General features: G+C 41.6%; 121 protein-coding genes, 5 tRNA genes, 1 other RNA gene and 1 riboswitch (1 of these 128 running past the window's edge). Of the genes, 24 read left to right on the forward strand and 103 right to left on the reverse strand.

Going from position 1 to position 115,343, the window contains the following annotated elements:
- Nucleotides 1-147: 147 nt before the first annotated feature.
- The 25 genes from ftsZ to BMZ78_RS05785 all read right to left on the reverse strand — a co-directional run bounded on the left by ftsZ (nt 148) and on the right by BMZ78_RS05785 (nt 30,704).
- Entirely contained in the window at nt 148-1,305 is a 1,158-nt protein-coding gene (ftsZ, locus tag BMZ78_RS05665; protein WP_093228717.1) for a cell division protein FtsZ, read from the reverse strand.
- Between the two features lie 101 nt (nt 1,306-1,406).
- A complete protein-coding gene (ftsA, locus tag BMZ78_RS05670) occupies nt 1,407-2,645 on the reverse strand; it encodes a cell division protein FtsA (RefSeq protein WP_093228718.1) in 1,239 nt (412 codons plus the stop codon).
- Nucleotides 2,646-2,998: 353 nt separating this feature from the next.
- The gene (locus tag BMZ78_RS05675) at nt 2,999-3,715 is read right to left on the reverse strand and encodes a cell division protein FtsQ/DivIB (RefSeq protein WP_093228720.1); all 717 of its coding nucleotides are present in this window, start codon (nt 3,713-3,715) and stop codon (nt 2,999-3,001) included.
- A gap of 527 nt (nt 3,716-4,242) precedes the next feature.
- Nucleotides 4,243-5,157, reverse strand: a complete 915-nt coding sequence (gene murB, locus BMZ78_RS05680) for a UDP-N-acetylmuramate dehydrogenase (RefSeq protein WP_245739748.1) — start codon at nt 5,155-5,157, stop codon at nt 4,243-4,245.
- Between the two features lie 92 nt (nt 5,158-5,249).
- Nucleotides 5,250-6,356: an undecaprenyldiphospho-muramoylpentapeptide beta-N-acetylglucosaminyltransferase gene (murG, locus tag BMZ78_RS05685; RefSeq protein WP_093228721.1), complete on the reverse strand. Its 1,107-nt coding sequence runs from the start codon at nt 6,354-6,356 to the stop codon at nt 5,250-5,252.
- A 25-nt stretch (nt 6,357-6,381) separates the two neighbouring features.
- Nucleotides 6,382-7,482: a stage V sporulation protein E gene (spoVE, locus tag BMZ78_RS05690; protein WP_093228723.1), complete on the reverse strand. Its 1,101-nt coding sequence runs from the start codon at nt 7,480-7,482 to the stop codon at nt 6,382-6,384.
- A 17-nt stretch (nt 7,483-7,499) separates the two neighbouring features.
- Entirely contained in the window at nt 7,500-8,888 is a 1,389-nt protein-coding gene (gene murD / locus BMZ78_RS05695; RefSeq protein WP_093228725.1) for a UDP-N-acetylmuramoyl-L-alanine--D-glutamate ligase, read from the reverse strand.
- Nucleotides 8,885-9,907: a phospho-N-acetylmuramoyl-pentapeptide-transferase gene (gene mraY / locus BMZ78_RS05700; protein ID WP_093228727.1), complete on the reverse strand. Its 1,023-nt coding sequence runs from the start codon at nt 9,905-9,907 to the stop codon at nt 8,885-8,887. The genes murD and mraY overlap by 4 nt, the downstream gene beginning before the upstream one ends.
- Before the next feature lie 10 nt (nt 9,908-9,917).
- Nucleotides 9,918-11,303 carry a UDP-N-acetylmuramoyl-tripeptide--D-alanyl-D-alanine ligase gene (locus BMZ78_RS05705; protein ID WP_093228728.1) on the reverse strand — a complete coding sequence of 462 codons (1,386 nt, stop codon included), beginning with the start codon at nt 11,301-11,303 and terminating at the stop codon, nt 9,918-9,920.
- A 2-nt stretch (nt 11,304-11,305) separates the two neighbouring features.
- Complete coding sequence (locus BMZ78_RS05710; RefSeq protein WP_093228730.1) at nt 11,306-12,793, reverse strand: UDP-N-acetylmuramoyl-L-alanyl-D-glutamate--2,6-diaminopimelate ligase; 1,488 nt, start codon at nt 12,791-12,793, stop codon at nt 11,306-11,308.
- Between the two features lie 416 nt (nt 12,794-13,209).
- Nucleotides 13,210-15,123: a stage V sporulation protein D gene (locus tag BMZ78_RS05715; RefSeq protein WP_093228731.1), complete on the reverse strand. Its 1,914-nt coding sequence runs from the start codon at nt 15,121-15,123 to the stop codon at nt 13,210-13,212.
- A gap of 157 nt (nt 15,124-15,280) precedes the next feature.
- Nucleotides 15,281-15,892 carry a DUF4352 domain-containing protein gene (locus BMZ78_RS05720; protein ID WP_175482317.1) on the reverse strand — a complete coding sequence of 204 codons (612 nt, stop codon included), beginning with the start codon at nt 15,890-15,892 and terminating at the stop codon, nt 15,281-15,283.
- Between the two features lie 252 nt (nt 15,893-16,144).
- Nucleotides 16,145-17,917 (reverse strand): peptidoglycan D,D-transpeptidase FtsI family protein, encoded by a 1,773-nt coding sequence (locus BMZ78_RS05725; protein WP_093228735.1) that lies wholly within the window; start codon nt 17,915-17,917, stop codon nt 16,145-16,147.
- A gap of 62 nt (nt 17,918-17,979) precedes the next feature.
- Nucleotides 17,980-18,354: a cell division protein FtsL gene (ftsL, locus tag BMZ78_RS05730; protein WP_093228736.1), complete on the reverse strand. Its 375-nt coding sequence runs from the start codon at nt 18,352-18,354 to the stop codon at nt 17,980-17,982.
- 40 nt (nt 18,355-18,394) lie between these two features.
- Entirely contained in the window at nt 18,395-19,327 is a 933-nt protein-coding gene (gene rsmH / locus BMZ78_RS05735) for a 16S rRNA (cytosine(1402)-N(4))-methyltransferase RsmH (protein WP_093228738.1), read from the reverse strand.
- 19 nt (nt 19,328-19,346) lie between these two features.
- Nucleotides 19,347-19,778 carry a division/cell wall cluster transcriptional repressor MraZ gene (gene mraZ / locus BMZ78_RS05740; RefSeq protein ID WP_093228739.1) on the reverse strand — a complete coding sequence of 144 codons (432 nt, stop codon included), beginning with the start codon at nt 19,776-19,778 and terminating at the stop codon, nt 19,347-19,349.
- A gap of 139 nt (nt 19,779-19,917) precedes the next feature.
- Nucleotides 19,918-21,177 (reverse strand): adenosylhomocysteinase, encoded by a 1,260-nt coding sequence (locus tag BMZ78_RS05745; RefSeq protein WP_093228741.1) that lies wholly within the window; start codon nt 21,175-21,177, stop codon nt 19,918-19,920.
- Between the two features lie 197 nt (nt 21,178-21,374).
- Nucleotides 21,375-23,033, reverse strand: coding sequence for a bacillithiol biosynthesis cysteine-adding enzyme BshC (gene bshC, locus BMZ78_RS05750; RefSeq protein ID WP_175482318.1), 1,659 nt, complete (start codon nt 23,031-23,033; stop codon nt 21,375-21,377).
- Nucleotides 23,034-23,268: 235 nt separating this feature from the next.
- Nucleotides 23,269-24,663 carry an MFS transporter gene (locus BMZ78_RS05755; RefSeq protein WP_093228745.1) on the reverse strand — a complete coding sequence of 465 codons (1,395 nt, stop codon included), beginning with the start codon at nt 24,661-24,663 and terminating at the stop codon, nt 23,269-23,271.
- A 46-nt stretch (nt 24,664-24,709) separates the two neighbouring features.
- Nucleotides 24,710-25,657 (reverse strand): ketopantoate reductase family protein, encoded by a 948-nt coding sequence (locus BMZ78_RS05760; protein WP_175482319.1) that lies wholly within the window; start codon nt 25,655-25,657, stop codon nt 24,710-24,712.
- Between the two features lie 114 nt (nt 25,658-25,771).
- On the reverse strand, nt 25,772-27,307 hold the full coding sequence (locus tag BMZ78_RS05765) for an acyl-CoA carboxylase subunit beta (RefSeq protein WP_093228749.1): 1,536 nt from the start codon (nt 27,305-27,307) through the stop codon (nt 25,772-25,774).
- Between the two features lie 133 nt (nt 27,308-27,440).
- Nucleotides 27,441-28,220, reverse strand: coding sequence for an enoyl-CoA hydratase-related protein (locus BMZ78_RS05770; RefSeq protein WP_217644995.1), 780 nt, complete (start codon nt 28,218-28,220; stop codon nt 27,441-27,443).
- 8 nt (nt 28,221-28,228) lie between these two features.
- Complete coding sequence (locus BMZ78_RS05775) at nt 28,229-29,110, reverse strand: hydroxymethylglutaryl-CoA lyase (RefSeq protein ID WP_093228753.1); 882 nt, start codon at nt 29,108-29,110, stop codon at nt 28,229-28,231.
- A gap of 12 nt (nt 29,111-29,122) precedes the next feature.
- Nucleotides 29,123-29,341, reverse strand: coding sequence for an acetyl-CoA carboxylase biotin carboxyl carrier protein subunit (locus tag BMZ78_RS05780; RefSeq protein WP_175482320.1), 219 nt, complete (start codon nt 29,339-29,341; stop codon nt 29,123-29,125).
- Between the two features lie 22 nt (nt 29,342-29,363).
- Complete coding sequence (locus tag BMZ78_RS05785; RefSeq protein ID WP_341849623.1) at nt 29,364-30,704, reverse strand: acetyl-CoA carboxylase biotin carboxylase subunit; 1,341 nt, start codon at nt 30,702-30,704, stop codon at nt 29,364-29,366.
- Between the two features lie 178 nt (nt 30,705-30,882).
- Between BMZ78_RS05785 and BMZ78_RS05790 the strand changes: the two genes are divergently transcribed.
- Entirely contained in the window at nt 30,883-31,356 is a 474-nt protein-coding gene (locus tag BMZ78_RS05790) for an N-acetyltransferase (RefSeq protein ID WP_093228756.1), read from the forward strand.
- Between the two features lie 33 nt (nt 31,357-31,389).
- Here BMZ78_RS05790 and BMZ78_RS05795 read toward each other — a convergent pair whose 3' ends face one another.
- Together BMZ78_RS05795 and BMZ78_RS05800 are read right to left on the reverse strand one after the other, a co-directional pair.
- A complete protein-coding gene (locus BMZ78_RS05795) occupies nt 31,390-31,998 on the reverse strand; it encodes an RsfA family transcriptional regulator (protein WP_093228757.1) in 609 nt (202 codons plus the stop codon).
- Between the two features lie 367 nt (nt 31,999-32,365).
- Nucleotides 32,366-33,127 carry an enoyl-CoA hydratase/isomerase family protein gene (locus BMZ78_RS05800; protein WP_175482321.1) on the reverse strand — a complete coding sequence of 254 codons (762 nt, stop codon included), beginning with the start codon at nt 33,125-33,127 and terminating at the stop codon, nt 32,366-32,368.
- Between the two features lie 133 nt (nt 33,128-33,260).
- Here BMZ78_RS05800 and BMZ78_RS05805 point away from each other — a divergent pair, with 133 nt between their 5' ends.
- A complete protein-coding gene (locus tag BMZ78_RS05805; RefSeq protein WP_093228761.1) occupies nt 33,261-33,515 on the forward strand; it encodes a DUF2626 family protein in 255 nt (84 codons plus the stop codon).
- A 62-nt stretch (nt 33,516-33,577) separates the two neighbouring features.
- Here BMZ78_RS05805 and BMZ78_RS05810 read toward each other — a convergent pair whose 3' ends face one another.
- The 7 genes from BMZ78_RS05810 to BMZ78_RS05840 all read right to left on the reverse strand — a co-directional run bounded on the left by BMZ78_RS05810 (nt 33,578) and on the right by BMZ78_RS05840 (nt 39,176).
- Nucleotides 33,578-34,693, reverse strand: a complete 1,116-nt coding sequence (locus BMZ78_RS05810) for a class I SAM-dependent methyltransferase (protein WP_093228763.1) — start codon at nt 34,691-34,693, stop codon at nt 33,578-33,580.
- 26 nt (nt 34,694-34,719) lie between these two features.
- On the reverse strand, nt 34,720-35,688 hold the full coding sequence (gene cysK, locus BMZ78_RS05815; protein ID WP_093228764.1) for a cysteine synthase A: 969 nt from the start codon (nt 35,686-35,688) through the stop codon (nt 34,720-34,722).
- Nucleotides 35,667-35,984, reverse strand: a complete 318-nt coding sequence (locus tag BMZ78_RS05820) for a rhodanese-like domain-containing protein (protein ID WP_093228766.1) — start codon at nt 35,982-35,984, stop codon at nt 35,667-35,669. The genes cysK and BMZ78_RS05820 overlap by 22 nt, the downstream gene beginning before the upstream one ends.
- 13 nt (nt 35,985-35,997) lie before the next feature.
- Entirely contained in the window at nt 35,998-36,528 is a 531-nt protein-coding gene (gene resA, locus BMZ78_RS05825; RefSeq protein ID WP_093228769.1) for a thiol-disulfide oxidoreductase ResA, read from the reverse strand.
- An 82-nt stretch (nt 36,529-36,610) separates the two neighbouring features.
- Nucleotides 36,611-37,324: a cytochrome c biogenesis CcdA family protein gene (locus BMZ78_RS05830; RefSeq protein ID WP_093228770.1), complete on the reverse strand. Its 714-nt coding sequence runs from the start codon at nt 37,322-37,324 to the stop codon at nt 36,611-36,613.
- 1 nt (nt 37,325) lies between these two features.
- On the reverse strand, nt 37,326-37,943 hold the full coding sequence (locus BMZ78_RS05835; protein WP_139203272.1) for a TlpA family protein disulfide reductase: 618 nt from the start codon (nt 37,941-37,943) through the stop codon (nt 37,326-37,328).
- Between the two features lie 600 nt (nt 37,944-38,543).
- The gene (locus tag BMZ78_RS05840; protein ID WP_093228773.1) at nt 38,544-39,176 is read right to left on the reverse strand and encodes an MBL fold metallo-hydrolase; all 633 of its coding nucleotides are present in this window, start codon (nt 39,174-39,176) and stop codon (nt 38,544-38,546) included.
- A gap of 257 nt (nt 39,177-39,433) precedes the next feature.
- Between BMZ78_RS05840 and BMZ78_RS05845 the strand changes: the two genes are divergently transcribed.
- Nucleotides 39,434-40,003, forward strand: a complete 570-nt coding sequence (locus tag BMZ78_RS05845) for a YhcN/YlaJ family sporulation lipoprotein (protein ID WP_093228775.1) — start codon at nt 39,434-39,436, stop codon at nt 40,001-40,003.
- A gap of 207 nt (nt 40,004-40,210) precedes the next feature.
- The gene (locus BMZ78_RS05850; protein WP_175482322.1) at nt 40,211-40,426 is read left to right on the forward strand and encodes a DUF2197 domain-containing protein; all 216 of its coding nucleotides are present in this window, start codon (nt 40,211-40,213) and stop codon (nt 40,424-40,426) included.
- A 140-nt stretch (nt 40,427-40,566) separates the two neighbouring features.
- On the opposite strand, the gene BMZ78_RS19340 is transcribed toward BMZ78_RS05850, so the two are convergent.
- The 6 genes from BMZ78_RS19340 to BMZ78_RS05880 all read right to left on the reverse strand — a co-directional run bounded on the left by BMZ78_RS19340 (nt 40,567) and on the right by BMZ78_RS05880 (nt 44,673).
- Complete coding sequence (locus BMZ78_RS19340) at nt 40,567-40,692, reverse strand: hypothetical protein (protein ID WP_281244540.1); 126 nt, start codon at nt 40,690-40,692, stop codon at nt 40,567-40,569.
- A 138-nt stretch (nt 40,693-40,830) separates the two neighbouring features.
- Complete coding sequence (locus tag BMZ78_RS05860; RefSeq protein ID WP_093228777.1) at nt 40,831-41,106, reverse strand: YlaH-like family protein; 276 nt, start codon at nt 41,104-41,106, stop codon at nt 40,831-40,833.
- 17 nt (nt 41,107-41,123) lie between these two features.
- Nucleotides 41,124-41,960, reverse strand: a complete 837-nt coding sequence (locus BMZ78_RS05865) for a deoxyribonuclease IV (RefSeq protein WP_093228779.1) — start codon at nt 41,958-41,960, stop codon at nt 41,124-41,126.
- Nucleotides 41,961-42,044: 84 nt separating this feature from the next.
- Nucleotides 42,045-42,791 carry a glycerophosphodiester phosphodiesterase gene (locus tag BMZ78_RS05870; RefSeq protein WP_093228780.1) on the reverse strand — a complete coding sequence of 249 codons (747 nt, stop codon included), beginning with the start codon at nt 42,789-42,791 and terminating at the stop codon, nt 42,045-42,047.
- A 24-nt stretch (nt 42,792-42,815) separates the two neighbouring features.
- The gene (locus BMZ78_RS05875) at nt 42,816-44,312 is read right to left on the reverse strand and encodes a leucyl aminopeptidase family protein (RefSeq protein ID WP_093228782.1); all 1,497 of its coding nucleotides are present in this window, start codon (nt 44,310-44,312) and stop codon (nt 42,816-42,818) included.
- A 139-nt stretch (nt 44,313-44,451) separates the two neighbouring features.
- The gene (locus BMZ78_RS05880; RefSeq protein WP_245739749.1) at nt 44,452-44,673 is read right to left on the reverse strand and encodes a hypothetical protein; all 222 of its coding nucleotides are present in this window, start codon (nt 44,671-44,673) and stop codon (nt 44,452-44,454) included.
- 214 nt (nt 44,674-44,887) lie between these two features.
- On the opposite strand from BMZ78_RS05880, the gene BMZ78_RS05885 reads away from it, so the two are divergent.
- Nucleotides 44,888-45,514 carry a YktB family protein gene (locus tag BMZ78_RS05885; RefSeq protein WP_093228783.1) on the forward strand — a complete coding sequence of 209 codons (627 nt, stop codon included), beginning with the start codon at nt 44,888-44,890 and terminating at the stop codon, nt 45,512-45,514.
- 193 nt (nt 45,515-45,707) lie between these two features.
- Nucleotides 45,708-47,165 (forward strand): aminotransferase class I/II-fold pyridoxal phosphate-dependent enzyme, encoded by a 1,458-nt coding sequence (locus BMZ78_RS05890; RefSeq protein ID WP_093228785.1) that lies wholly within the window; start codon nt 45,708-45,710, stop codon nt 47,163-47,165.
- A 180-nt stretch (nt 47,166-47,345) separates the two neighbouring features.
- Here BMZ78_RS05890 and BMZ78_RS05895 read toward each other — a convergent pair whose 3' ends face one another.
- From BMZ78_RS05895 to BMZ78_RS05905, 3 genes are all read right to left on the reverse strand, one after another.
- A complete protein-coding gene (locus tag BMZ78_RS05895; RefSeq protein ID WP_341849624.1) occupies nt 47,346-47,462 on the reverse strand; it encodes a GapA-binding peptide SR1P in 117 nt (38 codons plus the stop codon).
- A 161-nt stretch (nt 47,463-47,623) separates the two neighbouring features.
- Nucleotides 47,624-47,923, reverse strand: a complete 300-nt coding sequence (locus BMZ78_RS05900) for a DUF3055 domain-containing protein (RefSeq protein WP_093228788.1) — start codon at nt 47,921-47,923, stop codon at nt 47,624-47,626.
- Nucleotides 47,924-48,062: 139 nt separating this feature from the next.
- Nucleotides 48,063-48,503 (reverse strand): hypothetical protein, encoded by a 441-nt coding sequence (locus tag BMZ78_RS05905; protein WP_093228789.1) that lies wholly within the window; start codon nt 48,501-48,503, stop codon nt 48,063-48,065.
- 141 nt (nt 48,504-48,644) lie between these two features.
- Between BMZ78_RS05905 and BMZ78_RS05910 the strand changes: the two genes are divergently transcribed.
- Entirely contained in the window at nt 48,645-49,061 is a 417-nt protein-coding gene (locus tag BMZ78_RS05910) for a DUF1885 family protein (RefSeq protein ID WP_245739750.1), read from the forward strand.
- A gap of 326 nt (nt 49,062-49,387) precedes the next feature.
- Here BMZ78_RS05910 and BMZ78_RS05915 read toward each other — a convergent pair whose 3' ends face one another.
- From BMZ78_RS05915 to BMZ78_RS05930, 4 genes are all read right to left on the reverse strand, one after another.
- A complete protein-coding gene (locus tag BMZ78_RS05915) occupies nt 49,388-50,056 on the reverse strand; it encodes a hypothetical protein (RefSeq protein ID WP_139203273.1) in 669 nt (222 codons plus the stop codon).
- A 137-nt stretch (nt 50,057-50,193) separates the two neighbouring features.
- On the reverse strand, nt 50,194-50,730 hold the full coding sequence (locus BMZ78_RS05920; RefSeq protein WP_175482323.1) for a phosphatase PAP2 family protein: 537 nt from the start codon (nt 50,728-50,730) through the stop codon (nt 50,194-50,196).
- Between the two features lie 230 nt (nt 50,731-50,960).
- Entirely contained in the window at nt 50,961-52,001 is a 1,041-nt protein-coding gene (locus tag BMZ78_RS19345; RefSeq protein WP_093228796.1) for a M23 family metallopeptidase, read from the reverse strand.
- A 198-nt stretch (nt 52,002-52,199) separates the two neighbouring features.
- Nucleotides 52,200-52,406, reverse strand: a complete 207-nt coding sequence (locus tag BMZ78_RS05930; protein WP_139203274.1) for a hypothetical protein — start codon at nt 52,404-52,406, stop codon at nt 52,200-52,202.
- A 289-nt stretch (nt 52,407-52,695) separates the two neighbouring features.
- Here BMZ78_RS05930 and BMZ78_RS05935 point away from each other — a divergent pair, with 289 nt between their 5' ends.
- The gene (locus BMZ78_RS05935) at nt 52,696-53,406 is read left to right on the forward strand and encodes a GntR family transcriptional regulator (protein ID WP_093228799.1); all 711 of its coding nucleotides are present in this window, start codon (nt 52,696-52,698) and stop codon (nt 53,404-53,406) included.
- 160 nt (nt 53,407-53,566) lie between these two features.
- Here BMZ78_RS05935 and BMZ78_RS05940 read toward each other — a convergent pair whose 3' ends face one another.
- From BMZ78_RS05940 to BMZ78_RS05950, 3 genes are read right to left on the reverse strand one after another with little or no spacing between them, the layout of a single operon-like run.
- Nucleotides 53,567-53,806: a hypothetical protein gene (locus BMZ78_RS05940; RefSeq protein WP_093228800.1), complete on the reverse strand. Its 240-nt coding sequence runs from the start codon at nt 53,804-53,806 to the stop codon at nt 53,567-53,569.
- A gap of 18 nt (nt 53,807-53,824) precedes the next feature.
- A complete protein-coding gene (locus BMZ78_RS05945) occupies nt 53,825-54,076 on the reverse strand; it encodes a hypothetical protein (protein ID WP_093228802.1) in 252 nt (83 codons plus the stop codon).
- A gap of 17 nt (nt 54,077-54,093) precedes the next feature.
- Nucleotides 54,094-58,686, reverse strand: coding sequence for an HAD-IC family P-type ATPase (locus BMZ78_RS05950; protein WP_245739751.1), 4,593 nt, complete (start codon nt 58,684-58,686; stop codon nt 54,094-54,096).
- A gap of 158 nt (nt 58,687-58,844) precedes the next feature.
- Here BMZ78_RS05950 and BMZ78_RS05955 point away from each other — a divergent pair, with 158 nt between their 5' ends.
- Together BMZ78_RS05955 and BMZ78_RS05960 are read left to right on the forward strand one after the other, a co-directional pair.
- Nucleotides 58,845-59,234 (forward strand): hypothetical protein, encoded by a 390-nt coding sequence (locus BMZ78_RS05955; RefSeq protein WP_093228803.1) that lies wholly within the window; start codon nt 58,845-58,847, stop codon nt 59,232-59,234.
- Nucleotides 59,231-59,632 carry a hypothetical protein gene (locus BMZ78_RS05960; protein ID WP_093228805.1) on the forward strand — a complete coding sequence of 134 codons (402 nt, stop codon included), beginning with the start codon at nt 59,231-59,233 and terminating at the stop codon, nt 59,630-59,632. The genes BMZ78_RS05955 and BMZ78_RS05960 overlap by 4 nt, the downstream gene beginning before the upstream one ends.
- Nucleotides 59,633-59,756: 124 nt before the next feature.
- On the opposite strand, the gene BMZ78_RS05965 is transcribed toward BMZ78_RS05960, so the two are convergent.
- The 4 genes from BMZ78_RS05965 to BMZ78_RS05980 form a co-directional block, all read right to left on the reverse strand.
- The gene (locus BMZ78_RS05965) at nt 59,757-60,926 is read right to left on the reverse strand and encodes a S1C family serine protease (protein WP_245739752.1); all 1,170 of its coding nucleotides are present in this window, start codon (nt 60,924-60,926) and stop codon (nt 59,757-59,759) included.
- Between the two features lie 214 nt (nt 60,927-61,140).
- Nucleotides 61,141-62,589, reverse strand: a complete 1,449-nt coding sequence (locus BMZ78_RS05970) for a sensor histidine kinase (protein WP_093228806.1) — start codon at nt 62,587-62,589, stop codon at nt 61,141-61,143.
- Complete coding sequence (locus BMZ78_RS05975; RefSeq protein ID WP_093228808.1) at nt 62,582-63,244, reverse strand: response regulator transcription factor; 663 nt, start codon at nt 63,242-63,244, stop codon at nt 62,582-62,584. Before BMZ78_RS05975 ends, BMZ78_RS05970 begins: the two co-directional genes overlap by 8 nt.
- A gap of 567 nt (nt 63,245-63,811) precedes the next feature.
- The gene (locus BMZ78_RS05980) at nt 63,812-64,555 is read right to left on the reverse strand and encodes a thermonuclease family protein (RefSeq protein ID WP_245739753.1); all 744 of its coding nucleotides are present in this window, start codon (nt 64,553-64,555) and stop codon (nt 63,812-63,814) included.
- 313 nt (nt 64,556-64,868) lie between these two features.
- Here BMZ78_RS05980 and BMZ78_RS05985 point away from each other — a divergent pair, with 313 nt between their 5' ends.
- From BMZ78_RS05985 to BMZ78_RS05995, 3 genes are all read left to right on the forward strand, one after another.
- Nucleotides 64,869-65,555 carry a sugar transferase gene (locus tag BMZ78_RS05985; protein WP_245739754.1) on the forward strand — a complete coding sequence of 229 codons (687 nt, stop codon included), beginning with the start codon at nt 64,869-64,871 and terminating at the stop codon, nt 65,553-65,555.
- A 157-nt stretch (nt 65,556-65,712) separates the two neighbouring features.
- A complete protein-coding gene (locus BMZ78_RS05990; protein WP_175482324.1) occupies nt 65,713-66,345 on the forward strand; it encodes a YveK family protein in 633 nt (210 codons plus the stop codon).
- A 27-nt stretch (nt 66,346-66,372) separates the two neighbouring features.
- Nucleotides 66,373-67,533 (forward strand): O-antigen ligase family protein, encoded by a 1,161-nt coding sequence (locus BMZ78_RS05995; protein ID WP_139203275.1) that lies wholly within the window; start codon nt 66,373-66,375, stop codon nt 67,531-67,533.
- A 33-nt stretch (nt 67,534-67,566) separates the two neighbouring features.
- On the opposite strand, the gene BMZ78_RS06000 is transcribed toward BMZ78_RS05995, so the two are convergent.
- A complete protein-coding gene (locus BMZ78_RS06000; protein ID WP_175482325.1) occupies nt 67,567-69,033 on the reverse strand; it encodes an oligosaccharide flippase family protein in 1,467 nt (488 codons plus the stop codon).
- A gap of 195 nt (nt 69,034-69,228) precedes the next feature.
- Here BMZ78_RS06000 and BMZ78_RS06005 point away from each other — a divergent pair, with 195 nt between their 5' ends.
- From BMZ78_RS06005 to BMZ78_RS06015, 3 genes are read left to right on the forward strand one after another with little or no spacing between them, the layout of a single operon-like run.
- Entirely contained in the window at nt 69,229-70,251 is a 1,023-nt protein-coding gene (locus BMZ78_RS06005; protein WP_245739755.1) for a polysaccharide deacetylase family protein, read from the forward strand.
- Nucleotides 70,252-70,255: 4 nt separating this feature from the next.
- Entirely contained in the window at nt 70,256-71,053 is a 798-nt protein-coding gene (locus tag BMZ78_RS06010) for a hypothetical protein (protein WP_093228815.1), read from the forward strand.
- A complete protein-coding gene (locus BMZ78_RS06015; protein ID WP_093228817.1) occupies nt 70,957-72,231 on the forward strand; it encodes a glycosyltransferase family 4 protein in 1,275 nt (424 codons plus the stop codon). The genes BMZ78_RS06010 and BMZ78_RS06015 overlap by 97 nt, the downstream gene beginning before the upstream one ends.
- A gap of 350 nt (nt 72,232-72,581) precedes the next feature.
- On the opposite strand, the gene BMZ78_RS06020 is transcribed toward BMZ78_RS06015, so the two are convergent.
- From BMZ78_RS06020 to BMZ78_RS06045, 6 genes are all read right to left on the reverse strand, one after another.
- A tRNA-Val gene (locus tag BMZ78_RS06020) sits at nt 72,582-72,656 on the reverse strand.
- Nucleotides 72,657-72,663: 7 nt separating this feature from the next.
- Nucleotides 72,664-72,739 (reverse strand) — tRNA-Ile (locus BMZ78_RS06025).
- Nucleotides 72,740-72,744: 5 nt separating this feature from the next.
- Nucleotides 72,745-72,821 (reverse strand) — tRNA-Asp (locus tag BMZ78_RS06030).
- A 5-nt stretch (nt 72,822-72,826) separates the two neighbouring features.
- Nucleotides 72,827-72,902, reverse strand: a tRNA-Met gene (locus BMZ78_RS06035).
- A 76-nt stretch (nt 72,903-72,978) separates the two neighbouring features.
- Nucleotides 72,979-73,158: a hypothetical protein gene (locus tag BMZ78_RS06040; protein WP_093228818.1), complete on the reverse strand. Its 180-nt coding sequence runs from the start codon at nt 73,156-73,158 to the stop codon at nt 72,979-72,981.
- A 117-nt stretch (nt 73,159-73,275) separates the two neighbouring features.
- Nucleotides 73,276-73,821: a phosphatidylglycerophosphatase A family protein gene (locus BMZ78_RS06045; protein ID WP_093228820.1), complete on the reverse strand. Its 546-nt coding sequence runs from the start codon at nt 73,819-73,821 to the stop codon at nt 73,276-73,278.
- Between the two features lie 178 nt (nt 73,822-73,999).
- Between BMZ78_RS06045 and BMZ78_RS06050 the strand changes: the two genes are divergently transcribed.
- Together BMZ78_RS06050 and BMZ78_RS06055 are read left to right on the forward strand one after the other, a co-directional pair.
- Nucleotides 74,000-74,509 carry a 2'-5' RNA ligase family protein gene (locus BMZ78_RS06050; protein WP_093228821.1) on the forward strand — a complete coding sequence of 170 codons (510 nt, stop codon included), beginning with the start codon at nt 74,000-74,002 and terminating at the stop codon, nt 74,507-74,509.
- A 19-nt stretch (nt 74,510-74,528) separates the two neighbouring features.
- Nucleotides 74,529-74,963 (forward strand): GNAT family N-acetyltransferase, encoded by a 435-nt coding sequence (locus tag BMZ78_RS06055; protein WP_093228823.1) that lies wholly within the window; start codon nt 74,529-74,531, stop codon nt 74,961-74,963.
- Here the strand turns inward: BMZ78_RS06055 and BMZ78_RS06060 are convergent.
- From BMZ78_RS06060 to BMZ78_RS06080, 5 genes are all read right to left on the reverse strand, one after another.
- On the reverse strand, nt 74,955-75,794 hold the full coding sequence (locus BMZ78_RS06060; protein WP_341849625.1) for a PHP domain-containing protein: 840 nt from the start codon (nt 75,792-75,794) through the stop codon (nt 74,955-74,957). The two genes, BMZ78_RS06055 and BMZ78_RS06060, sit on opposite strands and share 9 nt — an antisense overlap.
- Nucleotides 75,795-76,491: 697 nt before the next feature.
- The gene (locus tag BMZ78_RS06065) at nt 76,492-77,952 is read right to left on the reverse strand and encodes an SEC-C domain-containing protein (protein WP_093228824.1); all 1,461 of its coding nucleotides are present in this window, start codon (nt 77,950-77,952) and stop codon (nt 76,492-76,494) included.
- A gap of 156 nt (nt 77,953-78,108) precedes the next feature.
- Entirely contained in the window at nt 78,109-79,125 is a 1,017-nt protein-coding gene (locus BMZ78_RS19350) for a 3D domain-containing protein (RefSeq protein WP_093228826.1), read from the reverse strand.
- A 367-nt stretch (nt 79,126-79,492) separates the two neighbouring features.
- The gene (locus BMZ78_RS19355; protein ID WP_175482326.1) at nt 79,493-80,497 is read right to left on the reverse strand and encodes a 3D domain-containing protein; all 1,005 of its coding nucleotides are present in this window, start codon (nt 80,495-80,497) and stop codon (nt 79,493-79,495) included.
- A gap of 97 nt (nt 80,498-80,594) precedes the next feature.
- Nucleotides 80,595-81,533, reverse strand: coding sequence for a VanW family protein (locus tag BMZ78_RS06080; RefSeq protein WP_093228829.1), 939 nt, complete (start codon nt 81,531-81,533; stop codon nt 80,595-80,597).
- A gap of 354 nt (nt 81,534-81,887) precedes the next feature.
- On the opposite strand from BMZ78_RS06080, the gene BMZ78_RS06085 reads away from it, so the two are divergent.
- Together BMZ78_RS06085 and BMZ78_RS06090 are read left to right on the forward strand one after the other, a co-directional pair.
- The gene (locus BMZ78_RS06085) at nt 81,888-83,231 is read left to right on the forward strand and encodes a cytochrome ubiquinol oxidase subunit I (RefSeq protein WP_093228830.1); all 1,344 of its coding nucleotides are present in this window, start codon (nt 81,888-81,890) and stop codon (nt 83,229-83,231) included.
- A gap of 3 nt (nt 83,232-83,234) precedes the next feature.
- Nucleotides 83,235-84,251: a cytochrome d ubiquinol oxidase subunit II gene (locus tag BMZ78_RS06090; protein WP_093228832.1), complete on the forward strand. Its 1,017-nt coding sequence runs from the start codon at nt 83,235-83,237 to the stop codon at nt 84,249-84,251.
- A 336-nt stretch (nt 84,252-84,587) separates the two neighbouring features.
- Here BMZ78_RS06090 and BMZ78_RS06100 read toward each other — a convergent pair whose 3' ends face one another.
- The 12 genes from BMZ78_RS06100 to BMZ78_RS06150 form a co-directional block, all read right to left on the reverse strand.
- Nucleotides 84,588-85,301: a gamma-glutamyl-gamma-aminobutyrate hydrolase family protein gene (locus BMZ78_RS06100; protein WP_093228834.1), complete on the reverse strand. Its 714-nt coding sequence runs from the start codon at nt 85,299-85,301 to the stop codon at nt 84,588-84,590.
- A gap of 97 nt (nt 85,302-85,398) precedes the next feature.
- Entirely contained in the window at nt 85,399-85,623 is a 225-nt protein-coding gene (locus BMZ78_RS06105; RefSeq protein ID WP_093228836.1) for a DUF378 domain-containing protein, read from the reverse strand.
- A 134-nt stretch (nt 85,624-85,757) separates the two neighbouring features.
- Nucleotides 85,758-86,864, reverse strand: a complete 1,107-nt coding sequence (gene ispG / locus BMZ78_RS06110; RefSeq protein WP_093228837.1) for a flavodoxin-dependent (E)-4-hydroxy-3-methylbut-2-enyl-diphosphate synthase — start codon at nt 86,862-86,864, stop codon at nt 85,758-85,760.
- A 127-nt stretch (nt 86,865-86,991) separates the two neighbouring features.
- Entirely contained in the window at nt 86,992-87,153 is a 162-nt protein-coding gene (locus tag BMZ78_RS18715) for a rhodanese-like domain-containing protein (protein WP_175482327.1), read from the reverse strand.
- Nucleotides 87,154-87,155: 2 nt separating this feature from the next.
- A complete protein-coding gene (locus tag BMZ78_RS06115; protein WP_093228839.1) occupies nt 87,156-87,344 on the reverse strand; it encodes a YqzE family protein in 189 nt (62 codons plus the stop codon).
- A gap of 80 nt (nt 87,345-87,424) precedes the next feature.
- Nucleotides 87,425-87,805 carry a hypothetical protein gene (locus BMZ78_RS06120; protein ID WP_093228840.1) on the reverse strand — a complete coding sequence of 127 codons (381 nt, stop codon included), beginning with the start codon at nt 87,803-87,805 and terminating at the stop codon, nt 87,425-87,427.
- A complete protein-coding gene (locus tag BMZ78_RS06125; protein ID WP_175482328.1) occupies nt 87,792-88,325 on the reverse strand; it encodes a ComGF family competence protein in 534 nt (177 codons plus the stop codon). Before BMZ78_RS06125 ends, BMZ78_RS06120 begins: the two co-directional genes overlap by 14 nt.
- Entirely contained in the window at nt 88,229-88,636 is a 408-nt protein-coding gene (locus BMZ78_RS06130) for a type II secretion system protein (protein ID WP_093228843.1), read from the reverse strand. The genes BMZ78_RS06125 and BMZ78_RS06130 overlap by 97 nt, the downstream gene beginning before the upstream one ends.
- On the reverse strand, nt 88,627-89,073 hold the full coding sequence (locus BMZ78_RS06135) for a GspH/FimT family pseudopilin (protein ID WP_093228845.1): 447 nt from the start codon (nt 89,071-89,073) through the stop codon (nt 88,627-88,629). Before BMZ78_RS06135 ends, BMZ78_RS06130 begins: the two co-directional genes overlap by 10 nt.
- Nucleotides 89,063-89,425 (reverse strand): competence type IV pilus major pilin ComGC, encoded by a 363-nt coding sequence (locus BMZ78_RS06140; protein ID WP_093228846.1) that lies wholly within the window; start codon nt 89,423-89,425, stop codon nt 89,063-89,065. The genes BMZ78_RS06135 and BMZ78_RS06140 overlap by 11 nt, the downstream gene beginning before the upstream one ends.
- 16 nt (nt 89,426-89,441) lie before the next feature.
- Complete coding sequence (locus tag BMZ78_RS06145; protein WP_093228848.1) at nt 89,442-90,473, reverse strand: type II secretion system F family protein; 1,032 nt, start codon at nt 90,471-90,473, stop codon at nt 89,442-89,444.
- The gene (locus BMZ78_RS06150) at nt 90,454-91,554 is read right to left on the reverse strand and encodes a GspE/PulE family protein (protein WP_175482329.1); all 1,101 of its coding nucleotides are present in this window, start codon (nt 91,552-91,554) and stop codon (nt 90,454-90,456) included. Before BMZ78_RS06150 ends, BMZ78_RS06145 begins: the two co-directional genes overlap by 20 nt.
- A 149-nt stretch (nt 91,555-91,703) precedes the next feature.
- Between BMZ78_RS06150 and BMZ78_RS06155 the strand changes: the two genes are divergently transcribed.
- Nucleotides 91,704-91,778 (forward strand) — tRNA-Gln (locus BMZ78_RS06155).
- Nucleotides 91,779-91,948: 170 nt separating this feature from the next.
- On the opposite strand, the gene BMZ78_RS06160 is transcribed toward BMZ78_RS06155, so the two are convergent.
- From BMZ78_RS06160 to BMZ78_RS06190, 7 genes are all read right to left on the reverse strand, one after another.
- Nucleotides 91,949-92,620 (reverse strand): TerC family protein, encoded by a 672-nt coding sequence (locus BMZ78_RS06160; RefSeq protein WP_093228851.1) that lies wholly within the window; start codon nt 92,618-92,620, stop codon nt 91,949-91,951.
- A gap of 220 nt (nt 92,621-92,840) precedes the next feature.
- Nucleotides 92,841-94,490: a M20/M25/M40 family metallo-hydrolase gene (locus BMZ78_RS06165; protein ID WP_093228852.1), complete on the reverse strand. Its 1,650-nt coding sequence runs from the start codon at nt 94,488-94,490 to the stop codon at nt 92,841-92,843.
- 20 nt (nt 94,491-94,510) lie between these two features.
- Nucleotides 94,511-95,704, reverse strand: a complete 1,194-nt coding sequence (thiI, locus tag BMZ78_RS06170; RefSeq protein WP_093228854.1) for a tRNA uracil 4-sulfurtransferase ThiI — start codon at nt 95,702-95,704, stop codon at nt 94,511-94,513.
- 2 nt (nt 95,705-95,706) lie between these two features.
- Entirely contained in the window at nt 95,707-96,861 is a 1,155-nt protein-coding gene (locus BMZ78_RS06175) for a cysteine desulfurase family protein (protein WP_093228855.1), read from the reverse strand.
- Nucleotides 96,862-97,229: 368 nt separating this feature from the next.
- Complete coding sequence (gene msrA, locus BMZ78_RS06180) at nt 97,230-97,700, reverse strand: peptide-methionine (S)-S-oxide reductase MsrA (protein WP_093228857.1); 471 nt, start codon at nt 97,698-97,700, stop codon at nt 97,230-97,232.
- A 21-nt stretch (nt 97,701-97,721) separates the two neighbouring features.
- On the reverse strand, nt 97,722-98,291 hold the full coding sequence (locus BMZ78_RS06185; protein ID WP_093228859.1) for a beta-class carbonic anhydrase: 570 nt from the start codon (nt 98,289-98,291) through the stop codon (nt 97,722-97,724).
- Between the two features lie 45 nt (nt 98,292-98,336).
- Nucleotides 98,337-98,852: a DUF6042 family protein gene (locus tag BMZ78_RS06190; protein ID WP_139203277.1), complete on the reverse strand. Its 516-nt coding sequence runs from the start codon at nt 98,850-98,852 to the stop codon at nt 98,337-98,339.
- 259 nt (nt 98,853-99,111) lie between these two features.
- On the opposite strand from BMZ78_RS06190, the gene BMZ78_RS06195 reads away from it, so the two are divergent.
- Nucleotides 99,112-99,366, forward strand: coding sequence for a PGPGW domain-containing protein (locus tag BMZ78_RS06195; protein ID WP_093228861.1), 255 nt, complete (start codon nt 99,112-99,114; stop codon nt 99,364-99,366).
- Between the two features lie 97 nt (nt 99,367-99,463).
- On the opposite strand, the gene BMZ78_RS06200 is transcribed toward BMZ78_RS06195, so the two are convergent.
- The 6 genes from BMZ78_RS06200 to BMZ78_RS06225 form a co-directional block, all read right to left on the reverse strand.
- Nucleotides 99,464-100,093 carry an O-methyltransferase gene (locus tag BMZ78_RS06200; protein WP_093228863.1) on the reverse strand — a complete coding sequence of 210 codons (630 nt, stop codon included), beginning with the start codon at nt 100,091-100,093 and terminating at the stop codon, nt 99,464-99,466.
- 33 nt (nt 100,094-100,126) lie between these two features.
- Nucleotides 100,127-100,636: a GNAT family N-acetyltransferase gene (locus BMZ78_RS06205; protein ID WP_093228864.1), complete on the reverse strand. Its 510-nt coding sequence runs from the start codon at nt 100,634-100,636 to the stop codon at nt 100,127-100,129.
- A gap of 64 nt (nt 100,637-100,700) precedes the next feature.
- Complete coding sequence (locus BMZ78_RS06210) at nt 100,701-101,078, reverse strand: hypothetical protein (RefSeq protein ID WP_093228866.1); 378 nt, start codon at nt 101,076-101,078, stop codon at nt 100,701-100,703.
- Nucleotides 101,079-101,162: 84 nt separating this feature from the next.
- Nucleotides 101,163-101,474, reverse strand: a complete 312-nt coding sequence (locus tag BMZ78_RS06215) for a DivIVA domain-containing protein (protein ID WP_093228867.1) — start codon at nt 101,472-101,474, stop codon at nt 101,163-101,165.
- Between the two features lie 416 nt (nt 101,475-101,890).
- Complete coding sequence (locus tag BMZ78_RS06220) at nt 101,891-102,424, reverse strand: YhcN/YlaJ family sporulation lipoprotein (protein ID WP_093228869.1); 534 nt, start codon at nt 102,422-102,424, stop codon at nt 101,891-101,893.
- 167 nt (nt 102,425-102,591) lie between these two features.
- Nucleotides 102,592-103,269: a zinc metallopeptidase gene (locus tag BMZ78_RS06225; protein ID WP_093228870.1), complete on the reverse strand. Its 678-nt coding sequence runs from the start codon at nt 103,267-103,269 to the stop codon at nt 102,592-102,594.
- Nucleotides 103,270-103,403: 134 nt separating this feature from the next.
- Here BMZ78_RS06225 and BMZ78_RS06230 point away from each other — a divergent pair, with 134 nt between their 5' ends.
- Nucleotides 103,404-104,651 (forward strand): cation:proton antiporter, encoded by a 1,248-nt coding sequence (locus BMZ78_RS06230; RefSeq protein ID WP_245739756.1) that lies wholly within the window; start codon nt 103,404-103,406, stop codon nt 104,649-104,651.
- 362 nt (nt 104,652-105,013) lie between these two features.
- The gene (gene ftsW / locus BMZ78_RS06235; RefSeq protein ID WP_093228872.1) at nt 105,014-106,156 is read left to right on the forward strand and encodes a putative lipid II flippase FtsW; all 1,143 of its coding nucleotides are present in this window, start codon (nt 105,014-105,016) and stop codon (nt 106,154-106,156) included.
- A gap of 82 nt (nt 106,157-106,238) precedes the next feature.
- On the opposite strand, the gene BMZ78_RS06240 is transcribed toward ftsW, so the two are convergent.
- From BMZ78_RS06240 to BMZ78_RS06295, 12 genes are all read right to left on the reverse strand, one after another.
- The gene (locus BMZ78_RS06240) at nt 106,239-107,003 is read right to left on the reverse strand and encodes a thiazole synthase (protein ID WP_093228873.1); all 765 of its coding nucleotides are present in this window, start codon (nt 107,001-107,003) and stop codon (nt 106,239-106,241) included.
- Nucleotides 107,004-107,007: 4 nt separating this feature from the next.
- On the reverse strand, nt 107,008-107,211 hold the full coding sequence (gene thiS, locus BMZ78_RS06245; protein ID WP_139203278.1) for a sulfur carrier protein ThiS: 204 nt from the start codon (nt 107,209-107,211) through the stop codon (nt 107,008-107,010).
- Complete coding sequence (gene thiO, locus BMZ78_RS06250; protein ID WP_093228875.1) at nt 107,208-108,332, reverse strand: glycine oxidase ThiO; 1,125 nt, start codon at nt 108,330-108,332, stop codon at nt 107,208-107,210. The genes thiS and thiO overlap by 4 nt, the downstream gene beginning before the upstream one ends.
- A complete protein-coding gene (locus BMZ78_RS06255) occupies nt 108,329-108,916 on the reverse strand; it encodes a thiamine phosphate synthase (protein WP_175482330.1) in 588 nt (195 codons plus the stop codon). The genes thiO and BMZ78_RS06255 overlap by 4 nt, the downstream gene beginning before the upstream one ends.
- 70 nt (nt 108,917-108,986) lie before the next feature.
- A riboswitch (TPP riboswitch) is annotated at nt 108,987-109,096 on the reverse strand.
- A gap of 162 nt (nt 109,097-109,258) precedes the next feature.
- Nucleotides 109,259-109,552, reverse strand: a complete 294-nt coding sequence (locus BMZ78_RS06260; RefSeq protein WP_175482331.1) for a 2Fe-2S iron-sulfur cluster-binding protein — start codon at nt 109,550-109,552, stop codon at nt 109,259-109,261.
- Between the two features lie 23 nt (nt 109,553-109,575).
- On the reverse strand, nt 109,576-110,184 hold the full coding sequence (locus BMZ78_RS06265; protein WP_093228878.1) for a DedA family protein: 609 nt from the start codon (nt 110,182-110,184) through the stop codon (nt 109,576-109,578).
- Between the two features lie 126 nt (nt 110,185-110,310).
- The gene (locus tag BMZ78_RS06270) at nt 110,311-111,036 is read right to left on the reverse strand and encodes an isochorismatase family protein (protein WP_245739762.1); all 726 of its coding nucleotides are present in this window, start codon (nt 111,034-111,036) and stop codon (nt 110,311-110,313) included.
- A gap of 115 nt (nt 111,037-111,151) precedes the next feature.
- A complete protein-coding gene (locus BMZ78_RS06275) occupies nt 111,152-111,424 on the reverse strand; it encodes a hypothetical protein (RefSeq protein WP_093228881.1) in 273 nt (90 codons plus the stop codon).
- 157 nt (nt 111,425-111,581) lie between these two features.
- Nucleotides 111,582-112,002: RNase P RNA component class A (gene rnpB, locus BMZ78_RS06280), an RNA gene on the reverse strand.
- A 62-nt stretch (nt 112,003-112,064) separates the two neighbouring features.
- On the reverse strand, nt 112,065-113,171 hold the full coding sequence (locus BMZ78_RS06285) for a Nif3-like dinuclear metal center hexameric protein (protein WP_093228882.1): 1,107 nt from the start codon (nt 113,169-113,171) through the stop codon (nt 112,065-112,067).
- A complete protein-coding gene (locus BMZ78_RS06290) occupies nt 113,144-113,878 on the reverse strand; it encodes a tRNA (adenine(22)-N(1))-methyltransferase (RefSeq protein WP_093228884.1) in 735 nt (244 codons plus the stop codon). The genes BMZ78_RS06285 and BMZ78_RS06290 overlap by 28 nt, the downstream gene beginning before the upstream one ends.
- Nucleotides 113,879-114,086: 208 nt before the next feature.
- On the reverse strand, nt 114,087-115,343 hold the 3' portion of the coding sequence (locus tag BMZ78_RS06295) for a M1 family metallopeptidase (RefSeq protein ID WP_093228885.1). The gene runs 171 nt beyond the window's last position; the window shows 1,257 of its 1,428 coding nt (coding positions 172-1,428); the start codon falls outside the window, past its right edge — the gene reads right to left on this strand; the stop codon is at nt 114,087-114,089.

The following is a 115,343-nucleotide window of genomic DNA, read 5'->3' on the forward strand; positions in this document are numbered from 1 at the left end:
TTCTCCACCAGTTGTCTATCAGCTACGAGGCGACTTGGCTCTTACCTCGGTTGGACTTTCACCAACTAGCAATTAACGGCTTGCTGGGCACACAGACATGAAAAAACCTCTGGTTCCCTTTAAAACCAGAGGTTTTTCTAGAACTGATTACTTTTTATTTGTTTTGTTGATACGCAGAAATGTAGGAATGTCAATGATTTCCTGTTTGTAAACTTGCTCTGTATAGCTTATGCGATCATTGACCGAAGAAATATTGGTTGGCTTTTTGCTCGCCGATGCATTATTTGTTAAATCTACGCTGAAATTTGGCTTTTTATGCGATGTTGCTACAGACTTCTCCTGCTGTTTCTCATCAAAACCGGTTGCGATCACTGTTACATAAATTTCATCTTTTAAATCTTCATTAATCACAGCACCAAAGATCATATTCACTTCAGGATGTGATGCCTGCATAACAATATCAGCTGCTTCGTTTACTTCGAACAAGCTCAGATTGACACCGCCAGTAATATTCATTAAAACACCACGTGCACCATTGATGGATGTTTCCAGAAGCGGACTCATGATCGCTTTTTTTGCCGCTTCAGTTGCCCGATTTTCTCCTGTGGCTTGTCCGATTCCCATCAAAGCCGAGCCTCTTTCGGTCATGATGGTTTTCACATCAGCAAAATCAAGATTGATTAATCCTGGAACAGCAATTAGATCAGAAATACCTTGCACACCTTGTCGTAGCACGTTATCAGCTTCACGAAAAGCTTCAATCATCGGTGTATTTTTATCCACAATTTCCAGCAAGCGGTCATTTGGAATCACGATCAGGGTATCTACATTTTCCTTGAGTGCCTGTACACCTTGATCTGCTTGAAGAGCACGTTTTCTGCCTTCAAAGGAAAAAGGTTTCGTTACGACCCCTACGGTTAAGGAGCCTAATTCCCTGGCAATGGCAGCAATCTCAGGGGCAGCACCCGTCCCGGTACCACCGCCCATTCCAGCGGTAACAAAGACCATATCTGCTCCTCGGAGTACATTTTCAATCTGCTCTCTGCTTTCTTCGGCCGCTTTTTTACCGATTTCCGGTTTGGCTCCTGCACCTAATCCCCGTGTCAATTTTTCTCCAATTTGCAGCTTGACTGGTGCTTTCGATCGATTGAGTGCCTGGGCATCCGTATTGACAGCGATAAACTCCACTCCCTGGACCCCAGCCTCAATCATTCGATTCACCGCATTGCTGCCTCCTCCTCCTACGCCGATCACTTTAATCTGAGCAATTTGTTCAACATCCATGTCAATGTCAAAACCCAACATACTCTTTATCCCCCCATTATTCATGAAACTTAACATCAACACTTAAAAAACGGCTGTTAAGCAAGACCACAAAATTTTGATCTATACGGGTGTGCAATTGTTCAAATAAACTCACTCAACCATGTTTTTACACGCTTTAGAGGTGAAAAATTCCGCGCTTTTTTTGCACGAGCCTCTTCTTCCATTTTGGAATCAGGGACTTGTATCCGTCCCATCTTCTGAAGGTAATGGATCATACTGATGCCGCCCATATAGGCCGGATCCTTGATCCCGATATTTTCAGGAGTCGCAATGCGTACAGCAGACCCTAACTGCTTTTGAGCCACTTGAATAATATGCGATGTAGACATAACGCCTCCTGTTAACACATATCCCCCCGGAGGCTCCTCTAAAAACCCCATTGTTTTCACTTGTTCCTTGATCAACTGAAACATTTCTGTAACTCTTGGCTCGATGATCTGTGCCAGTTCCAGTTGCGTTACAGTCATTTCTTTGCTATTTCCAATCATCCGCACCGTAAAGGTTTCATTTTTTGTTGCATGCTCTCTGCTGGCACAACCATACTTAACCTTGATTTGCTCAGCAACGTCTGATTGCGTTCGCAGGCCAAAGGCGATATCATTCGTAATGTATTCTCCACCGATCGGAATCATTGCTGCTCCAGCAAGATGACCTTGTTGATAGATGGTTAATGAAGTGGTTCCACCTCCCATATCCACCAGGACACAGCCGAGGTTTTTCTCATCATCTGACAAGCATAGTTCACTTATTGCCAAAGGGAGAAAAACAATTCCGGCAACTTGTAAGGAAGCTTTTTCTACACATCGGATCAAATTTTGTACCATGGTTTTCGCACCAGTGATGATAGTTGCATCCACTTCCAGACGAACACCAATCATTCCCTTGGGATCTCGAATATCCTTAAGACCGTCAACAATAAACTGTTTTGGAATCACCTCAATAATCATCCGTTCAGGAGGAAGGGCAATCACCTTTGCAGCTTGCATGACACGTTCAATATCCTGTAAACCAATCTCTCTATCCTCACTCGAAACAGCAACCACACCATGACTTTGCTGTAAAGATACATGATTTCCGGAAATACCTACATAAACCTCAGAAATCTCTATCCCAACCATTCGCTCTGCATGCTCTACTGCTTTACGAATGGACTGAACAGCATGGTCAATATTTACGATGGACCCCTTTTTCATTCCCTGCGAAGCCGCAGTTCCAATGCCAATAATTTGTGTGGTACCATCCGAATTGATTTCCGCTACAATGACCCGGATTTGCGATGTTCCCACATCGATTGTTACAATATAGTCTTCACTGCTCAATCTTGGGCACCTCCTCGCCCCAGAATTGATTTGATACAAAGCACTTGAATAACAGTCTCTAGGGAATGGGAGGAAAACAATTACAACTCACTAATTCAACAATGACAAAGTTATCCCCTTTTAAATTCCCAATTTTTATAGTTATGAAGATGAGTTGTTATGACATGATTAGGAAAATTCAACATCGATGCCAGAAATAATTGGTAGCATCAAGATCTCTTTTCTATCTCACTGTTTCCGACTTTTTGAGAGAATCCAGCGATCCATGCTCTCATCACAAACAAATCAAAGATGTTTTAAATTCCCAAATTTCGGCTATACAAGTTTTAACCAAGCATGTTTGATTCAGCTTGTCACATCTTTTCTGGTGCAAACCAAATGCTCTCCAGTAAATAAATTTTACCGCTGGGATGGTTTTTAAAAGAAGAGTAAAGTTTTACTTTCTTTAACAGTTCATGAGCGCGTACAAAAATGTAATGGCGTTTTTTGCTGATCAATAATACTTGATCCGATGCATAAGGAGCAGGCTGAATACTTGTAATCTCCTCTTGCAACTCCTTTGGAAGAAGAGCAAACTGCTTAAGGGCAAGCACAGCTACCGGATTCAATGAATCCCACCCTTGGACAATCGGCTTTGCACCAATGTTTGTCACAGAAACCTTTTTAAGTGCAAAACCATTAGCCAAAAGAGGAATCAACTTTTGCTCACGGGTTAACCATAAAGCAATAATCGGATGCTCCTGCACTTGTATGTATACCTGGTTTGGAAAAGATTTTTTAATCTCTACTTCCTTTAGCTCAGGCAATGTTTCCAGGGCTCGCCTTGCCTCACTGGGACTGAAATGAAAATAAGAGATACCCTTGACAAAACGAATCCTTTTTAAAATTTCCTGATCAGAGATGAGTTTATTGCCACCGATCTCAATCTTTTCCAGTTTACTTAATGGGGAGCGCAGAAATAAAATAGTAATCAAGGTTAATAGAAACAAGGACATCAATAGATAAAACCAGGGAGAAGTGGAGGAGTGATTATTCAACCTTAAGCGTAGCGGGGGAACTCTCCCATCCACATGGACTGCTCCTTTCTTCCAATCGATCTGCGAGTTTCCGTCGTCTTAATAAGGAATCTTCCCTATATATTACCATAAATGAAAGAGAAAATTGATGACTTCCTATAAAAAAGAGGTGCACCTTAAAATATCAGAATATTATAATAAGAATCCACCCAAATTCCCGTTAAAAAAACGAACTTACCAATACGGAAATGGACTGCGGACGTTAACGCCCCAAGAATCCTATGGCTTCAGTTGTGTGGTGTGTCAAAAAAAAAACTCCACCTTTCATGACATAAAGGTAGAAATCAACTTATTGACAAAATTTCCGTTATATGCCGGGTTTGTCAACAGACCCTCATGTTGCCGGGCAACACCATCAAAGGGGTGAAAAAGATGTTCTGTTTTCTATAAAGCGGAGGGATGGGTTCCTTACGGAGTGGCTGTGATGGTACAGAAGTCATCTCAGAGGAAGGAACCCATCCCGAAGCGAGGGAGTAACATATCCATATTTTCAAGATATCCTTGAAGTTTTCTTCAATCTTCTATTCTTCTCCAATCACCTGTACTTCTGGTTCTAATGTTACATGGAATTTTTCTTTTACTGTTTTAATAATGTGTTGAATGAGAGAAAGAACATCCTGGGCCTTCGCTTGCCCACGATTGATAATAAAGTTTGCATGTAAAGTGGAAACCTCAGCATCTCCAATCCGATAACCTTTTAAGCCCGCTTTTTCAATCAAACGGCCTGCATAGTCACCCGGCGGATTGCGAAACACACTTCCTGCGCATGGGAATTGCAAAGGCTGTGTTTGTCTGCGCCGATCCTTGAATCGGGAGAGCGCAGCAACAATTTCCTGTTCATCTCCCTTTTCTAATTGAAAGGTGGCCTCCGTCACAATACCACGTAGTTCATTTTGTAAAATCGAAGTACGATATCTAAATTTTAATTCCTCATTAGAAAGAGTTACCCATTCTCCTGTTTCAAGCAACACTTCAGCCGAAACCAAAACCCGAGAAATCTCCGAACCGTGTGCGCCTGCATTCATATAAACCGCGCCGCCTACGTTTCCTGGAATCCCTCCGGCAAACTCCAGGCCACTCAGTCCTTGTTTGGCTGTTTTGGTAGCGAGTAAAATGGTGGAGTATCCGCCTCCAGCGACGACACGTGTTCCTTCAATGTGGAGATAATCAAATCCTTCATCCAACTTGATCACGGCCCCACGAATTCCACCATCACGTACCAACAGGTTGGAGCCACGTCCAATCGCTCGCCAAGGGATTTTATGTTTATACACAATTATCATTGTTTGTTCCAATTCTTTTCTATTCCGAGGACAAATAAACAAATCTGCAGGTCCGCCCACCTTCCATGTGGTATGGCGGGACAATGGTTCATTTATTCGCAAGTCTCCTATTCCACATTGAGTCAATTCATCTACAATTGATTGCGTGATCAATGTTGTCCCTCCTCACTCGGCTGGATGCAGAAAAAGGCTTGACATATTGTATGCTTTTCGAACCAAATCGTGAAAAATAACGACATAAATCCTTATGCTTTTCGCGCAATTCTTTCCAATTCATCCACCAGCACCTCTGCCGCTTCAGGTCTTCCCAATCTTCGGGCTGCTTCACTCATCTTTTCATGTTCATCCGAACGCTGAAGCAAGTAATAAATCCAATCCCATAAATATTTACCAGACAGTTCGCTTTCTCGAATCATTTTAGCCGCACCTTGTTCCTCCATCCACCGTGCATTCGCTTCCTGATGGTTATTGGTCACATATGGAGAAGGAATGAGAATGGATGGCAAGCCCAGGGCCGTAATCTCTGCAAGTGTAGATGCTCCAGCACGGCTTACAACCAAATAAGTGGAAGCAAGAACATCAGGCATGTTATAAATAAATGGACGTACATCCAAATTAGGTACTTCATGCAAAGGAATTTGCGAACGGATCTGCTCATAATGAATTTCACCCGTCACATATACAAATTGCACTTGCGGTGTTTGTTTCATATATGGCACCATTTGCAGAACCGCTTCGTTAATGGCTTTCGCTCCTCTGCTTCCACCGACAAACAACACAATGGGCCGTGGATCATAAATCCCCAGCGAGCGGCGGCCAAGTTCAGGATTTGCTTCAATGACTTCTGTGGCTCTCGGATTTCCAGTGTAAACCGCTCGTTTCGCATTCTGCAAATATTTTCCTGATTCTTCGAGACTATAAGCAACTACATCTGCATAACGGGATAAAAATTTAATCGTTAATCCGATCACAACATTTTGCTCGTGAATCAGTGTCGGAATACCTAATTGATGAGCTGCATATACGGCCGGTCCACAAACGTACCCGCCGGTTCCGACTACGACATCCGGCTGAAATTCTTTTATGTACTGCTTTGATTTCTTTACAGCAGAAAGGAATTTACGGATTGTATTGAGATTTTCCAAAGATAAGCTTCTTTTAAACCCTTGAATTTCCACCGTATAAAAACGAATATCTCCCTGCTTGGGGACAATTTTGGACTCCAATCCATTCTCTGTTCCAATATAAGCGATTTCTACATCAGGATACCTTTTCTTTACAGCTCTCGCAATAGATAATGCTGGATAAATATGACCACCTGTTCCTCCACCAGACACTAAAATCCGTCTCATACATTTCACCTCTCTTTACGCCCCATTATTGTCGGATAAAACGGGATAGGTTCAGAAGTATTCCTACCGCAACCAATGTTAATGTGAGAGACGATCCACCATAGCTTAAAAACGGAAGGGTAATCCCTGTAACAGGGAATGCACCTGAGACCACACCGATATTAATGACAGCTTGAATCATGATCATTCCTGTAATCCCTGTTGCTACCAAGCTCATAAATAAATTGGGGACAAGAATGGCTGTTCTTAACCCTCTCCATACCAAAACAGCAAATAAGATCAGGACGGTTCCTGCTCCCAGGAAACCTAGCTCTTCGGCTAAGATGGAGAAGATAAAATCCGTATGAGGCTCAGGTAAATACAAATGTTTTTGCCGGCTCATGCCTAAACCTAAACCTAAAAGTCCACCTGGCCCGATGGCATAAAGAGATTGGATCAAATGATAGCCTGCTCCAAGCGGGTCTTGCCAAGGGTTTAGAAATGCAATAATACGTTGAATACGATAAGGTGCCGCCAATACCAAACCAACAAAACCGGCAACTCCCAATGCCGCAAACCCCATCAGATGTTTCATGCTTGCTCCTGCTGCATAAATCAAAGCAACACCTGTTCCGACCAATACGGTACCCGTTCCCAAATCTGGTTGTAACATAATCAACCCAAAAGCAATTCCAAGAATGAGCAAGCCTGGTAATAAACCTCTCATCAATTTGGTAATATCATATCCTGGTTTTGAGAACAAACGAGCCAGGAAAACAATCATGGCCAACTTCATAAATTCGGATGGCTGAATACTAAACGCGCCAATTCCCAACCAGCTACGTGCTCCATTTCTTAAAATGCCAATTCCAGGAATTAATACAATCAGCAAGAGAACAAAGCAAACAATGAGACCAGGCTTAGCCCATTCGTAAAATTTTTGGGGATCGATATTTGCAACAACAAACATCAAAAAAACGCCCAGTGCAGCGAACAGAAATTGCCGTTTCGCAAAATAAAAACTGTCTCCATATTTATGGTAAGCAAAAGCAGCACTCGCGCTATAAACCATCACGACACCAATCGTAAGTAATAACAAAATGGCAGCCACGATCCAATAATCTGGCGTTGTTCGCGTTTTTAGCATGGGCGTTTGTCACCTCTTTAAACAAGCTTCTTATTATTAAGACTATGCACCGCTTGTTTAAAAATGCTTCCACGTTCTTCAAAAGAGGTGTACATATCCCAACTTGCACAAGCAGGTGAAAGGAGAACGACATCACCACTTTGCGCAAGCTCACTTGCTTTTATGACTGCTTCTTTGACATCTGCTACTTTGTATCGATCTGTAATTCCCGCATCTTTCGCCCGTTCGATAAAGATCGGTGCTGTTTGCCCATAAGTAATGATTGCTTTTACCTTCTCCTTGAAAATGGGAACCAGTTCCTTGAAATCGACACCGCGATCCAAACCACCAGCAATTAACACAACCGGTTCAGTAAAGGCTTCCAGTGACTTTTCTGCGGCTTGGGCATTTGTAGCCTTGGAATTATTATAGTATTTCACTCCATCAATTGTCTCTACATATTCAAGCCGATGTTCAACGCCTGCAAACGAACGCAACGTTTCCTGAATAGCACCAATCGGGCAGGCACATGCTAAAGCAATCGCTGTAGCCGCCAAAGCATTTTCCAAATTAAATGATCCACGTAGAGCAACTTCTGAAACAGACAGAATTTTCCGGCACTCTTCGCCACTTTTCTTAGCTACAATCCAGCCGTCTTTTACATAAACGCCTTGTTCCACTTCTTGATGACGGCTAAACCACCAAATCGTGGAAGAAATCGACTGGCTGATTTCTACACAAACTTGCGAATCACGATTGAGTACAGCCAGATCAGTAGAAGACTGATTTTGAAATAATCGTTGCTTGGAAGCAATATAATCCTCCATCGTTTGATGATAGTCCAAGTGTGCTGAAACCAAATTGAGTAGCGCTCCAATTCTTGGGCGGAATGTTTGTACCCCTTTTAACTGGAAACTACTTAATTCCGCTACTAGCCATTCATCTGCCGATAAATCCTGCACCACTTCCGTTAGTGCCTGGCCAATATTTCCAGCAACTTTGGCTTTAAATCCCCCTGCTGTCAACATCTTTCCAACGAGGGTTGTCGTTGTCGTTTTGCCATTTGAACCCGTAATACCAATGATCGGCGCTTTAGATAAGCGACCGGCAATCTCTACTTCCGTTACTACTGGAATATTCCGTTTCAACGCTTCTTGTACCGGATGCACATGATATGGAATACCAGGGTTTTTCACAATCAAATCGATGCCATCATGAATGAGATCTTCAGGATGCATCCCCAAGATCACAGGAATTCCCAAACGCTCCAATTCTTCTGCTTCAGGACACTTTTCACGTGGTTTCACATCGTTCGCTATGACTTTTGCACCAAGCTGGTGGAGTAGCTTGGCAACAGCTACTCCACTTCTGGCTAATCCCAATACAACGATGGAATAATTGGACCAATCTTCTTGTTGTCTGTTCATTTCAAAAACACCTCAATACCTACGCCAATAATAGCCAAGATTAAACCAACAAACCAGAATGTAACAACCACGCGCCACTCTGACCAACCTTTTAATTCGTAGTGGTGGTGTAAAGGTGTCATTCGGAATACCCGTTTTCCACGTAATTTAAACGAAGTAACCTGAATCATGACGGACAGCGTTTCTGCTACAAACACACCACCAATAATCGGGAGAAGCAGTTCTGTTTGTGTAATAACGGAAAGAGCGGCCAAACCTCCTCCCAAAGCAAGTGATCCTGTATCTCCCATAAATACTTTGGCTGGGTGAGCATTAAATACGAGGAAACCAAGTAACGCTCCTACCATCGCAATGGAAAAGATCGCAACCGTATAGTTGTTTTGGACCATCCCAATGACCGCATAAGCACCATAAGCGATTGCGGCTGTCCCACCTAACAAGCCATCTAATCCATCTGTCAAGTTTACTGCATTGGAAGTCCCAATCAAGATAAAAAGCAGGAGCGGCAGATATAACCAGTTCATTTCCAATACATAATCGGTTCCTGGTATGTGAATGGTATAAATAAAGTTTTCTGCAGAAATGGCACGCACTTCAAGCAATACCCAGAATAAAACCAAGCCGATAAATAACTGTCCAAGCAGCTTCTGGTTTGCAGTCAATCCCAAACTTCGTTTCATCACGACTTTAATATAATCATCGAGAAAGCCGATAATTCCATAACCTAATGTAGCAAAGATCAAAAAGAACAGGTCTGCGTTAATCACGGAATCTGACTTATTCAAAAGGAAGTAACTGCTAAATGGCACCGCAGTTAAAACCATTGCTGTCAGAATGATGATTCCACCCATCGTAGGAGTACCTGCTTTTTTCAAGTGAGCTTGTGGTCCTTCTTTACGGATACTTTGTCCAAATTTTAATCGCCTGAGCATCGGAATCAAAAATGGACCGAGAAACACTCCTAGGCCAAATGCTACCGTAAGGGGAATAAGAACAATCCGAATATCTAGATTTCCCATTTTTCTTACTCTACTCTCCTTCTGTTAGATGATGGACAACTCGATCAAGTTGCGCTGCACGTGAAGCTTTCACGAGTAAAATGACCCCTGGATTACCGTTTTGAGCAAACCACTGGCTCGCTTCGTCCAAAGAAGCAAAATGCTGAATTACTCGATCCTTGTCACGATTGACATTCCTTGCTCCTTCTGCAATCCAGCGTCCACGGTTCCCTACTGTATATATACGAGAAACGCCTTGTTTTACCGCATATTCTCCAATTTCTCTATGGTAGATTTCTTCTTTTTCTCCAATTTCACGCATATCTCCAAGAAGCACCCACTTTTCCAAATGAGCGTCGATCTCGATTAACAGATCGATGGCTGCACGCATCGAAGTGGGGCTGGCATTATACGCATCATTAATGATCCGCATTCCATTTTGCGCTGTTTTCAGCTCCAGTCGCATTCCGGTCAGCTTTACCTCGGCCAGGCCTTGTGCAATTTGTTCATCACGGAGTCCAAAATGCCGTCCTACGTTGATTGCCAGCAATGCATTGATTACATTGTGCCGACCCAATAGTGGAAGGCGAAACGCATATCCTGTGCGAGAAGAAACAAAACGGAAGCCTTCAAAGCCGGCTGACTCCACTTCGACGGGAGTATCTACATTCTCCTGATTCCAGCCCACTGAAATCAATGGGCGTGTTTCTGATTTCAGCTCCATTTGCAGGAGAGGTTCATCCCCATCGAAAAAAATCGGACCATTTTTTTCCAATCCTTCTCTTATTTCCAATTTCGCCTGAGCAATTCCTTCTCGTGATCCTAAAAATTCTATGTGCGACTCACCGATATTCGTGATCACCGCAGCATTTGGCTCTGCAATACGAGAAAGAAGAGCGATTTCACCGCGATGATTCATCCCCATTTCTACGACAGCAATCTCCGCTTGCTCAGGAATAGACAGCAGAGTAAGTGGAACACCAATATGATTATTTAAGTTCCCTTTGGTTTTATGAACGTGATAACTGACAGATAAAACAGAAGCAATTAAATCTTTCGTTGTAGTTTTTCCATTGCTTCCTGTTACTGCTACAATCGGAATGCCCAATTCCTTCCGATAGGCATTGGCCATGGCTTGTAATGCCTTTAGGGTATCTGGTACCACAATGAGCGGAAGATCTATATCAGGTAGCGGATGATCTTCCTGCCACAAGGCAGCAGCAGCCCCTTTCTGTGCTGCTTGGTCAATAAACTGATGCCCATCAAATTTCTCTCCGATCAGCGGAACATAAAGCTGATGAGGAGCCAATTGACGAGTATCGGTCGAAACCCCTTGGATCACAATCAATGCATCTGTCGGAACTCCTACCAGTTTACCTCCTGTTACCTTTTCAATCCAATCACATCTTCTTTCCATGTTTACCCCTCACTTTGGCGAGCCTGAATCGCCTCTTTCGCAATGAGCCGATCATCAAAATCGTAACGTACTCCGTTAATTTCCTGATAGGTTTCATGACCCTTTCCAGCAATCAGTATCACATCGTTTTCTTCCGCCTGACGAATCGCATAATCAATTGCTTCTTTCCGATCTACAATCGTAACATAACGGCCAGGATCAACATGCTTAATCCCTTCCACCATCTCAGCAAGAATCGCTTCCGGTGGCTCTGTTCTTGGATTGTCGGAGGTAAGCACGGTCAGATCACTATACTTCTCCGCTATCTGAGCCATAATGGGGCGCTTTGTACGATCGCGATCTCCACCGCAGCCTACTACACATATCACCCGTCCTTGGGCAAATTCACGGATCGTTGTTAAAGCATTCTCCAGGCTATCAGGCGTATGTGAATAATCGACCAGAACGGTATACGGTTGTCCTGCTTGAACCCGCTCAAAACGGCCATTAACACCAGGCACTGCTTCCAGACTGGCTTTAATATTTTCCAAAGACACGCCTTCGACCAAAGCGGCACTTGCAGCTGCTAACGCATTATAAATATTAAACTTGCCTACCAACTGCAAATGGATCTCGATGGAGCCACGAAAACTCCGAAGAGTAAATTGGGTACCACTAGCGGTAATTCGAATATTTTCAGCTCGTACATCCGCATCGCAATCGATTCCATATGTAATCACTTGTGCTGATGTCAGTTGAGCATAATAACCGGAAACAGGATCATCTGCATTTAGGATCGCTACCTGATGCTGTTTTGGATCATCCGCGTAACGGGTACCTAGCTGGCTAAACAGCAATCCTTTGGCATCCCGATACTTCTCCATTGTCTCATGATAATCCAAATGATCCTGTGTCAAATTTGTAAAAACCGCAATTTGAAATTCACAGCCTCTTGTTCTTCCCATACTTAAAGCATGTGAAGATACTTCAATCGCAGCATATTGACAACCCTCATCTAACATCATCCGAAAACTTTTTTGTAAATCTGTAACTTCAGGTGTCGTGTTATTCACTTTATATTCACGATCACCTATTTTCATGGAAATGGTACCAATGAGACCCGTCTTTTTGTCTTGATCATTAAAAATACGCTGGATTAAATGGGTTGTGGTGGTTTTACCATTGGTACCTGTCACCCCGATCACTTTCAATTCTTTGGTGGGATGACGATAAAAGGTAGCGGCTACCACGGCCATTGCTTTTCTCGTATCCGGTACAACCACAACAGGAATGTCTGCTGAAACAGGTTTTTCTACCATAACAGCAGCTGCTCCTTGAGCTATTGCCTTTTCGACAAAGCGATGACCATCTACATGATGCCCCTTCAGAGCAATAAACAAATCACCAGGTCCTACCTGTCTCGAATCGATTTTGATATCCTGAATCTCTGTACCTGCATCTCCAATCACTTGTTTTAAGATCAGTGGTTGGATTATCTCTCCTAATTTCATATAAGTCCTCCTTAAGGGTTGTACAAATATAAATAAACCAAATTATTCCCTATAAGAAACAAACAATTTATTGACAAATTTAAATATAAATCTTCAATTTCTCGCTCATCTCAAGAAATAAAAGCATTTGTACTAAAATTTGTCAAAATATCGAACGATAACATCATCATTTCATACTGGAACAAAAAGAAAATGAGACTTCGTCTTGTTGACAAAGTTTCAAATATATGCCAGGCTTGTCAACATACTAAAGACTTACTGCTATTCACTAAAAAAAGCATTCATCCATTCTTTTCCTTAATTTATTTTCCGATACTTCTCAGGTAATCACCCTGTGATCTGAAATAAACAAGAGAAATGCCAGGTATTTTCCTCCTGGCACCAAATTTTATACTCCTATTTTAATCACCTTTCTATCATTTGTCACCCAAATAGATCCGGATGATTGACCCCTTTTTTACTCTTTCACCAGGTTTTGGAACCTGATCGATGACTTTTTCACCCTGACCACTGTATTCAAGCTGGAAAGAATACAAACTGGTCTTAATACTGTCCACTTCTTGATCAATGAGATTCGGTACTTCTACAATCGGAGTAGTAAGTGGTGTATCTTCTGGAGGGATTTGTTTTTTTCGTTTAGGAACATGTAAATAGCGCAAACTGTCATACAATATTTTTCTGACAATGGGAGCAGCTACAACACCACCAAATTGAATTCCTTTGGGATTATCGACTGCAATATAGACAACGATCCGTGGATCATCCGCTGGTGCAACACCAATAAAAGAAACAATGTGATTATTTTTCAGATATCGGCCATCTGGCCCTACTTTCTGAGCTGTCCCTGTTTTCCCACCCGCACGATATCCATCGATAAAGGCTTTTCGTCCAGTTCCTTTTGCCACCACACTTTCCAGTGCATAACGCACTTGTTTCGATGTTTCTTCAGAAATGACTTTTCTCTTCACTTTAGGTTCATTCGACTCAACGACTTCTTTGGTATCCGGATTTACCCATGCTTTAGCCAGATGGGGTACCATCAATTTCCCGCCATTTACTGCAGCTGATACAGCAGCCACCTGTTGAATCGGTGTCACTGAAACTCCCTGTCCGAAAGCAGTTGTCGCCAATTCGACAGGCCCCATCCTCTCCGGCTTAAATAAAATTCCTTTCGCCTCTCCGTTTAAATCAATCCCCGATTTCTCACCAAAACCAAACTTTTTGATATAGGAGAGTAGGGTATCTTTGCCCAAACGTTGCCCCAAATTGACAAAACCCGGGTTGCACGAATTTTCCACAACTTCCAAATAAGTTTGATGTCCATGCCCTCCTGCTTTCCAACATCGAAGCCGTGCACCCGCTACCACATAAAATCCTGGATCATTAAATGTTTCATTAAAATTCACTTTCTTTTCCTCTAAAGCTGCTGCCAATGTGATAATCTTAAAGGTAGAACCTGGCTCGTACGTTTTCCAAATAGGCAAGTTTTGGTTATAGATGTTTGGATTCACACTTTGATACGCATCGGGCCGAAACGTGGGCCGACTGCTCATGGCCAAAATTTCTCCTGTTTTCGGATCCATGGCAATACCAATGATGCTCTCTGGCTGATATTGAACCATTGCTTGATCCATTTCTCTTTCCAGAATTGCTTGGATGGTCTTGTCTAAAGTCAGAATCAAGTCCAAGCCATCTTTAGGCGGAACAAACCGATCTGTTCCCCCTGGCATTTGTTCACCACGTGCATTTGCACTAAACGAAACATATCCCTTTGTTCCTTTTAACCGTTCGTCATAAACAAGTTCAAGTCCAGCCAACCCTTGATTATCAATTCCAGTAAAGCCAAGCAGATGGGCAGCGAGGCTTTTATACGGATAATACCGCTTGCTATCCTCTGTAATCACTACTCCTGGTAAACGCAAAGCTTGAATCTGCCGGGCTTTTTCTTCAGAAATCCTTTTTCCTTTTTTGATATAAACATACATTTCTTTCTTTTTAATCTGTTCTAATATCTCTTTCTCCGATGCTTGCAAGATTCGGGCAAGCTCTTGAGCTGTTTTTTCTCGATCTTTTATTTGTACGGGAATCACCATTACACTCGGTGCACTGATGTTATAAGTCAATACTTCACCATTCCGATCCAGAATGCGTCCTCGTTTCGCTTGAAAAGGGATATCACGTGTTCCCAAATCTTCCGCTTTTTTCGTTAGCCATTCTCCCTGCACTAGCTGCACATAAGATAACCTTCCCAACAATACGAGAAAAACAAGGAATGCAACTAGAAGGAGTAAGAACAAGCGTTTGCGTACTGTTTTATTTATTATCCGCAAGATTCTCTCCTCCTTTCCTTTAGAAACTTCTCTAGACAAGCTTATTCGATCGCATGAGAGAAAATGACCAAAAAAAAAAGCACCACTTTTTGGTGCTTTTAAGAAAAACTCCACATGATACAGCTAATCTGGAGTTTTTTGATTTACTCATTGCCATTTATTGTTCTTGATCCGAAATGTTTTGGGAATCCATTTGTCCCGTTTGATCTTGACTTTTCTTTTTCTTTGGTAAATCAGCCACATCTAACTTGCAGACATAACGTGTATTGGTTTTGGGATCATCATAAATGAGTTCATATGAATCACTTAACATGACATCGAAAGCCACTTTTCCTCTGATTTGCTGTTTCATGCTTTCTTGAGGCTGATTGTTTTTACGCTTCTTAATACTTGGCTTGATTGCGACAGAGTAATGTTTACCACTTGCATCTACAAGCTTTAACCGGTTCAGCAAATTGACCTGAAACAACTCATCCTTATTATTTTCAAAGAGAATATCTACATAGACAAATGTATCATTCAGTGGCTCACCGTCGCCAAAAAGCCCTACTTTCCGGGCACGTGAAAAATCAACGATTACGTCTACCCCACCAATATTGATCTTTTCACCCATCTTGACCTGTTTCACTTCTTTGGGCTTCTGTTTTTGCTGCTGAGCCGCCACTTGCGACCTTTCCTTTTTAATCACTACCCCAAAACCGCCAGCCAAGTATACCGCGGTTCCCAATATCGCTAATGCAAATAGTCCAATAACGAATCTTTTTAACACGACAGCATCCCCCATGTCTTACTGTCTAATACTGTAACAATGATTTTGTATAGAGTAAACCAATAATCTATGAAAAAAATAGAACACTTTTAAGTTGATTGTAAGGATGTATTCTTAAAACAGCAATACCAAATAAGAAAAAACATGCAAACAAACAAAAAACGCCTATGTTTCTCCGGCGTTTTATACAAAGATGATTTTCATGATGGATATCAAAACCTAGCTTATGATTTTTTAAAGCCAGGTTCCATCCTATTTTAGATCAAATCCTTCTTCTTTTTTTTGCGGTACTTTACGAATTTGCAAAACCTTCTTCAGGATATCCCGTGCCGCCGGAGCAGCAATTGTTCCACCGGAGGTAGAACCATAGGCATTCGTTGGCTCATCAAAAGCGACATAAACCACAACATCAGGTGAATCAGCAGGAGCAAAGCCGATAAAAGAAACAATATATTTATCCTTTAGATAGCCACCACCATTGGGATCCGGTTTTTGGGCTGTTCCTGTTTTCCCAGCTACACGGTATCCTGGTAAATCTGCTTCTTGACCTGTACCAAACTTCACTGCACCACGCAATAATTCGCGGACTTTTTTAGCTGTTTCCTGTTCAATAATCCGCTCTCCCTCTGGATTGACCCGCTCAATTAATTTCTCTTTCTCCGTTTTCCATACTTCTTTTAACAAATGCGGTTTATAAATCACGCCACCATTGGCAATGGCACATACTGCTTGTACTTGCTGAATGGGGGTTACTGAAATGCCTTGACCAAATGCAGCAGAAGCAATTTCAGAACGATAGGGGATCCGATTATAAAATACACCTTTTTCTTCTGCAGGGAGATCAATTCCCGTCTTTTTACCAAATTTGTCACTCATCTTGCCAAAACCAAAACGTTCGATATACTTCATGAAGCGCTCAGCACCCAATTTTCCAGCCAAATGGACAAAAGCCACATTACTTGACTTGTATACCCCTTCTCGATAAGAGATCGTCCCCCATCCCTCTGGCTGCCAGTCGCGAATGACTTGATCATCTACACGGATGGTTCCTGATTCAAATGTCTCATTGGGATCAAACAGCTTTTCATTAATAGCAGCCGCCAATGTCACAATTTTAAAAGTAGAACCGGGTTCAAACTGACTCTGTACGGCCATATTATGCCCATTTTCTTGGGTATACGTTGATGTTGCACTTCTTGGATCAAAAGCAGGGCGACTCGCCATCGCCAGGATTTCTCCATTTCGTGGATCTGCCACAATCGCTGTGGCTCCTTTGGCTGGATGCGATTTTAAAAACCGATCAAGCACTTCTTCTACATGCTTCTGTATACTCAAATCAATGGTCAGTACCAGATCTTTCCCTGGTTCCGGGGGCTGAAATTTCTCCGGGCCATCAGAGATCATCATGCCATCTTTGGCCTTTTTATATTTAATGATTCCATCCTTGCCTTTTAACCACTTCTCATTATAATAAGACTCAACTCCACCAACTGGCTGATCGTTATGATTTAAAAAACCGAGCACATGAGCCAGCTGATTTCCGTTATAGTGTCGATCCGTAGTCCGATAACCATAAATTCCTTGAAGCTGATCTTGATCCTTTAGTTTAAGAATCTCATCATAAACTTCTTTTGGATATTTATATTGTCCACCTACTTTTAATTGAACAAATGGTTTATTTTGGCTCAACTTTTCAATCAGCGTGTGCTCTGGAATCTGTAATATCGGTGATAACAATTTGGCTGTTTTTTTGACGTCTTTAATCTGTTTAGGATCAGCAACGAAATAATAGGCTGGAACCTCCCAAGCCAATGCATTTGTTCCTGTTCGATCATAAATCGTTCCCCTTTTTGCTTTAATTATCTGATTGCTATTTTCCCAATTTTTTTGTGCTTGATTTAACAGCTCATCTGATTCGACTGTTTGAATCCACAACAATCGAAAGATTATGGCAGCCAAACACAAGGTTAAAATCAGACCGACTAGGAGGGAACGCTCTTTACTTCGTTTTAATGGGCTACCCATAAGCTTTGTCTCTCCTCAATTCATTTCTTCTGCTGTGCTCGGTCTATAAATGCCTCGCCTGGTTAGGGCTGAATTGAGGGAATTGATTTAACTGTATCGAGATACAAACCATTCTTCTCTGCGAAATCCCGGATCCGCTCAGTATTCTCCAGTTTTTTCTTTTCCGTATCCAGTTGAAGATTGACCTCTTTGGCTTTACGAATTTCTGTTTCAGTCTGGTTGATCGAAGCATTTAACTCTGTCACTTCCGCATATTGAGAAAGTACAGCCAGAGCCAATGCCACGCAAACGACCACACTCAAGAGATAAAGAACCTTTTCTCCTGTTGTCAAACCAATCACTTGAAAGTGTGGTCGCCTGTTCTGCTTCGGCTTGGTTGCAGTAGAGCCTTGGCGATAAGGCAAAGCTACTGCAACATTTCCCCGATTCTCTCTCATTTTTTTACCTCCTTACACTACCTCGCTCTTTCTTAACCCCTTAACACTTCTCTGCTACGCGTAACTTGGCAGAACGTGCTCGTACATTTCTTTCTATCTCTTCTTTACTTGGTATAATTGGTTTCCTTGTTATCACTTTTAGAAGTGGTCGTTCATTGCATGTACAAACCGGAAAATGGGGAGGACAAATACAACCTTTGGCTTTTTCCTGAAAAAACTGTTTACAAATCCGATCTTCCAATGAATGAAAAGTGATAACAGATACTCTTCCCTTCGGTTTTAGCAGATCAACCGACTGGACCAAGGCATCACGAAACGCATTCAGTTCATCATTGACAGCAATGCGAATCGCTTGGAAAGTACGCCGTGCAGGATGAGGACCTGTTCTTCTGGCTGGTGCAGGAATCGCTTTTTTTATGAGCTCAACCAATTGGAATGTGGTTTGAATGGGCTCTTTTTCTCTTTCTTTGACAATCTCGCGTGCAATCCGACGAGCAAATTTTTCTTCACCATATTCAAATAAAATACGGATGAGTTCTTCCTCTGAGGATTCATTCACCACATGATAAGCCGAGCGCTCTTGCTCCCGGTCCATGCGCATATCCAATGGAGCATCATGATGATAGCTGAATCCTCTTTCCCCTTGATCTAGTTGTGGAGAAGAAACACCCAGGTCAAAAAGAATGCCATCCACCTGTGAAAAACCCAGTTTATTTACTATTTCTTTTACCCGACGGAAATTGGATTTAACCAGGAAAAGTTGACAGGTTACATCTTTTAACCGTTCTTTTGCCGTAGATAAAGCAAATTGATCTTGATCCAGCCCAATCAATACACCATTTGGATTCAACTGACTGGCAATCAGTTGGCTGTGTCCTGCACCCCCCAAGGTACAGTCGACGTAAATTCCATCCTCTTTGATTTGGAGGGCATCTACTGCTTCCACTTTTAAAACCGTCTCGTGCTTGAACAACCTACTTCATCCTTTATCCTTATAGATCCAAATTAACAAGACTCTCAGCAATTTCGTTAAAAGAGTCTTCCGACTGCGTATAATAGTTTTCCCATTCTTCTTTACACCAAATCTCGACCCTCGAGGCTACCCCAATAATGACACACTCTTTTTTTAGTCGTGCAAAATCACGAAGACTGGCAGGAATATGTATCCTTCCTTGCTTATCCAATTCCACTTCACTCGCACCCGAAAAAAAGAAACGTGTAAATGCTCGAGCATCTGCTTTTGTAAACGGTAATGCTTTTAGCTTCTGCTCTAATTGTGTCCATTCTGAACGAGGGTATGCAAACAGGCAATGATCCAAACCACGGGTGATCACAAACGAAGAACCTAACCCATCACGGAACTTGGCAGGAATAATCATCCTGCCTTTATCGTCAATGCTATGACGATATTCACCCATAAACATGCCCGTATCCTCCCCTCGTTCCCCCCTTCCTACCACTTCCCTCCACTTTTCACCACATTGTAAATTATACCACATGGACCATAAAAAATCCTGCACGGGTGTGCAGGATCCAAAAGGCTTTTTGAAATTCTTGGAAGGATTATAAATTCCAGCTAGCTTGATATTGTTTTTGTTCCTCGGTCATCTCGTCGATCTGAATACCTTGGGATTCCAGATAATAACGTGCAACTTGGGAATCCAATTGAATGGGCACATCAATCACGGATGGACCGATCTTTTGGTAATTTTCGTTGATATAAACCAAACTCAAGGCTTGCAAAGCGAAAGTCATGTCCATAATTTCTGCAGGATGTCCATCACCAGCAGCCAGATTTACCAAACGTCCTTCCGCCAGTAAAAAGATTTTGCGCCCATCTTCCAGCGTATATTCCGTAATATCCTTACGAACAACCCGCTGGTTCACTGCCAGTCTTTCGAGAGACACCTTATCAATTTCAATATCAAAATGTCCTGCATTGGCAAGGATCGCTCCATTTTTCATGACACGATAATGAGCACCGGTAATGACATTTTTGTTACCTGTAACAGTGACAAATATGTCCCCCAGTTTCGCAGCTTCGATCATAGGCAAGACCGTGTACCCATCCATATGCGCTTCAATCGCTTTAATCGGATCCACTTCTGTTACAATGACCTTCGCCCCTAATCCCTTTGCGCGTAGAGCCACTCCTTTTCCACACCAACCATATCCAACAACCACAACGGTTTTGCCCGCCACGACCAAATTGGTTGTACGGTTAATTCCATCCCACACGGATTGGCCAGTACCATAACGATTATCAAAGAAGCACTTCGAATATGCATCATTTACCGCTACCATCGGGAAACGCAATTCACCTGATTTTTCCAGGGATACCAAACGATTAATTCCTGTTGTTGTTTCTTCACATCCACCACGTACATATGGAATCAAATCTTGACGTTCAGAGTGCAGTAGACTGACCAGATCGCCACCATCATCAATAATCAATTCCGGACGTGTTTCCAATGTAAGAAGCAAATGTTGTTTATATTCTTCAGGAGTAGGATTGTACTTTGCAAAAACGGTAATGCCAGAAACAGCCAAAGCCGCACAAATGTCATCTTGGGTCGACAGGGGGTTGCTGCCTGTAATGGCAACTTCCGCTCCAGCATCCCTTAACAGTTCTGCAAGACAGGCTGTTTTTGCTTCCAAATGAAGAGAAATGGCTACACGTCGTCCGGCCAACGGTTTTTGTACCAACCACTGCTCACGTAAACGATTTAAAATGGGCATGTGCTCACGCGCCCAATCCATTTTCATCCGACCTTGTGGTGCCAAGTTCACATCACGAATGATACTTTTTTCTACTGAGTTCATACATCCCTGCTACTTCAACCGTTCAAAGAAACCTCTTTTGGAAAGTAGCAGGTTTTCACCTCTCTTTCTCCTTGGTATGTAACTGGATCCGGTCACCGAAGAACTGTTAAATGATTGCCATTTCACAAAACCGGAATGAGGCAAAATATTGCACCACTCTGTATTATACCTGAAATAAAGAAAAGAGAAAAACCGATTCACATAATTATTAATTGCAATTCATTTCTGCGATAAGCTGGTGCATCTTCCATTAACTGATCAAGCCATTCAATTCCATGCTGATTCCAAACAGACAAAATATTATATACCCGTTCCTGTGGCCGTTTTCTCGGTAGGATCGACTGAATCAGTTCATCCCATCGCCGTAATTCTGTCTCGTATTTCAAAGCTAATTGCCTCTCTGCATAGTGATTGAGAAAATCAATTTGTTCCCATACCTTTTGTTTATTCTTTTCGACCATAACAGGCAAATCCATGCCAATTTCCTCATCCAACACTTGTGATAGGGATTGATATAACTCACTGACTCGATGCTTCATTTCTTCAAATAGCGAAGAAAGCGTCCATGAAGTCTGCTCTTCCAGCCACTCCTGTTTTTTTCGTTCCAAATCGGTTAATAAGTCCGAGCAAGTTAATGCAAATTGGTGCATTCTTTTTTGTACACGACGGTCAACGATCAGGAAGCTAGGACGTGGATAAACAATAGGCATTTTTAATCCCAATTCCCTAAATGCTTCCTTTAATAATCCCCAATAAGCCACTTCCCCAGGTCCCCCAACAAAAAGCAACGTTGGGAAAAGAAACTCCTGCATCAAAGGGCGAGTCACTACATTATTACTAAAGATTTCAGGATGTTTTTCCAATTGGTTCAGCAGTTCCTCCAAGGTAAAACGGTGAAAACCATCTTTCGTGAAACAATGATCATCATTTCGATATAAAAGATGCCGTTCGCCATCAATTTGAACAAATAAATTCATCTTTTGTTCGTGCATTTCGACTGAGGTATCATAACCCATTTGCTCCAACGCACTGGATGCAGCCATCACCTTTTGATTGACTTCTCTGCTTTTCTTTATCAACTGTTGAAAAAAAGGTTTTTCAAATTGTCGTAGATCTGGATATGAAGCATCTATTAAAAGGAGTCCCCATTTTCCAAACAGGAAATGCATCAAACGGGCAAAGTAACGACTCCAGGAAACCGGTTCTGAAATCAATTGTTTGCATTGGGATAACCATTCTTCCTTAAATTCGCTATCCGGCAAGATCAAACTTAATTCATCCAACCAACCATGCAGCTGTTGAGGAGTAATCTTCAAAGAGGAGATGGGATATTTCCCTTTTTGGTCATATGGCAAGCGATGCCTGATTGGATGTGCCTGGGCATCTTGCACCCAAATATGATCCACTTCGTCCAAATCATGATCTTCCCCAGCAATCCAAAAAACAGGTACAACAGGTCTGCCCAATCGCTTTTCTTCTTTTCTGGCAAGATGAATCAATGCGACTGCTTTCATAATGGTATACAAAGGCCCTGTCATGAGCCCTGCCTGCTGACCGCCAATTACTACCAGGGTTCCTGGTTTGCGCAAGCGTTCCAAATTACTCTCTACAGCTGGATGAAGTAATTCAGGGGTATGATAAGAGCGAAGAATACGGGTTAGTTCTTCTCTTCGTGCAAGATCTTCCCGTTCTTCCAAATACTTGAGTCGATTTTTATAATCATTTTCATCAAAAGGATTGTATTCATACATAGAATGAATCGGGTGATCCTTTTGATTATAGGCTAACATCAGGCGGCTTAACCATGGGTTATCCACCTGTTTCAATCTCATCCTACACGGTGCAAATTGCCCCATGCACCTTGCCCCCTCTTTCCATGACATTGATCAGACGATAAAAAACAACTTTCAAGTGGTTGATCAAGGCATATATTTGCTCCGGAATGGGTCTAGTAAACGAAGAAACCGATTCCGGAGCGCTACTTTACTTAACATCGATTTCCTATCTTTTCCTAAGTTATTTATTTTAAGTATAACATGTTATAACAACAAGAAAACCCTGCCATGTCCATAAATGTTTTCCATCTTCATTTCATTGACTCTTTTTTTGTTTTTCTTTCCAATGCAGTAACAGGCTGAAAAAGACTCCTACCATTGAGCTTTCTGCAGCCAAAGTGAACATATAGTCAAAAGCGGCATCAATGATTTTTCCTTGGGCATCCGGAGTATACCAGTATACCAGATCCGGTTCCCAAATGTTTAGCAGCTGAGCCATCACAACAAGTCCTAATGAACCACCCGCTGCCCGAAACATTCCCAGTACAATCAAACCGCTTCGCCATCGTTCAGGCTCAATCAACCGGAAAAGAGTCCGATGAACAGGAGCATGAATGGTAAATCCTACTCCGAACCCGAATAAAATGAAAAGAAATACAATGACCCATATATCTTCTACCCAAAAAAGAAAAAGATAAGCAAGTGCCGAACAAAAAAAACCCCATCCCGAAATAACAGGGAACGACTTTTTTGAAAGGTAACGTTGTATTAACCAAAGGGTAAAAAAAGAAGAAACCAAAATAAGTGACAAAATAACACCATACAAAAGGCTATGTTGTTTGAAAAGATGAATGAACCACCACGGTAATAGCGCTAACATCGCCCAACTAAAACCGGTCATTGCCACTAATAGATATAATAACCAAAGATACGGCTTTCCAAATAGATGAGGTTCAAAAAATGGATAGCGTTTTTGCCGTTCAACCATAAATAAAATCACGATGAGTCCAAAGGAGACGATGAGAAGTGGTAGTACAGTGGGATGAGTCCACGCCCTCCATTCCCACGGCAATAAAATGCGCGTCATTGCTACCATCATGAGCAAAATCATCAGTCCAAAAACAAGAATCCCTAAACTAAAGCCTGTTCGAGTACCCACATTTTGTACAGGTAACCATTTGTTTAACAGAAAAAAAAGAAAGAATGCAAGAAGGAGATTTAACATGAATAAGCTTCTCCAGCCAACTATCTCCACCCAGATGGTTGAAAAAACCGGTGAAAAAATCAATAAAGCACTGCCAAGCCAGATGATCAGCCGTTCTTTTTTCGATGTTGACTGAAACAGCCGTTTCACTCTTTGAGCTATAAAAGGAACCATTCCACTGGCTCCAAATGCCTGTAATCCTCTACCACACAAAAACATCAGCCATCCCGTACTGATGCCAGCCAGAAATGAGCCGATAGCGAAAAATAATAACGCAAAACCGATCTCATACCTCCTGCCTGCGAAATGTGCCCATCTTTCCATGATGGGGAGTGCTACCGCAAAGCAGATGAGATATAACGCCACTGCCCATACACCCCAACGGATGGACAATTGAAATTCCTGCATAATCCAGTTCAGCGCAGGAATCAGTACAACCATATCCAGCACACTTAAATAGATGGTAATCGTTGACGTCATGATCGGCACTTTTTTTCCACTAGCCAAGTAAAATTCTCCTCCAAATAATCGCTTTTGTATTATTTCAGGATAACTATTCTCTTCTTTTTTTACTCATCTGTTGCTCTTCTTTTTGGTGAACTTGCTTCACCAACTTTTCATTGATGGGGGTAGGCACTTTTTCTTCTTTTCCATATTTCACGACTGCACCATTCAAATAGTCAATCTCCGTTTGCACACCTTTTTGCATATCTTGCAACATGGAGGAAATATTCTGGGCTGTTTGTTGACATACGCTAGTCACTTTATAGAGGATATTGCTCAATTCAAAAGAAAATCCTTTTCTGTTCGCAACTGCTACGACTTCTGCACAGATTTGTTTCATGATCCAAGTATATGTTGGTTTCAATAATTCTCCATTGCGAATTTGCTCCAGTGCCGTAAGTGGATTAATTGCACAATTAATCGCCAGTTTTTCCCACATCTTTTTGGCAATTTGCCCATCCAAGTTGATCTGGAAACCAAAACGGTCAATCAGTTCAGCTATCCATTTTTCCAAAATCGGATCCGTTGGCAAAAAGTCTGGAAAAGCACCGATTGCTATTTCACCGGTGCCAGTGTGTTTTACTCTATGATCCGAAATCTTTCTTGCTCCTTCTGTCGTTATAGCTGCATAGGTCCATGGACGATTCTTCAGTCGGGCGATTTGTTTTTCGTGCCCCAATCCATTTTGCCAAAACAGCAAACGGGTTGCAGGATGAGTGATTTGCTGAAGAACAGGGATGACCTCTGCCAGATGTACCTGTTTGACTGTAACTAGTATGAAATCAAAAGAGGAAGGAAAACAATCTTGTACCCACTTCGCACAGACAGGGATGGTTTGTGCTTTACCATCGAGCCACTCAATCTGGATTCCCTGATCATTTATCGATTGCTGTTGCTCCTGGGTACGGGTAATCAATGTCAGTTCATGCCCGGTTTGTGCCAATCTGGCTCCCCATAAAAGTCCAAGCGAACCACATCCAATAATGGCTATTTTCATTTTCGCCACCACCTTTTTCAGAAACAAAAAAGGAGCGATCATGCTCCTAAGATGTTTTACAAAGTTTCCGTTATATGTTTATCAACGGCCTCAGGAGCTATGATGCTCCTCTCATTATACAGGATAGACCGGGTGTTTTCTCTCACTAAATTGAACACGTTTACTTGCATAAGCCTCAAAACGATGGATCAGTTCTTCTCTTAAACGATCCGGAGAAACAATGCCATCAATAATCAATTCGCTGGCTAAACGATAGATATCAATATCTTTTTTATATTCTTCTCTCTTTTCTTGCACAAAACGGGTTCGCTCCGGTTCTGCAAGTTCGGCAATTTTATTGCTATACACCGCATTGACGGCAGCCTCAGGACCCATCACAGCAATTTGCGCTGTAGGTAAAGCCAAACAGCAATCGGGTTCAAATGCCGGACCAGCCATCGCATAAAGACCGGCTCCATATGCTTTTCTTACGATCACAGAAATCTTGGGAACAGTCGCCTCTGCCATCGCTGAAATCATCTTCGCTCCATGGCGAATAATCCCCGCACGCTCAACTTGTGTACCAATCATAAAGCCAGGTACATCGGCCAAAAAGAGGAGTGGAATATTGAATGCATCACATAATGTAATAAATCGGGCCGCCTTGTCAGCCGAATCGACAAACAAAACGCCACCTTTTACTTTAGGCTGATTGGCAATAATTCCAATCGTTCGTCCATTCAGGCGTGCAAAACCTGTAATGATTTCTTTGGCAAACAATGGCTTGATCTCAAAAAAGCTGCCTTCATCCACTAAACCATGAATGAATTCCAGCATATCAAACAACATATTTTGGTGATCAGGTACAATCTCTGAAAGGGATCGTGCATTTTTGGGTGGCAACTTTGCTGTCGCTACTGGTGGCTCTTCCTTCCAGTTTGGCGGGAAATAGCTTAAATATTGCCGGGCTAAAGCGATCGCTTCTTCTTCGTCCTTGGCCAATAGATCACCACAACCACTCACCGTGCAATGCATACGTGCACCGCCCATCTCTTCCAAAGTCACTTTCTCGCCAATCACCATCTCAGCCATGCGTGGTGATCCCAGGTACATACTCGCATTTTTATCCACCATAATGACCACATCGCAAAAAGCTGGAATATAGGCACCACCAGCCGCTGACGGACCAAATAGGATACAAATTTGCGGAATCATTCCCGACAATTTGACCTGATTAAAAAAGATTCGTCCTGCTCCACGACGTCCTGGAAACATTTCAATCTGATCCGTAATCCGTGCGCCTGCAGAGTCCACCAGATAAAGCAGCGGAACCTTCAGTTTTTGCGCTGTCTCCTGAATACGAATAATCTTTTCTACTGTCCGTGCTCCCCATGAGCCTGCTTTCACCGTTGAGTCATTGGCCATGACACATACAGTTTGCCCATGGATCTTTCCAATTGCGGTAATCACGCCATCTGCTGGCAAATTTTCAGCCATACAATTGGCAAACAAACCGTCTTCGAGTTGAAAATCGCCGTCAAACAGGAGCTCCAATCTCTTACGGACGAACAACTTATTCTGCTTCTCCAGTTTTTCGTGATATTTTGGCGCTCCACCTGCCTTGATTTGTTTTTCCTTTTCCTGTAGCTGTTTGATCCAGGATTCGTTCATAATTCCTCCTCCTTATGCTTAAAAGTCTATCCAACATACATTTCCTCATGGATGGGGAAGGGAATTGCATGATCAAAAGGCCCTGTAAAACAGGATCCATACAATTCCCTGCGATCTCGTTTTTAAATTTCCTTTATTTTCCAATATATCGAGGTTTACGCTTTTCCTTAAATGCTTGTAAACCTTCCAGACGATCTCTGGTCGGAATCAATGTTTCATAAGCTTTTGTTTCCAACGCCAATCCAGTATCCAGATCCACTTCACACCCATGGTCAATCGCAAACTTGGCTTGAGCCAAAGCAAGCGGGGCATTTTCTTTGATTAATTGAGCCATTTCCTTCGCATGCACCAGTTCTTTTCCTTTCTCAACGACACGATTGACCAATCCAATAGCAAGTGCCTGTTCTGCCGAAATTTTTTGTGCGGTAAAGATCAATTCCTTCGCTTTCGCTTTCCCCACAATACGTGGCAAACGCTGGGTTCCTCCTGCTCCCGGAATAATGCCCAACGAAGTTTCGGTCAAACCGAGTAGAGCATGACTTCCGGCAATTCGCAAATCACAAGCCAAAGCCAGCTCCATTCCACCTCCCAGTGCCAGACCATTAATCGCCGCAATCACAGGTTTGGGTAATCGTTCGATTTTGGAGAAAGTTTCACGAATGAGGAAAATATAGCGGCGAACCTGTTCCTCGGTAAATGTACGTCGTTCCTTCAAATCAGCCCCAGAACAAAAGGATTTTTCCCCCGCACCGGTAATAATTACGACCCGTGTATCACGATCATGCACCAGCTCATCCACTACATGGGATAATTCTTGCAAAGCAGGATAATTGAGCGCATTATAAACTTCTGGACGATTTAATGTCAGAACCGAAAGGCCATCTTCTTTCTCCCATTGAATCAAAGCGATCATCCCCATTTTTATTTGCTATAACTTTGCAGTACCTTGGAGGGAAGCTTTTTACCCAACTGCTCTTCCAGCCATCGACTTGTTTGGCATAAAGCCTCCAAATCGACTCCGGTATCAATCCCCATCCCGTGTAGCATGTAAACCAGATCTTCCGTTGCTAAATTCCCTGAAGCACCTGGAGCATAAGGACAACCACCCAACCCTCCAAATGAACTGTCCACGGTGGTAATTCCACACTCCAAAGCTACATAGGCATTCACCAGTCCCGTACCACGGGTATCATGAAAATGTACAGCCAATTGATCAGATGGAAGTGCACGTAAACATTCTTTTAGAACCTGTTTGACCTGATTGGGAGTAGCCACACCAATCGTATCTCCCAAAGAAATTTCATACACACCCATCTCAATCAGCCGTTCACAAATCGTGATCACCTGTTTGATGGAAACTTCCCCCTCATAAGGACAGCCAAAAACGGTAGATACATACCCACGTACTTTTTTTCCATGCATTTGCGCCTTTTCAATAACTTCCTGCAAAACAGGAAAAGTCTCAGCAATACTTTTATTTATATTTTTTTGATTATGCGATTCACTGGCAGACATAAAAACGGCATACTCGTGAATGGATGTCTGGAGTGCCCGCTCTAAACCTCTCTGATTCGGAACAAGCGCTCGATAGTTAACATCCCGATTTTTGGGTAACTGACTCGCCAACTGATCGGCATCAGCCAGCTGTGGAACCCATGTGGGATGAACAAAAGAAGTAACTTCGATTTCTTTGATTCCAGCAGCAATCAACTTGTGAATCAGCGTCAATTTTTGATGGGTAGACAAGACTGACTTTTCGTTTTGCAAACCATCCCGAAGACCAACTTCCACCACCTTAACCATATGTTCACCTTCCTAGTCTGCTAACTCCACGAGCACATCTCCATCACTCACAAAAGACCCTTCTTCCACTTTGACATCCTTAACAACACCTGTGTAATCTGATTGAATGGGAATCTCCATTTTCATCGACTCCAAAATCACAACTTCCTGTCCAGCTTCTACCTGATCTCCTGGACGAACCAGTACTTTCCAAACTGTTCCTGTCATACTCGACTGAATTTTGGCCATCATCTGCACTCCTTTACATGAAAGATTATCTTTGTCTCATCTCATCCAATAGCTGCGTATGATAATGCCCTTTTACAAACTGCGGTTCTTCCAAAACCCTTAGCAGTGCCGGAATATTGGTTTGAATTCCTTCCACTTCAAAGGCTTGTAATGCATCTTTGCTTTTTTCGATGACTTCTTGACGATTGCAACCGCTTACAATGCACTTGGCAATTAGGGGATCGTAAAAAGGAGAAACTGTATTTCCTTCTTTTACGCCTGCATCTACACGTATTCCCTTTCCGTCCGGGAAGCGAAACCTCGTTATTTTTCCTGGTGCTGGCATAAACCGGATCGGATCTTCCGCATAAATGCGAAATTCGATCGCATGTCCTTTCGATTGAATTTCTTCCTGCTTAAAGGGCAAAGGTTGACCACAAGCAATATCGAGTTGAAGGGAAACCAGGTCCAAGCCAGTAATACATTCCGTTACGGGATGCTCCACTTGTAAACGTGTATTCATCTCTAAAAAGTAAAATACGTCATCAGGCCCAACCAGAAATTCAACGGTTCCTGCCCCTGTGTATTGAACAGCCTGGGCTGCCCGCATCGCTGCATCATGTAATCGCTTTCTTGTTTCTGGACGGATGGAAGGAGACAGGCTTTCTTCAATCACTTTTTGATTTCGGCGCTGTACCGAGCACTCTCGTTCAAACAGATGAAGCACATGTCCCTGTGAATCCGCTATGATCTGCACTTCAACATGCCTGGATTTGCCAATCCACTTCTCCATAAACAGGGTGTCGTCACCAAAATAAGAACGGGCACGGGTTTGTACAGAAGAAAAGATCTTGTTCAATTCCTCAGCTGTATGACAAACATGCATACCAATGCCGCCACCACCGGCACTCGCTTTGATCATTACCGGAAAACCGATTTGTTCAGCTGCATGGATGGCTTCTTCTACATTTTGGATTTGATCCGTACCAGGTACAGTGGGAACACCCGCTTTTTGCATGGTTTTTCTGGCCATGACTTTATCTCCCATCAATGCAATCACGGCAGGAGCTGGTCCGATCCATGTGAGCCCTGCATCGATTACTTTTTGGGCAAACTCGGCATTCTCGGATAATAATCCGTACCCTGGATGAATCGCATCTGCACCCGTTTCCTGGGCAGCCCCAATAATCGCATCCATCTGGAGATAACTTTTCGCTACAGGAGGAGGTCCTATACAAACCGATTCATCTGCCTGTTCCACAAATGGAAGCTCTTGATCTGCTTCGGAATAAACGGAAACGGTCTTGATTCCTCTTGCTTGGCAAGTTCGAATAATACGGCTGGCGATTTCACCACGGTTGGCAACCAATACCTTTTGGATAGCCATGATCTCATCCTTTCCATCTGTCAAGAAAAGGCTAAATTTATATAATTTTCTATTTAAGATAATAAAATAAACCATTCATGGAGTCTTTCGACAAAAACAAATAAATTCCTGCTAAAAAATTCAAATGATATATAATAAGAAGAAAGACACCCCAAAATAAAAATTGGAGGAAATTTTTATGCAGACTTACCAAGTGGAAAAGTTAAAAATCAACTTTAAAACATTGGAGGAATTTAAAAAATTTCGCGAATATGGATTGGCTGAATTATCTATGCTTGAAGATCTGGAAGGCAACTTAATTGAAAACAATTCAGATTCTCCTTTTTATGGTATTTATCAGGATGGAAAATTAGTCGCCCGTATGTGCTTATATCATGTTGATGCCAAATATGACCGTTATTTCGATCCGCAACAAGATTTTCTCGAATTATGGAAACTGGAAGTATTGATTCCCTATCAACGGTTGGGACTCGGTACTGCTTTGGTTTCTTATGCCAAAAGCCTTTCTTTGCCGATCAAAACCAATGCGCGTAACCGTTCTGCTCCTTTCTGGAAAAAAATGGGGTTTCAGCCTGTTCGCTATAACCCCGAACGCGACCGTGGCGAGAGCCCTTATGTATGGTTACCAGAAGGCGTTTCACTCAAGGATTAAAAAAATAGCCCCACTATTTGTGGGGGCCGTGTTTTATTTATCGATCCGCTCCAGATTCCCATTTTCCTCCATACGAAATTTGGGTTTGATGGTCTCTTTCGCTTCTTCTAATAGAGTCATCTTGCGAGCACGCTCCATAATTTGAACCAAAGTACGATAATCATCATTGACAACTTGGTAATTGCTCTGTACTGAGTTGAGCTGACTTTTCATCTCATTGTTTTCTCTTTCCAATCTTCGCAGTTGTTCTTCCCGTTCAGCCAACTCTTTTTCTAGCTGTTTCTGTTGTTTGCGTAATTCGCCTACTTCATTTTTATGTTGCCTTAAAAACCGAATAATATGATCAAGCGAATACAGAGGATCTTGAAAATGATCGTCAGAAGAATAAGTAGAGTAGGAAATCCTCCGTTCCTGACTTCGTTTCTGCCTTTGGGACTTCGCTATCTGAATGGCGCTTTCATATTTTTTCCTGACAAAACTATTCCAACGAAACCCACAAGCAGCAGGCGTTCTTCCCAATTTTTGCGCTACTTCTTCAAAAGCAGCCAACTGGGTTCCTCCCTCGCGAATATGGCGAAGAGTTACTTCAGCCAAAATCATATCATCTTCAGGTGTCCAGGCATCTTGGCGTTTAACGGTCAAAAAAAACTCCTCCTTATTCTTTCATTTTGTTATGGGCTAAACAGAAAGTTATCTGTTCTATCTGTATGCTAATGATATAAAACCTAGTATATGTAACTATTTCTTTTTATTACCTAAACCAGGTGGAAGTATACACCTGAATCTGGCGAAAAAATACGTAGATAAACTAGAAGTCATTTCAAAAGTCCCTGGAGTTACAGATCGCTTTGAGTACCCGCTCCGTTTTTCCGACTTGTTCCAATAGTGCCCTGCAAGTAGGTATCTCAGGGTCGCTCCAAGCCGGAAGCAAAAAAAGCGGGCAAAATACGCTCCCGCTTAAGTGGATATTGCCCGCTTTATTCAGATCTGCACTTTCCGCCTTTCCTGCTCAACTGGATCGGCCCGTACGTTTCAAAAACGCCTCAACTTGTTGTCGATGTTCTGGACTCTCCCATAATTCAGAACAACTTTCTGCTTCCATTTGATAAGTAGATGGGTAGTTTCGACCCATTTTCGCTATCTGTTTATAGGTTTGAATCACTTTACCTGGTACACTGGCCACTTGTTTGACAAACATTTCCACTTCTTCATTGAATCGGTCAGCTGGATAAAGCCGGTCAACCAATTGAAGTTCATACGCTTCCCGTGCCGAAATTCTTTCCCCCGTAAGAAGCAGCGACAGGGCTTGTCCCGCTCCCAATTTACGGAAAAGGCGTCCGGCACCGCCCCACCCCGTCGTAATATGCAAATGAACCTGAATAAAGCCGAATTGTGCTTTTTCTGAGGCAAGACAGAGATCACAACTGGTGACAATCTCACATCCCCCACCCACCGCAATTCCTTCCACGGCAGCAATTGTCAGACAATCCAATTGATCGATTCGTTCCAGCAGCCTTCCCATTCGAGACATAATCGGATAAATTTCTTCCTTTGTTTCTCGTTGATGAAACTCCCGCACATCTCCACCTGAAACAAAAACACGTTCGTCTCCTGAAAATACGATCACTTTCAATTCTGGATCCCGTTCCCATTCGGCAATCACTTGCTCCAATTCCGTCATCATTTGCAAATTGACTGCATTTCTAACTTCTGGACGGTGAAACTGAATTCGTCCAATTCCATCTTTTTTTGAGACTAGAAGTGTCTGCATTTTGAACATCCATCCTTCATCGCTTGATACCCTAGAACGCTCTAGGTATAATAAATCTGTGATTGTATGCACAAATTAATATATAAAACAAATCGAACTAAGGCACCTAGTGTTAGAAAGGGGTGGGCGAAGCATGGGTCGTATGTTTCAAGTGCTCGGCTTTTGGACTTTGGCAATGGCACTGATGTTTTTAGCCGGTGAATTATATATACCAGCTATCCTCTTTTTTGTACAAACAGCCTTATTCATTATTTTAGGTCTGCTTAACTTAACCGAAAAAACTTACATGTACTTATTTGCTGCATACATGTTTATTGCATTTTGCGGCATGGTCTGGTATGCCACCTTCATGATGGATGTACCAGCTGCACACGCACCCACTCATTAAGGAAAAAGCTCCCCATGGGAGCCTTTTTCCGTTTATATGAAGATCAATCCGTTCAACTTCTCCTATATTTTCATTGGACATCCTCTTCTTTTCACTTGCAATAATACACGAAATACCTCTCCCATTCCATAGGGATGAATCAATTGCTGAATAGCCCGTTGCTGTTTGGATTCTGAACTGAATGGATCGATCAACCGGTTCTTCGGATACCAGTCCAAAATTCCCTCTTCGATGAGAAACTTTGCTTGAGTCTGAAAAGAAAGGGTCTGAAGTCCCCATTCCTCTCCCCAACGCATCAGTGAACTAAAATTCACATGACTGGTCACATCCACTTCCCCCACATCTTCGTAGGGATTTGAGAGCAGTCGATGCTGTTTGATATAACGAATGGTTCCATTTCTTCGCTCGGGTACCACCAGTTCTTCGGTTGTTCCGCCATAATCAATCGTAAGTAGATAGCCTGTCTCGATCCAGTTCGCTACTTCTTTTAACCACTCATACGCTTGCAAATTCACTTCGATCGTTTGTCCTTCATCGAGCGCTATCCGAAAAACTTGAAGATATTCTCCAATGTCAGCCGTTGATAAAGGACCCAATGTCTCTTGAAAAGTGAGGGACTCAGGATCAACGGTCACATAGATCTCATGTGGTTTCCCTGCTACACAACGAATCCTGTGTACTGGAAATGCATCCACCAGCTCATTGCTATACACGATGGAAAAAGGATAACGTGGAAGTTCTGAAATGCGTCCGGCCCATTGACAGGATACAGGTAAAGCATGGAATCGCTCTTTTTGCCTCTCTCTTAAAAATGGACTCGTTTCTACAAGAATCAGATGAAAGGAATCAGGTGAAACCCCTTTTTCTAACAGACCTGTCACTACCTGCTCAGCCAGACGCCCATCTCCCGAACCCATTTCTACCAATGCCCAGGGTTCTTTGAGACCGACAGGGCCTGAAAGACGATAAATCGCCTGACTTAGTACCTTACCAAAGACTTCTCCCACATGTACGTTGGTAAAAAAGTCTCCCTCTTTGCCAAAATGCTGACGCTCTTTTTGATAATATCCCCACTTTGGATGATAAAGATGAAGTTCCATCCACCTGGCAAAAGTAAGCGCCTGCATGGGCTGTCTCTTCATTTCCTCGATCATCACTTGTTGTAAAGAATGGACCACCGGTTCATGCCCTCTTTTCTTCCAGGCTATTTTTCTGAAAAAACTTCTGTACTTAAATAGCGCTCTCCTGTATCAGGTGCAATACACAAGACCCTTTTGCCAGTCCCTAACCGCTTGGCGACTTGCAGCGCCGCCCAAACAGCAGCACCTGACGATGGTCCAACCAGTATTCCTTCGAGGCGAGCAAGCTTACGAGTGATCTCCATCGCTTCTTCATCGGTTACATGAAAAATTTCATCATAGATTTTTTGGTTTAAAATAGGCGGAATAAAACCAGGACTTGTCCCCGGAATCTTATGTGAACCTGGTTTTCCACCTGCGAGGACAGGAGAATTTTTTGGTTCAACCACCCCGATAAACAAATGGGGCAAGTGCTTTCGTAAATACTCACCCGTTCCCGTAATCGTGCCTCCGGTTCCAGCTGTAGCTACAAAAGCATCCAGTTTTCCGTCCATCTGCTCCAATATTTCCGGTCCTGTCGTCCGGCGATGGACATCTGGATTGGCCAGATTCTCAAACTGATAAGGCATAAAGGAATGTGGAATCTTTTTCATTAATTCTTCTGCAATTCGAATGGCTCCTGGCATCCGTTCATTTCCAGGTGACAGAACAACCTCCGCTCCATACGCTTGTAATATGCGTACACGTTCCACACTCATGGTATCTGGCATGACCAGAATCGTCCGATAACCCTTGATTGCCCCTGCCATGGCCAAACCGATCCCTGTATTCCCGCTGGTCGGTTCTATAATGGTCGACCCTGGCCGTAAATGCCCTTGTTCTTCTGCCCAGCAAATCATATTGTAAGCGGTTCGGTCTTTGACACTTCCACCTGGGTTAAATTTCTCCAGTTTGACAAAAACATCCGCACACGTTTCATCCACCAATCTCTGCAGACGCACCACGGGTGTTTGTCCAATCAATTCAGATAAACGGTTTACCGTACGGGCAAATGGAAAATGTCGGGTCTCATTTATTCGATGGGTCCCGTCCATTCCAACATCCCGCCTTTCATATTATACAGCTCTGAAAATCCTTTTTCTGCCAATACGTTACAAGCTAGGACACTTCGCCTTCCACTGCGACAAATCAGCATCAATTTTTTTCCCTGATATGGAGTCAGTTCGTGATAACGTTTTTCCATTTGATCATGAGGAATGTGAATGCTTCCTGGAATATGTCCTTCGTCATATTCCTCATCGGTTCGTACATCGACCCAAACAAAGTCATCTTTCACTTTGGCATATTTTTCACTCAGTTCTTTGGCTTCGATATCTTGATAGTTCTTCATCGGGATCACCTCTTTATTTTCTTGGCAAAATCTGATTGACATAAAGCTCAAGCTGGCTTGTATCCAAAGGCCCTTCAATCACTTGGGTGATTTTTCCTTGTGCATCAATGAAAATGCTGCTGGGTAGAGGACCTATTTTATACAGACGAACCACTTCCTTATTCCGATCCATCGGAATGGGAAAAGTAAGCTTATATTGGTGAGCAAAGTTGGATACTGCAATATCCGTTTCTGCAATATTTACTGCCAAAATTTCAAAACCTTTACTTTTATACTTCTCATATATCTTTTGCATCGCCGGCATTTCGGTACGGCATGGCGGGCACCAGGTTCCCCAGAAATTTAGCATAACTGCTTTTCCGCGCATTTCACTTAATTGTACCTCTTTACCATCGAGTGTGGTCAATTTAAAGTCAGGTGCTTCCTCACCGACTTGGGGCTTTTTTGTCTGTTTACTGGTTGCCTGGTAAATCGCAAATCCGAGTGCAATGATTAATACCAAAAAAATAATTCGTCGTACCCACATTCTCGTCTCTTTGTTCATCCTATCACCTTATTCTATTCCTGCTATCTCCGTACAAATTGTAACATATCAAAAAAAAAGCCGAAATGAAAAGCCATTTCAGCTAGAAACCACGAAACCCGCCTGTTAACTCTGTCAGCCAAACAATAATCACACTTAATTGGTCTAAATAAAGTAAAATGCCAAAAAGAACCATGAATGCTCCCCCTATTTTCATCAACCGATTGGAATACTTGAGGAGCCATTTGGTTCTACCAATAAAAAAGGCCATAACCAAAAACGGAATCGCAAATCCGAGTGTGTAAAGGGTAATGTATATAAAGGCACGCTCAGGATGCAGGGAAGCCATGGCTAACACGGATGCCAGAATTGGACCAATGCATGGGGACCAGCCTGCAGCAAAGCCCACCCCGACAAAGGCAGAACCCAGATAACTGATCCCCTTTTTGGATACGTTCCACTTTTTTTCCCGCAACATGAATTTAGGCTGGAACACCCCTAACATAAAAAGCCCCATCGCCACAATCAGAATGGCTGATAACATCCGTACCATATCCTTGTATTCCTTAAACAAGGATCCAACCCAACTTACCGTAAAGCCTAAAGCGTAAAAGACCAGTGAAAATCCAATAACAAAAAACAACGCATGCAGCATGGTCGCTGCCTGAACTTCACGAGAGCGGGTCGAATCTTTTAATTGCGAGACCGACATCCCGGTAATGTAAGAGAGATAAGATGGATAAAGTGGTAAACAACAAGGTGAAATAAAAGACAGAAAACCTGCACCAAGCGCAATCCACCACGTTACTTGTTCCATTTCAGTTCTCCAATCCCTTCTTGCTTGAAAGTCTCTGCATAATATCATCAATAACCTCTTTATTCATCTCACCTGTATGCTTGTACACAATTCTTCCCTGTTCATCAATAATAAATGTCATCGGAAATCCCATAACTCCATAGTGAGTTTGGCTGATTGTCACATACTTCTCTTGATAAGGATCAAGCAAAACCGGGAAGGTAAACCCATTTTGCTTCAGATATTCTTTCATTTTCTGTTCGTTGTCAAATGCTGTGGCATTGACCATCAAAAAGTTAACTTGATCTTTATACTTTTTGTAGGCTTCTTCAATTAAAGGCATTTCATTTTTACAAGGACCACACCATGAAGCCCAGAAATTAAGGAAAGTAGGCTTTCCATTGTTCTTATACAACTCCACTTTTTTTCCATCAAGTGAAGTCAATGTAAAATTCGGTGCACAATAGCCGACATCTGCTTGCTCTTCTCCACGGCAATCCGCTTTTTTGCTCGCTGTTTTATTTCCATTCATTCCCTGTTTGGTAGAAGTAACTTTATTCGTCTCTGGCCAGCTCCACCAAATGGTAAAACCAACAGCAACAGCCAATAATCCAAGTATCAAGGCATTTCGTTTCATCATTTTATTCTCTCTGTTACCATTCAAGTAACAGCTTGTTCCCTCCTTGATCTAGAGTCGAATCCTGCCATGGCCATGTTGACATGTTCACTACAGCCAACAAAAAGAAGACAAAATCTTTTTTGACAACAAGCTCCATTCATCTTGAATCACTTCTTTTTTACCATACATATACAATACCAGAAACACATATCAAATCTCGGAAAGCAAAAATGAGAATGAGGAATCGGGATGTTCAGATTGATTCTCATCTTTTCCTATTGTACTCCTATTCCTCTTTTTTCACCACTGATACCAACTCGGGTCAGAAATCATAGTCAGCCACTTTTTAGAGATGATCTCTTTTTTCTTGATGCTTTGGTTAATTCTCTAGCTGGCTGTTTATTTCCTGCCCTTAACATTTTGGGCGCCTGGACATCCATCTACAGATCGCAGCACCCACTCCATTTTTCCAGTTGTTCCCACAGCGCCCTGCACTATATAAACCACAAAGAATATTGTAGACTGGTGCATCGAGCAGCTAAAAAACTCCTTACCCGTTCATGATCGATAGAGTAAGGAGTTTCTTTCATTAAATATAAATCGGATCATCGATCCATCATTTTACCATCCTGCAATATAAGGATTGCTGTCTTTTTCGCGCCCAATCGTCGTTTCTGGCCCGTGTCCGCACAATACTCTCGTTTCATCTGGCAATTCCAACAGATGTTGATGAATCGACTGCATCAATTGCTCCATGCTTCCCCCTGGAAGATCCGTACGGCCGATCGAACCGTAAAATAAGACATCCCCGCTAAAAAGCAATGAACCCGTCAGATATGAAACACTTCCTGGTGAATGCCCTGGTGTATGGAACACTTTAAATGTTTGCCCTAAAAAAGCAAGGGTTTCTCCTCCCTTTAAAATGTGATCGGCTGGCTTACATATGGTTTCGGGGATTCCTGGGAATAAACCAGATCCATTCAGTTGGGGATTACCCAGCCAATCCGCTTCCTTCTCATGAACATACACTGGCGCCTTCGATTGCTCACGTACTTCTTCCACTCCACCAATATGGTCAAAATGAGCATGAGTGAGCAAGATCGCCTCGATCTCCAAACCCAACGTCTGAATACGTTTCACCAGTGGCTCAGGATACATTCCCGGATCAAATACAATTCCCTTATGTACTTGTTCATCATATACCAGATAGGCATTGGTCATTACAGGTCCCAATGTAAATGTTTCAATCTTCATTTCATATTCCTCCTCGTCTTTAAGGTTCTGATTCCATTGTACACTGGATCGGCGATAGACCCAATCATGCCAAGAAAATGATTTCCAGTGCCACACTGATCCTGAAGCCAAACCAAAAATGTATAGGTATTCGCTGATCAAAAAATCACGCCTCTCCCAATTTGTCACCCACCCTACCAAAAAATATTCTTCTCATACATTTTTTACACTCGGAAACACTAAATTTAAGAAAAATCGAGTGGAAAGGAAGAGTTTCAATGCATTCCCTGCCTAAAAAATTAGGTATTCTCTTACTATCCATGTGGTTGTTGGCCGGTTGCCAAACCAGCAACAAATCACCTGCCAAAGAAGCTTCACCCGGACCACAACAAAAAATCTCTTATACCGAGCGTGTAAAGCAAACCTTACCCGAACAAAGACGGGATCAGTCTTCGCAAGCGATTGCCAATCGATTGGTTCAAATTGCCACAAGTATCCCAAACGTACGTGGAGCCACTGCCGTCGTACTGGGCAAATATACCATTGTGGGCATTGATCTGGATCCACGGTTGGATCGGGGGCGGGTAGGAACGGTTAAGTATTCAGTAGCCCAGGCTCTGCACGAAGATCCACAAGGTGCTCGGGCATTGGTCACTGCTGATGTGGATCTGGTCCAACGATTACGTGACATAAACGAGGATATCCGCAATGGACGGCCTGTAGCCGGTATCCTGGAGGAATTGGCTGATATCACCAACCGAATCATTCCACAACCGTCTAAAGAAACAAAGAAAAGAGAAGAAGCTCCTTCTCGAAACAACGAACAGCGATTAAAACAATCTCCATAAAAAAGAAAGGCTGTTGCCGAATCTTTCGACTTGTTGACAAAGTTTCCGTTAAATGTGTCACAATCACTGTTAAGCCTCCTGATTCGCAACAGCCTACTCTTATTTTTAGGAATTTACTTGTTTCCCCCCTATCAATTCCATAGAATAGAATTAACTTGACTTGTTATGCTGTTTCCTTTGATCCCAATGGAAAAGGAAGAACTTATCATGAAAATGATATGTATTTTATGCGATCAATCTTTTTCCCTAAGTAAAATGCAAGAAAAAAAGGTAAAAAAACATCCACATAAAATCCAAATTTGCCCCACCTGTTATGAGCGAATTACTAAACAGGTCGTTGAACGCCAGCAAAAAAAAGAAACCTCTGTGACATCAGAGGATTCGCTTCTTAAACAGGAAGACCTGACTTATTTAAATGATTGATTATATTTTGGCTCCGACAAAATATCCTGTAACAGTTTTTCGGCTGCCTCTTTGGGGAAAGGTTGGGTTTTGACCTGATCGTTTTGCCGATAAGTAATCACATAATGGGACTGTTCCAGCTTTTTTTCTATCTCGGTTACTTAATGATCCTCTCTTAATATTTCTTCAAAAAAAAGCACGGTATCACGCGCAGAGCGGTCGCTCGGTCTTGCATCCCACACAATTTGAATTTGCAACCAATTAAAGAGCGCATCTTTTAATTGCATAAGAACTCCCCCATTTACCCCTATTCCAATCTCCCCTTTTTCACCAACGTATATGGGCTAGAAAAGGGGATATTTCTCCATTTTATATGGTTAGCCACTTTTTCCATCCCGTTCAGGATTTCATCAGGATTCATTCCTTCAATCCTGTTTGCTTTGCTTGGGCTTCCCTACCATTAACCGCAATCGTGTCACAATAATCAACACAATCGTAATCAGCATCGCTTCAATGATCGGAAACCGCATAATCTGAAATATGAGTAAAAGCCAACAACCCACCGCAAGTGCAATATAAACGGCAATGGTTTTTAATAATGGTAATCGCCGCGCAAATGCTGTTTGATAAATAATGCCTGCCAAAACCAAAATAATGAGGTATCTGATGTACCCTGGCAATTCGTTAATCCAATCAAACATCTTCGTTCCCCCCTCTTTTAAGATCCCTGGCGTAACTGATGCAAATACACAATCTCCTCTGCATACTCACTTTCATCTTCAACAGGCGTTTCCAGGATAATTGGCAATCCCTCAAAGTCCTCACATGTCAGGAAGAGAGAAAGAGCTTCAGCACCAATTTCACCTTTTCCTATTTTTTCATGCCGATCTTTTCGGCTATTAAAAGGGGCTTTACTATCATTAAAATGGATCGCTATCAAATGATTCAAGTACCCTGTTTCTTTCATTTCAGCAATTAGCTGCGAAAAAGTCTCATATGACCATGCGCCCGCTGCAAATCCATGGCAGGTATCAAAACAAAAACCTATTTTTTCAGGATAATCGGTGGCTTCACGGATTTCGGCCAATTCCCGAATCGTTAAACCCAGTTCACTGCCTTGCCCTGCTGTATTTTCCAGCAATAGCTTTGTGCTTCCCTGATAATCCTTCAGGATCAGATTTAAAGTCTCGATCATCCGTTTTCTTCCATATTCTTCACCTTTGCCCACATGCTTTCCGCAATGAACCACTGCACCTACCGCACCATATGCCTCAGCAATTTGCAAATCTTCTTTAATGGAGCGAATCGTCACTTCATGCAAATCTTCTTTAGGTGTAGACAGATTGGTAATATATGGAGTATGGGCCACTAACGCAATCCCATGTTCTTCGCAATAGCTTTTTCCCTTTTCCGCATCATGCAGATCCAGTTTTTTCGGGCGCAGCCCCCGCGGATTCTTCGTGAAAACCTGGAACGATTCCGCTTTTAACTCATGAGCACGTTTCGCCGCATGAAAAAAACCTTTCGCTACACTGACATGACATCCGATTTTCATTCCAATCACCTTTCCTTCACATAAGAAAAAAGCGCCAACTCAGGCGCTCTTCCATCATATCATTTTGAAACAATTGAATGCAACCTATCCAACATCCATCACAGCTCGATCCAATAACTGGTTAAGCTGGTCCGGGACATTGGTAATAATGGCATCCACTTTGATTTCCATTAACCGTTTCATCTCCTCGATCTGATCCACTGTATATGGGCGAACCAGAATGCCATGCTGATGACAATGGGTGACAACTTCTTCAGTTGCCGCCGTATAAAAAGGGTGAATCGCCGAAACGCCAAGAGCTTTGGCATATAGCCACGGCTGGTATAAGTGACCATCATAAAGAGCACCTAGCGACAGTTTAGGACGATAGCGTTGAATATGAACCAAACTATAATGGTTAAATGAGGAAAGAACTACACGATTTTCCATGCCAAATCGTTCTACTTCACGGATAACCGCTTCTTCTAACCCCGGATACATCACGATATGATTTTTCAGTTCAATATTAAGCCATAGATCCGATCCACTAATTAGCTCCAATACTTCGCTTAAGACAGGAATCCTTTCTGCCTGAAACTCATCGGCAAACCATTTCCCACTACTAACCTGCTTAAGCTCTGTCAAAGTGAGGTCTTTGATCCACCCTTTGCCATTGGTTGTTCGCTCGAGGGTCTCATCATGGATCACGACCACTTCGCCATCCAGTGTTAAATGCACATCCAATTCAATTCCATCTGCTTTCGCTTTGATTGCCCATTCAAAAGCGGCTAAGGTGTTTTCCGGAGCCTTGGCCGAGAAACCACGATGGGCGACATTTTGCACAACATTCATTTTTTCACCTTTGTCTTAGTTTGATTAGCATGCATGCATGGCCAACTGAATCAGGGTTCGTACAGTGGAACCTGTCGCTCCTTGGACAAAAACCCCTTTCTCTTTTGGACTTATGGCTGTTCCAGTTATATCAATATGAACCCAAGGTGTTTCATTAACAAAGTGCTTTAAAAAGATTCCACCTTGAATGCTATTCGCTTCCCAACCCCCGAAATTTTTGAGATCTGCCACTTCACTTTCCAGCAGTTCTTCATACTCCTCATACATAGGCAATTCATAAATACGTTCGCCTGCAATTTGTGAAGCTCGTAGCAATTCTTTGCCCCATTCCGGATCATTGGTCATCATCGCCGATGCTTCATGCCCAAAAGTATTATGCACAGTGCTGGTCAAAGTCGCGACATCTACCAGCTTGGTTGCTCCCAGATACTTGGCATAAACCAAACCTTCAGCCAATACCAAACGTCCATCTGTATCGGTATGCACAATTTCCACGGTCTTTCCGCCAAATGTTTGAATGGTATCGCCTAGAACATGGACATGTTCATCCAACATATTTTCACATGCCGGTATCACAGCAATCACATTGCAATGGGGTTCTAATAAACTAATGGCATCCATTGCCCCCAAAACGGCTGCTGCTCCAGCCATATCCATATGCAGAAGACGTGGCAAAAGATGATGACCTTTTTGTATATGGAATCCCCCATTGTTAAATGTGACTCCTTTTCCTACCAAACCCAACACTTCATGACTATCAGGAGCCCCTTGATAGGATAAAACAATCATTCGCGGTTCATAGGCACTTCCTTTGGAAAACGCAGCCAAGGCATGCAAGCCCCTTCTTTCCAGTTCTTGCTTTTCCAGTATCTGAATGGATAATTTCCTTTTTTCTGTGATTTTTTCCGCATAATCTGCCAAGGATTCAGGATTTAAACGGTTAGCTGGTTCCTGGGTTAAATAGCGGGCCAGATTCGTCGCTTGAGCAAAGATTCGTCCACGCTCCACCCCAATTTCCACCGCTTTATCTGAAATATCCCGAGTAGAAAGCCAAATCGTTTCCAATTTCTTTTCCTGTTCCTCTGTTGGATCAGTATGATATCGGTATGTTCCTAACTCAATTCCCTCAACAATCGCTTGTACTACGTCTACCGAGTTATACCGTTTAACCATATAGGAAGGACAGCTTACACCCAACTGTTTGAGTCCCATCGTTTTCGCTTTTCGTGCTGCGATTGCTACTGCGTTTCTCAGTCGAGAAAGATTGATACGTTCCAAATTTCCAAGCCCTGTCATCAATACACGAGGTGAAGGAATTCTCTCCTCATTGTGCAATACCTTCACTTCACCAAGTCTCCCTGTTATTTCATCCTCTGCTATCTGTTTGGAAATTTGGTACTTCCATGCTCTATCGATTTCTCTAGCATCCCGGTGTATAAACTCACGCTCTTTTGAATGAAACACAACGATTGCATCAACAGCCAGCGAACTTAAGGACTCTTTTGTAATCTTCCAATCCATGCATACGCCTCCCTATAGTTAATCCCTCGGATTTTTCATAAAAATTTAACGTATGCTCTAATAGAGCATACGTTAAAAATTCGACAAAAAATGCTATAAACCCTTTAGATTCTTAGGGAAACGCCCTTTCACGTAATAATCACAATGCTTCTAAAATTAACATTTCTCTGCGTATTTTTTCTAATCTTTTTTTAGACTCGCTCATCTTGGCAACGCTATTTTCCATCATCGCTTCATATAACAAGGCGAGCTCATAATCGAGTTCAAGTCGTAGAACGGGAATACGTTCCTCAGGGGCTCTGCATCGGAAAGCTTTAATGACATCTTCCATGGTTACCATCGCAGCACTCCTTTTCATCATACAAATCATCCTTCGATGCTAAATAAAGGAAATGAACAACCTGGATACAGGATGCCCCCTAATTTCAAGAAATAAACCTACAAACCAAATTATTCAAGTTCTAGAATAGTGTACGTTAATGAAAAACTAAAAGACACGGTGCTTTATCCAATTTTTTATCACGCTTTTTCTATGATAAGATATAATCAATCCACTGGAATAGGACGGTGTATATATGACGATACCTGGTTTTACAGAATCTGATTTCGCTGTTTTCCAGATTGATGGTTTGGAAGCGCGTATGCAGGCTTTAAGAGAGCAAATCCAGCCCAAATTTGCAGCAATTGGTCAGGAAATCCAACCTTTTCTAACCACCCTGCTTCAAGAACCTGTTTACATACATATTGCCAAACACGCCCGACGTACTGTTCATCCTCCTGACGAGACTTGGGTAGCTTGGGCGCCCCATAAACGGGGATATAAAGCTCACCCGCATTTTCAATTGGGCTTACGAAATACCCACCTCTTTATTTGGTTTGCACTGATTTATGAATGTGATAAAAAGAAGACCTTTGCCCGTCATTTACTACAACAGATGGATGAAATTTGGCCCAACATTCCACGCCATTTTTACCTTTCTTTGGACCATACCCGTCCAGAAATGACTGCCATCCGGGATTTATCGACAGAGGCAGTTCAACAGATTTTGGAACGACTGGAAAGAGTAAAAAAAGCAGAGTTTCTTTGCGGGGCTGTTATCCCAAAAGACGAAGCTGTTCACCTAAACGGCCGAGAACTCGTTCAGCGTATGGAGGCAACGTACAAATCCCTATATCCCCTTTATCAACTGGCCTTCATGTAGCTGATGGAAATTCACTTCCATCAGCTTTTATATTTATACGCCGTTATTATACTTTATTCACCAAGTTCTATCGACAACTTTCCAAAAACACTTCCCATTTCGTATAAAAATACCGTATTTTTTTCTTTTGTTCTGCTTCACTTTCTGCTATACTATCCGTCGTGCAAATTAATTAAAAGGCAGGCGGGGACCAATGAATGCAAAACAATATACAACTCCACTCTTTACGAAACTGAAAGAACATGCCAAAAAAAATCCTTATCAATTTCATATTCCCGGACATAAAAAAGGACACGGAATGGATCCCGAATTTCGCGATTTCATCGGTCCTAATGCCCTGTCGATCGATTTGATCAATATCGAGCCATTAGATGATCTGCATCATCCACACGGTATGATCAAAGAAGCACAAGAACTGGCTGCTGAAGCATTCGGTGCGGATCATACCTTCTTTTCTGTGCAAGGGACAAGCGGTGCCATTATGACCATGGTTATGTCTGTTTGCTCACCTGGAGATAAAATCATTGTTCCACGAAACGTACACAAATCGGTACTTTCCGCCATTATTCTAGCGGGCGCTCACCCTGTTTTTGTCCATCCAAAAATGGACGAAAAACTGGGAATTGCCCATGGAGTTACTGCATGCGAAGTCGAAAAAGCCTTGCAAAAACATCCGGACGCAAAAGCGGTATTAGTGATTAATCCCACTTACTATGGGATCGCAGCCAATTTAAAAGATATCGTCGAACGGGTTCATCGCTATCAAATACCGGTTTTGGTCGATGAAGCCCACGGCGTTCACACTCATTTTCATGAGCGACTTCCTCTTTCGGCAATGGACGCGGGTGCAGACATGGCTGCGACCAGCGTGCATAAACTGGGAGGTTCGCTAACACAGAGCTCTGTATTAAATGTCAAAGAGGGACTGGTAAACCCTCATCGTGTACAATCGATTATCAGTATGTTGACAACAACTTCCACTTCCTATTTGTTGTTGGCATCCCTTGATGCAGCGCGACGTTACCTTGCTACAGAAGGAAAAATAATGATTGATAAAACACTCCAATTAGCCGATTATGCTCGCAAACAGATCAATGAGATTCCAGGGCTCATATGTATGGGAAGGGAATGGCTAGACCACGATGCCCTTTACGATTTAGATGAAACCAAATTAACGATTCATCTCAAGCATTTGGGGATCACTGGATATGATGCAGAAAAATGGCTTCGTCAGTATCATAATATCGAAGTGGAACTCAGTGACCTATATAATATTCTCTGTCTGATTACACCTGGAGACAGCAAAGATACAGTCGATGCACTCATTCATGGTTTACGTGATTTATCCAAGCATTTTTATTCACCCGAACAAAAACTGGAAATTCCTACACGCCTCCCGGAAATCCCTGAGTTAGCCTTGTCACCGCGCGATGCGTTTTATAGTGAAACCATTTCTGTTCCATTGAAAGAAGCTGCCGGTCGGATCATCGCTGAATTTATCATGATCTATCCACCAGGCATACCCGTTTTGCAACCAGGAGAGCGGATCACCCCAACCAATATTCAATACATTTTAGAGCATATTGAAGCAGGACTTCCCGTCCAAGGAACAGAAGATCCTACTCTGGAAATGGTAAAAGTGATTCGATAAAAATCAGCCTCTATCGACAAAGAGGCTGATTTTTTTGTCTGGCCCTTCCCTGTTACAATCATCAGATTGGCTCAGGATACAGAACACATATTCGCAAAAAGAGGCAGTTGCTTAAATAGAAAAGCCACACCAACAGCAAATGTTGTTGATGTGGCTTTTATTTAATGGATGATCGGTCTATTACTCACTTTCTTCTTCGTCACAATCCGGGCAAGTTCCATAAAGGGTACCTACTTTATGGCTTTGAACATAATCAATCACTTCTTCACAATGTTGGCATACGATAATTTCCACCATATTTACCTCCCGTTCCATAAAAAGAATATATCAATAATGACATTATGTTCCGATTTATTCATCTGACTTTAGTATAATAAGACATACTAATTATGTCAATGTGTTATTTTATTCGCTATAAAGGCAAAAAAAAAGAGCAAATCACCTTGGATTTGCCCTTATCAATGCTCCGCTTCTGCATCCAACAAAGTAGATGGCAAGTTTGCTCGCAAAAACACAGCCAATTCCTCTGCCTCTTTAAGCGATTTCAAATTAAAATTATCCTTCAGGTACTCCAAATCATCAACGTCTTCTATGGACAGTAACGAGGAGCGGCCCGTTTGCATGCAAATGACTAACGGTTTACCAAAAAACATATGGGTATATACGATTCCGAAATCATAACGGCCCAAATCAGATACAAAACCTACAAAGCGCACTCTAGCTTGTTCTGATTCATCATATAATCTTTCGTGGCTCATCTTATCTCCTCCCCGTTATTATTTTTCGAATATTTTAATATGAATTGGAATAAAACCCCATGATTATTTTATTTACCAAATAAAAAACCCTTTCATTTTATCTACTTTACCCGATTTTTTACTAAGTCAAACATATAAGTTAAAAATAACTTTCTTTCACTTTTCGTTCAAACAAAGAAGCCAGTTCATGAAACAGGGAAATATCCTCGTCATCCAATTTTTCATTGGGCGAACTCAAAATGACCAACTCGCCAACCAGATGGTGACCACAATAAAAAGGAGCAACAGCTTGAACCGTCGAACCCACACGTTCGACCATCACTCCAGCATGCATCGCTGCCACACTCAACAGTCCTTCACCAAAGGGGATGATGCGAGGAAGTGTACTGGAACCTTGAAAGGTATGGCAGTAGAAACAGTTTTGTTTCACCAAATAAATGGAAACAAATTGGTAAGCAGATACTTTTTCATATAAAATTTGGCATACAAATCGGTATAATACATCGATTTCGCCTTTGCACTTATCTGACACAACCCCGATTTCTGAGCGGAGCTCATCGAGTAGATCCGCTTTGCGCATCAGGATTCATCCCCTCATTCTTTGTTAAGGAAAAGTGTATCACAATCCACATCGAGTGACAATTGACAAAACTGTGTATTTGACAACATTTCTCGAAATGCTAATATGAGGATAAGAATGTTCGGTAAGGGGAGAAGTGATTTGAGCAAAAGCGCTTACATCAAATTGGTTGACGGTTCCAAACAAAAAGAAATAACATTGGAAGACATCAGAAAGTTATTGGATTACTACCAGGAAATGACTGCTCTTACGGGGAAACAATTGGGCTGGGATTATCAGCAAGCTGCTTTTCCTTATACGGTAGAAGAAAAAGAACAAAATGGGATTCGCTATCTACTGCTCAAAGGAAAAGAGCCTTCTCAATATTATTACCTTCTTCTGGGCGTTGGACAAGAGAAGGAAACTGGCATTCACTATATTCAACTCGTTTTACCTGATCGTGCCACACATGGTGATTGTGCCAAAGCCAACGAGTATTCCCGTTTTCTTGCCAAACAGCTACAGGCTGAATTACATATGCTAAATGGTCGAATTATGTACTTTAATCCACGAAAATAAACATGACAAACATAGGGGTTCCAGCTTATTGACAAAGTTCTCGTTATATGCAACAATCCCGGATTCCTTTTATAACCCAAACCAAGCCATGGTCGACAATCTGGAAGGGAGTATCAATAACTCCCTTCAGCTTGTTGACAAAGTTTCTGTTATATGCCGGTTTTCCTTTTCCGTTTCACTCCCGCTCTATAAAAACGAGCAAGAAGTCGTTCAACTGGAAAAGGAAAACCGGGTTTGTCAACAGTCTCTCCCTTCTTTCATTATTTTGTAATTTTATCATTGTTGACTCATGAAAAAGATCAGGAGCGAATAAAAATGATTCTCTATTATTCACCATATTTCGTACTCCAAAGTTTTTCATCATAAAAATCGATGCAAAATTGACCTGATTTCTGACACAAAAACAAATCCATATGAATGTGATCATGGCCTCCATATTTTTTAAAGTATGCTGCCCCCTCTTTCGCTAAAGGAAGCAAACACCCTGACATATAGGTAAATACTTTTCTACTGCCAATCAGAAAGATCGTGTCAAATTTTCTTTTTATGAGCAGGCAATCCTTATTTTCTCGGAATTGAAACGAATCATACTCTTTCCGTGGTAAATTCAGGTACTGCTCCTCATTGATTTCAATCGAAATACAACTCCCTTTTTGTGAAACTTTATTTCTCAATTGTTTCCAAATGTGAATATTCAATTGAATAGAATGATGAAATAATAACAAATCGTTCCCTTTTGAATCCCAAAACCAGTTGGCTATATATTTTGTCACTCCATTTTTCTTCAAAGGAAGATATAAGATCGATTGACGAAAAGTTCCTATCAAATGAAACAAAGCAGCCAGTTTACGCAGTTGACTGCCATTTGCAAATAACATATAATCAGCCCTTTGATATTCTCCGATATAGATCCCTGCCAAGTCAAATGTAGGGGTCAGAATGTTATATGTTTTTCCACCACACATGACTATTTCCTGCCAAAATTGTAATTTCATCTTCCCCTCCAGCATGGATGTTATACCTATTCCCATCACTTTGACCACCAATATAAAAGGTAGGCAGCTCTCTGCTATATATAACAAAAGCAGACATTATACCTACCTCATCATGAATCACATTCCATATCTCGTTCTTAACTTAAAAACTGAAAAACATATACTGTAAGTGCTGCAAAGCCACTCCCCAAACAACTGCCGATCAACACATCTGACGGGTAGTGCAGAGCCAGATACATTCTGGAGAAGCCTACAAGAAAAGCGATTGGTAAAAAAATATAAATAAAAATAGAAGCATGCAAAACAAACGTGGTTGCTACTGAAAATGCAGCCGTAGTATGTCCGGAAGGAAAGGAATAATCAGTCAAGGGATCAGGGAATGTATATAATTCCGTATTCTTTAAATATGGGCGAAGCCGAGGCAAAAAGTTCTTGAACAGCTGTACAACCAAATGACTGCTAACAAGTGCAACAAAACCTTCTACTGCCCACATCTTCAATTCATATGGGCTAAAAATCAACCAACTAAACAAAAAGGTAATGGTCGCAGTGGCTCCGCCCAGATGGGTAATCCTTGGCATCAGTATATCCAGCAGGCGACATTTCCAATGGCGATTAAAATACGAGACGAGTGTTCCATCATACCGAATCAGCCAGGCAACCAAGCTTTTCATTTTGCCCAACCTCCGTTGATTCGCAAATTTCCTTTGGTATTTTCTTTTTATCATAAACCAGTTCTATAAAGGAAAAATAAATGTCATATTCAATTTCTTTTACAATTCTTAAGCCGAACCAGTGAAACTTCTATCATTTTATCATAAAATATCAAGATACATACAAGAAAAGAGCCCTTACTCCCCTGATTACTGAGTAAGGGCTGGCTTTTTTTCATCTTCTTTTTCATTCACTTTTTTTCTTCTGGATGAAACACTTTTTCCAAGATGATTCGTCTCTCATTCATCGTGTAGTATCTCCAGAACCATTCACCATAGATAAAAATATCCAAATGCAAATGGAGACCTTCATTATTTCCCAACACTCCATCACTGGTTCCGGAGTTTCCGACATAACCAATGAGCTGCCCGGTTTTTACCTTTTCGCCGACCTTGATTTTCTTGGAAATCCGGTCCAAATGCACATAGCGTGCCAAAATTCCCTTATCATATTGGACCCAAACTGATCGTCCCCGTAGCTTATCCAGAATATACTCCGGTGTCTGACCAAGCTCCGCTGCTTTTTTGAGCAATTGGTTACGCTCAGACTCTGTCATTTCCTTATAATTATGGTCTGCACGAACGATAATTCCATCTGCCATGGATAGCACAGGGGTTTTGGTTGTCATTTTGACCCCGGTTGTATATCCGTACCAGTCAATTCCCTCGTGAACGCCATTACGATAGGGTCGCGGAGCCCCAGGCAGTTGGGAATCTCTTGTGCTTACATGCGCTCCTCTGATCGGATTTTTTAAAAATGAGAGATAATCGACAAGTTCATGGACTGGAACGCGCTGTAAAGCAACAGCAGGAATACGAGTCGATGTCCTTGTATCTTTTAATTCTTTTTCTATCTGTCGAATCGCTTCGTTTGCCAGCCAAAATTCATTGTTTTCTTTAATAGGCCCTCTCGAAAGAGGTACAAACCTGCCATTTACATTTAATACAGGCATCTCTTGAAAAAGAGTCAAGCGCTTCTTGCCATGGACAAGGATAATTTTCCCATCGATTTCATTAATATCTGTATCCAGATTCCATTGCTTTTGTAAGTAACTAAGACTCTGGTAAGTGATTCCGTTCCTTGTTAATGTGGTTTGCGCTTGTTTCGGATTCTGTTGAAAAACAGTACGGGTTTGATCCGATGAATGATTCCAGACAACCTCAGGTGGAAAAAAAATAATAAACAGCATCAGCAAACTGGCTGGAATGATGATCATCCATTTTTTATTCATCTGAATCCCCTTTGTTCTTTACAATAAATTGACCATCAAATAAATCCTAAAATAAGAATATAGCGTTTCTGCCGGTTTCATGTCAAATTCTGTTCTACTTCCGATACTAGTAAAATAACCCACTTACCTGCAAGGTAGAAGTGGTTATCATCTTTAACATTTTCTTTACAAGTGGAGCGATCATCCTTGACAACTGATCTAACGTTTAAATTCGACGTCTTGTAAGCGATTGGGATTTGGATCATCGTACTTGCCAGCAATCGTGATCATTGAATCATTCTCTTTCACGATTGTAGCACTGCATAGAGTGAATTCAATTTCTTTTCCCTCTACTGAAACAAGAACAATGCGAACAACGTCATAAAGCCCCGGTTTCCCTACCGTTTCTCTGTCCAGATAGAACACCCTTTCCAGATTGAATTTGTGGACAGGAAAAATCCCCAAATCAAATGATCACAGCTTTAGTTCAATCTAGATATAGATCCTAAAAAGTATAAAATAGCATAATAGTAAATTTATTCCAATTCATAGTCTATATCTATATCATAAGTTTGACAATACCAAACTTTAATTTTTTTTTGTTTTCGTTTAGACTAAATTTATCCAAACGATTGAGGATGGCCGTTTTTGTGGATAACCCACTTCATTATTGAAGAAATACCCATACCAATAACTGTGGAGGAGTTTCTGAAAAGTGGTCAGAAATAAATGGCAAGATATTTATCATCAATTGAGAGACAGAATACTCCGCGGTGAATTAAAGCCTGGACAAGCATTTCCAACTAACTTCGAGCTCATGAAAGAGTTCAATGCTCATGCCGCAACCGTTCAAAATGCCGTGAACGCTTTAATTCGAGAAGGACTTGTCTATTCCGCTGAGAATACAACCAAAAAACGTACAGTCCGTCATCTCCCTTACCGTGTCAAGCGCAGTGGAGATTTTATTAAGGAACATGGAGATTCCGGGAAAGAAATCACTCTTCAGCTAAAAATTCTGCAAGAAACAGAGGAATTGCCTGAAGTGATCCAAAAGGAAATGCAGCCCCCTATACTGTTCTACCACACGCGGCAAACACGGGATGACATGGTGATCGCTGTGACACGATCTTATTTCCCGAATCTTTTACCTTTAGAGCGTTTGAAAAGCCGTTTGTCCAAACCTGATGCCATGATTTATTCTTCTTTGAAATCCCTTGGATATCATCCAACTGACTGTGAAGAAACATTAGTTTCATCATTGGCTTCACCCAGTGATATCGATGAACTGCAAATGCCCAAAAACGCAAATATTCCTGTCGTCCGGATCACCCGAAAAGTATATGATTACAGGGGCCGTCTCCTTCAGATCTGTCTAATGGTTGACCGGGCTGACTGTTATACCTTCCAATACCGTTTTTCACTTTAATAAAAAACCCACTTCTACTTTTTCATAGAAGTGGGTTCCAGCTTGTTGACAAAATATCCGTTATATGCCGGTTTTCCTTTTCCGTTTCACTCCCGCTCTATAAAAACGAGCAAGAAGTCGTTCAACTGGAAAAGGAAAACCGGGTTTGTAAACAGCATTTTTAAAAAAACCATTTTCTCAAACTGAACATCTTGGCAAAATCCAACAGGCTAATCCGATGTTCTTTTTCTTGCTCCCGAATATATTGATAGAACTGTTTTAAAAACGCTTCCCACATCGCTCCCAATCGTTGTTTGGACTCTTTATGCTGTGACAATTCCTGGGCACTTTCATTTACTGCCATTTTCAAATGATAAAATGCTTGTTTCAAGTGCTGTTCAATCAGTGAATCTCGATCCATTTTTTCGCTCCTTCTCGATTAATCGACAAATGTATGCGGAAATCGCCGGTTATTTTTCTGCATACGTTCGTATTTTGCCTCCAGCCATATGTCTTCTAACTCCTGTTTTGCTTTCACTGTGACAATTTGGATCTGTTTGCACGTTTGCTTCACCAGATTGCTACCCTGCCTGGCTAACGGCTTCAGTGTTTTTCGCAAAACAGGAACCAACACAGGTAAAGATACTGCAATCGCCGCAGTCACAAGCCATTTTTCCGCCTGTACTTTCATTGATCAGTCACTCCTTTTTAAGCTGCAAAAGCATTTACTTCAGCTTCATGTAAATGCGGTTGTTTTTCCTTTGAATGGACTAGCCATTGAATCGGTTTTGACCCCATCGTTGCCAATCCAGAAACAAGGAACACTTGTAACCAGTGATTGAAGCCAAGTGGAGCCGTTCTGAAAAAGCTGGACAGTCCTGGTATATAGATCGCCCCAAGGAGAGCCAGGAGTGAAATACCCATCGCTCCAACGAGTAAACGATCTTTGGCCCAATCCTTCAACTTCTCATCGGATCCTTCTTGACGCCAGGAGAATACTTGCATGAGCTGTCCACAAACCAATGTAGCAAAAGCAGTGGTTTGGGCTACTGGTAAACTGGCTCCGCCAATCCGGCTAGCAACAAATAATCCGAGTGAACCCAATCCAAGCATTGCACCACGAATTCCTACTTTCGTAAACAATTCACGATCCGCTATTTTTTTCAAACGAGTCTGCTTTGTTTTATTTCCTGGATTCATCGCCAACACCATGGCAGGCACTGCATCTGTGATGAGATTCATTAGCAGTACATGAATCGGGATTAACGGAACAGGCATCCCTGCGATCACAGCTGTACCCGTGACAATGATTTCAGCCAGGTTTCCTGTCAATAAACATCCAACGGCTTTACGGATGTTCGATATGATCGTTCTCCCTTCTTTCACCCCTTCCACAATCGAAGAGAAGTGATCATACTGAAGGACCATATCAGCTGCTTCCTTGGTTACTTCGGTCCCCGTTTGCCCCATGGCAATGCCGATATCGGCTTGTTTGACAGCTGGTGTATCATTCACACCATCTCCCGTCATTGCTACAATATGTTTGCATCTTTGATAGGCCCGAACGATGCGAAGTTTATGTTCAGGTGTGACTCGAGCAAACACAGAGACCTGATCAATTCGAGTTGATAGTTCTTCATCTGATAGCTGGTCCAATTCCTGGCCTGTCATGATGACGGGTTGCTGACCGATCCCTACTTCCTCGGCAATGGCTCCGGCTGTAATAGGGTGATCACCTGTAATCATGACAACACGTACACCCAAGCGATGGGCTTCCTGAATGCTTTCCTTCACATCCGGCTTAGGCGGATCCATCATCCCCACCATGCCCACAAAGATGGACTGTTGCTCGATTTCGGTACAGTCACCATTCCATTCAACAGGACGATAAGCAAAGGCCAGCACTCTCATGGCTTTTTTGGCCCATTTTTCATTCAGCTTCAGGATATGTTTCTGATGTTCTTCTGTCATCGGTATGACCTGTCCATCCATTTGTACAAATCGACATACACTTAAAATCGATTCAACAGATCCTTTTGTTAATAGATAACAGTTAGACTCCCCTTCCTGACAAACTACACTCATTTGGCCCTTTGCAGAGTCAAATGGAATTTCATGAACACGCTTCCATTTTTCCTGATCATGGGTTGCCAAACCCGTTTTCTGAATAAAGGCAAGCAGGGCTCCCTCTGTTGGATCACCTTGAACCTTCCATTTCCCTTCTTCTTCCAACAAGGTCGCATTGTTGCATAACGAAGCAATTTTGACGAGCTGTTCCAGGTCCTGTTTCTGACCTTGCGATTCTTTTTCGTCACTGATCAGAGAACCATTCGGACTGTATCCCTGACCTGTAACTCTCCACTGCTTGTTTATCGTCGCTGCGGCAAGAACCGTCATTTCATTTTGCGTTAATGTGCCTGTTTTATCTGTACAAATGACAGAAACTCTTCCGAGCGTCTCCAAAGCAGAAAGCTTGCGAATCAAGGCTCCTTTTTTCGCCATCCGAAAGATTCCTGCACTAAGGGCAATTGTTACGGTTACAGGCAATCCCTCTGGAATCGCAGAAGCGGCTAGCGTAATCGATGTCGCAATCATACTGCTAAACGTATGTCCTCGGATGAGTCCGATTCCCAAAATGGCAATGGCAACAGCAAGAGCACCTTTGACAAAAATCTTGCTAATGTGAGTGACTTCTTTTTGCAGAGGCGTGGATTCGTTCGAATCCCCTTCCATCAGTGCCAGCATTTTTCCCATCTCTGTCCTCATACCTGTAGCGACAACAATACCGATCCCTTTACCTCTACTTACACATGTTCCTTTAAACACCATGTTGTTACGCTCTGCAAGCGGAGAGTCTTCCGTTACTGGTTCAGATAATTTCACTACAGGAAGGGATTCGCCTGTTAGCATGGATTCGTCCACTTCCAGCTGATATGACTGGAGTAAACGGATATCTGCAGGCACACGATCTCCCGCTTCCAAACATACAAGATCCCCTGGCACCAGTTCTTTTCCATTGATGATCTGTTCCTTGCCATTTCGAATCACTCTGCACATAGGTGCTTGATATCGATTTAACGCTTCCACTACTTTTTCTGCTTTTTGTTCCTGGATCGCTCCAACTGCGGCATTGGCCAAAAGAATCGTACCAATCGCAATGCCATTAAATACGTCTCCTGTAAAAAAAGACAGAAGCGTTGTGCTCAGTAAAAGTAAGGTCGTAAATTCTTTGAACTGCTTAAGATATGTCTTCCACCATCGGGAAGTTTCCTTCTGGTCTAACTGATTCCAACCAAAGGTTTGACGTAAATACTGTATTTTTTGCTCATCCAAACCTGCCTGCTCATCAACAGAAAAATAGGTCACTACTTCCTGCGGAGATAACGCATGCCAACATGGGCACTCCGCTTTTTCCTGTACAGCAGCTGCTGTTTCCAAAGCGGCTTGATTTAGCCATGGAGTTGGAATCTTTGTTTCCTTCAGTCGTGACAAAAATACCAACGACAAAGCATCGGCAAGTAAATTAATCATCATCGCACTCACACGAAACGGAATGGCAAGTGCTAATGCTGTTCCATTAAAAAGCTTCGTCATCTTAAATTGCTGATGAACACGCTGATCAATCTCATGGGAGAGTTGGATGTAGTCGGGAAGTTGCTTTAGTTGATCTGTTCGTACAACAGGAATGGCAGAACCGTTCCCGTCCTGTGTGAGAAGCAATACCTCTTCCCCACGCTCCCGAAGCTGGGCAATCCATTTTTCTTTCCCTTCATCATTGATGTAAAGCCAACTTGTATCAATGGAATAGCTTTCAAGAACTTCCGTTTCCATATCCAGGCTGTTATTTAAAATAGCGATATTCCAGCCGCAATCTTTTAATTTCTTTCGCAAGCTAAGAAAAGATCGGATCGGTGGATTATTTTCCTGAAATATTACACCAAGGCATTCTGTTTGATTTCCATTTTTCTTAACCAAACAGTAGGCTTCGGTTCGATTTTTCTGCATCCGTTTTAATTTAAGTAAATATGGATCAACTGACAATCGATGTTTTTGCAGATAGGCTAGATTGCCGAAGTAATATGAAACATGATTGATTTCTCCCGAGATTCCTCCAGATTCGGGTTTGACAGAAAAAGCAGTACGGATGGTTCGCTTAGACTGTTTTGCTCTTGCATAGATATAGTCTTTCCATGGATGTTTCGTCTTTTCCAGCAAAGAAGCAGCAACCGTCCATATTTGCTCTGGATCTTCCTCATTGGTCAACAACTGCAAATCACGGTAGGATGGTTTGAATAATTGCGCTGTGTCCTCAACCAAAAGCGTTTTGGTTCGGGCCAATTGTGCCAAACTCCCGTTTTTGGGAATCCAACCACCTTTTTGTAGCACTTCCGTTTCTGCCTGTTTCCATGCAGCAATCGCAGGTACAATCGTCGGGCGAGGATTCGCAGCAAGCAGAACTGCCAATCCACACAGCGGATCTCTGGTTACTGCCCAAGCAACCCCTGCCAATGGAAAAGCCCATTTGCCTATTTTTTCACTATATTTTCGTATTGCTGGAGAAAGATATCGTTCTTCCAATTCATTCACGAAACCATCTGCTTGCTCCAACTGGTCTCTTTTCCACTGTATATATTGCAAAATGCTCAACCCTGCCAATACAAGCAGATTTTCTCGCATAAGTCCGAGACCAATGGCAGCTGTTCCCAATATCAGATCACTGTTAAATCGCCTGTTTTGGCTTAATTGCCTGAATCCCCGGCGTAAAAAAGGATATCCCGTTATCACAGAGACAATCCCGGACATCGCAAACAAAGCAGGATGCCTGGCCAAAGCCGATTTGCCATAAATCAGTTGCTTGGCTCCTAAAAAAGTTAAACCACCTGCAGTAACTGCCAATCCTAACGGGATCGATGATGGACTGGGTCGATCCAATACCTGCTGGAATTCTTCTGGTACCTCTAAGGAAACATCCTGAACTTCCACTTCTTTTTCCTCTTTGGTTACAGTTTCCTCTTCGGTTACAGCGGCTTCCTGTGAGCTCTTGATCCATTCATCCTGCATTTTTTCCACATCATAAATACTTTCGCAGACCTGCTTGGCGTTTGTTTGTTGCGGATCAAATTGAATGCGTACACGTCCTGTAATCGTACATGCCTGTACGTGATGGACTCCCGGTATCTCTAAAAGATGAAGGGTTAACCGTTCAGCCATCTGTTTATTTTCTTGTAATCCATGCACTTCTGTACGGATCCATCCTGGATACACTCGTATGAAACGATCTCTATATCTCAAATTGATCACCTGACATCTTACTGATAACTCTATTTTGAGTTGACGGTGGTGTGTTTATACCATTTTTAAAAACTTATTGAGCCATGTTTTATTTTTCATTTGCATATTTCAAGCTGGACTAACTAATACTGATTTTATAGTATGAATCCCCAGAAGGAAGGGAGGAAGTGCTTTTTAAGCACCTTGACATGAAACTAAGCAAATGGCTTGGAAAAAAATCCTCACTGGGCTGGATGGTAGCTGCCGGAGCCATTGCCCTCATTTCTTCTCCAACTGTAAGAAAAAAGTTACGTCAATTGGCAGTAAAAGGAACCTCCGCGATCATGGGTCTATCTGAAAAAATGACGCAACCCAATCAAAAAATGATCCATAACCAGGAAAATTATCAATTTGATTTTTCCACTTGGGAGCCTGAGCTGAAGAAAAAGGAAAATAATGCCCATCCAGAAGAATTCCATTCCCTAGAAACCGATCAGAGTCCGAAACAGGAACAGACAAAGCAGGATCGTTCTAATCTATCCAAAGAAGATTCTGATAAATCTGGGGGTACAACGTGAAAAAACTAAAATTAAACTCTGGATCGGTATGGGCAGGCATCATAACAGGCGTATTGTCTCAAATTAAAGATACGGTTGCATTGAAACACGGAAAAATCGATCGGGGTGAATATGCTGTACACACAGCTGAAAATATATCCAGTGCTGTCGGGGTAGCTCTCGGAATCGAATATGGTGCTGTCTTGGGCACAATGGCTTGTCCGGGAATCGGGACAGCCATTGGTTCCATATTGGGAGGAATTGTTGGAGACGGTTTGGGACGCTTTATTGGGCAAAAAACCTCAAACATTGTCTATAATCAACCGATCATTAAATTCAGAGCAAATAATGTATCTGTTACCAATCAAGTGGATTGTGGAAATGAATCAGAAAATCAGGATCAAATAAAGATCAAATAATATTCATCTACCTTTTTCCACCGCATTCATCAAACATAATAAGACCCACTTACTCGAATCAAAGTAAGTGGGTCTTTCTTATGAATTGAAACACAAAGGATTTGCCAACCCCAAAGGTTAAACCTTACTTGAGCAAGCTAGCGGGGGCCTCTGTCAATGTCAAATCGGCCGTTTGTTTTTTGCCATCCCGATAAAAAGTAATCGTGATCTTGTCGCCAATTTTGGTTTTACTGTAGAGATAGCTTCGAAAATCGACAACGGTTTGTACGGGGTTTCCATTGATGGCAACAATTACATCCAAGCGCTGTAAACGTGCTTTGGCAGCCGGTGAATCTGGCTGAACGCTTCCCACTACCACACCATCTTCTACATCTGCTGGCAACTTTAATGTCTCTCGTTCGAAATCGGAAAATTGATATAAATCGCCAAGAAAAGATACGCCAATATAGGGACGTGGAACATGACCTTTGTTAATCAAATCACGGATAATGGGACGCGCCAAATTAACTGGAATCGCAAAACCCAATCCCTCTACTCCCTGTTCGGCAATCTTCAGTGTATTGATCCCAATCACTTGCCCAGCTGCATTCACCAGAGCCCCTCCACTATTTCCAGGGCTAATCGCTGCATCGGTTTGAATGACATCTGTCGCTACATATTCATTTGCTTGGAATGTTCGCTTGGGTGAACTGATTACACCGACTGTAACGGATTGGGAAAATGTCTGGCCCAATGGATTACCGATCGCAATCGCTGGCTCCCCCGCTTTAAGCGCATCTGAGTTACCAAATGAAGCAACTGCTGTAACATACTTGTCATCGATTTCCAATACAGCCAGATCGGTAATTTTATCAGAGCCTAACACTTTCGCCGTAACAGTCTTCGGTGTATCATTATTTGAAATCGTTACCCTGATATCACGACCATTTTCAATTACGTGATGGTTGGTTACAACCAATGCTTTACCGTTTCGACGTTCAAAAATAATTCCTGAACCGGATTGATTCTCTTCTCGTGAAAACAAATCGCCTGTTTTTCGAACGCTTTCAATCCCGACTACTGCAGGACGGACTTTTTCCACTGCTTTGGTAATGTCTGAATTGACCTTCACAGTCGCAGTCGGACCGGCGAGTGCTGGTTGATCAGCAGAAAGCGGAATGACCCCACTCCGAACCAAAGCAGGTGTAAATAAAAGGACAATCAACCCTCCGATCACTGCCGAAACAATGGCAATCAGAATGGGAGAAGGCTGTCTTTTCGAATTGGAAGGTTCTGTTTGGTCATAAAATCCCAAGGTAGTCCCTCCTTTGGATAATGGCTCTAACGGAAGAGAGCAAGCTAGAACTCGAGCTTTCTTAAATTGATTGTATATGTTCCATGTGAAGTTCGCGTGAAGCATAATTGTACATTGTGTGAGCAAAAACAAGACACTATTGCACCTGAATAAATCTCTCCTTTAACATCAGAAATCCTTTTTCGCCTTGTTCCAGGCACAAAAAGAGAAGCTGTCATCTGTCGGCTTCTCGCGGAAAATGCATCACAAACACGACGCCTTCTTTTGTATTCGTTAACGAATAATCAACACCATGCACCTCCAGGATCCGTTTGACGATAAACAGCCCCAATCCACTTCCACCTGTACTCCGATTGCGCGACTTTTCAACCCGGTAAAATGGTTTGAAAAGGTTCACCAGATCCTTTTCTTCGATATGTACTCCTGAATTTAACACTTCCAAAGTAATTGCCTGTCCTTCTGGATATAGCCTGGTGATTACCTGGGCTCCTTCCCTGGAATATTTCATGGCATTATTGATCACATTGGATATGGCTTTCCGAATGAGCTTTTCATCAACATATACATAAATCTCTTCTTCGATTTCATTTTTTAAATCCAAATGTTTTTCTTGACTAAAATACTCCAAATTTTTGATGATGGATTGTAGCATTTGTGATAAATTCACACGCTTTCGTTGAGGAGAAAAATCAACCATATCCAATTTGGAAATTTCAACCATTTCATTGACCAACTTTTCCATATCTTGCACGATTTCAAAAGAACGCTTTAAATATTTATCCCGATCTCTGTATACTCCGATTCGGTGAATCATTGCCTCCAATTGCCCTTTCACCGCTGTGATCGGAGACTTCAGTTCATGAGAAATGGTTGCTATAAATTCTCTTCTTTTCGCTTCCATCTCCCGTTCTTTTTGAATATCATCTTTTAATTGTTCATTAGCCTTCTTCAGTTCAGACATCGTCTTCTCCAGGTTGTATGAAAGTTCATTTAAACTACGAGAAAGTTCTCCGATTTCATCTTCAGAGTCTGTTTCACATTTACGCGAAAAATCCAATTTTGCCATCCGCTTGGCAATTTGGTTGATCCTTAACAGTGGATGAGCGATCACTTTGGCATACAATGAAGCCCCAATAATGGAAACAAGTAAAATCATGGCACCAATATATGGCATAAACATAAAAATCACGTTGGAAACTTCATCAATCGGTTGCAAGGTGGCTCGAATGGTAGCAATATATTCCTCGCCTTGAAACCGGATCGTTTTTTGAATCGTATAAATCCGTGGTTTACTTACCGTTTCCAGTGTATCACTCGAAAGCGCAGAGTCCAGATCCGGCTCAACGGATGTCACTCCTTTAATCACACGAAAAAAGGCAGGCGAGATATAAACGACGTTTCCGTCTAAATCCCAAATCGCCATGCTTATATTGTGCTTTTGGGAAAACCGGTCGAGTATCTCTTTGGCTTCAAAAAGAGACAACGGTTTAACGGCTGTGACCAACTCATTGGCTCCCTCATTCAAGTGATCAATTTTATATTTGTAATAGTAGGAAGGAAGCCAAAAATAGAATAGAAGATAAATGAAACAGGCTGACAGGGCCAATAATGCACTTGTGATCAGAAATATTTTAAAAGTGATACTCCGTTTAAGATCATGCATCAAGTTTATATCCAATCCCCTTTACAGTTCGAATGTATGGTACTTTTAATTTTTTGCGCAAATTCTTTATATGTGTGTCCACAACCCTTACATCACCGTAATAATCAAATCCCCAAACTTTGTCCAGTAATACTTCCCGGCTTAATACTTTCCCCTGATTTTCCAGAAATGTATATAAAATCTCAAATTCTTTGGTTGTCAGATCAATTTTTTCACCATCTACAGACACAGTGTATCCGTCACAATCCAACGTAATTTCCTTAAATTGCAGAATCCGTGAGGTTCTGGAAGGATAAGCTCTTCTTAAAACAGCTTCTACTCGTTTTATGAGTACGTGAAATGAGAAAGGCTTTGTAATATAATCATCAACCCCTAATTCAAATCCTTTAACCTGATCAGCTTCTTCTCCCAAAGCGGTCAACATGATAATAGGAGTAGACGATTGATTGCGTATGATCTTGCATACATGATGTCCATCGATATTAGGAAGCATCACATCCAATATAACAAGGTCATATCGGGTCTGCTTAAAAAGCCGAATCCCTTCGGCTCCATCACTGGCCACATCTACCTCATAATCCTGAGACATCAAAAACTCTTTAATGAGCTCTTGAATATCCAAATCATCCTCAATCACCAATATTCTGTATCGCATATCCTTCCCCCTTATACTTTGATGATAGAAAAGAAATATGTAGTTTGTGTGAAGGAATGATTCTTGTTTGTAGAGTAGAGAACTGAAATTTGACAGCTACCCCTTTGGGTCGCTTACTCATTTCAGCTCCCCCTCATCAAACCGGACATGAGGTCGCTCCCTCGCCGGTTTCCGATGTTCTTCTTTCCTTGGCATTCGATTAACTCGAGCTAGCCAGTTTCAACAGTTTTCACTGTGTCAGCAAAAGCCTTGTTAGCTTCTAGAAAATCAGCCCTCTCGCTGGAAAAACAAATAAAGGGGCTTATAAGTTTGTGCCCAAATGGAATTTCTGGTTACCCATAATTCCTTTTCTTCATCAGGCACATTCTACCGGATTTCCCCCTAAAGTAGATGTTTTCCAATTATCCATACTGCAAAACTGACAAGCAGAGACTCCGTATAGGTCCATTAAAGTTAAAATCGATATGTTCTTTCTAGCACTTGTTGTTCCTGCACCACGTTTTTGGTTCCGAAGCAGCTTGATGGTATGGTGTTAAACCCTCTTTTCTCTTCGGTTGAAGGAATTACTCAAGAATCTCCTGCGTTTACACATGAGGAGTAACCTGCCTTTTTCGCATCTTCTTCAGTGAAAAAAAACAAACGCTTTTCAACAGGAATTTGTTTATATTCCGTAGGTTCTACGTACTTCTTCACATCAAAATTCCCAATATATTGATCCTGCTCCTCACCAGATACACGAATACGAAATTCAAATGGCAAATCTGAAATGGGGTTAGTTGGATCCCACATCCCTTTTCCCGCCTTTTTCGCTTCCAAATATGCTGATTGGTAAGCTTTAAACTGAGAGATATTGGGCCAAATGAAATGAGTCACAGCATAGCCTCCTCTTAACATCTCCTTATTGACATCCAGTCCATCTTTCCACACATGGGCTAGTAATTGACCATCATTATCTTTTTCCACTTGGTCCGTCCGGATCGTAACCCGTGTTCCGGATGGTAATAGCTTTTCCAAAAAAATCCTGGCCTCTTTTCCCCATTTCTGAGCTATATTGTAATAATCTGTCTCAGGAGCATCAATTGAAAGCAAACGAACTTTCTTCGTCCCTAACACTGGCTGAGCCAGGCGTATCGTATCTCCATCGACTACGTGCTCCACATAGGCCGTATAAGAAAAGGAATTCGTAAAAGATAGTTCATCCAATGAGAAATTCACTGAATCTGGTTTTTTCGAAGTACAGCTGGTCAAAATCAATAACAGACTGGAAACAGACAAGAGCGATAACCACACTTTCCACCAACGACCTCTCACAAAAATCCCACCCTTGGTTCATTAATCAATACATTTTACACATAACCAACGATCTTGGTGATTGAAAAATATACAGAGCAATAAAAGAACGGAAATCATCCAATCTTTGAATTTACACAACTGTTTATACCGACTTTCAAAAATGAGGATGGGTTATTAGGCTCGTGACAAAAGCTCTTACTAACTGTGGTTCTTATGGGAAAACACCTATAATATTTTTAATTTATCATTAGACTTTTAGGCAATTACCGTAACGAGTCCAAGGCAAGTAAAATAAAATAATGTGAACCAAATTACATTGAGGGTGAGGATCGTGCATTACAATCAATTATGCAAAAAATATTCAAAAAATACAAATATACATTCACAAGAATATGTTTTAAATAATTTACAGATGATTAAAGAGCCCATGCGAAAACCATCCATTTATTATCCATATGGAAAAAGGTTATTTGATCTTTTTTTATCGATTTCAGGCATATTATTTACACTGCCAATCATGATTCTTGTTGTCATCGCAATCAAGTTAGATTCACCGGGTCCTGCATTTTATAGACAGGAAAGAGTGGGTTTGTGGGGAAAACCTTTTCAACTTCTTAAATTTCGTTCCATGTTGAAAGATGCTGATAAAATCGGTCCCCAATACACACAAAAGAACGATGCGAGAATTACACGAGTTGGGGCATTCATACGTACTAGGAGATTGGATGAACTCCCCCAACTGATTAATGTTTTAACTGGAGATATGAGTATGGTGGGGCCTCGGCCAATTCCGATTATAGATACAATTTCAAACAAAGAGATTGCGGGGTACTTTGATCGATTAATCGTAAAGCCTGGCCTAACAGGTTTGGCGCAAGTTAATGGAGGGTATGACTTATCATTTGAAGAGAAATTGCAATATGACCTTTTTTATATTCAACATATTAGTTTCTTATTGGATATAAAAATTTTATTGAAAACGATGAAGGTGATCCTTACTGGTGAAGGAGCAAGATAGTGATAATTCTCCATCCCTGAAGGTTCGGAAACCTTTTCTCGGGTTATTATCTTTTATCCCTTATTTCTGTAACATCATGACATGATATCACATAAAGTAATGATAACCATACCCCTTCAGATGGGTATCATGATTATTCCTTCAAGGAGTGCGTCAGTTGAATAAGAAAATAATTGATTTGCGGGATTTTTGCGGACATCTGGCAAAGTACTTTTGGGTGATCTTTCTCATTACAACATCAACTACCGTACTTAGCGGAATCGTTAGTTTTTATATCACCCCGATTTATCAAGCTGAAACCGAATTAATGGTTAATATGAATGAGATCTCTTCCGAAGATATAGAAACGAACCTGAAATTGATCGAAACTTATAACTCCATTATAAAAAGTGCCTATATTATGGAGGCCGTAGCACAAAAACTTCAATTGGAAAATGATATTTCTGAATTGGCAAAACAAGTACATGTTCAGCCTGCAAGCAAAGCTTCACAAGTATTTTCAATAGTAGTGGAAAATCCAGATCAGAAGACAGCCGCATTGATAGCCAATACAGTTGCTGCTATTTTCCAAAATGAAATTACGAATATCTTCGATGTCAAAAGTGCCCATATCCTCACACCAGCAAAGATCGAAGACCATCCTTCTCCCGTAAAACCAAACAAATTTTTATATATTGTAGCAGGATTTTTAATTGGATTAGTCATCTCCACTTTCACAGTGCTTTTGTTAATGGGAAGGAAGGCTGACAAGTCTAAAGCAAGCATCCATATCAATAAAGAAAGAAGGTAAAGATCCCTGTCACAGAAAAATCCTCCGATGGAAAGTGTATTTCCCAAGCTTGTTTGGCTAGCGATGGCCCTAAGTGGAGCTGTAATGGGAGAACCGGCGATTTTTGATGTTTTCATCGTGGCTTTGATCATGGCAAGCGGTTTGCTGTCGTATTTGAAATTCCCCCACTATTTCATTATCACTCTCATCTTCCTTTCTATCTATATGGCTGGATCATTTCTTTCCATGTATATGATGGTCGACCATGAAACAGGATTTTATTATCTATTGATTACCATTTACCTAATTTTCTTATGGCTTTTTTTCGTTGGCATATTGACAGAATTTCGTCACCATCGGTTACTGGAAAAGATATTATCTGGCTATACCGTTGCAGCGTTCCTTTCTTCGGTCATTGCAATCTTATCTTATTTCCATTTGATTCCTTACTATGAATTGTTTATAAAATATGACCGAGCTTCAGCACTTTTTCAAGACCCAAATGTGTTTGGTCCGTATTTAATACCCATTTCAATCTATGCCATTCTTAAAATCGAACTCTCTTTTAAAAAAACAAAAATCTTTTGGTTTGCTGTTTATTTATTTACAAGTACAGGTGTTTTACTGAGCTTTTCACGGGGAGCATGGTTAAATTATTTCGTATCTTTATGTGTCTTTATACTCTTAGGAGGGTTTCTAATCGAGAAATACAAATTATATGTGCGGCAACAATTGATCAAGCATTTAAAAATTCTCTTGGTTGTATTCTTCATCGCGTTTATATGTATGTTTCATATACAAAGTTTTAACGAGCTTTTTACAGAACGTTTAGGTTTTCAGTGGTATGATCAACAGCGATTTTCTACCCAAATCAGAGCAGTGCATCATGCAATTCAGATGCCACTCGGGATCGGTCCTGGGCAATCGGAAATCGTTTATGGTATGTCGCCTCATAATTTATACGTTAGAGTGTTAACAGAAAGTGGTTGGTTGGGATTTATTGGCTTTACGTTATTCATTATGATCACTCTGATTAGATGTATTCGCTTCTCTTTATTCAGCCAGCATCCCAGTCAATCTTATTATGCATTGTTTGCAGCAGTTCTCATGGGTATTTTGGCCAACAGTTTTTTTATAGACAGTTTGCATTGGCGTCACTTTTGGTTTTTTCTCGCTTTTCCCTGGGCGCCTTTAGAAGATCCACGATGAAAGCTGTGCAGATATCGCTTACTGCACAGCTTTTTATCTTTTTCGGGTCATACGGCCTAATATATTTTTGAAATATCGATGATATCCCCCTATTTTCAGAACATATCCGACAGAGATGTATATAAACAAACCCAATACAATTTGGGTGAATAAGATGAGAAATCCTGAGTAAGTTGCAAGAGGTTTTAATATGAACACCATCATTAACGTTGCCAGGACAATTTTCAATATTTCCTTAGAAGGAAAAGGCAAAGGAAAGATCTTTCTTCCTATAAACCATGACATTACGATTGCCATGAGATTAGCGACGATTGTAGCGTATACCGCGCCTAAGACACCCCATTTTGGGATCCATAAGAAGTTGAATCCCACGTTTGCACAGGCTGCTATTATATTCGGCCATATTTGAAACCATGTACGTTGGCCAAGTTGAAACGACAAATCCAGGTAATATTGCTTTGTACCTTCCAAAAAGGCTGTAAATGCGATCAGGGGCATAATTGTAAAGGCAACGTCAAGAAAATCCGGTCCTAAAAAAAGCCTGGAGATCCCTGGAGCCAACACGATAAATCCGGCTGTTGCGGGAAAGGAAACAAAAAAAAGCGCCGTCGTGTACTGTTGCAGTTTTTTATGAGTTTCAGCAATTTCTCCATTTTCCAATGCATGAACAACGAGCGGAAAAGCGGAAAGATTAATAATCGTCATAACCAGCAATAATGTTTGCTGAGTTAAATCATAGGCGACCGCATACAAACCTGATTCATCCGGTCCCCTGATCCATCCCAATATCAACCGGTCTGAGCTAACCATCACAAAATGCATGCTAAACGTGATAGTTAAAGGAAGTCCATAAGTTATCATTTGCTTACAAATGTTTGGATCAATAACCGGGATCCGGATTCCTTTCCAGTTTCTCTTCATTACAAAAATGAGGGGAAATAACATCCCTGTCATCATCCCGATGATAAACCCTTTGGCCCCCATATCAAAATTCAGCATCACTATGATACAGATAAACGTTAAAACAGATTTGCCTAATAACATCCATCCATACGTTCCAGGAGAGAGATCAGCCCTAAGTAGCTCTAGATTGAGATCAAACCAAGCCATGATCCATAAGAGCACGAGGCCAATTTGCCATAATTCTCCCCATTTTCCCAAGTCTATCAATACCCATAAAACGAGCTGGCTTAAAATCAATGTAAAGATGAACATAATAAAAAACAGTGTTGCTATTGTACTTAGAAAAATCCCCCTTTGATCTTCTGTATACCTTTGGGAATAGCGGAGTATTCCATATCGTATCCAATGAAATAAAACCGCATTTACAAATTCAACGACAGCCAGGACCATCACATATTTTCCAAACTCTTCCGGTGAAGTTAACCGGGTATACACCCCGATCGCACATAAGTTGATTAAACCTGAAAGCCCTCGTGCAATAAAATAGATCAAAGAATGCTTCACTAACGTCATATAGGTGTCAAAACCCTCTCCCATCGTTGTAAAACCTGCTGCAAATATCATATGTCGGCAAATGGTTCGAAGTTCCTTTCATTGATAAAAGCACAATTTCCTTCATTTAGATGAATATCATGCGCATAAATCAACCCATTCCATATACTAATGTAGCTAGCTGTTTTTCTGATGGTCGGCCGCAACCTTACATCCTTGCCATGGGGGGTTAACGAAAAAGTGCTTACTGTTCAGAACCGACCCGTATCAGCAAACCGGAAAGACACAGGAACCCTTCTCATAACCCTTGACTTTGAACTTTATTGGGGAGTCCGGGATCAACTGACCAAAAAAGCTTATGCCAAAAACATATTGGGAGTACAGTCGGTGGTCCCTGCATTATTGGAATTATTCAAACAATATAAAATTCATGCAACATGGGCAATTGTCGGGTTTCTGTTTTTCAAAAACAAACAGGAGTTAATCGCTGAATTGCCAGAAAAATTTCCGGGCTATACAAATCAAAATCTGTCTCCCTACCCCTATATTGATACATTGGACTCCATCGAATCCGAAGATCCCTTTCACTTTGCACCTTCATTAATCAAACGGATTTCAACCTATCCTGATCAGGAAATCGGAACACATACCTTTTCCCATTACTATTGTTTAGAAAAAGGGCAAACCATCGATGAATTTGAAGAAGATCTAAAGAAGGCCATCACGATTGCCAAACGGTTTGGATGGAAACCGAAAAGCATTGTTTTTCCAAGAAATCAAGTGAATCCGGAGTATTTGCCAGTTTTAAGGAAGCTCGGAATAACGTCCTATAGAGGAAATGAATCAAGTTGGTTGTATAAGCCAACGAATCAGGATGACAGGCGCTTTTTAAAAAGAGGGCTGCGATTGATCGATTCCTATCTGAACTTGTCAGGGCACAACACTTATGCGGTTCATGAGCTGAACAAAGAAGTCCCCCTTAATCTTCCTTCCAGCCGCTTTCTTCGACCATATGCCAAGCGATTTCGCATCTTTGAATCCATGCGATTAAGAAGAATATGTTCAGATTTAACATATGCTGCCAAAAAAGGTGAAATCTATCATTTATGGTGGCATCCACATAACTTTGGCGCTAATTTGGATGAAAACGTTTCATTTCTAAAAAAAATATTCGACCATTTCCTAAACCTGAAGATGGAATATGGTATGAAAAGCATGAATATGGGTGAACTTTCCCGAAAGATACGTTTTCAACAGGAGTGATCCGATGGAAATCGTGCAATGGAAAAAGGCTTTTTTGCAAATTACGGATGTCTATGGTTTGAGTGATGAAACAATCGAAATTCCAAAATCAGATATCGTAATCCATTCCCAATTGCCAAGACCCATATTGGAAGGAAAAAGATTTACATTGCATAAGCGATTTAAAACCATGCATATCCATCTGAAAAAGGATGAGGAATCTTTATTTTCCGATTTAAGCAGAAGTACCCGTTACAACATAAATCGAGCCAGGAGAGAGCAACTGAAATTTGAGATCAACAACACGCCAACCGAAAAAGAAATCGATGAATTCTCGGAATTTTATAACTCTTTTGCAAGAAAAAAGAATATTGAACGGTGTAATACCAATAAATTGCGATCACTGAATGAAAAAGGGTTACTGTCTCTCTCCTATGTTACGGATCAACACAATCGAATATTATGTTCCCACGCCTGTTCTCCCCATGGCGAGCGTGTCAGTATGCTCTATTCCTGTTCAATCCGTTTATCCGTAGATCCTTCACAAAAAAATATGGTCAGTAGAGCAAACCGATTTTTACATTGGATGGAGATTTTACATTTTAAGGAAAAAGGGTATTCCATCTATGATTTTTGCGGGTTATCACTGGAGAATGATGACCCCCAATTGCAGAGTATAGATCAATTTAAGAAGAGATTTGGAGGAACGGAAGTGATGGAATATAAATGTTACGAAGCAAAAAGTCTCCTTGGAAAAATGGTTCTCTATTATTTATACCAGAAATGGAAAGCACGCCCGGAACTGATGGAAGTGATTTTATGATGAAAATCTTACAGATCTGTAACATTGATGCGGCAGTTGATGCTTTGCTTAAACCGCTTCACCAAGTTTTGCGCCAGCAAGGCTATATCGTTCATTACGCTTGTACAAATACGGGCACGTTTTTTACGGAACTGCAAAGTCAAGGGATGCATATGATCCATGTGCCCATCGATCGGAAAATTAAGCCCCTGTCCAACTTAAGATCCATCATTCGACTAACTGCTTTAATGAAAAAGGAAAAATATGATGTTGTACATGTTCATACTCCGATCGCTTCAGTTCTTGGGCGAATCGCAGCAAAACTCGCAGGTGTAAAATATGTTATTTACACAGCTCACGGTTTTTATTTTCATGAGCATATGTCAAAACTCGGTTACCTCATCACTTATAATATAGAGAAATTTTTTGCCCGTTATCTTACAAGTATACTCCATTTAGTTAGTAGAGAAGACTATGAACTATGTATCCGTCATCGATTTAAAGAACCTCATTTTATTGTTCACATTAGCAACGGGGTTGATTTCCGTACCCGGTTTAATCCGAAATCTATCGATGAATCCGAAAAAGAACGATTGAAAAAGGAATTATCAATCAACCAAGGCGATATCGTTTTCACCTTTATCGGAAGACTAGTCGGGGAAAAGGGAATATACGAATTATTCGATGCATTTCAACGCTTGAAAAGGTCCCGTGATCATGTCAAGTTATTGATGGTCGGTGACTTATTCCCGAGCGAACGAGATCAAGACAGCTACAGGAAGATAAAGGAAGTCATTCACAATGACCATGATATCATCACAACTGGATTCAGAAGAGATATTCCACAATTGCTGGCAATAACGGATGTGTTTGTATTGCCTTCACATCGGGAAGGTTTACCATTGGTGATTATGGAAGCAATGGCGATGAAGAAACCGATCGTAGCTGCAAATATTCGCGGGTGTAGAGAAGAAGTTGTTCACAACGTAAATGGTTTTTTGGTTGAGAAAGAAAATAAACTAGAGCTTTATGAAAGATTACAACAGCTGGCAGATAATGAAGAAATGAGATTACGATTTGGTGAAAATAGCAGAAAAATAGTCAAGAACCTATTCGATCATAAAAAAACACTTCAAAGTCAACTTGAACTTTATCATCAAATAGAAAGCCAGATCAAGGGAATGCAGTCCATTTCCTAATAGGCTTTCTCCAGCTTCTTTAAACTCTTGGAGATATAACAAACGCCTATCCCACAAAGAATAGGATGATTTCTTTTTGTCCTCTAATTTTCTTCTCTGCTCGATCAGGCATCTTTTGTACTGTCCTTTTTGTGAAATTTAACATGGATGCCTATTTCCGAAAAAGATAATAAATAACCTTTGTGTATTTATAAGTTTCTCGTTCCAATGGGTGACAGTCTACCTATTGCATTACGCAATTTACTTAATTGCGTGGTCAAAATGTGGTCAATTGCCCTTTTTTATCCCCATTTCCACCTAGCCTACTTCCAAGCAAAACAAAAAACCCCTTGATATATCAAGGGGTTTCGTGGTGGGCAGTATTGGGATCGAACCAACGACCTCTACCGTGTCAAGGTAGCGCTCTCCCACTGAGCTAACTGCCCGTGTATATGGTGGGCCCAACAGGACTCGAACCTGTGACCGATCGGTTATGAGCCGACTGCTCTACCAACTGAGCTATAGGCCCGTAAATGGCGGAGCTGACGGGATTCGAACCCGCGATCTCCTGCGTGACAGGCAGGCATGTTAGGCCTCTACACCACAGCTCCAAGATTGGTTGCGGGGACAGGACTCGAACCTGCAACCTTCGGGTTATGAGCCCGACGAGCTACCAATTGCTCCACCCCGCGTCAGCTCATTCATTTTAGTTCAGCAACGACATTTATTAATATATACCATATCCAGATAAAATGCAAGAGGTTTTTTTCATTTTTTTCCCCACGTATATCTTACACCAAACCGACCATTTTTGGAGCGGAAAACTTCTACTTCCTCCGGACTGTCATAACCATAAATCCACCAATCTTCGAGCATACGTGTAGCCAAACATTTCGCCTGAAAGCGTGAATCATATAACTTCATCCAATAGATCCATCGATGTTGCATCGCTTTTCCTCCTTTCTTTTCGTTTATTATTTTGGCACGTTTGTAATCATTTCATGAACTTGCTTCAAAAAAAAGAAGCTGTAGTCCCTTAAAAAGACTACAACCTCTTCTCTATCTTTAACTGACTTGATGGTTTGGATCCTTTTCCATTGCTTCCTGCTGCTCTTCTTCATCACGGATCCGATGTGCCAAACGGCTGGAGGCTGCCGCTGCAATACTTGCTACCAAATCATCCATAAAGGTATGGACTGGACCTCCTTTTTTCGTATCAAGCTGTTTAATCAAGCCGATCTTATGTTTATCCAAATGACCAAAAGTAGTGACAGCGATACTTCCATAACCAAATACTGAACCCAGGGCCAACGTTTCGTCACATCCGAACAATCCCTCATCATTACGAATCAGAGATAGCAGAGGTTCTGATAGCATATTTTTTTCCGCTAACATATCCAGTTCAATCCCTACCAAAATGGCATGTTGTATTTCCCTTTTATTTAAAACGGCCAGGACACTTTCCACACAAGCTTCCATCTTCAAATCGGGCGTATAAGGCACTTGCATCTGATACACAATTTCTGCAATGGCTTCAATCGTTACCCCGCGCTCTTTCAACCGTGTCATCGCAGCCATTTTTACTTCATTGCTGTGAACCTTCCTCATCATGATTCCCCCTCATTTTGGGTTCAATATCTGATAATGTTATCATAACATACATAGCAAAAAGGGTATTGTAAAGCTTTTGAAAAGCGAAAGAAAGAGATATTCATTTCTCTTCAATATTGAATGTGAATTAAGATATAATAGAAAGAAGCAGCATCTTTTTTATTTGAGGAGGGATAATATGTATTTTGGTATCGCTGTATTTCCTCAACGTCATGTACAAGATTTAGCCAATTCCTATCGCAAACGGTATGATCCCCATTACTCCCTGATTGCTCCTCATATTACCCTGATCGAAAAATTCAGTCTTCCTGAAGAAGAAATGTTCGCTCTTATCCCCGAATTTGAAGAAATAGCCAAAAATACGGATGCTTTTACCATTCATATAAATAAAGTGTCCCACTTCTTCCCGAACAGTCCTACCATCTACCTGGCGATCGAAAATCATGAACCTCTGATTGACTTGCATAATAAGCTCCGCCAAATTCTTGACTGGCACCAACCTGCCTATGACTTTATACCACACTTAACGATTGGACAGAAAATGCTTGAAGATGAACTGCTCGATGTATATGGAAGCTTGCGTATGCATCGATTTAACTTGACTTCACTTGTGGATCGCTTCCATTTATTATATCAACTGGAGAATGGATCCTGGGTGAATTACCAATCCTTCCTGCTAAACAAATAATCGCTGAAAGGAGACCCTTATGAACGTAACTGTGACCATCGTACAAAATGCAGAAGAACTCCAACAAGCGCTTGAAATCAGAAAAACCGTTTTTGTTGAGGAACAACAAGTTCCTGAAGAAATCGAAGTGGATGAGTACGAGAACACATCTGTTCATTTTTTGGCTTGGGAAGGTCATAGACCAATAGGGACTTGCCGCTTGCGATGGATTAATTCACATACAGCCAAAGCGGAACGAGTAGCCGTCTTAAAAGATAAACGAAATACGGGAGCGGGCAAACAGTTAATGCAGGCACTTGAAGATTATGCCAAAAAACATGGAGCGCAGATGATTGTGCTAAATGCCCAAACACAAGCGCTCCCTTTTTATCAGAAATTAGGTTACAAGGAGATGGGTACTCCATTTTATGAAGAACACATCGAGCATATTCGAATGCAAAAACATTTAACGTAAAACCGCTTTTTTCAATGCCTCCAATTGCGATAAAGCCACTGTACATGTCCCTAATTCAGCATGATACATGGAGCCCTGCCGTTCGCCATGAAAATCGGAACCAGCCGTGGCAATTAAATGGTATTTTTTAACCCATTCCTGGTATCTTTTCTTATCTTCATCAGTATGATCCGGATGGTTTACTTCCAGGCCCACCAGACCATGACTGACAAGTTGAGGGATCAGGTCGTCTTGTTTGTATAATCCAGGATGGGCAAGTACGGCCACTCCCCCACTCTTTTTGATCAGATCTATCGCTTCAAACGGGCTGATTCGCTGAGGTGTTACATAAGCAAGTCCATCTTTCCCCAAATACTTGTCAAAGGCTTCATTGATCGAGCTGACAACACCCATCTCGACCAAAACTTCCGCAATATGAGGCCGCCCAACATTGAGTTTGGATGAGTGACTTCTTTTCTTTTTCAGTACGTCATCCATCTGAATGGGAATACCAAGCTCATTCAACTTTTCAATCATCATTTGATTTCGAAGCTTTCTCGTGTCACGTTGTGCTTGCAGCTTCTCTAACAAATGAGAATGATTGGTCTCGATATAATAACCCAATACATGAATTTCTTTCCCGTGCCATAAAGTGCTCAGTTCAACGCCTGGAACTACTTCGATTCCCCACTTTTCCCCTTCTTGCCGTGCTTCCTCTACTCCATCGACTGTATCATGATCCGTGATCGCTACTGCCTGTAATCCTTTTGCATGTGCATGCTTTACCAAGTCACGTGGAGAAAATAATCCATCAGATGCAGTGGTATGGGCATGTAAATCGGCCAAACTCATGATCCACAACTCCTTTTTATTTTAGTTTAACCTAAAAATCTTTCCTTGCAGTTACCTTTCTTTACACTATCACTTAATCTACGAATAGAGATTTTCAACAATAAAGAGCACCTGTTTGAAAGGTGCTCTTTGCGAGTGATGGTAATTATTTTTGCAACCAACGTTAAGCCTCACATCTTATCATTCGTTAAACGTATGTTTATCCTGCCTTTCCTCCACTTTTTTACAAAAATGCCGTCTTGAAAGCCCACGGTTTGAATCGTGGGATGAAAGACGGCGTTGCTCGGTAATCCCTTCATGGGATTGCTAAGAGCAACAATTTTCTATATAATCAAACATACGAGCGGTGCTCATCCTACTGGTAGTAGGTCGAATGTTCCTGTGGACGTCATGGTACGAGGTTCTGGTAGCGAAAGGTCTCCTACCAGGTAAAACCATGAGAGTGAATGAAAGGAACTAGCATACTGGTAACAGGTATGCCGCCCATGTAGGTACATGCGGTCCAGTGCCGTAGAACTGCATGGGATGGGGTGATGACACACCCCTGAACTTGGGACTTGTCCGAAACAGAAATGGACTGAGGGCGCTAACGACCCAAGAATCCCACGGCTTCAGCCGTGTGGAGTGTCAAAAATCATACAATTAAAATCCATCAGCAAAAAAGACAGCCACCACTACCTCCTGTTGGCTGCCTTTTTTATTTATGTCCCAAAACTTGATTTTCATTGACGGATGTATCTAGTATGGTTACCATTGGATATAAATTATCCACATGAATAAAATAACAAGCATTTTTATCAAATTGTACCGTTCCTCTCACCCAAAAACGATAATCGGACCAGATGGTTGGAAATCCGCGAAGATGAATCGGTTTCCACTTATTTTTCACCAATAAGACAGGACCTGTAGAAGAGACAGCTAACATAAACATATCCGTTGTTGTTGAGTTCCCGTACTCTTCTCTTGCTGGATGCAGTCCATTTTCCATAATCCATCTTCTGGCTTCGATCGTTATAGGCAAAGCTCGGATCAATGAAATATATACCTTCTTAAATGTTAAATATATATCACTAATTCCTTGACTATATAACCAGCGAAAAAGATGTTTGGAAGTATTGAGGAATATTTTTGAGCCCATGGGTGTGGATTTGGCATGCTCCAAATACCAAACACCAAAATAATGACTTAAATAATCCTCGTTAAGAGAAGACCAGTCAAAAGATTGTCCAAAACGCAAGGAGAGATACTGATAAAGCATCTCTAGTGAGCGACTGTAAAAGGTTTGGGTGATTTTTTGCAGGGGTGTGACTTGTGTTACATAAAACTGCTCCAATTGCTGTATAATTTTGATAGGCAAACCAGGATGCTCCGATTTTTGCTCAACGGTTGGCCAAAGAAGTGCCTCTCTCATATTTTCAAACATTTCCGGAGAAGCAGAAACCATTTTTTCGATTTTCTCCAATTCTTTAGCCCGCTGGATCGACCAACCCAGTACTTTCCAGCCATGTTCCCTAGTAGATAAATCTTGATGCTCTTCATCCAGACGGTTGTATTTCTCTAGCTGCACGAGTATCTCCCCTCTCATCTCATGCATAAAAGATATAAAAGGTCCACAGATTTCATAGCGATTACCTACTCGAATCAAGCGGGTAAAGATCAATTTTCCTTTTGAAATGGCATGTTCTTTTATTACTTCATATTCTACCTGATCAGCTAGTGATCGGAAAACCATGCTTTCGTTTCCGACCTCTACCACTTCATAACAGGTAAACTTTGCCTCAAGTAAACTACGAACCACTCTCTCCTTTCCCCGTAGCTCGTCGCGTTTGGCCATCACCCAAAACTCTACGGGTCTTCTCTTTGAAATACAGGGTGCATCAAAAAGAAGCCATGATTGAAAAGAAGAAGAGAAATTTTGTGGGATGGATTGATCAGGTGGCAATTGCAGAAGCTCTTTAAAGTGCTGGATCCATTTTTGCTCTTCACTTTTCCAATACCCTTTAAACCACTTATTTAAATCCATTAAACATTCATTTTTCCACACTTTTTCTTTGTGTTCACGAATTTTCTCCGCTATCTGGATCGTAACAACTCTTTCACAACAGCTTTTATACACACGACCGCTACCACATGGACAAGGCTTGTTACGGCTTAACATGGATACACCTCAGACGCAGATTTCCTTTCTTCCAGTATATATGAAAATTTCTCATTAGACAAAGACATTTTAGAAAAGTATATCTAATTAAGACACTGTTTTTAGTAAAAAATGCCTGCAATGTGTAATACATTACAGGCATTTTATATGTATTATTTAGGCGGACAAATGTGTGAGATCATGCTTACGTCCCCAACTTCGTGCTTCAGCAGCACTTTCGACGAACACATCAACGATTTTCCCTTTAATCGCTCCACCCGTATCCAAAGCTTGACCCCAGCCATAGCCAGGAACATACACTTTCGAATAGAGCGGAATGACACTCGGATCAACAGCGATTACGCCACGACGAACGGGATGACCTGTTGCTGTCTTACTTCCAACACTTGGTTCATAAGCTGTCGCTTCAAATCCTGACATTAGCTTGCATCCTTGTTCATCCTGCGTGTTTTTGTCTTTATCCTTATCTTCGTCTTTCTCTTTTTCCTTTTTGGTACCGATTTTTATCACTTTATCTACCGGTTCTACTTTGGAAACCAGTTTCTTTTCGATTTGTGGTTTTCCGTCTTTCATGACCGGCTTGCCATTTTTATAGAGTGTGGTGACCTGGTATACCTCTTTGCCTTCTTTTCCCTTTACCTTTTCTACTTTTTTGCCTTCTTCCAGTTCAGGATCTTTTTCTTCTTTCACTTGATAAGGGATGGTTTTCACTACTTTACTAATTTTTGTTTCTACTTTTTCAACCGAGATGGTCATGCCATTCGTAATCTTCTGATTCAATGCAGGGCTTACTTGATCCCATTTACTCACTGAAACTTTTTGTGTTTGCAGGAAAGCCTCAACCGTTTGGGCTGTCGTTTTAAACTTCCCTTTTTCTTTCCCATTTTCTTTTAATGTCACTTCACAGTTACATGTGAGAGTAACCTTGGTATCTTTGCCTAACTTTTGATCCCATGGTACGCTTGGAGTATATTGCTTCTTCATTTGCTCCACATTTTGGCCTTCGCTGGCCAATGCATCTGACAGTGTATCGTAAAATCCACTGATTTGAAGCTCATCTGTCCGATCGCTAAAACGAACCTCTACCTCTTTCTCCATCGCAAATGCAGCAGCTGTACCAGATACCAGAACAACAAACAGCACCGCAATCCCGATGATTAAACTTTTCTTCATCACATTCCCCCTGGTAAGTCAAAATTCGCAATCACAGGAATTTTTTTACTTAAACCAATTGATCGGTGATAAAGGATCAAGCGAACCCTGGGAATTGAGCAACTATTTGTATTTTATACCATTAATAATGTTCGAACAAGCAAAGAGAATTCAGTTTGGCTGATCTCAACAGAATTGCAACAAAGCTTTCGTCATTTCGACAAAAACTAATACAAAAAATACCTGTAATGTTTTCTTATTACAAGAAGGTTGTTGACAAAGTGCTTATGCAAACAGCGTTTTGGATGCTTATTTATCAACAGTCTCCCTATAACACCGATCACTACAGGTATCATATGCATCTTAAACGAATCCGTGATTCCAAATTTTATTTGGGTGGACATACTTTTATCGTTTTTATCGGTTTACCCCAAGCCAATGCTTCACGTTTGGATTCCATAAATACATCAATAATATTTCCTTTAATTCGACCACCCGTATCCAGCGCTTCACCCCAGCCATATCCAGGTACATAAATACGGGAATGCAAAGGAATCACTTTTGGATCCACAGCTATGGCTCCTCTTCGAACCGGTTCACCTGAATAAGTGATATTTTCTCCAGGATAGTAAGTATAAGCAGTCACTTCCGCCTTCATCTGACGGCAGCCTTTCTCATCTGCTGCAGTTTGCATGTCCGGTTTTATTTTTTTATTTATTCCGATTTTAACGACTTTATCTACCGCTTCCACTTTTTTCACTAACTTTTTGGTTACTACCGGTTTACCATTTTCAACAATCGGTTGATTCTTTTTATATAATGTCGTCACCTGATAAACTTCTTTTCCTTCTTTTCCTTTGATTTTTACTTCCTCTTCCCCATAAGGTAGTGTTGGATCTTTTATTTTTTTGATTTGATAAGGAATGGTTTTAACTTCTTTCTTTACTTTTTTCTCAGCCCGATCTAAATAAATAGTCATATTATTCTTTATTTTTTGATTCGCAGCTGGCCATACTTTATCATATTTGGTTAATTGGATCTGCTTTGTCTGCAGAAATTGATCCACCGTTGAAGCCGTAGTCTTAAACTTTCCTTTTACCTGACCATTTTCGATCATGGTTACCTCACAATGACATGTAAGAAGAACCTTCATTTCATCCTTTAACGATTGATTCCAAGGTACACTGGGTCTATACTCACTTTTTAATTTTTTCAGATTGTATCCTTTGCTGGCCAACGCTTCTGACAGCGTTTCGTAATATCCACTGATTTGGATCTCTTCTGGCCGATCACTAAACACTACCTTCACCTTTTTTTCCATGGCTAGAGCTACAGCCGTACCTCCCAATAAAGCGGCTGCTATGATCAGGCTTATGATTATTCGCCTGTTCATCACATCCCCCCTCATCGATTTGTCGTTAGGAAGTAACGGCTGTTATTATAACAAAGTTTTTATATTAATTCTATGAAAAAGACAAAATAGATAAGAATTACCATATTATTTCCTTATTTTTCATTCCAAAACCGATTAATCTGGGGGGAAGTGGGACTTTTCTAGGCACATGAGTGATGGTTTTGGGACCATAAATTTGAATGGTAATTTTACCATGTCTCACCTTTGAAACGATTAGAACAGGCTCATTGAGCTGATTTTGAAAACGAAAGTCAGGGCCTCCCCATGATACAGTCGCATCTCGATTTTTGGGTACATAAGCTACTTCCTTACTGTGACTGACTTGCTCGATAATCTTCAACCCTGCCTGATCCACACTATTAAACAGCGTTGAGGATGTTTGACAGATTCCTCCTCCTATTCCTTCACTATACTCCCCTTTTACAATAATCGTTGCTACTTGATAACCACGCTCAAGCGAACGTACTCCCACTACCTTGTTAAATGAAAAAATTTCACCTGGTAGAACAATATGATGGTCGATCGCTTTTGATGATAAATAAATGTTATGAGCTCGGTTTTTATTTTCTTCATCAAAAAAAGTACTATAGGATCCTAGCTTTTTTTCCTTTAATTTCTTCAGCTTCTCGGTGGTTAATAAAGGCTTCGTATAGATAACGGGTAATTTTAAACGCTTATTCATATATTCATGAATATGATCTAACCAATTTTCAATTTGTTTTCGGTCTACTTTTCTGCCTAACTGATGTGGAACAATTTGTTGATTGCGAAATGTAGCCGATTTTGGTGGACGATTCACTTCTTTTTCTACGACCAAATAAAGCCAGCTACGAAATGCCTGGCGATCCAATGTTGTTGGGTCAATTCCATCAAATCCTACATCACTTAACGAAAGAGTCCATTCCTGATCCTGAAAATGTAATGTGAAATAGGGTGAACCTGAAAAAGATGAAAACGATGACATGGGACTCATTTGCGTAAAAAGTAACACAGTAAGTAGAATCCGAACGAGCATTTACATCACTTCCTTCTCCAATAGTTTGCATCAAAGAAGGAAGGGTTAAACCAACAATGAGGATATAAATTGAATTTATACTCCAGTTTGTTGACAAAATCTTCTTTTTAAGGCTTGGGCTCTTTTTCGTTTCAATTTTGATCCTGCAAGCAAAAGCCATTCAGTTAAAAATGGAACCCCAAACAGATATAAATGATTTTATACCCTATTATGTGAAATGATAAACTTTTCAACGGCTTATTTCACTGAAATTGTGAACTTTATTCGACAAAGTTTGTGAAATGATATTCAATTTCACTCCTGTTGTATATGATACAGGTGAAAGGAAAAAAAGATTAAGGGAGGCCGAAATATATGGATTCGGTCATGTGGAGTCGGCTGCTTACTGCCGAAACATTAGGATTTCATATAATTTGGGCCACAATCGGGGTAGGTGTCCCTGTTTTTATCTCACTCGCTGAAGGGTGGGGGATTTATAAAAAAGATCCACATTATATACTGATGGCGAAAAGGTGGACACGCGGCTTCGTCATCACTGTCGCTGTAGGAGTCGTTACAGGAACATGTATTGGCTTAATGCTTTCGATGCTTTGGCCTCAATTTATGAAATTGGTCGGCAACGTCATTAGCTTGCCTCTCTTTTTAGAAACATTTGCTTTCTTCTTTGAAGCTATCTTTTTAGGCATTTATTTATATACCTGGGATCGTTTCAAAAATCCGGTTTATCACTGGCTGACCTCGATCCCTGTCATTCTCGGTTCAACACTATCGGCTGTATTTATCACAACCGTCAACGCATTTATGAATACACCAGCAGGTGTAAAATATAACCCCGTAACAGGAAAAATCTCGGATATCGACCCGATTGCTGCCATGTTTAACCCTTCCACTCCTAGCCAAGTCGCTCATGTCGTTTCGTCTGCTTACCTGACATGCGGCTTTCTGCTTGGAGGGATCGCTGCTTATCATTTATTGAAAAACCGAAATCATGACTATTACAAAAAAGCTTTACGCCTAACCATGTCTGTCGGTTTTATCTTGGCCATTTTGACCTTGGTCGCTGGTGATATTTCAGGAAAGTTTCTTGCGAAACACCAACCGGCCAAATTGGCGGCGGCCGAGTGGCACTTTGAAACACAAACGAAAGCGCCTTTGATATTTGGTGGAGTATTGGATGAAGAAACACTGGAAGTAAAATACGGGATCAGGATCCCTTATGCACTTAGCATTCTCGCTCACAATACACCCCATGGCAAAGTGATAGGCCTAAATGATATTCCGAAGGATCAATGGCCACCTCTATATATTCACTATCTATTTGACATGATGGTCGCTATTGGCTTTTATCTGATTATTGTTTCGGGCTTGTTTGTCTGGAACTGGATTCGCAAACGTGGAAACGAATGGAACAAGTGGATCCTTCGAGCCATTGTTTTGGGAGCACCACTCTCTTTTGTGGCGATTGAAACAGGTTGGATTTATGCAGAAGTGGGCAGACAGCCATGGATTATTACCGGGATGATGCGAGTAAAAGATGCAGCAACAACTGCCCAGCATGTGGATACAATGTTTGTGTTGTTTACGACCTTGTATATCGCTTTAACGCTCATTTCCATAGCGGTACTCATTCGCCTGTTCCGTAACAAAACGCCAGAAAACGAATTACATCATATGCAGTTCCCAGTCAGGGAGGGATGACCCATGTCGCTAGAACTCATTGGGATTACTGTACTTTGGACGTTTTTATTCGGGTACTTGATTATTGCTTCCATCGATTTTGGAGCCGGTTTCTTTAGTTACTACAGCATGCTGACCCAAAAAGAGCATATTATCAATCAAATCATAGATCGATATCTCTCGCCTGTCTGGGAAGTGACCAACGTCTTTCTCGTCTTTTTCTTTGTGGGGCTTGTCGGATTTTTTCCGGATACAGCGTATTATTATGGTACAGCGCTGTTAATACCAGGTGGAGTTGCTTTACTGCTCCTCTCCATTCGTGGTTCTTTTTACGCATTCGCCAATTATGGAGCGCGAAAAAGCCGTATCTATATGTTTTTGTATGGATTGACAGGCCTATTCATTCCAGCCTCGTTATCAACCGTTTTAACCATATCGGAAGGCGGTTTTATTGAAAAGACAAATCAAGGTATTCATTTTCATGCCGACCGCTTGTTTACCAGTCCTTATTCCTGGTCCGTCGTTTTTCTTGCTCTCGTTAGCGTATTATATATTAGTGCAAGTTTTCTAACGTATTATGCAGATAAAGCACAAGATACAAAAGCTCGTGAATTACTAAGAACGTACGCCCTATGGTGGAGCGGGCCAACCATTTTGGCAAGTTTGCTTGTTTTTTGGGGGATTTCCAGGCATAATCCTGCTCACTTTCATTCTATGTTAAATATCTCGTGGATGTTTGTCGCTTCTTTCCTCTGTTTTCTTGTTGCGGTGTTCTTGATGTGGAAAAAAAGAGCCTTTGGAGTCGCTTTTATCTTTGTGATGTTCCAATTTGCCTTTGCGTTCTATGGTTATGGATATGCCCATTTACCCTATCTCCTTTACCCATATGTCACGATCCAAAGTGCATTAACGAATTCCACGATGGGTTGGGCACTTGTGATTGCTTTTATTGCTGGTCTGTTATTGCTTATTCCATCCCTTTACTTGCTGATGCGTTTGTTCCTGTTCAATGCAAAATATGTTCGCGGGCAAAGTAAATAGAAATCGGTACTCTGTCTCACAGGAAGATTACAAAACCAAACTAAAATGGGCTGACTCAAAAGAATAAGAGTCAGCCCATTTTCCATTCAGTTAACCCTATAAGAGGGATGAAAATATAAAGCGGAGGGATGGGTTCCTTACGAAGTGACTGTGATGGTACAGAAGTCGTCACGGAGGAAGGAACCCATTCGAAGCGCGGAAGAAACGTATCCATATTTTCAGGATAGTCTTCACTACTCTGAATCAAGAGTAGCTCTTTTGTTAATCTTGTATAACATGGTTCCTTATTCATTGTCGCCTTCATTAAAATATGCAAAAATTGCGTATCTAAAAAAACTATGCATAGCTTTTCTTCATACATGCTTCCACCAAAGCCAAAAATAATTTTTTCGCAAAAGGATCTGTTTCAACCATACATTCAGGATGCCACTGTACACCCAAAACAAAAGAATCCTCTGTACTTTCAATCGCCTCGATCACTCCATCCAATGCTTTTGCAGATGAAACCAAATTTTTTCCTGGATTGCGCACAGCCTGATGATGGAAACTATTGACACGCAAAGTTGTTTTCCCTAAAATGCGGGCCAATAGCGATTTCTCGTCCACTTGAATCGAATGGGTAGGATAAGAGCGTGGCGCTTCTTGTTGATGCTTGATAAGCAATTCTTTTTGCGAATGAAGATCCTGGTACAAATCTCCTCCCAATGCAACATTTAGCACTTGGCATCCTCGACAAATGGCCAACAATGGTTTTTTTAACGCCAGGCTTAACCGAACCAGTTCCAGTTCCGACTGATCCCGGTCTGGATCAATTTCACCCAAGCCCACATGTGGCTCTTCACCAAAAAACGACGGATCCATATCTCCGCCTCCAGATAAAATAAGCCCATCCACTTGATGCATCACTTTTTCCAGTTGCCTGCTCTCTAACAAATGGGGAATAAGAATGGGGACACCTCCGGCTTTGATAACAGCATCTGTATAGTAACGACTCAGACAAAACCGACTTTCCTGGTCGAAAGAGAGAGTTATGCCAATAAGAGGAACCATGTCATGTCACCTTCGATTCGCTTTTTTCCCAACATATTCATTCAACAAAAAAAGCGATACCTAGCTCAGCCGAGCTCATGTACCGCTTCCTCTCAATTTATTTTTCAGATCCAGTTTTGGCTGGAACCCGCTCACCAAAGAAAAATTTAATCGCATAGAACCCAGCGATTCCAATCAATGAATAGACTAGGCGAGAAAGTGGAGAAGATGATCGAACCACATCTCCACCAAAAATGGCAGCAACCAGATCCCATTGGAATAAACCAACAAGCAACCAGTTAATGGCACCAATAATAACCAAAGATAATGCAAATCGCTCCATGATTGTTCCTCCTTCCAGCAAGGATCAATCATAGTATGTGAGCACAGCATCTGCATTATCCATTGGTTATATTCAGCTTCTTTGCGTGTCGCGATTATTTCATCTCATTTTTACAGTTTCTTTGGGCGATAATCTCAGGGGTTTACCGTTTTTTTTCCGGCAATTGTTCCATATCTTTTATATTCTTCTGCGAGTTTGTCAATCTCTTTTTTCAGTTCTTGTACCATCTCTTTTTCCGGGATTTTACGAACAATATCTCCATGCCTAAATAACAAGCCTTCCCCACGTGCACCTGCAATACCGATATCTGCTTCTTTGGCTTCACCTGGACCATTCACTGCACAACCAAGTACAGATACTTTAATGGGTGCTTGAATTTTGGAGATATATTCTTCCACTTCATTGGCAATACTAATTAAGTCAATTTCAATCCGCCCACAAGTTGGACATGAAATCAGAGTAGCCGCATTCGCTGCTAATCCAAAGGCTTTGAGAAGCTCACGGGCTACTTTTACCTCTTCAACGGGATCCGCACTCAAGGAGATGCGAATCGTTGAGCCAATTCCCATCGCCAAAAGTGCACCAAGTCCTGCAGCACTCTTAACCGTTCCGGAAAACAACGTTCCAGATTCGGTAATCCCCAAATGTAGAGGATAATTAAATGTTTCTGCAGCTTTGCGATAAGCTTCAATCGCCAGACGCACATCAGATGCCTTGAGTGAAACGACAATATCATGGAAGTCCAATTCTTCCAAAATGCCAATATGGTACAAAGCACTTTCTACCATACCCTCTGCGGTTGGGTAACCATACTTCTCTAAGATCCGCTTTTCCAAGGAACCAGCATTGACTCCAATACGTATTGGAATTCCACGTTCTTTCGCCGCTTTGACGACAGCTTCCACTTTTTCTCTTTTACCTATGTTTCCAGGGTTAATTCGGATTTTATCAATACCACCCTCAATTGCTTTCAACGCCAAGCGATAATCAAAGTGAATATCCGCTACCAATGGAATGGAAATTTCTTTTTTGATTTCCGGAATCGCTTCTGCTGCTCGCATATCTGGACACGCTACACGGACAATCTGGCACCCGGCTTCAGTCAAACGGTGAATCTCCTCAACGGTTGCTTTTACATCATGGGTTTTGGTTGTAGTCATACTTTGAATAACCACTTGATCATTTCCACCAATTTGTACATTTCCCACCATGACAGGTCTTGTTTGTGTACGATGATACATGAAGCAATCGCCCCTTCAATCATTGCATCCTATATATCATGCATTCATTCTCAAATGATAAAATGAACTGATTACGCCCTACAGTATAACATATCTATGCAAACAAAAAAGGAGCGATCTGCTCCATTTAAGAAATTTCACTTTTTGTTTCTTTATGGATATAAGCAATCACAGCTGTATGACCTTGCACCAATTGGTTCAGTTCCTGTTCAAACTTGGTGATTTTATCCAGAATGTTTGGGTATTGCTGTACATCCAGCAATTGAAAGGGGCGCCTTTGCTGTTCCATTTTTATCCACCTCGAATGCGTGAGCGTTGTTTTGTTACATACATCTTGATCGAAAACGGAATAAGTCCAAACCAGCGAACAGACCAAAGTTCTTTTTGTGATTGTTTTGTTTCCTTTCGCTCCTGTTTGGGTGTCTCCATATACCAAATCATTCTTCCTAACAAATAGCTGATCCATTCTTTAAAGGACATCCTTACCCACCTCATCCTGTAGGATGCCCGATTGAATGAGAAGATAAACCACTGATAATGATATGCTTTTTCATGCCACCTTACCGAACCCATCGTAAAATTTCCAGTGTATTCTCATCCAGATAAACAGTAATGGTTTGTGATACACCATAACGGGCAAAAGCAGTGGCACTGATTTGCCATTGGTTCAACTGGTTTACCCGCTTCACCTGGGTAAGGACGCGAATCCTGTCAATCTCTCTCTCTTCCATGTGTATATCATTGTTTTTTTTAGACAAACGTAACTGTCTCCATGCGATTCCACTTTCTGCAGCATACTGGGCTCTTACTGCTTCGACATACAAACGATGGGCTTGCTGACTGCGAACAATTTGCCCAATCATGGCCGTAAATAGCACAAACAACAGAAAAGAAATGGCCAAAACCGTAGGAAGCGCGATCCCCCGTTCAGTTTCTTGCACCGCTAACCCGGCTCCTTCCATGAATATATATCTTCATCTCCAAATCGGCCGACCAGCTTTGCAGCCCTACATCCAGAAGAACACCCGATTTATCAGGAATAAACAAGATTAAATAGACATGCTGTAACAATATCATCGTACCTTTAAAATGTTTTTCATTCGCTTTTTTAACTCGGCGAATCACTTGCCTGTTCTTCTGCTCATAACGAATCGTTTCTCCACTCGGAAGCTCAAATAAAAGAGCTCCGTTTTCGGTACGAAAATGAGCTCCCTGTTTTACTTCGTTTTGTACATACGAAAGAAAAGCACGATATTCCATCAGCAAGCGATCCTTTTCGAGCAACTTTCTGATTTCCTGTTCCCATGTTTGTGCACACAAAAAGAGAGCCGGAAAAAGCAGGAGGAGGATCGACAATGCGATGGTCAGTTCAATATAGGTAAATCCCCGTTCGTTTTTAAAGGAATAAACCGATGTGTTCGTAGACGGATTTTCCTGACTTGACCGGATTGTTTTTTCCATTGTACCTCCACATCTATCTGCCATAATCCAGACGGAATTTTTCTAATCTGCCAATGCAATTGATAGGATCTCTGTTGATAAGAGGGGCTTTTTTTCACTTCCTGCCCTTTCATTTCCACTGGTTGCTGCTCCGCAACCATTCTCTCCATTTTCTCCTGCAAAAAGGCATGGGCTTCTGCCTCCAGCAAACGATCACTCACTTCTTGCTTTAAATTCAAGAAAATCGGAATCGAAAAAGATGCCAATAGTCCAAAAATCATCAGCGATGTGACTATCTCTGCCAAAGTAAACCCTTTTTCATTTACTTCCATTCAAGCTCCACCTTTGGCCGTCCAGAAGCAACCTGTACAATAATCTTTCCAACCATGATCTCACCTTGTAGCAAGCGAATCGTCCCGCCAACCGCCTGTCCTGTTTCACGAAAATAAAGGCTCTGATTGGGAAAATTGGTTTGAATGCGGTAGTTTGCAGGTAGTTTCGTTCGGTGTAAATAGCGTTTTTCCTGTACAATTTGAAGCATATCCGGCGAAAACTCAATTTTCACCTCTTTTTGACGACTGAGCGCTTCCATTTGTGCCAGCTGGATATCTGAAGACAACAAATCCAGTAGCAGCGCTTGTTCCACTCTCTTTCCCATTTCACTTACCGCAGGAACGGCCAGCAGTAACAAACAACTTAAGATGATGAGTGTCAATAGCAATTCAACGACTGTCCATCCTGCCTCCATCTGATTTTTTTTACTTTCCATCCTTTTCACATGTCACCCGTTTGTCATTCGAAACGTGAGGAGATGGATTAATGACATATTTTCCTTTCCCGCCTGGACATGTAGGCACTGAACGGAGAAACTTCCGCTTTACCAGTTCATCCACCGAAGACGGATATTCTCCATATTCAAGATAATAATTGTCTGCCTGTGCGCTAATCAATTTACGATTCACTTCATCCGCCCGATCTCTAGCTGTTTCACCTGCTGATTTTAGGTTGGGTAAAGCAATCGCAATGATCAGGCCAATAATAAACAAAACCACGAGCATTTCCACTAAGGTAAAACCCTGTTCATTCTCCATTTTTCCCTTGCGTTTCATTCGATGACTCATTCCTTTTTCCTTTTATTCATAATCCCTTGACCAGCTGTAACATCGGCAAAAACAGCGTAATGACCGTAATTGATATAAAAATGCCGATGGCAAAGATAAAAATAGGCTCCAAACTACGTGTCCATTGCTCCATTCGATCTTTGATGACCATCTCTGTTCCTCTGGCAAAATGAAGTAAGGATTCAGCCAATCGTCCAGACGCTTCTCCCAGGGCGATCATTTTGGAAAAGGTAGGCAGAAAAACGACAGATGTTTCTTCTATTGCCTGAAAAAAAGGGAAACCTTGTTCGACTTTCTTTTGCATTTGCCTGATCTGTATCGACAGGTAAGCCCAGGGAGATAAAGATTCCATCAGTTCCCATGCTCTAAGCAGTGGAACTCCTGCCTTCAACAGAGAACCTAGCTGGATGGCGATATAATGGGTAAAGCGAAACTGTCTGTACCTCTTGACAATCGGAAGTCGAAACAGGATTCGATCCCAAAACATCCCCTGCTTCTTCACGGTTATTCCGATCAAAATGGCAAACAGGATTGTACCCAGGAGGCACCACACCAGCACATTCATCCCATTAAAAATCGTTAGCATCCACTTTGTCATTGGTGGCAATTCAATTCCCATCGTTTCATATAAAACTTGAAATCGTGGCAAAACGACTGTCATCAAAAATAGAAATGCACTGAATACCAATAAAAGAACCATAAACGGATAGGTAGACGCCCGCTTCAGATCCCGTTTAAACTTGGACCGTGCACGATAATAAGCCTCACACTGCTTAAAACCAAAGGAATAATCGCCATGTTCCTCAGCGGCTCGAATAAATGATACGAATAAATCCGGAAATGATTCTGCTTTTAATGAATCTGACAAACTCCTCCCATTTTCCAAATGTTTTCTCACTTGCTCGCTCAATCGCTCCGAAACCACTTTCTGCTCTGCCAGGATTGCCAAACTGGGTACGAGCGGAATACCGCTCTGTAATAAATGAACCAACTGACCACTAAACAGAACCAGTTGCTCTGATGACCACTTACTCCAACTCTTCCACATAATCAACCACCCGATAATATTCCTCCATGTTCGTGATTCCTTGATGTACCTTTTTCAATGCTGCTTCACGCAATGAAGAAATTCCCTGTTTTCGAAACAGTTGACGCATTGAAGCGAGAGAAGCTGTCTCCATAATCAGCTGTTGGAATTGTTCACATGTCACGACCATTTCAAATACACCCGTTCTACCTAAATAACCGGTATGTTGGCAATGAACACATTTCTGCCCCAAACAATGGATACATTTCAGACGAATAAGCCGCTGGGCAATGACTCCCCTTAAAGCAGCAGCTACCCGATATGGCTCCATTTTCATATCCAACAGTCGCATGACTGCGCTGGCACAATCGGCTGTATGTAACGTCGATAACACCAGATGCCCTGTTAATGCTGCGCCAATAGCAATCTCTGCTGTTTCACTGTCCCGAATTTCTCCGATCATGATCACATTGGGATCTTGTCGCAACACAGCTCTTAACCCCGTCGAAAAAGTGAGTCCGGCTTTCGGGTGAATCTGTACCTGGTTGACTCCTGGAATCTGAAGCTCGATAGGATCTTCCAATGTGACAATATTCAGATGCTCATGATTCAGCCGTTGTAAAATCGCGTACAAGGTTGTTGTTTTTCCTGATCCTGTAGGCCCCGTGACAATCAGCAGTCCGCTTTCCTGGCGAATCAGCCTTTCCAATTGTTCGCATTCTTCCTGTTCGATCCCGAGCTGGTCCAAGGTAATGGGTTCAAATTGATTCCGAAACATGCGCAATACGATTTTTTCACCATGTAATGTAGGCAATGTAGAAATCCGTACATCATAATGAACGCCTTCTTGGGTTAACGTCATCGCTCCATCTTGTGGAATTCTCCTCTCTCCAATATCCAAATGCCCCATGATCTTTATGCGAGAAAGAACAGCAGATGTGAATTCAAGAGGAATCTCATCCGTCTGAATGAGAAATCCATCAATTCGTTGTCGTATTCTCAAACAATCAGCTTGTGGCTCAATATGAATATCACTCGCCCGATTGCCTATAGCCTCCACTAACAAATCTGTAATATAGCTCACGACATCCAACCAACCCACCCACCCTCTTTTGTTTGTTGACTGGAATATAGGTCATTTCGATCTTTTCTTTCAAAAATCTTCCTTTTTTACAATTATTTTCATTTTTCTTTTTCGTCTTCATATGCATATGTTTTTCCTGTCTGCACATAATAGTAACAGTTCAGTAATGGGAAGTAGCCAAGTGGTAAGGCAACGGACTTTGACTCCGTCATGCGCAGGTTCGAATCCTGCCTTCCCAGCCAACAACCACAAGCATTTTTTCGCTTGTGGTTTTATTTTTAATGCAAAGGAACAAGCAGATACTCAGCATAAAAAAAAGCTTCTCAAATGAGAAGCAAAACCGGTTTTTGAACATTAGAATGTGGTTCTTTCTTTTTTAAAAGTGCTGCGTTCTAACAATCATCTCTTATTTTTATACTGTTTTTTGACTGGCCTGGATCTTCCTTCTCCAGATGGCTCCAATGACAACAACCAATATGGCCAGTGCAAATGGAATGACTTTCTCAATCAAATCATTTTCAATCCAATTGGCAACCAAACGATCACCCATAATTAAATCACCAGCGGTATAGCCTAAAATGGCTGAACCCAGATAAACAATCCATGGAAACTTGTCCATAATCGATGCAATCAGTTTACTGCCCCACATAATAATCGGAATGCTGAGTCCTAATCCAAACAGAACCAAGAAAATGCTACCATGTGCAGCACCAGCAACCGCCAACACATTATCCAAACTCATAACGACATCAGCAATAATAATGGTTTTAATCGCACTTCGCATATTGTTCCCGATCGAAACATTGGTATCATTTTCTTCCTCAATTAACAATTTCACAGCGATCCATAGCAGGAGAAGCCCTCCAACTGTCATCAGAAATGGGATATTGAGCAAATAGGCCGCGATTGCGGTAAGAGCCGCCCTTAAAATGATTGCCGCGGCTGTTCCGATCACGATCGCTTTCTTGCGTTGCTCTACAGGTAAGGAACGAGCAGCCATCCCAATCACTACAGCATTATCTCCACTCAAAATCAAGTCCAAAACGATGATATTAAAGAATCCAATCCAAAATTCCGCATTCATTTGGTTTCTGCTACATACATAGACAAAAAGCCAAATCGTTCTATCTTTCCTGACTGCTTGCCTATGTTCAGTAAAGCTGTAGCAGTTTTCTCCCCCCTTTTTTAGTCAATTCATCCACTCGTTTCTATTCGTCATGAAAAATATTAATCCATATCAGCATGAATCGAGAGTATTTAGCCAATGGCGTTATCAACTGGTACAAGCCATAGCTATATAAAATCTATGACTGAAATAGATGTTGAATGACTCGATAAGTAAGATTGGGAGCAATCTGCATAGAATAATAAATCTCCACCCGTTCCCATGGTTTATGCGCATCTTTACCATAGGGGCCAATATTTATCACTGGAACATCCAGCTTACGAATTTCTTCCATATCAAAAGGGTGCTTTAAACCCCATGCAGGCATATTTTTCTCAAAGGATTGAACTTGTTGTTCGCTATCACTGATCGCCACAAAGCTCATATCTGAGATATAAGGAAAAAACTTGCGAATCTGCAGTGGTTGATTGTATTCATTTTTCAAATCTTGCACCGCTTTTTTCACTGCCTGAATCAATCGGGCTCCACGCTCTTCTTCTTCACTCAGTACCACACGCGGAATGTAGTAAGAAGAGTAGAACAGAATGATTGCTGGTTCATTATCGCCTCCCCACTTCCATAATTCTTCTACGATTCGCCGTGAATAATCACGCAAATCCAGAGATTCATCATTTAATAAATTCATTGCGAAATGGAGCATTTTCCTTTCAAAATCAGGATATTTTTTCCTACATTTATTATAAAATTCTTCATAAGTATATACACGAGGTTTTAATTGGATGGGCTGATAAGGTTGACCGCTCAATTCACAAAAGGCACGATAACGAGATTGATATTTGGAAATCGCCACCTCAAAAGCCGTCATTGCAACCTTGCGTAAACGTTCCAATACTTCTTGCGGAGACCAACTATGAACAAAGAAGTTATAATAAGCAAATGCAGCTCCTGGTGTTTGCACATCATATTGTTGTTTTAAATCGGTCTGCTTTAGCGAAACAGGAGGAAGTGTAACTTCACCAAACATTTCATCACAGCATTCTGGATTATAATCAAGACGATGAGTTAACTCGGATAATAGCAAATTCGGATCAAATCCTTCAAATGCTTGTCCAACATGCGTTTCTTTTCCAACAACAAAGAAAGATGGTAATAATTTCCCCACTGTTCCCAAATAGATATATCTGGAAGGATCCCCATCATAGCGTGGAGAGGTGTAATCTTGATTAATGGCTGCGATATAACGCAGCTTTTCTTTTTTACTCAAGTAGTTGATTTCTTTTAAAGCAGATAAAATTCCTCGAGAGTTATTTTCTTCATCACAAGTGGCAACAAAAAGGATATTTCCCTGGAGATTTCGATAATGCTCCGCAAAATATCGAATCAGTGCAATATTTATGGCAACTCCGCTCTTCATATCCAATACACCACGGCCTGGAAGCCAATTTCCGGTTGCCAGATCGGCTTGAACCGAAGCTGGGATCTTTTCTTTTTTCCATTCAGCCAACAGTTCATCAGGTGAAAAGGCAAGTCGCTTCCATTTTCCGTAATCTTCCACACCCACTGTATCGATATGCCCCATCAAGATGACCGTATCTTCTTTGGAACAATCCGCTCCCTTAATGAGTGCGAGTACATTGTAGCGTTCACGATCATCTTGAATGGTTGGAACCAGCTTTAAGTAAGAAGGATGCTCCTGGAAGTACGGAATTTTTTCCAGCATTTCATAGATATGATAAGCAATATTCCGCTCCCCAATCGTCCCCACTATACTCGGATATTGAACAAGTTCTTTCGTTATTTGATACACTTCCTCTTGAAAATGAATCATCACGTCTTTTCCTCTCCCTATTAAAAATAGGAAAATTCATCCGTTTCCTCCGCGGATAACTCAATCACTTCCGTCCCTTCAACGGCTTCCTGAATCAGTCGCTCCAAATCAAGTCTGGCTTCCAGTTTTTCAGCCACCTCTTGATCCGGTTTCGTTTTTGGTGCTTTTGGCAAAAAGATCGTACAACAATCTTCATAAGGCAAAATCGATGTCTCATAGGTTCCAATCTGTTTGGCAATCGTCATAATCTCCTGTTTATCCATACTGATAACAGGACGTAAAATCGGCATATGGGTGACTGCGTTGATGGTTTGCATGCTTTCCAAGGTCTGGCTGGCAACTTGGCCCAGACTTTCACCTGTAACCAAGGCCAAAGCCTGATTCTTTTTGGCGAGAGCTTCAGCAATCCGTAACATCATACGCCTCATAATCGTAATCGTGTAAGATTCATAACAATGTTTATTAATCTCGGTTTGAATTTCAGTAAATGGAACAACATGCAGACGTATATTTCCACCAAAACGCGTTAAAATCCGGGCTAAATCTATCACTTTCTGTTTGGCCCGCTCACTTGTAAATGGATAGCTGTGAAAATGAATGGCCTGGAGTTCCACTCCACGTTTTAAGGCTAAATAACCAGCAACCGGACTGTCAATTCCCCCAGACAAAAGTAACATGACTCGCCCACTGGAACCAACCGGCAAGCCACCTAATCCTGGGATATCATTTCCATAAACATATGAGGCCTTCGAACGCACTTCTACATGAACCGTTAAATCCGGATGGTGTACATCTACTTGAATGGGTTGGGCGTTAGCCAAAATATAGCCACCAATTCGATGGTTTAGCTCCAGTGAAGGAATGGGAAATTGCTTGTTCGCCCGTTTACTATTCACTTTAAATGTTTGGATGCCATTCGTGTTTTTTACCAACTGCAATGCCGCTTTTTGAATCGACTCCAATTTCGATTCGACACGAATGGCAGGACTAAATCCAACCAGACCAAACACTTCTTTTAGTTTATCCATGACAGGAGCACTGGGCTCTCCATTCAGTTCAACAAACATACGACCATGTTCTTTGGTTATACGCACATTTGGAAACTCTTTCAGCTTTTGCTGAATATTACGGATTAACCTTCCTTCAAATTCTGCTTTATTTTTTCCTTTTAGAGATAGTTCACCATAACGTAGCAAAATCAAATGAAATTCCATCTTTACCGCACCTTCACCACTTGTTGTAATTTTGGAACGACACGGATCAGCGCTTCCGCACACTGCTCGATTTCTTCCTTGGTTGTATCATATCCCATACTAATTCGTATCGAAGAAAGAGCCTCCTGATCCGTTCTTCCCATCGCCTTTAACACACGGCTAGGGGTTTCCAGTTTGGAAGAACAGGCAGATTTACTGGAAACAAATACCCCTTCTTCTTCCAAAGCATGAACCAGTACTTCTGATTTTAATCCTGGAAATGAGAGGCTGATGATATAGGGAGCAGTGCCTTCGCCTGTTACATCACCATTGACAAGAACAGGCTGAAGTTTGCTGGTAATATGATCCAAAAATGATTCCTTCCACTCCTGGCACCTCGCAAGAAAGTTTGTTTGTTGTTCTGTAAGCACGACAGCTTTAGCCATGCCAGCAATTCCCGGAACATGGTGTGTTCCCGAACGAAAGCCCCGTTCTTGCCCTCCACCTACCAATAGAGGTGTAATTTCTACATTTTTTCGGATATATAAGGCTCCAATCCCTTTTGGTCCATGAAACTTGTGGGCAGAAACCGACAAAAGGTCGATTCCAGCCTGTTTGGGTTTCAAAGGGATTTTGGCAAATGATTGAACAGCATCGACATGAAATAGAATTTTGGGATATTTCGCCAATCGCTGTCCAATTTCATGGATGGGTTGGATCGTGCCCACTTCATTGTTTACATGCATAATCGAAACCAGAACAGTCTCGTCAGTCAAGGCCTTTTCGACTGCGTCTGGTGAAACACGCCCCCATGAATCAACAGGTAAATAGGTCACTTTCCATCCTTTTTCTTCTAATTGTTTCATGACTTCAAAAACGGAAGGATGTTCTACGCTTGTGGTAATCAGATGGCGACCGCGACTTTGCAGTTGATCCGCAACTCCTTTAATCGCGAGATTGTTTGCCTCTGTTCCCCCTGAAGTAAAAAGAATCTCGGATGGATGGCAATCCAGTTTTTTGGCAATGACCCTACGCGCCTGTTCCACCAAACGCTCGGCTTTGACTCCCAATCCATGTAAAGAAGAAGGATTCCCATATATATTGTTCATGACATCCGTCATTACTGAAATCACATCAGGATGTGTTTTCGTTGTTGCACTATTGTCCAAATAAATCAATGAGTTTGCTCCTTTCTACGGCAACTCACACTGCCAACATCATACCATAATCCTCCAAGTTTGATAATCCAATAAAAAAGTGGATAAACCAATCCCTTACTTTGATTTTGTTGACAAAGTCTCCATTTGAACGGGATTCCTTTTACATTTCACTTTTGCTCAACAAAAAAGAGCAAAAGTCGCTCATCTGAAAAAGAATCCTTCGTTTGCCAATATATGCAAGGCAGATCAACCAAACAACTACTTTTTTAGTATATCCAAACGCATTCATTTTTGGGAGCAATTCCAGACGGGATCACATCGATCAAGTATTTCATTGACCTGCATGTTAGAAAGAAAAACCACCCCAAACGGAGTGGCAATATCCCTTACAAATGGCAAGAACCCAATCCTCTCTTTTGCAAATAGCGCTGATGGTATTCTTCCGCTCGATAAAATGTCTTGGCGGGTACAATTTCTGTTACAATTGGATCTTTAAATATTCCTGAACGGTCCAATTTCTCTTTTGACGCTTCCGCTTTCTCTTTCTGTTCGGGCGTATGATAAAAAATCACGGAACGGTATTGTGTTCCGATATCCAAACCTTGTCGATTTAACGTCGTGGGATTGTGACAATTCCAAAATACTTCCAACAGCTGATCATAACTTATTTTCTCTGGGTCATACTCGACTTGAACCACTTCTGCATGCCCAGTCTGATCCGTACAAACTTCTTCATAGGTAGGGTTCTCTGTATGTCCTCCCATATACCCCACAACGGTATTGATTACACCTGGAACGTTCCGAAAAGTCTCTTCTACTCCCCAAAAGCAACCTGCACCAAAAGTGGCTAGAGCCATTCAAACATACCTCCTTCTTTTTCATTCTTCATCCTGCTGATCTTCATGAATCAAGGCAAGCTCCCCTGTATGCGGATCAATGGTCAATCCATGGACCAACACACCCGGTGGCAATAATGGATGGTTCTTGATCAACTGAACCGTTTCCAATACCCCCTGCTCAACTCCTTCACAACCATTAAGCCAATGATCCACGTCAATGCCCGCATGCCGTAAAGTATGAACTTTCTCCGTAGGTAAACCTTTGTTTTTCAACTGCTCGATCACCTGGTTCCCTTTGAGTCCGATCATTCCGCAATCCAAATGACCAATCACATAAACTTCTTCGGCTTTCAACATCGTCAAGGCCACCAATACACTGCGCATCGTACTGTCAAAAGGATGTGAAATCAAAGCCCCTGCTGTTTTTATAATTTTTGCATCGCCATTTTTCAGATTGAGCGCTCGTGGCAGAAGCTCTACCAAACGTGTATCCATACACGTAACAATGACCATTTTTTTATCTGGAAATTTTGTGGTAACCAAAGGTTCATATTCTTTATTTTTGACAAACTGTCGATTAAAATTCAATATCTCTTTTAGTCTGTCCATGAAGCATTCCTCCATGTAACTAACTTTTTCTATTGAATCTATGTGTTATAACTCAGATAATTGCTGCATGTGTTGATTCAATCGGTACTTTTCTAACTTTTTGCGTTCATCGGGAGTCAATTTTAGCATGTCTTCCGGATGTGGAAACGGTTCGAGTACGACATCCAGATATATGGCTTCATCCATTTTGACTTCCTGAACAATCTTCAGTTGAATTAAAAGCTCAATCCATTCATCAATGGTTTTGGGATAAGCATATCCTGATCTTTCTAAAATTTTACAAATTTTACGCTCTTGTCGCGCAATATTGAGATAGGCCTGTTTCTCCTCTTCTGATTTGCAAACAAAAGGCAATGTAAAATCAAAAGGAGACAAAGAAAGCTCCTTTTCCTCCATCTTCATCCATTCCAATATTTCTTCCTTGGTATACCCCTGCAGGATATATGTCATGACACTCAGTAAAATCGAAATCGTTCCTTTGGGTAGAAAAAGATTCCATCCATTTTGCAAAAAGTCTGGCGGGAGCGTAACCTTCCCTTCATCCCAGCTTTGACTTAACAATTTCGGCTCCTCCATGCCCCTTTATTCCCTCCGGCTAAACCCCATGATGCAAAGCAACAAACTTTTAAAACTGGATTTTTATATTTATCCCTTTATTATACATAATAACATTTTTATTTAATAAATAGTAAGAAGTATTTATTGAAGTGAATGAAAAAATACTAATTCTCTTTCTGCAAAATTAAGATCCTGTTCATTGATTTATTCCGACACATCAAGCTATACTAAACGAGAAATCAAATGGATCAGGAGTTGTTTTATGAAGCAATCCACATGGAAAAGGTTAGGTATGGCTATTTTAGGATGGGGGTTTATCATTCTTGGAGTAATCGGAGGTTTTATCCCGATCCTGCAAGGCTGGATTTTTATTCTGATTGGCTTGTATTTCCTGTCTTTTAGCTCGCCAACGGCCAAACGCTTGCTCGAAAAATTGCGTGCCCGTTTTCCCAAAGTGGCGGAGAAAGCAGATGAGTTTGTCAACCGTTGGAAGAAGAAACCCAATTCAAGCGAATAGTTCACCTGCTCAAACAAACATGATGGTAGGGAAAACATACCTTCTTTTACCCTACCATTTTTAATTTTAAATTTTTTGATTATCCATGTCCATGTGTTTATTTCACTCTAGCCAATCCAACTCCATCGCCAATCGTTAACAAAATGGATTCCAGGCGTGGGTCATTTGCCAGCATTTGATTCACCTTTCGTAAGGCATTCGGGGCAGGATTATCGTCTGATGGATCGAGCACTCGCCCACCAAAGAGCAAATTGTCCAAGGTGATGATCGCACCTGGTTGTGCCAGTTCAATCGCTTTTTCCAGATAATAAACATAATTGGGTTTATCTGCATCAATAAAAAAGAAATCGAATTTCTCTCCTTCAACTTTAAGCGACTCCAACAATTCTTTTGCATCTCCTACGCGAAATTCCGCTTTGTCTCCCAGTCCGGCCTTCTGCACATTTTCCAGTGCAAAATCGGCATGTTCCTGTTTCAACTCCAGAGAGATCAGCTTGCCATCCGCAGGAAGTGCTTTCGCTAGCCAGATCGAGCTGTAACCACCCAGCGCCCCAATCTCCAGGATTTTTTTTGCCCCCACGATTTTTGCCAATAAATAAAGCGTTTGTCCAACTTCAGGCGGAACGGAAATTTGCGGCATTCCTCTTTCCGCCAATCCTTGCTCAATGGAGCGTTGTACCTCATCTTCTTTTACAAATAAAGAGCGAATGTATTCTACTTCCTTCATGCTTCTTCCCCCTTTTTTTGCCTGCACCAGTCCTCATACAAAAGCCCATATGATGACCCGGTCTTGATAGCCGTTACTTGTCCAAAACGCTTGACGCAAAACACCTTCCTGAACAAAGCCACATTTTTTGTATGTATGAATGGCACGTTCATTCCCTTTAAAAGTATCTAATTGAATGCGGTGCAGATTATAACTTTGAAATAGGAAATCAGTAAATTTTCGGAGAGCTTGCGTCCCATATCCCTTTCCCCAATATTCTTTTGCCAGGCACATGCCAATCGTGACCGAACGCGCAACCCGGTCAAAATCTCTAAAAGTCACCATGCCTATGGAATGAGGTTCTGTATATCCATCTTCTACCTCTATGATAAACCATCGACGGCGATCTGTGGATCGTTGATTGATAATAATTTCCTCAATTTCTTTTCGTGTGAGCAAAGTATCTCCATGTTTTCCGCTTCCCCAAAAGGCAATTTCCGGATCGTTGCGCAAATAGTAAATAAAATCGACATCCTTTATATCCACTGCACGTATATTCAGCATGCTATTTCCCCTCTCCTATAGATCAAAGCTCCCATTAAAGGGAGCTTTGCTGATCCGGATGAATCTAAAATATAATGCGAAATGGCAGGGCGATGGTCATGATGATCAAGGATAAAAGTCCTATCCCCACCGCCCACCAACCAAACGTACTTCCTCTGCGAATGGCAATTCCACCAATAATAATTCCTGCGGGTGCCAAAATAAACGGCCATAAGAAAAAAGAAATAATGGATATAATTAATCCCGTAATGCCCAGGGCTCGACCATTATCTTCTTTTACTCCTACATCCTGATCCTTGCGATCATTTACCATATCTCTCGACAGTGGCGCACCATAAGATGTTGCAAACTCTACATCATCTTTATCTGCATCCAAGCGTCCTGCAACATCGCTCTCGTGCTTTGCCTTTTGATCTGCTGGTTTTCTAATTTCTTTATCCATTGTCCTTCCCTCCATTGTCCGGATCTAGGAATAGTATTTGTAACCGGCAGGGAAGATCATACACCCATAGATACCCAGCAAGATCTAACGGGCATATAAACCTATTCTTCTCTCAATTTGTTCAATTCTCAGCAATATATCACGAATGATTTGGTCGTACTGACTCAGATCTCTTGCCATCACCTGATAGGAACCTGTTTCATGAATAACAGGATTTTGTTCTTTCTCCATTTCCAATTTCTTGACTTGCTCTTTTAAACGTTTATTTTCTTCCAAAACTTCTTCATAGTTGCTAATAATTAAATCCAGAAATTCATTGACTTCATTAACATCATACCCACGTATGGCATGTTTGAACTCCTTGTTATAGATATCCATGGGGGTCAAACGTCTCATGATGTCACTCCCTAAAAACTTATATCTAAGACACCATTTTGACCACTCCCCATGCGTAAACGCAGGGGATTCTTGGGAACTCCCATCTACTGACAGGATATTGACCAAGCTCAACCCGCCAGTCCAGCGGTGAAAAGTTGTTTTTTCAAACCAGACCTGTTGCCTGGTTTTCGCTTTTCAGCCTGGTGAAAGTGCAACTTGCTTTAATGACACCATGATACCAAAAAATTGTCGGACTTGCGAGAGGGTTAACCCCCTTCCTCTTTCGAACGCTCTCTCTCATCCCCACAACTAAAGCTGGGGTTTTCTCGCTCGCAAGGATATATATTTCGCTAAATATCATCAGGTTTTATTGAAACCACACAAAAAAAGCCGTTGACTTTCATTTCAAATTCAACGGCTCTAGAGACATTGATTTATTTTGCTTCAGGGAACGTCCGATTGACTAAATCAGTCAAGCGATTGATCAAGCCTTGAACGGGACGGCCTGCTCGAATCTCATCAGCGTATTGATCCAATTGTTTGGCAAAGTCAGGATTTGCCGAAACATATACACGCTTGATTCCTGGTTCTACATCGCGTGCCCGATCAGCAATCTTTTTCTTTAAGTTATCAGTTAACTTTGCATTCCCTACACGTTGATTCAGCGCTACTGCTACATAGGCACGATTCCCCATAATAACCGCAGAAGCTGAACGTATCTCCCTAAGTCCAGTAACCGCATGAACGATCCGATCTGCTGCACGAACCTGATAGGACCGCGTCGGAGTTGGAGACGTTCTCGTCCTGGTATCATTCACATATTTGGATGGAATTTCCTTTGTAGGATAATCTACCCGAGTCGGTGCTGGTCTTGTTTCTTCTGCTCCTTTTCGGTCTGTCTGCATCGCACAACCAATAGAACCAAACAAGAATGTGATCATAACGATTCCTTGAAGAAGCCAGCGCATAGAAACCCTCCTTATATATATGGATTTACAGATAGTATTCAAACATCATATTAGAAATATGTATAAAACCACATAAGGAGGAAATTGCCATGGAATCGTTACTTGATGCAAAAAATTGTTACAAGTCTCCTCATTGTCAACAAGCTTAGAAAATCCTGAAATGATCTCTAATCCTCATCTCCTCTTCCAAGCAGGAAGGAAGCATAATATAACAGTTGACCCAAGGCAACCACTGCGCTCCCTACATAGGTCAGTGCAGCAGCATTTAATACACGGTCCACTCCTCTCTTTTCGCCCTCAGTAATCCAGCCTTGTTGAAGAAGAATTTTTTTTGCTCTTGCGCTTGCATTAAACTCCACAGGTAATGTCACCAAATGGAACAGTACAACTCCTGCAAACAAAATGACACCTAACAATACCAGATTCATCGCCTTCAATACAAACCCCATCATCAAAAGCCATGGGGCAATGCCTGAAGTAATATTGAGGATCGGAACCATTCGATGGCGAAAAACCAAAGCACCATATGCTTCTTTATGTTGCAGTGCATGCCCGCATTCGTGAGCGGCAACCGATACAGATGCGATGGAATCAGATCGATAGACAGGTTCGGAAAGGCGCACAGCGCGAACCGTTGGGTCATAATGATCCGTTAATACTCCAGGTACCATTTCAACGGGTACATCATAAAGTCCATTCCGATCTAAAATTTCCCTCGCTACCACGCTACCTGTTAAACCCGAGTGAGTGGGAATATTGGACCAACGACTAAAGCTCGATTTGACTCGAAATTGTGCCCATAGAGATAAACCTACACCGATCAATGAAATAATTAACCAAATCATTTTCCCTTCTCCTAAACCGTATTTTTAAAGCCGTCTGTTTATATTTTGCTGTAGGTTTTTATTAATCTATTCATCTTTTTGTTATAATAAATGAGTGTGTCAAGCCACATCATATCGAAAAAGGTGGTGAGGGTATGCTATTGGGGAAGGATATTCCTTTTATAGCAAAAAAAATGAACTTTTTTGAAAAACTGATCGACTGGGATACTGTCAAATCCTTTCATTTTTTATATGAGCTTGTACTTATCTGGTTTTTTGTCAAAATTGCAGGACATCTGAGTAAAAAAATAGGTCAACCTTCTGTAATGGGAGAATTGTTAGCCGGTGTAATTTTAGGACCTGCCATGCTCGGCTGGTTGCATCCGACCCCTCTTATTAAAGAATTGGCGGAAATTGGTGTCATTTTATTAATGTTTTTGGCGGGACTTGAAACAGATATCAAAGAATTTATGAAGTCTGCCTTTGCCTCTACTTCTGTGGCAATTTGCGGTATCATTCTTCCATTTATTGGTGGATGGGTTAGTGGTTTATGGTTTGGTTTTGACATGCCCACCTCCATTTTTATCGGTACCTTATTAGTTGCGACCAGCGTAAGCATTTCCGTTCAAACCCTCCGTGAACTTGGAAAACTCCAGTCCAAAGAAGGGGTAACCATTCTGGGCGCTGCCGTTTTGGATGATATCCTGGGAATTATCATCCTCTCTCTTGTGATCGGTTTTACTGCTGGATCTGGAGGCAGTGCGGCATCCGATCTAATCTTTTTGTTTGTGAAAATCATCTTGTTCTTTATCCTCGTGTATTTGGTTGGAAAAAAAATCCTTCCCTGGGTTTTCCGTAACATCGCTCACCTTATGACAACAGAAGTGGTACTTACATTTGGTCTAATCACAGCACTCGGATTTGCTTTTCTGGCAGAAATGATGGGACTCGCTGGAATTGTCGGCTCCTACTTTGCCGGATTGATGTTAAGTTTAACCCCTCAGCGTGAAGAACTGTTTGAAAAAGTAGAAACGGTTTCCTTTTCTTTTTTTGTCCCCATCTTCTTCGCAAGCATTGGTCTCATTGCGAATATTGAAGAGGTCAATATGACCGTATTGATTCATATTGTCACTCTAACGATCGTTGCCGTATTCACCAAATTAATTGGAGGGGCGATTGGTGCAAAAATAGCCAAATTTAATAACCGAAGCTCCATGGGGATTGGTGCTGGCATGATCGCTCGTGGAGAGGTCGGTCTGATTGTCGCAAGTATTGGCCTCTCTAAGGGATTGATCAACAATGAGCTGTTTACAGCAACCATCGTCATTGTTTTAGTCACTACTTTGGTTACTCCTCCACTCCTAAAAATCTTTTTTACAGAAAAAAAAAGCTTCTCCAGATAAAAAACAATCCACTAAGACCATTATCATGAAAAATAAATAGGGAGTTGGTTTTAAACCAATTCCCTAAAAAAATTCCTATATATGATTTGAGCTCTCAACGAAGAGCCCTTTCACCTTACTTTCCTCTTTATCTTCTGCAGTAATTTTCAAAAAACATATATTATTATCATAATTTCAAATCCATATCTACACATACTCCTACCTATGTGACAAAATTTGCGCAAATAAACAGGAAAAAATAAATAAAAAGAGAATCACCCATACATAATTGTATAAATCGGTTAGGAGTTGGAAACCATAAACCATTGGGTATGTTATGATAAGTTACAAATGAGTGAATTTGTGTAGATTGGAGTTTGCTTATGAAACAAGAACAACTAAAACGTGAAAAACCAGATTACTGGCTAATCCTTGTTACTTTTCTATTGTTAGGCTTTGGCTTAGTGATGGTATTTAGTGCAAGTTATTATAAAGGCTTACTGGACTATCATGATTCCTATTATTTTATTAAAAAACAATTGGCATTTGGTTTAGTTGGTCTTGTTTTATTTTTCATTATTTCCAATATCCATTATTCAATCTATAAAAAATGGGTTGGATTCCTTTTAATTCTCTCTATTCTCCTGCTAATTCTGGTTCTTATCCTTGGTGACGAAACCAATGGTGCGAAACGTTGGCTGGAGTTTCAATCTGTTTCTTTTCAACCGTCTGAATTCGTCAAACTGACGATGATCATTTATACAGCGTCCATCATGGTTAAAAAACAACCTGTGATTCATCAGTTCAAAAGAGCCATTGCTCCGCCGCTTGTTGTCATTGGAATCATTTGTTCGCTACTGGTTCTTGAACCACATTTCAGTGCTACTGTTATCATTCTCTTTACTTCCCTTGTGATTATTTTCTGTGCCGGTGCAAGGCTGAAGCATTTGTTTTTGCTCTTTCTGTCTGGTGTTCCCGTATTGCTTGTCACTCTCTATATGAGCGATTATCGGGTCAAACGACTCGTAACTGTATTTAATCCGTTCAGTGACCCGCAAGGAAGTGGATATCAAACCATTTACTCACTCTATGCGATTGGTCCAGGTGGTATAACAGGGGCGGGTTTGGGTAACAGCATTCAAAAAATGGCCTATCTTCCTGAAGCACACAACGATTTTATTTTTTCGATCGTAGCCGAAGAGTTAGGTTTTATTGGTGGAGCCTCTTTGATCTGTTTATTCATTATCTTCATCATTCGAGGTATTCGCATTTCTTTACAAGCCCCCGATCAATTTGGCACTTTACTTGGCATTGGTATCGTTACATTATTGGGTGTAGAAACCATCTTCAATCTCGGTGTGGTTACTGCTCTTTTACCTGTAACGGGTATTTCCTTGCCTTTTATTAGCTATGGTGGAACGTCGTTGGTTCTGAAGTTAATGGCTATGGGCATTTTACTCAATATTTCCCGTTATCGTAAGGTGAAAAGCACAAAGACCAAACAAGTTAGAGCGATCCAAACATAAAAAACAACCTTAGCCTAAAAAAACAGGCTAAGGTTGTTTTTCACGATGATCTATCCATTCCACCCATCACAAATTCATTTTATTATTTTACCATTCCCTCTAATGGGCTACTGGCACTTGCATAACGTTTTTTAGGAATTCGTCCCGCCTCAAAGCCCAGACGTCCAGCAATCACAGCCCATTTCATGGCTTCCGCCATTTTTACCGGATCTTTCGCTCCAGAAACTGCGGTGTTTAACAGAACACCATCCGCTCCCAGTTCCATAGCTTGAACGACATCCTGCGGGGAGCCAATACCTGCATCAATAATGACGGGAACAGGCGATTCTTCAATAATGATTTCCAAATATCTTGGGTTGAGCAATCCTAATCCGGAGCCAATCGGTGCTCCACCTGGCATGATTGCATGAGCTCCAGCTTCTACAAGTTCACGAGCGATGACTGGATCATCCGAAGTGTAAGGCAAAACCGTAAATCCTTCCTCTACCAGGATCTTGGTCGCTTCAATCGTAGCGATCGGATCTGGTAGGAGTGTTTTGGTATCGGCAATCACTTCTACCTTGATCATATCGCATAAGTTGGAGGCTCTGGCCAAACGGGCAATACGAACAGCCTCTTCCACCGTTGTTGCCCCTGCCGTATTGGGTAACAGCGTATAACGATTCAAATCCAGATTCTCCAGGAAATTGGGTTGATCCGGATTTTCCAAATTCATTCGTCGAACGGCAAATGTCAGTACTTCTGTTCCTGAAGCTTCAACCGCTTGCTTTTGCACTTCCAATGAAGAAAATTTCCCTGTTCCCAAAAACAACCGCGATTGAAACTGATACTTACCAATTTGAAGCATCTCTTTAACCCCCTCCAACAAAGTGGACAATTTCGACTACATCACCATGAGATAACGAAGTATGTGGGTAATCCTCTTTTTGCAAAATCATTCGATTGTGTTCAATGACAAATACCCGCTGCTTAATCTGCAACTGTTTGACGAGTTGCTCAATGGTCTTTACTTCTGGTGGTACTTGATACTCTTTTCCGTTGAGTTGAATAATCATCCAATGACCTCCTTTCCGATCCAGATGCGCTCAGGACGAAAAGCAGGATCAAACGTTACTGAACCATCCACAATCATTTGTGCCATCCGTTTTCCTGTAATGGGAGCAAGCAAAATACCGTTACGACGATGTCCACAGGCGACATACAAATTGGAATATAGCGAAATTTTTCCCAAATATGGTTTTCCATCATTGGTTCCCGGACGAATCCCGGCCCAACAGCGTTTCCATTCACTTTGTGCCAGTTCAGGTACCAACTCCAGCGCAGCTTGAAGCAAAGTATTGACTCCCTTGACGGTTACATGTGAGCTCATTTCATCAGGAATTTCTGTGGCTCCAACAATAATCTGCCCATCCGCTTTTGGTACAAGATAGCAACGCTCGGCAAAAATCGTATGTTGAATCAGCGGATACGAAGGCTTAATCGCCAAGGATTCCCCTTTTAGTGGCTTCATCGGTAAAGGTACTCGGCATAATTCTGCTATGTATTGACTCCAAATCCCTGCAGCAATCACAACCTGATCCGCATGATAACGTTCTGTCCTGGTATGAACAGCTACAACCTGCTCTTTTTCACATTGAACTTCAATCACTTCGGCATGTTCAATGAATTCTGCCCCAAATTGTTTAGCTCCCTGCGCAAAAGCTCGGGTTAATTTTGGAGCTGAAACCTGATAGTCGTTTGGCAAATACAGGGCACCCAAACTACGTGAAGCGAGCTTCGGTTCTTTGTCATAAAGTTCATAAGGTTCAAACCATATGGCTTCCAGCCCCATCTCTCTTTGCCATTTTCCCCGCCACTTCAGACGTTCAGCTGTCTCTTCATGGGTCGCCACTTTTAACAGGCCCGCCTGATTCAATTCAATATCAATGCCTGTTACTTCAACCAACTCTTTTTGCAGCTGTGGAAACATGGAACGGCTTGCCAGACATAAATCAACCAATGGATCAGGCTGTTCCATTTCTGATTGGGCACCAAGCATACCAGCTGCAGAGGACGAAGCATGTGCAGCAATACGATCACGTTCCAACACTGTTACTTTTACACCTTGTTTTGCCAGATAATAGGCAATGGAACTTCCAATCACTCCTCCACCAATGATGAGGACATCCCTGTTCATCCTGCCCCTCTCCTTTTCAGCTCTTGCACCACCATCTGTGATTCACCTTTTCCGAGTGCAGAGATTACCGCTACGCCGGCACAACCTGTTTCCATCACTTTTTGCACATTTTCGTGATGAATGCCACCTACCGCAATAACAGGTATTCGCACGGCTTGTACAACTTGTGTCAATGCTTCCAAACCCCTTGGTTTAAGCCCCTGCTTGGACGGAGTAGAAAAAATATGACCAAACATAATATAATCGGCACCTTCACGCTCCGCTCGGATCGCACTCTCTACGGAATGAACGGAACGCCCCCAGCGAAATCCGTCATCTGGCTGATTCGATACAAGCGCGGATTCCGGTAAATGAACTCCACCACACCCAAGTTGTCTAGCCACTTCTGTATGGCTATTCACCAAGAGTTTGTATGGGGGAACCGTTTTCGTATCCAATAAGACTTTGCCGATCTCCCATACTTCCATTTCTGTTTTTTCTTTGAATCGCAAATGAAAAAAGTCTACCCAAGGTTCGACTTGAGACCATATTGAAAGAAGATCTTCCACTCTTTGTTCGGGATGAGAGATCACATGCAATTCCAAATGTGCTTCCCCACCTTTACTACAAAAAAAGCCCGATATCCACGGGGATATCGGGCATACTTCTCGCACGCTCATTCGATCCCCACATTCCTTACGCTGGTACCAACCAGATCAAGTTCAAAGGGTTGGAACAACACCATGTTCCTCTCAGCACCTCGAGGTGCACCCCCAGTGGTGTAAAGCTATGAAGTTTTCTTATACTTTCATTTTATCAACAGTTTTTTCTATTCGTCAATAACATCAGGACTTCCCAAAAAATTCCGCATTTCCATCTCTAAAATATCGGTATCTTCATACTATGGAGAGTGCTAATACTGTCAGAGTGTACAGGCAGAAGAAAGCTCATGAACTTTCTATATCCACTTTTACATTTCCAAATACATCCGTTTGGCAAGCCAAGCGATATCCTTGTTCAATCTGACCTGGATCCATTTTTTGTACTTCAGCCGTAGTGATTCCACTTGTTTGTTCCAAACCTTCTGTGATACGAACCAGACATTTTCCACAATTTCCTCTGGTACAACGAAAAGGAATAGGAATAGAACGCTGTACAGCTTCCAACAACAGGTTGCTTCCCACTTGCACTTCGATGACATGTTCTTCACCTGAACGAAAACGAATGCAAATGGTTACCATAGACATTCACATCCTGATCTCATTTATGTTCGGTTCAATGTCTTTTTCCGCCTCCAAATATACAAGCCAATGACAAGAATGAAGATCGGAGCAGCAATCATCAAAGCGATCATTCCATATTGGTGAAACAGTTTAAATGCCTGTTGCCATTTGTCACCGAGTAAGTTTCCCAAACTAATGAAAGTCGTGCACCAAACAGCTGCTCCTGTATAGGCAAACAGCGCAAATTGATAATAAGGAAGCTGGGAAATTCCCGCAATATATGCGGTCACATGCCGAACACCTGGAATAAAATAACCGATAAACAAAAGCCAACTGCCATATTTTCGAAACATCCGTTGGGTGATTTTCAGACGCCGGCGAGTGATAAAAATTTTTTCTCCATATTTTTTTAAAAAGGGATAACCCAATCGGATTCCTAATACATAGCTAACTGTAATTCCAACTACAGAACCCGAAAATGCACTGAGAAAAGTGAGAAAAAGGTCCAGCTTGCCAATGGATGTCATATATCCTAAAAAGGTCATCATAATCTCATCCGGCAAAGGTAGACCAACAATTCCCAATACTAAAAAAAGAAAAATGCCTATATAACCGTATTGGAGTAATGTTTCTATCAAAGATTCTCCCATTATCTACCCTCGTTTTTTCAACCAAATCTTGTTAGCACTTATGCTTTAAAATCACTCGATTCGAATTTTAACACAAAACAGCTGAACTGGCGAGAGGTTTCACATTCCAGGATCCAAAATATTCCTTTATGCATGCGTGATCGAAGAGACCACTTCAATCCCGTTTAACTTCATATGATATAAAAAGACGAGATCCATAAAATCACCATCATGGGCTAAAGCCTTTAATTGCTTTGCCTGCTCCACACTCAGATCATATGTTCTTACATGTTCTTTTGAAACAACCACATGAACGGGTGCATTTTTTTCATTAGCCAACAAACGAATGCCCATTGCATTTTGATAAATACATAAATCGGTACAATCACCTACGACGATAAAAACGCTTTCTCCCTTGTCAAACGTTTCTTCCAACCAGGCATGAAACGTTTGACCTTGATCATTAACACCGAACAAACCGTTGGTTGCGTTTTTCTTAAAGGTTTGAACCCCTTTTAACTCCTGAATCGGCTTCAGGACGTCAACGACTTCGGCTTCAGCCGTTCCCCGGATGCAATGCGGAGCAAACGCCGCAAACTCAACAGCATTGGCCGGATGATCATCATTTAAAAAAACAATATTTTTGCTTGGCATCCCTTCATTTAATAACTGATCAGCCAGTTCAGCAACAGGTGCAACCATTTCATTCACTCGCTTGCTGGATAAGGGTCCTGTTTCACAAAAGCCTTTAATAATATCGACGAAAACGAGATACACTCGATTTGCTCCATTTACTCTCTGAACCAAATCCCGGATCGAAACAGAAGGGAACTGATCCACTGTTTCTTTTATATATGAAAGAAAAGTTGTCATTTTATCCAAATAAAACATCCTCCTTATTATCAAATTTCTGCCATATTAGCATTCTATCATAAAGGAGGCATAAAACGTAGAACTCTCCGATTCAGAAAGCTTTGGTGGAACAAGCTTAAGTAATCTCGATTGAAAAGTTATCAGAGGCATCCGCAATGGCTAAAATATTCTCTAATCCATTAATCACTTGTTGGTAATAATTTCGTGCTTCATCCATGTGGCCCATTTGCACCAATTCTTCATATGCTTGATAGCTTTCTTGCAACAACTGAAAGTGATATTGAAACTGATCCTCTGACAAAAAGGGCGGGCGCTCATCGCCTTCTTCATTGTAAAACATTTTATATCGTTCCAAATAAGCATCATAGGATGAAAAATCTTGAATCATCATCATTCAACCTTTACTTTTTTATCTCTATCTTTTCTTACTGGGCAAGAATCTATGCAAAGATGTTAAAAAACCCTTCTTCATCCCCAATAAAAAATGGCATCCAGCGATAGTTGGATGCCATTTTTTATTGGGGATCACGATCTTCGCAAGCCAAAGGGAAAGCAAACAATAAGCCGAGTTCTGTACTCCGAGTGGTCCAAACGACGGCTTGCTCGTCTTCCACCCATTGGAGTGGCAATCATCTATCTAGGCCATATATTGCTATATGGCTCCAGCGACCTACCCGAGATCACTGCGGGCCACAGCTGCACAAGCGAACTTGTGCCGATCTCCTACTAGGTCTTGCTCCAGGTGGGGTTTACCTAGCCAGCATGTCTCCATGCTGCTGGTGCGCTCTTACCGCACCGTTGCACCCTTGCCTGTGAGGAAGAATCCTCCATCGGCGGTCTACATTTCTGTGGCACTAGCCTTAGGGTCGCCCCCACCGGCCGTTAGCCGGCACCCTGCCCTATGGAGCTCGGACTTTCCTCCCGTGGGCCCTTGCGGTACCCACCGGCGATTGCCTAGTTTACTTTCCCTATCAGCGGAAGACCATTTTATCAAAAACATAACCATTTATGCAAGTGCCAATCATTGCTTATACAAAGGAGAATGGATTGGTATCGATCTGCGAAGCATAAACAGGTACTTTTTCTCCCCATTTTTCTTTCAATACCTGACATATACGCTCAACAACCAAATGCTCCACATGATGTCCCGGATCAATCAGACACATCCCTGCTGCCAATGCATCTTGTGCTGTATGAAAATCGATATCTCCCGTAATATACACATCGGCTCCTTTTCGCTTGGCATCCATAAAATAACGTGCTCCAGAGCCGCCCAATATCGCTACTTTTTCGACCAACTTATTCGGATCTCCAACCATCCGTAATCCTGAAATCCGGTATACCCGCTTCACTTTTTCTGCCAGCTCTTTAAGAGTCATCGATTGTTTTAAACGGCCAATTTTTCCATATCCCCACTCAGCTCCGTTTAAATCCAAAGGATAAATATCATAGGCGACTTCTTCATAGGGATGAGCTTGCAGCATCGCTCGAACCACTTGATGTTGGTTCCGTTCAGTAATAATGGTTTCCAAACGGATTTCCTCAACCTTTTCCAATTCCCCTTGCTTTCCTATAAAAGGATTGCTCCCTTCCTGCGGGAGAAAAGTACCGATCCCTTGAACATTAAACGTACAATGACTATAATTTCCAATCCATCCTGCACCTGCTTCCCCCATCGCCTGAAGTACTTTTTCATGATGATCCATCGGCACAAAGACAACCAGTTTTTTCAGTTTTTCCGTTCCCTCTGTGACCAACACCCTTGTCTCTTCCAGCTGCAGTTTCTCAGCGAGCACATCATTCACACCGCCTTCAGTTGCATCCAGATTGGTGTGGGCAATAAATACCTGCAAATCATGTTTCATTAACTTGGCCATCAATCGGCCAGCAGGAAGATCGGTCCGAAGATGAGTCAGGGGATGAAAAATAACGGCATGATGGGCAACAATCCAGTTCGCTCCTTTTTGGATGGCCTCATCCACTACCGCTTCTGTCACATCGAGTGTCACCAAAATTCCTTTTACCTCGGCATCCGGATTTCCGACTTGTAAACCAATACGATCTTTCGCCCACGCATATTTCGGTGAAGCGTAATCATCCATCACCCTTATGAGTTCACGTCCGCTGATAGACATGTTTTCACCCTTTCCCAACTGAGATATTCTTTTTCCATTTCCAATTGTTTTCGCTTCGCCTGTTCTGTTTTTCCACTCGCCAGTTGTTCCAGAATTCTCTTTCTACTTAGCCATTCTTCTGTACATTTTCGCTTCAATAATGGATGCTTTTTTCGCCACAAAATCGGTCCAACTGCCAACAGTTCCTGTTTGGTTAATTGGTCATCGTCGTATTGCCCTGGCAGATCTCCTGGTTCGGCAACAATAATTTCATACAAAATGCCAGCCTCTTCGACGAGCGTTTCATCCACCAAATGCCACTGATTCTCGTATAACCACTTACGCACACGATGTCCACCGACATTGGGCTGCAAAATCAACCGTTTCACACCGTCTAACTTACTTTTCCCCGCTTCCAGGATTTCGGTCATCAAGGTACCGCCCATTCCAGCCAGTACAATGACATCCACTTCACCCAGTTCAAGCACAGATAATCCATCCCCCATCCTGGCATCAATGATCGAGGTATAGCCCATGCGTTGGATTTGTCGACGAGCATTTTCAAACGGACCTTTGTTCAATTCCCCTACAATTCCTTTATGTAATCTTCCCTGTTCCGCTACATATAGAAGAAGAAAGGCATGATCTGCCCCAATATCTGCGACTTTTGCATGATCTGGAATATAGGAAGCCACTTCTCGCAATCGTTTGGATAGCTCCAGCTTCATCTTATTGTCCGCCTTTCTCTCAAGCTTGACAAGTTTATTATATCGAAAAGCCTATGGAATGAAAAAGAAAAGAGAGCGGATGTCGCTCTCTCTGCTTGTTGACAATGTTTTCGTTATATGCCGGTTTTCCTTTTCCGTTTCACACCCGTTTCTTAAAAGCGAGCAAAAGCCATTTTACTGGAAAAGGAAAACAATCCTGCCAGAAAGCTTATGTCACACTTTTCCCCTTAAAATACAACCATTTCTCAAAGAAGGGGGTTAAATCTTTCTTCGTCACCTCATTGGCTGTACGGATAAAATCCTGGGTTGTCGCTGTATGGAAACGATACTGCTGATAATAGGTACGTAAAATCTCAACCACTTTCTCTTCGCCTACTTGTTCGATGAGATCGTACATCATCGCTGCCGGACGAATATACACCATCATTCCGTAGATCGATTCAGGATAATGATAGAGTGATTCGGCTGAAGAAATTCCTACAGCCTGATGGATTTCATCGGTTCGTTTGGCTGCCCGTTTCAGTAATTCCCGCTCATCTTCTTTCATCATCTTCTGCATATAGAAAAACTCCGAGAAAGTGGTTAACCCCTCGTCTAACCACGGCTCCTTGACCTGGTCATTTCCCACCACTCCATACCACCATTGGTGTGCCAATTCATGTACGACCACATTGACAGCCGGTTTTTCCCCATTATCTGTAGGAATCAGCGGAATGGATGTGACCAAGCCGGGATATTCCATCCCTGCAATGCCATATCCCGTTTCTCCTAACACCACATCGATTTCCTCATAGGGATAAGGACCAAATTTTTCGCTGTAAAATTTCATCCCAGATACAGCGGCATCATGTAATTCCTTCACTACCTCTTCCATCCCTTTTAAATACCAAAGATTCACTTCCACATTCCCTTGTTTGCCGCGGACAACCTGATAATCTTTCGTGATCACAGCGGCAAAATCCCGGACATTCTTCTGTTTTAACACTACAGGAGAGCGATATTTTGTATTGGAATCCTTGGCTGTTGAGATTACGTGATATCCATGAGGTAAACGGAAGGTAATCTCAAAATCAGACATTTGACTGTAGAAGGGATCACCTGTAGTAGTATATGGATCTGTATGCCATCCTTCCTGATCTTTAACGGCCAGCATGGGATACCACTGAGCCAGAAAAGCAGTATGTTTAAACGTATTTAAACGGGTTCCACCACGAGGCAATTCCAGGCGGAAATCCATCTCCACTTTTACGGTTTGTCCTTTCGAAACGGGCTTTGGCAATGGGACTTTCATGATCGTATCTTTCACCGACTCTTTGACTGAAGTACCATTTGCTCTCACATCACTCACTTGAATGTTCCCTGGTTTCGTGGGTTTGGATTCATCTCCATACTTCCACTTTTGAAACACATTGGGGTAAAGATGAAAATAGATCTCTTTTAATGAATCCGTTGAAGTTACAGGCAA

The organism is Thermoflavimicrobium dichotomicum, from assembly GCF_900114055.1.
Taxonomy (GTDB): Bacteria; Bacillota; Bacilli; order Thermoactinomycetales; family Thermoactinomycetaceae; genus Thermoflavimicrobium; species Thermoflavimicrobium dichotomicum.

What these genes read in the sequence shown, in the direction of transcription:
- ftsZ (WP_093228717.1), bottom strand. Translation starts at nt 1,305, where the DNA reads ATGTTGGGTTTTGACATTGACATGGATGTTGAACAAATTGCTCAGATT.
- murG (WP_093228721.1), bottom strand. Translation starts at nt 6,356, where the DNA reads ATGAGACGGATTTTAGTGTCTGGTGGAGGAACAGGTGGTCATATTTAT.
- spoVE (WP_093228723.1), bottom strand. Translation starts at nt 7,482, where the DNA reads ATGCTAAAAACGCGAACAACGCCAGATTATTGGATCGTGGCTGCCATT.
- murD (WP_093228725.1), bottom strand. Translation starts at nt 8,888, where the DNA reads ATGAACAGACAACAAGAAGATTGGTCCAATTATTCCATCGTTGTATTG.
- mraY (WP_093228727.1), bottom strand. Translation starts at nt 9,907, where the DNA reads ATGGGAAATCTAGATATTCGGATTGTTCTTATTCCCCTTACGGTAGCA.
- BMZ78_RS05705 (WP_093228728.1), bottom strand. Translation starts at nt 11,303, where the DNA reads ATGGAAAGAAGATGTGATTGGATTGAAAAGGTAACAGGAGGTAAACTG.
- BMZ78_RS05710 (WP_093228730.1), bottom strand. Translation starts at nt 12,793, where the DNA reads ATGAAATTAGGAGAGATAATCCAACCACTGATCTTAAAACAAGTGATT.
- BMZ78_RS05725 (WP_093228735.1), bottom strand. Translation starts at nt 17,917, where the DNA reads ATGGGTAGCCCATTAAAACGAAGTAAAGAGCGTTCCCTCCTAGTCGGT.
- ftsL (WP_093228736.1), bottom strand. Translation starts at nt 18,354, where the DNA reads ATGAGAGAGAATCGGGGAAATGTTGCAGTAGCTTTGCCTTATCGCCAA.
- mraZ (WP_093228739.1), bottom strand. Translation starts at nt 19,778, where the DNA reads ATGTTTATGGGTGAATATCGTCATAGCATTGACGATAAAGGCAGGATG.
- BMZ78_RS05745 (WP_093228741.1), bottom strand. Translation starts at nt 21,177, where the DNA reads ATGAACTCAGTAGAAAAAAGTATCATTCGTGATGTGAACTTGGCACCA.
- bshC (WP_175482318.1), bottom strand. Translation starts at nt 23,033, where the DNA reads ATGGGGCAATTTGCACCGTGTAGGATGAGATTGAAACAGGTGGATAAC.
- BMZ78_RS05760 (WP_175482319.1), bottom strand. Translation starts at nt 25,657, where the DNA reads ATGAAAATAGCCATTATTGGATGTGGTTCGCTTGGACTTTTATGGGGA.
- BMZ78_RS05765 (WP_093228749.1), bottom strand. Translation starts at nt 27,307, where the DNA reads ATGAACGAATCCTGGATCAAACAGCTACAGGAAAAGGAAAAACAAATC.
- BMZ78_RS05770 (WP_217644995.1), bottom strand. Translation starts at nt 28,220, where the DNA reads ATGATCGCTTTGATTCAATGGGAGAAAGAAGATGGCCTTTCGGTTCTG.
- BMZ78_RS05775 (WP_093228753.1), bottom strand. Translation starts at nt 29,110, where the DNA reads ATGGTTAAGGTGGTGGAAGTTGGTCTTCGGGATGGTTTGCAAAACGAA.
- BMZ78_RS05780 (WP_175482320.1), bottom strand. Translation starts at nt 29,341, where the DNA reads ATGATGGCCAAAATTCAGTCGAGTATGACAGGAACAGTTTGGAAAGTA.
- BMZ78_RS05785 (WP_341849623.1), bottom strand. Translation starts at nt 30,704, where the DNA reads ATGGCTATCCAAAAGGTATTGGTTGCCAACCGTGGTGAAATCGCCAGC.
- BMZ78_RS05790 (WP_093228756.1), top strand. Translation starts at nt 30,883, where the DNA reads ATGCAGACTTACCAAGTGGAAAAGTTAAAAATCAACTTTAAAACATTG.
- BMZ78_RS05800 (WP_175482321.1), bottom strand. Translation starts at nt 33,127, where the DNA reads ATGCAGACACTTCTAGTCTCAAAAAAAGATGGAATTGGACGAATTCAG.
- BMZ78_RS05805 (WP_093228761.1), top strand. Translation starts at nt 33,261, where the DNA reads ATGGGTCGTATGTTTCAAGTGCTCGGCTTTTGGACTTTGGCAATGGCA.
- cysK (WP_093228764.1), bottom strand. Translation starts at nt 35,688, where the DNA reads ATGGACGGGACCCATCGAATAAATGAGACCCGACATTTTCCATTTGCC.
- BMZ78_RS05820 (WP_093228766.1), bottom strand. Translation starts at nt 35,984, where the DNA reads ATGAAGAACTATCAAGATATCGAAGCCAAAGAACTGAGTGAAAAATAT.
- resA (WP_093228769.1), bottom strand. Translation starts at nt 36,528, where the DNA reads ATGAACAAAGAGACGAGAATGTGGGTACGACGAATTATTTTTTTGGTA.
- BMZ78_RS05830 (WP_093228770.1), bottom strand. Translation starts at nt 37,324, where the DNA reads ATGGAACAAGTAACGTGGTGGATTGCGCTTGGTGCAGGTTTTCTGTCT.
- BMZ78_RS05835 (WP_139203272.1), bottom strand. Translation starts at nt 37,943, where the DNA reads ATGATGAAACGAAATGCCTTGATACTTGGATTATTGGCTGTTGCTGTT.
- BMZ78_RS05840 (WP_093228773.1), bottom strand. Translation starts at nt 39,176, where the DNA reads ATGAAGATTGAAACATTTACATTGGGACCTGTAATGACCAATGCCTAT.
- BMZ78_RS05845 (WP_093228775.1), top strand. Translation starts at nt 39,434, where the DNA reads ATGCATTCCCTGCCTAAAAAATTAGGTATTCTCTTACTATCCATGTGG.
- BMZ78_RS05850 (WP_175482322.1), top strand. Translation starts at nt 40,211, where the DNA reads ATGAAAATGATATGTATTTTATGCGATCAATCTTTTTCCCTAAGTAAA.
- BMZ78_RS19340 (WP_281244540.1), bottom strand. Translation starts at nt 40,692, where the DNA reads ATGCAATTAAAAGATGCGCTCTTTAATTGGTTGCAAATTCAAATTGTG.
- BMZ78_RS05860 (WP_093228777.1), bottom strand. Translation starts at nt 41,106, where the DNA reads ATGTTTGATTGGATTAACGAATTGCCAGGGTACATCAGATACCTCATT.
- BMZ78_RS05865 (WP_093228779.1), bottom strand. Translation starts at nt 41,960, where the DNA reads ATGAAAATCGGATGTCATGTCAGTGTAGCGAAAGGTTTTTTTCATGCG.
- BMZ78_RS05870 (WP_093228780.1), bottom strand. Translation starts at nt 42,791, where the DNA reads ATGAATGTTGTGCAAAATGTCGCCCATCGTGGTTTCTCGGCCAAGGCT.
- BMZ78_RS05875 (WP_093228782.1), bottom strand. Translation starts at nt 44,312, where the DNA reads ATGGATTGGAAGATTACAAAAGAGTCCTTAAGTTCGCTGGCTGTTGAT.
- BMZ78_RS05880 (WP_245739749.1), bottom strand. Translation starts at nt 44,673, where the DNA reads ATGATGAAAAGGAGTGCTGCGATGGTAACCATGGAAGATGTCATTAAA.
- BMZ78_RS05885 (WP_093228783.1), top strand. Translation starts at nt 44,888, where the DNA reads ATGACGATACCTGGTTTTACAGAATCTGATTTCGCTGTTTTCCAGATT.
- BMZ78_RS05890 (WP_093228785.1), top strand. Translation starts at nt 45,708, where the DNA reads ATGAATGCAAAACAATATACAACTCCACTCTTTACGAAACTGAAAGAA.
- BMZ78_RS05895 (WP_341849624.1), bottom strand. Translation starts at nt 47,462, where the DNA reads ATGGTGGAAATTATCGTATGCCAACATTGTGAAGAAGTGATTGATTAT.
- BMZ78_RS05900 (WP_093228788.1), bottom strand. Translation starts at nt 47,923, where the DNA reads ATGAGCCACGAAAGATTATATGATGAATCAGAACAAGCTAGAGTGCGC.
- BMZ78_RS05905 (WP_093228789.1), bottom strand. Translation starts at nt 48,503, where the DNA reads ATGCGCAAAGCGGATCTACTCGATGAGCTCCGCTCAGAAATCGGGGTT.
- BMZ78_RS05915 (WP_139203273.1), bottom strand. Translation starts at nt 50,056, where the DNA reads ATGAAATTACAATTTTGGCAGGAAATAGTCATGTGTGGTGGAAAAACA.
- BMZ78_RS05920 (WP_175482323.1), bottom strand. Translation starts at nt 50,730, where the DNA reads ATGAAAAGCTTGGTTGCCTGGCTGATTCGGTATGATGGAACACTCGTC.
- BMZ78_RS19345 (WP_093228796.1), bottom strand. Translation starts at nt 52,001, where the DNA reads ATGAATAAAAAATGGATGATCATCATTCCAGCCAGTTTGCTGATGCTG.
- BMZ78_RS05940 (WP_093228800.1), bottom strand. Translation starts at nt 53,806, where the DNA reads ATGGATCGAGATTCACTGATTGAACAGCACTTGAAACAAGCATTTTAT.
- BMZ78_RS05945 (WP_093228802.1), bottom strand. Translation starts at nt 54,076, where the DNA reads ATGAAAGTACAGGCGGAAAAATGGCTTGTGACTGCGGCGATTGCAGTA.
- BMZ78_RS05970 (WP_093228806.1), bottom strand. Translation starts at nt 62,589, where the DNA reads ATGCATGATCTTAAACGGAGTATCACTTTTAAAATATTTCTGATCACA.
- BMZ78_RS05975 (WP_093228808.1), bottom strand. Translation starts at nt 63,244, where the DNA reads ATGCGATACAGAATATTGGTGATTGAGGATGATTTGGATATTCAAGAG.
- BMZ78_RS05995 (WP_139203275.1), top strand. Translation starts at nt 66,373, where the DNA reads ATGGAAAGTGTATTTCCCAAGCTTGTTTGGCTAGCGATGGCCCTAAGT.
- BMZ78_RS06000 (WP_175482325.1), bottom strand. Translation starts at nt 69,033, where the DNA reads ATGGGAGAGGGTTTTGACACCTATATGACGTTAGTGAAGCATTCTTTG.
- BMZ78_RS06010 (WP_093228815.1), top strand. Translation starts at nt 70,256, where the DNA reads ATGGAAATCGTGCAATGGAAAAAGGCTTTTTTGCAAATTACGGATGTC.
- BMZ78_RS06015 (WP_093228817.1), top strand. Translation starts at nt 70,957, where the DNA reads ATGTTACGAAGCAAAAAGTCTCCTTGGAAAAATGGTTCTCTATTATTT.
- BMZ78_RS06040 (WP_093228818.1), bottom strand. Translation starts at nt 73,158, where the DNA reads ATGCAACATCGATGGATCTATTGGATGAAGTTATATGATTCACGCTTT.
- BMZ78_RS06045 (WP_093228820.1), bottom strand. Translation starts at nt 73,821, where the DNA reads ATGATGAGGAAGGTTCACAGCAATGAAGTAAAAATGGCTGCGATGACA.
- BMZ78_RS06050 (WP_093228821.1), top strand. Translation starts at nt 74,000, where the DNA reads ATGTATTTTGGTATCGCTGTATTTCCTCAACGTCATGTACAAGATTTA.
- BMZ78_RS06055 (WP_093228823.1), top strand. Translation starts at nt 74,529, where the DNA reads ATGAACGTAACTGTGACCATCGTACAAAATGCAGAAGAACTCCAACAA.
- BMZ78_RS06060 (WP_341849625.1), bottom strand. Translation starts at nt 75,794, where the DNA reads ATGAGTTTGGCCGATTTACATGCCCATACCACTGCATCTGATGGATTA.
- BMZ78_RS06065 (WP_093228824.1), bottom strand. Translation starts at nt 77,952, where the DNA reads ATGTTAAGCCGTAACAAGCCTTGTCCATGTGGTAGCGGTCGTGTGTAT.
- BMZ78_RS19350 (WP_093228826.1), bottom strand. Translation starts at nt 79,125, where the DNA reads ATGAAGAAAAGTTTAATCATCGGGATTGCGGTGCTGTTTGTTGTTCTG.
- BMZ78_RS19355 (WP_175482326.1), bottom strand. Translation starts at nt 80,497, where the DNA reads ATGAACAGGCGAATAATCATAAGCCTGATCATAGCAGCCGCTTTATTG.
- BMZ78_RS06080 (WP_093228829.1), bottom strand. Translation starts at nt 81,533, where the DNA reads ATGCTCGTTCGGATTCTACTTACTGTGTTACTTTTTACGCAAATGAGT.
- BMZ78_RS06085 (WP_093228830.1), top strand. Translation starts at nt 81,888, where the DNA reads ATGGATTCGGTCATGTGGAGTCGGCTGCTTACTGCCGAAACATTAGGA.
- BMZ78_RS06090 (WP_093228832.1), top strand. Translation starts at nt 83,235, where the DNA reads ATGTCGCTAGAACTCATTGGGATTACTGTACTTTGGACGTTTTTATTC.
- BMZ78_RS06100 (WP_093228834.1), bottom strand. Translation starts at nt 85,301, where the DNA reads ATGGTTCCTCTTATTGGCATAACTCTCTCTTTCGACCAGGAAAGTCGG.
- BMZ78_RS06105 (WP_093228836.1), bottom strand. Translation starts at nt 85,623, where the DNA reads ATGGAGCGATTTGCATTATCTTTGGTTATTATTGGTGCCATTAACTGG.
- ispG (WP_093228837.1), bottom strand. Translation starts at nt 86,864, where the DNA reads ATGTATCATCGTACACAAACAAGACCTGTCATGGTGGGAAATGTACAA.
- BMZ78_RS18715 (WP_175482327.1), bottom strand. Translation starts at nt 87,153, where the DNA reads ATGGAACAGCAAAGGCGCCCCTTTCAATTGCTGGATGTACAGCAATAC.
- BMZ78_RS06115 (WP_093228839.1), bottom strand. Translation starts at nt 87,344, where the DNA reads ATGTCCTTTAAAGAATGGATCAGCTATTTGTTAGGAAGAATGATTTGG.
- BMZ78_RS06125 (WP_175482328.1), bottom strand. Translation starts at nt 88,325, where the DNA reads ATGGAAAAAACAATCCGGTCAAGTCAGGAAAATCCGTCTACGAACACA.
- BMZ78_RS06130 (WP_093228843.1), bottom strand. Translation starts at nt 88,636, where the DNA reads ATGGAAGTAAATGAAAAAGGGTTTACTTTGGCAGAGATAGTCACATCG.
- BMZ78_RS06135 (WP_093228845.1), bottom strand. Translation starts at nt 89,073, where the DNA reads ATGGAAAGTAAAAAAAATCAGATGGAGGCAGGATGGACAGTCGTTGAA.
- BMZ78_RS06140 (WP_093228846.1), bottom strand. Translation starts at nt 89,425, where the DNA reads ATGAGTCATCGAATGAAACGCAAGGGAAAAATGGAGAATGAACAGGGT.
- BMZ78_RS06145 (WP_093228848.1), bottom strand. Translation starts at nt 90,473, where the DNA reads ATGTGGAAGAGTTGGAGTAAGTGGTCATCAGAGCAACTGGTTCTGTTT.
- BMZ78_RS06160 (WP_093228851.1), bottom strand. Translation starts at nt 92,620, where the DNA reads ATGAATGCGGAATTTTGGATTGGATTCTTTAATATCATCGTTTTGGAC.
- BMZ78_RS06165 (WP_093228852.1), bottom strand. Translation starts at nt 94,490, where the DNA reads ATGATTCATTTTCAAGAGGAAGTGTATCAAATAACGAAAGAACTTGTT.
- thiI (WP_093228854.1), bottom strand. Translation starts at nt 95,704, where the DNA reads ATGGAATTTCATTTGATTTTGCTACGTTATGGTGAACTATCTCTAAAA.
- msrA (WP_093228857.1), bottom strand. Translation starts at nt 97,700, where the DNA reads ATGGCTCTAGCCACTTTTGGTGCAGGTTGCTTTTGGGGAGTAGAAGAG.
- BMZ78_RS06185 (WP_093228859.1), bottom strand. Translation starts at nt 98,291, where the DNA reads ATGGACAGACTAAAAGAGATATTGAATTTTAATCGACAGTTTGTCAAA.
- BMZ78_RS06195 (WP_093228861.1), top strand. Translation starts at nt 99,112, where the DNA reads ATGAAGCAATCCACATGGAAAAGGTTAGGTATGGCTATTTTAGGATGG.
- BMZ78_RS06200 (WP_093228863.1), bottom strand. Translation starts at nt 100,093, where the DNA reads ATGAAGGAAGTAGAATACATTCGCTCTTTATTTGTAAAAGAAGATGAG.
- BMZ78_RS06205 (WP_093228864.1), bottom strand. Translation starts at nt 100,636, where the DNA reads ATGCTGAATATACGTGCAGTGGATATAAAGGATGTCGATTTTATTTAC.
- BMZ78_RS06210 (WP_093228866.1), bottom strand. Translation starts at nt 101,078, where the DNA reads ATGGATAAAGAAATTAGAAAACCAGCAGATCAAAAGGCAAAGCACGAG.
- BMZ78_RS06215 (WP_093228867.1), bottom strand. Translation starts at nt 101,474, where the DNA reads ATGAGACGTTTGACCCCCATGGATATCTATAACAAGGAGTTCAAACAT.
- BMZ78_RS06220 (WP_093228869.1), bottom strand. Translation starts at nt 102,424, where the DNA reads ATGCGCTGGCTTCTTCAAGGAATCGTTATGATCACATTCTTGTTTGGT.
- BMZ78_RS06225 (WP_093228870.1), bottom strand. Translation starts at nt 103,269, where the DNA reads ATGATTTGGTTAATTATTTCATTGATCGGTGTAGGTTTATCTCTATGG.
- BMZ78_RS06230 (WP_245739756.1), top strand. Translation starts at nt 103,404, where the DNA reads ATGCTATTGGGGAAGGATATTCCTTTTATAGCAAAAAAAATGAACTTT.
- ftsW (WP_093228872.1), top strand. Translation starts at nt 105,014, where the DNA reads ATGAAACAAGAACAACTAAAACGTGAAAAACCAGATTACTGGCTAATC.
- BMZ78_RS06240 (WP_093228873.1), bottom strand. Translation starts at nt 107,003, where the DNA reads ATGCTTCAAATTGGTAAGTATCAGTTTCAATCGCGGTTGTTTTTGGGA.
- thiS (WP_139203278.1), bottom strand. Translation starts at nt 107,211, where the DNA reads ATGATTATTCAACTCAACGGAAAAGAGTATCAAGTACCACCAGAAGTA.
- thiO (WP_093228875.1), bottom strand. Translation starts at nt 108,332, where the DNA reads ATGAACAGGGATGTCCTCATCATTGGTGGAGGAGTGATTGGAAGTTCC.
- BMZ78_RS06260 (WP_175482331.1), bottom strand. Translation starts at nt 109,552, where the DNA reads ATGGTAACCATTTGCATTCGTTTTCGTTCAGGTGAAGAACATGTCATC.
- BMZ78_RS06265 (WP_093228878.1), bottom strand. Translation starts at nt 110,184, where the DNA reads ATGGGAGAATCTTTGATAGAAACATTACTCCAATACGGTTATATAGGC.
- BMZ78_RS06270 (WP_245739762.1), bottom strand. Translation starts at nt 111,036, where the DNA reads ATGACAACTTTTCTTTCATATATAAAAGAAACAGTGGATCAGTTCCCT.
- BMZ78_RS06275 (WP_093228881.1), bottom strand. Translation starts at nt 111,424, where the DNA reads ATGATTCAAGATTTTTCATCCTATGATGCTTATTTGGAACGATATAAA.
- BMZ78_RS06285 (WP_093228882.1), bottom strand. Translation starts at nt 113,171, where the DNA reads ATGTCTATCAGCGGACGTGAACTCATAAGGGTGATGGATGATTACGCT.
- BMZ78_RS06290 (WP_093228884.1), bottom strand. Translation starts at nt 113,878, where the DNA reads ATGAAGCTGGAGCTATCCAAACGATTGCGAGAAGTGGCTTCCTATATT.